Origin of the sequence: Nocardioides sp. NBC_00850, from assembly GCF_045207335.1 — a bacterium.
Taxonomy (GTDB): domain Bacteria; phylum Actinomycetota; class Actinomycetes; order Propionibacteriales; family Nocardioidaceae; genus Nocardioides.
On record NZ_CP108845.1, the window covers coordinates 3,045,929 to 3,157,289 of the forward strand.

Below are 111,361 nucleotides of genomic sequence, written 5' to 3' on the forward strand. Positions count from 1 at the left end.
GCGGTGTGGGTGCCGTGACCGTTGTAGTCGCGCGGCGAGCTGAACTCCCAGGGAAGCTCTTCGTCGATGCCCGCGTCGCCTCCCCAGCCCTCGTTGAAGTAGCGAGCCGTGACCAGCTTGCTGTTGCACAGGTTGGCGTCCCAGGAGTCGTCGCCGACGGTCTCGGCCGATGCGCAGGTGCCTCGGAAGCCCCTCGGCTTGCCGATGTAGACCTTCTTGCCCGCCTTGTTGCGGTCCGAGAAGCTCTTCGACTCCGGCCAGATCCCGCTGTCGATCACGCCGATGACGACGTCCTCGCCCGCGCCACGCGAGTGCTTGCCACCTTCGGGCCCGCCGAGCTCGTCCCAGAGGCCGTTCCGGGCGTCGAGACCGAGGAAGCTGGCCGTCGAGGACGTGTCGGCCTCGACCTTGGTGTCCTCGTGGACGGCCACGACGTCGGGCTGCGCGGCGAGCTTGGCGGCCTGGGCCCCGGTGAGCTCGGCGGTGAAGCCGTCGAAGGAGTAGACGTACTGCTGGGTCGGCTCGCCGCCCTTGACCTTGGCCAGGGCGGACCGGTGCCGCCCGCGCAGGTGGTCGGCGTAGTCGACCGACGCGCTCGAGTCCGGGTCGACCTTGGCGCCCTTGCCAGGTCGCGTCGCCGAGAGGCCCTTGACGTCGCCGTCGTAGGTGGCGACCGGGTCGAGCGCCATCTGGACGATGTACGTCCCACGCTTGTCGGCCTTCGCCTTGGCCGCGGCGATGTCGGCCGCCTTCGTGACCTCGACACCGCCGGCGCCGCGGCTGAGCGCGCCGCTCGCGGGGCCGGGGCTGTCGGCGGTCTCGGCTGGCTCGTCGGCTCTCGCATCCGGCGCCATCGTCGTGACGAGGACCGTCGCGGCGGCCATCGCCAGCGAGCGACGGGCCCACCGTCGGATCGGGGGTTTGCGCTGCATCATCTGCTCCTCGCGTCCTGCTTCCACGGCACGTGAAAGGGGTTTGACGGAGGCTATGGTCGGAAACGGTACGGACACATCCGTGACCTACACTGATGATTGCTTAGATCAGTGGGGAGGACGCTTGACGAGCACTCCCAGATCCCCGGTCCTGGTCGGCCGAGACACCGAGTTGGCCCAGGTGAGGGCGGCAGTCGCGGCGTCGCCGTCCATCGTCGTCATCGAGGGAGAGGCCGGGATCGGCAAGAGCCGCCTCGTCCAGGAGCTCGTCGCCTCCGATGCCGGCGACGCGGTGTTCCTCCTCGGGCACTGCCAGCACCTCCTGGACCCCTTTCCGCTGGGGCCTGTGGTCGACGCTCTGCGCGGTCATGCCGACAGGATCGAGACGGCGCGGCTGAGCCCGGTCGTCGGGAGCCTGGGCGCCCTGATCCCAGAGATCGCCGACCGCCTCCCGGCTCCACCGGAGCCGCTGACCGACCAGCACGAGGCGAGGCACCGGATCTTCCGGGCGGCGACGGAGCTGCTCGGACATCTGTCCCCGGACGTGCTCGTCCTCGAGGACCTGCACTGGGCCGATCGCGTCACCTTCGACTTCCTCGCGTTCCTCGCCGCGCATCAGCCGCCGGGCCTGTCGATCGTCGTCACCACCCGCCCTGGAGCAGGAGGCCTGCCGGTCGGTGAGGCGTTCGCGCGGGCGGTGTCGGGACCAGCGCGCACCGTGACCCTCCGCGAGCTGGGGCCGGCATCGGTCGGCGAGCTCGCGCGGTCGATCCTCGATGCGGACGTGCCCGACGAGACCGCCGAGGCGCTCTTCGAAGTGACCGGTGGCGTCCCGTTCGTCGTCGAGGAGGTGCTCCGCACCATGCTCGAGCGACAGCCCGCCGCCGAGATCCCGAGGCATCCCGACGCGATCGCCGCGCTGTCGGTCTCGACCGCTCTGCGCGATGTCGTACGTGAGCGGCTGGCTGCCCTCGACGCCCTGGCCGTCGAGGTGCTCGGCGCCGCTGCGGTAGCGGATCTCACGGTCGACCCCGGCCTGGTCGCCGAGGTCACCGGTCACAGCATGCGCAAGGTCGCGCGTGCCCTCGATGCGGCGTACGCCATCGGCCTGCTCCACGACCACGAGGGACAGATCAGGTTCCGCCACGTCCTCGCCCAGCAGGTGATCTACGGCGAGGTACCGTCGCCGACGCGTCGCTGGCTGCACCTGCGCATCGCACAGATCCTGGAGGAGTCCGACGGCGCTTCCCAGTCGGCGAGGATCGCTCATCACTACCAGCTGGCCGGTCGTCCGGCCGAGTTCGTACGTCATGCGGAGGCCGCCGCAGACGAGGCGATCGAGCGGGGAAATGATGCCGTCGCCGCAGATCTCCTCCGCCAGGCGACGGCAGACATGGCGAGCCTGGCGCCCGACGTCCGGGTGCGCTTGGCGACGAAGCTCGGCCGAGCCGCGGTCGACGGCCTTGCTCACGCGGACGCGATGCCGATACTGGCCAGACTGCTCGATGAGGGCGGCCTTCCGGCGCTCGCCCGAGGCGAGCTCGGGTTCGCGTTGGGCAGGCTTCAGCGGCAGCAGGGACACGCGCGCGAAGGCTTCCGCACGATCGAGCGCGCCATCGTCGACCTCGACGGACGCCCCGATCTCCTGGCGCGGGCCCTCGCCGTCCTGGCGGTGCCCGAGACCGTGGTCGACGTCTCGATCGCCACCCATCTCAAGCGCTGTGAGCAGGCCGAAGCGGCGGCCGAGCGGGCGGGAGCGGCCGACGTCGGCTTGTCGGTGCGGATCACCCGCGGGTCCCTGCTCCTGGAGCAGGGACGACCGGAGGCCTGGGATCTGATCGACGCCGTACGCCGCGACGGCGTGCTGCTCGCCCACCCACGTGAACACGCGCGCGCCGCGGTGAACTGGGCCCAAGGGGCTCTCCACGGCGGTCACCTGCGCCGCGCCGACGAGCTCCTCGCCGAGGGCCGCGCCGTCGCGGAGGCGGCCGGGTTCGAGCGCGTCGCGGAGGTCTACGTCCTCGTCGGCGCGATGGCCGACTACGAGAACGGTCGCTGGGACGGTCTGGCCGAACGCGTGCGGGACCTCGCCGTGCCTGGGCTCGGCTTCGGAGCAGCCTCGCTGGACGCGCGTCTGCTGCACGGACTCGTACTGGCCGCGACCGCGACCGGGACCGACGCGCGCGAGCAGCTGGCCGGTGTGATCGCCGACTGCGAGCGGGTCGGTTCGGTGTGGCCGCTCGTTCCCGCCCAAGCCGCATTGTCCCGGCTTCTGCTCGCCACCGGTGACGCCCACGGCGGCCTCGCCCAGGCGCGGGCCGCGGTCGACCAGGCCGTTCGCAAGGGTCTGTACGTATGGGCAGCCGCCCCCATGCTCTGTCTGGTCGATGCTGCCGTTGCGATCGGGACGGTGGCCGAGGTCCGTGCCGAGGTGGCTGACCTGACCGACCACCTCGCCGATGTCGATGCACCGGCCGCGATCGCGGCTGTGCGGATCTGCGAGGCGCTGGTCGCGCAAGCCGACGGTGACGCGTCGGCCGTCGAGCGGCTGCTGGCATCCGCGCGCCACACGGCGGCGGCAGCGGGACTCGTCTACGTCGCTGCACAGGTCGAGGAGCGGCTCGGCGACTGGCGATGTGCGCACGGGACAGACACCGGCCCGGCGCTCCTCGAGGGCGCACTGCGCACCTACGGCGGACTCGACGCCCGGCGCGACATCGCCCGGGTCACCCAGCTCATGCGCCGCCACGGAGTGGCCGTTCCCTACCCCTGGCGAGGCGGACGCCGGGCGCTCGGCACGGATCTTTCCGACCGGGAGCAGGAGATTGCGCTGCTGGCCGCCGACGGGCGGACGAACCGTGAGATCGCCGCCGAGCTGTTCCTCTCGCCACGCACCGTCGAGACGCATATGTCGCACGCGCTGCGCAAGCTCGGCCTCCGCTCGCGCGAGGAGCTACGGCGAGACAGTGGCGTGGTCGCCCGGCGTAGCCTGGGAGCATGAGCGCGGACGACGACCTGTACGCCGAGATCCCATCCCTCGATGAGCGGTCACGGCGGGCGCTGACGGTTGCCGAGAAGTGGATCGGGGAGGGCATCGCGGGTGTCGCGATCGGTGCGGCCGAGGATGGGGGACCGGCGGTGGTGGTCTATGCCCTCGACCCGGCCTCGGCCGCGGTGCGGTCCTTGCCGCAGGAGTGCGAGGGGCTGCCGGTGCGGGTGGAGACCGGAGACGCCTTCAGATCCGAGGGCTGACGGCATCTCCGGGCTCTTCAGCCGATCACGGCCAGACACGCACCTGAAGGGCGAGCTGGACCAGCGCGATCGGGTTGAGGATCGTCGCCACGCTCGATCCCGCGAAGAGCAGCCCGACCGGGTTGTTCTCCAGGTCGAGCACCATCGAGCCGGAGTCGCCGCCGGCTGACATGTTGGTGGTGATGATCTGGTTGCAGAACTTCGCGACCTTGCCGCCGCCGTAGTTGACGTTCACCGTCGCCGCGATGGCGGTGACCCGGCCGGTGGTGAAGTTCGTGGTGCGGCCGGTCTTCTTGAGGAGCATCCCGACGGTTGCGGCCTTGGCGGCCGTTGCCGGGTAGCCGTTCCAGTAGACGTCGCGGTCGATCACGTGGAACGGCACCTCGGCGACCGCGGCGTCCACCGAGTTGCAGGTGCCGTCGAACCTGATCGGCACGAACCGGGCCAGCCGGCCGATCACGTCCGCCGGTGCCGTTCCACCGTCGAACGGGCCGGGCTGCAGGATCGGGTCGCCGATACTGGCGTCGTTGGAGTTCGCGAGCACGTGGTTGTTGCTCAGGATGTAGTAGCGCGGCGGGATCCCCGGAAAGGAGCGCAGGTCGTACGCGCCCGCGCCGATCGTCCCTGCGGTGATCTTGTAGTGCCCGACGCTGAAGCCCGGTCGAGCCGGACGGATCCGGGTCGCCAGCGTCTGGGCGTCGACCTCCTGGGTCTCCATGAGCTGCTGGCTTCCGCCGGCGAACAGATGCCCGACCTCGATGACGTCGGTCGGCTTGCCGTCGACCGTGTCCGGGATGGTGTCCGCGCTGCTGACCAGCTCGGTCGGCATCTTCTGGCTGACCAGCACCATCACGCTCGGCGTATCTGTCTGCTCGCCGTTCGTGATCTTGAGGCCGACCCCGACGCCGACCACGTTCTCCCTGCCGAGCAAATCGTCCTCGGCCGATGCCATCGAGTCGGCCACGGCCGAGAGCTCGTCCGGCACCGCGTCTGACTGTGCCATGAACAGATCTTCGTTGTTCATGATCATTCCCCCTGTGGGCTCCAGGTTCCGGACCTTCCAGAACGACAGCCGAAGCCTCACTATCGAGGAGCGGTAGCGGCAGGCTCTGATACGCGGGGCGGTATTCAGTGTGTGGTGGCGACGCAGAACTCGTTGCCCTCGACGTCGCGCAGCACCGTCCACTGGATGTCGAACTCGTCGTGCTCCTCGACGACAGTGGCGCCGAGCTCCCCTGGGGGAGAGGCAACCGCCATCGCCCAGGAGAGCTCGATCGCGGATACCTCCGGGGGTAGGCTCGAGAACATGGCTGCCCTCACCGGCGTCACCGGAACGGTCGTCACCATCCGGTCGCGACCGGTGATCCTGCTGCGTGGACGGTTCGACCCCGTCGCCTCGACCGCGTCGATCACCGACGCCGCCGAGATCTGCACCCGCGACCTGGCCGCGGCGTTCCCCGACCACAGCAGTCCAAACGTGCGCGTGCGCTGACCGCGCCCCTGAACCCCTCACCATCCATCACGACACAACCGAAGGAGACCGACGATGAGCATGATCAACAAGGCCAAGAACGCCGCCAAGGAGGCCCTCGGCAAGGCCAAGGTGGTTGCTGGGAAGACGACGAACAACCACTCCCTCAAGGCCGAGGGGAAGAGGGATCAGGCCAAGGCCTCGGCCAAGAACACCGTCGAGGACGTCAAGGACAAGTTCAAGAAGTAGCAGTCTCTCCACCTCACCCGGGACGTGTGGGGGCACCCGGGGAGGCATCGGCCGTCGCGACCTCGCGCCGCCAGGCCGCGACGGCGACGGCGCCGAGCAGCACCGGCAGACCCACGGTGAACACCCGCCACACGATCAGGCCGGCGACGGCCGCCGCCTCGACCTCGTGGCCACCGGCTTCGACCAGGGCAGCGAGGATGAGGGCGTCGACGATGCCGATCCCCCAGAGGGGGAACACGGTGAACGGGAAGGCGAACAGGTAGGCGATCGCGATCCAGACGAGGCTCACCTCGTCCGCCGTGACCCCGACGAAGCGCAGGCACAGAATCAGCGCCGCGAGGTCGACGACCATCATGCCGACCTGAGAGAGCACCGCCAGGGGGAACCCGCTGTGGAACCGCTCGGCAATGTCGGCACGGAAGCTCTGGCAGGCGTCGGCCCAACGATCGGGGTCGACCGACTTCCGGAACCGGCGGACGATGAGTCCGGTGCGGGTTCCGACGGTGCGCGCGAGCCGGTCGCTGCGTACGACCATGAGAACGGTCACGAGGATGGTGGCCGCGACCGCGATGCTGAGCAGCTCGAGCCACCGGAACGACGGGGCCTCGCCGACGGTCAGCAACAGGATGAATCCGAAGAGCGGGGCCGAGAACCGCGCGATGTAGAACGTCAGCGAGTTCATCACCGTGCCGGCGAGGCCTTTGGCGGGGCTGACTCCCCACGACTTGAACATCGCGACCCGTAGCGCGATGTCGCTCGGCGGTGGCGCGATGAGCGACATCAGCGTCGCGCCGAGGTCGTTGATGGTGGCCCGGTAGAACGTCACCCCGCGGATGAAGAACCTCAGCGGCATCGCCAGCAGGATCTGACGAGCCAGCACGACGGCGAGCAGCACGATGGCATGCCACCAGCTGAGGTGCGTCAGCGCGTCCCGGGCCGCCTCCCAGTCGACCCGCCCGACCAGGCGCACGACGGTGACGGTGCTGAGCGCCGCCACCACCAGCAGGACGATGCGCGTGATCCAGGCGCGACGTCCGGGGCGGGCGTCGCTTACGTCGGGGCCCTCCGGTGTGCTCACTTCGCGGCCGCGTAGGTCTCAGAACTCCACGGGATCACGGCTGATCGGGCAGGTCATACAGTGTCCGCCACCCCGGCCGCGGCCGAGCTCGGCGCCCACGATGGTGATGACCTCGACCCCCGCCTTGCGCAGCAGCGTGTTGGTGAGGGTGTTGCGGTCGTAGGTGAAGACCACGCCGGGCTCGAGCGCGACCGCGTTGTTGCCGCTGTCCCACTGCTGTCGCTCGGACTGGTAGACGTCCCCGCCGGTGTCGATCACCCGGATCTCGGGCAGTCCGAGGGCCTGCGCCACGACGTCGACGAAGGCCGCGTCGCCGTGGTCGATCACCTCGACCCCGGGCGACTTGTCGGAGGGCACCAGGGTGAAGGTGTGTACAGCGTCCATGATCGTCGGATAGAGCGTGACGATGTCGCGATCGACGAACGTGAACACGGTGTCGAGGTGCATGGCGGCCCGCAGCTTCGGCATCCCGGCGACGATGACCTTCTCCGCGGCTCCCTGCTCGAAGAGGGCCTTGGCGACCTGGGTGATCGCCTGGCGAGAGGTTCGCTCGCTCATGCCGACGAGCACCACTCCGTTGCCGACCGGCATCACGTCGCCGCCCTCGAAGCTGGCCTGACCCCAGTCCTTCTCGGGGTCGCCCCACCACACGGTCGAGCCGACGTAGTCGGGATGGTGCTGGTAGATGGCCTTGTAGAGGAGTGTCTCGTCCTTGCGGGCCGGCCAGTAGAGCGGGTTCATGGTCAGTCCGCCGTACAGCCAGCAGGTCGTGTCCCGGGTGTAGAGCGTGTTCGGCAGCGGTGGCATCAGATACTCCCGGGCACCGGTCGACTCCCGGGCGAGGCCGACGTAGTCGGAGCGGAAGTCGCCGGGCAGGTCGTTGGTCGCGAGACCGCCGATGAGGAACTCCGCCAGCTGCCGGTCCGAGACCGACTCGAGGTAGGTGCGGGTGTCGTCGACCAGCCCGAGACCGACCTGGTTCGGCACGATCTTGCGGTCGAGGATCCAGTCCTTGGCGCCGGCGACCGCGAGCGTCTGCGCCAGCAGGTCGTGCAGCTCGACGACCTCGACACCACGTTGGGTCAGCTTGTTCACGAAGTCGGCGTGGTCGCGTTGGGCGTTCTCGACCCACATCACGTCGTCGAAGAGCAGTTCGTCGTTGTTGCTGGGAGTGAGCCGGCGGTGGGCCAGGCCGGGTGCGCAGACGAGCACCTTCCTGAGCCTGCCGACCTCGGAGTGGACGCCGTACGCGGGCTCCTGCTCGGACATGGAGATGCCTTTCTGTTGGGGACGGGAGGTCAGAGGGAGATCCGGCCGGACCACAGGCCGAAGACGCCGAGCGCCGCTCCGATGAGGATCGCGCCGAACAGTGCGATCTCGGTGGGACTGAAGATCCGCCGGCCACGTTCGCTGCGGGCCTTGATGTACAGCAGCGACGCCGGCGCGAGGATCAGCGTCATCAGCAGCACGAACTTCAGCCCAGCGGCGTCGAAGAGGAAGATCGTGTACGCCGTAGCGATGCCGGCCACGATCGTCTCCTTGCGACGTACGCCGGCCGGCACCCCCTCGTACGCCTCGCCGGTCAGGCCGAGCTTGAGTGCGTACGCGGCGGCGAGGAGATAGGGCAGGATCGCCAGACTCGTGGCGAGATCGAGCATGAAGTTGAGCGCGTCGTTGACGAACAGGGTGAGGGCGAGGAGCGCCTGGACGCCCAGCGACGTCACCACGAGCGCGGTGATCGGGGTGCCGTTCCGGTTCTCCTGACCCAGGAAGGCGGGCATGTCGTCGGAGCGGGCCGGGACGTACATGACCTCCGCAGCCATCAGCGTCCAGGCGAGGTAGGCACCCAGGACCGACACGATCACCGCGACGCTGATGAACACCTCGCCCCAGTCGCCGACCACCGACTCGAAGACCCCGACCATCGACGGCTGCCGGGTGGCGGCCAGCTCCGGCTGCGGGACGACGGAGTAGCTGGAGAGGGTGACCAGCGCGAAGATCGACAGCACGCTGAGGAAGCCCAGCACCGTCGCCTTCCCGACGTCCTCGCGCTTCTTGGCGTAGCGGGAGTAGACGCTGGCCCCTTCGATGCCGATGAAGACGAAGGTGGTGATCAGCATCGTGTTGCGGATCTGCTCGTCGAGGCTGCCGAGATCGCCGTAACCGGTGGCTACCCAGTTGTCGGCGAAGACACCGGCGTCGAAGGAGATGAAGAGCACCACGATGAACACCAGGATCGGCAGCACCTTGAAGATCGTGACGATCCGGTTGATCACCGCGGCGTCCCGGACGCCGCGCGCGATCAGATAGTGGAAGAGCCACACGCCCACGGTCGAGAGCGCGACCGCGAGCACGGTGTCGCCGTCGCCGAACCCGTCGAAGAACGCGCCGATGGTGGCGCCGATGAAGACCCAGTAGAAGGTGTTGCCGGCCACAGAGCTGGCCCAGAAGCCGATCGCGGAGTTGAAGCCCGCGTAGTCGCCGAACCCGGCCTTGGCGTAGATGAAGACCCCGGAGTCGAGCTCGGGCTTGCGGATAGCGAGGCTCTGGAAGACGAACGCCAGCATGAGCATCCCGGCTCCCGCTATCGCCCAGGCGATCAGCGAGCCGAGGATGCCGGTGGCGACCCCGAACCGGGCCGGCAGCGAGAAGACGCCGGCGCCGACCATCCCGCCCACGACCATCGCGGTCAGGGTGGGGAAACTCATCTTCGCGGCAGCGGGGGCCTCGGTGGTGGCAGAGTCAGAACTCATGCCCTTGATCTGATGTCCGATCCGATCCGTCCACCTCACCCGGAACGTGTGATCCGCCCCGCTTCGCCTGCGACGACGCTGGGATGGTCCTGTGAAGGGAGACAACGATGGGCTTTCGAGACCGACGCGAGAAGCGCCAAGAGGAACGTGAGGCCTTCGGGCGCGGCGGGAGCGCCCACCGCTTCCAGATGCGCCAGAAGATGATTTCGATCGGCGACGACTACTGGATCGAGAACGAGGACGGCGACCGCGTCTTCCACGTCGACGGCAAGGCGTTGCGGCTGCGCGACACGTTCGATCTCGAGGACGCCAACGGCAACAAGATCTGCCGCATCCAGACCAGGGTCCTGCACATCCGGGACTCGATGGCGATCGAGGACGCCGACGGCGAACAGCTCGCCCTCGTGCACAAGGCCCTCATCTCACCGCTGCGCGAACGCTGGAAGGTCGACCGCAAGCAGGGGGAGGACTGGACGGTCCAGGGCAACATCGTCGACCACGAGTACGACGTCGAAGCCGACGGCCGCAAGATCGCCGAAGTGTCCAAGAAGTGGTTCCGCGTCCGGGACACCTACGGCGTCGAGGTCGCACCAGGCGAGGATCCTGCGCTCATCCTGGCCGTGACCGTCGCGGTGGATGCGATGGTCCACCCTGCGAAGTGACGGGGTCCGTCCAGGTTTCGCCGAGGAAAGGGAGTCGGCGCCCGCCGTCCGTCGCTAGGGTCGTGGTGATGAGCGACATCTGGCGCACTCGGGTCGCCCGCGCGGTCAGCATGCTGCGAGGGCAGCTGCGAGCGCCGTTCGCGGCGACGGCCGGCACCGTGGTGCTTCTCTGGGCGTCGCTGACCCCGTCACTGATGCCGCGGACGGCGCTCTTCCAGGCGCTGCTCACCGCGCTGTGCATGCTGGCGGGGTACGGCGCTGGCGCATTGGCCGGATGGCTGGTCCGCAGCTGCGGTGGCCGGCTGGCCGGCCGGGCGCGGGTGGTCGCGTGGCGGGTTCTCGCCGTCGTCGCCGGCGTCGGCACGCTGATCGTGCTGGGGCTGTCGTTGAGGTGGGAGAACGAGGTACGCGACCTGGTCGGGGCCGACCGGGTGGGCGTCTGGCACCTGGTGCTCGCCGTGCTGATCACCGCGGTGCTGTTCGCGCTGCTGCTGGGGCTGTCGCGGGGGATCAGGGCGCTGGGCCGCTCGATCGGCCGGTTCGTCGGCCGCTTCCTTCCCGCTGCCGCGTCCACTGTGATCGGTGGCCTGATCGCTGCCGTCCTGATCTATGAGCTGGCCATCGGAGTCGGCGGCAACCGGCTGCTGGGAGCACTCGACGCGAGCTTTGCCACGATCAACGAGGAGTTCACCACCGGCGTACCCGAGCCCACGACGCCCGAGCTCACCGCCGGCCCGGCCTCGTCCCAGGCATGGGAGGACCTGGGCCGCCAGGGACGGGTCTTCATCGCGAGCGCGCCCACCGCCGCGGACATCGGCGAGTTCACCCAGGAGCCTGCCGAACAGCCGGTGCGTGCCTACATCGGAGCTGGCGACGAAGGCGTCCACATCCGCAACGAGGCGCAGGCCGCGGTGGCCGAGCTCGACGCGCTGGGCGGGTTCGACCGGGCGGTGATCAACGTGGTGACCGGCACCGGCAGAGGCTGGATCAACGAGAACCAGGCCCAGGCGCTGGAGTTCATGTGGGGTGGCGACACAGCGACGGTCAGCCTGCAGTACTCCTACCTGCCGAGCTGGATGTCCTTCGTCCTGGACCGGCAGCGTGCGCAGGACGCGGGCCTTGCGCTCTTCGACGCCGTCTACGGACGCTGGCTGGAGATCCCCGAGGCCGAACGTCCACTTCTCGTGGTGAGCGGCGAGAGCCTGGGCAGCTTCGGCGGCGAGGCCGCCTTCAGCGGAGCCCAGGATCTCGCCACCCGCACCGATGGCGCCCTGTTCGTGGGCCCGACCGCCGACAACCGGCTCTGGAACCGGTTCACCGAGGAACGCGATCCGGGAACCCCTCAGGTGCTGCCGATCGTGGACGACGGCGAGGTCGTACGCTTCGCCGACCGACCCGAGCAGTGGGGGCTGCCCGGCGCCTGGGAGGGCACCCGGATCGGGTATCTCCAGCACGCGAACGACCCGATCACCTGGTGGTCGCCGTCGCTGGCGCTGGAGCGCCCTGACTGGCTGGAGGAGGAGCGCGGCCGCGGCGTCTCCCCGAACGTACGCTGGATCCCCGGGGTGACGATGTTGCAGCTGGGTGTCGACCAGTTCTCCGCCAACTCCGTGCCCAGCGGGCAGGGCCACCAGTTCGGCACCGCACCGGTGTACGCCTGGGCGGCGATCCTGCCGCCTCCGGGATGGACCGATCAACGCACCGACGAGCTCGCCGCGGTGATCGGCGACCGGGCGTGGCTGAGCTGACCGACTGCCCGGTCGGGTGAGCCATCCCGCCGTCGCGCTCAGCCCTGACTGATCAGGGCCTGGGCGACGGTGCGTACGCGGTCGATGGGGACGGCGAAGCCGATGCCGATGTTGCCGCTGGGGCCGCCGAGGGTGGCGATGGAGGTGTTGATCCCGACGACGCGGCCCTGAAGGTCGACCAGGGGACCGCCGGAGTTGCCGGGGTTGATGGCGGCGTCGGTCTGGATCATCTCGGGCCTCGATCCGGAGGAGCGGTGGGGTGAGCTGACGATGCCGGAGGTCACCGTGCCGTTGAGGCCGAGCGGCGAGCCGACGGCGATCACGGGCTGTCCGATCCGGAGGTTGCCGCTCTGACCGATGGTGGCGGCGCGTACGGCATTGGGGTTGGTGGCGATCACCGCGATGTCGTTGCGCTCGTCGCTGCCGATGACGCGGCCCGAGGTGGTGCTGCCGTCGGACAGCACCAGGCTCACCGAGTCGGAGCCCTGGACGACGTGGGCGTTGGTGACCACGTGGCCGACGCCGTCGATGGCGACTCCGGAGCCGGTGCCGCGGCCCGCGCGGACCTGCACCACGCTGGGCAGGATGCGCTGGGCGGCGGCCTCGGTGGCGTTGGTCGGCGCCCCTCCCTGCGGGTCTGGGGCCGGTGCGGCGATGGTGCCTGCGCCGGGCTCGCCGTCGGGGGCGACGAGGGTGATCGCGCCGCTGGTCGCCGCGCCCGCGACAACGGCCGCCGCGAGGGTGAGCGTGACGGTGCGGGTACGTCGCGGCCGCTTGGCCAGCGCGGCGGGCGGCTCCGGGTGAGCACCGGCCGGCCGGCCCTGTGGCGGGGTCGCGTCGGGGGAGCGTGGTGGGGCGACCAGCCGCACCCTGCCGTAGCGGTCACGCACCACACGTCGTGCCGGAGGGGGCGCCGACAGGGGGGTCGGGCTCGGCGCGGCCGGTGGTGCCGGCGGGGGTGCGACTGGTCGGATCGGGGGTGGTGGTGGCGGGGGCTGGAGCGGACGGAGGGCGCGGGCGGGCGGCGCCGACATGGTCCACTGCTGGGGTCCGGTGGGCCGACCGAGGCCGGGCCCGGGTGATGCGGTGTCGTTCACGAGAGTGCCTTCCTGTCCTGGATTTCGAGGTGGCTAGATGAGCCGGGCGAACCAGCGCAGGGAGAGCGCGGCAGCAGCGAAGGCGAGGACCATGGCGCCGATGACGACCCAGACGGTGATCTCGCGGTGTTCGACGTGGTAGCCGACGAGGGTGCCGATGTCGTCGTAGACCTCGCGGAGCTCGTCGGCGCTGGAGGCGCGGTAGAACTGGCCGCCGGTGGTGTCGGCCAGCTCGCGCAGCGTGTCTTCGCGGACCTCGACCGACTGTCCGCCGGGTAGGGCGGCGCTGGAGCCCTCGGTGCCGTAGGCGATCGTCGAGACCGGCAGTCCCGCCTCACGGGCGGCCTCGGCCGCGGCCACCGGGTTGCGACCGGCGGAGTTGCCGCCGTCGGAGAGGAGTACGAGGTGGGCCGGCGAGCCTTCCTCGTCGGTGTCGTCCGTGGAGCCGTCGGGCGAGGGTGAGGCGGACGGGCCGCCCGCGGCGGCTTCGTCCAGGATCTGCCGCAGGTCGTTGATCGAGGAGTAGACGGCCTCACCGATGGCGGTGCCGCCATCGGGCGGGCCGAGACCCTCGATGCTGCGGGCGACCAGGGCGTGGTCGGTGGTCGGGCTGGAGACGACGCGGGCACCGCTCGAGAAGCTGACGAGCCCGACGTTGTAGCGCGGTGGCAGCTGGTCGATGAAGTCGACGGCGGCTGCCTTGGCGGCCTCGAGGCGGTTGGGTGACATGTCCTCGGCAGTCATCGAGGCGGAGGTGTCGATGGCGACCAGGATCGTGGCGCGTTCGTACGGCACCTGCGCCCGGACCTGGGGCTGGGTGGTGGCGACCGCCAGCAGGGCCAAGGCGCCGACGACCAGCCCGGCGGCGAGGTGGCGGCGCCAGCGTGGACGGTGGGGGACGAGGCGCTCGAGCATGGGCGCGGTGGCGAACCGGAGGGCGTACTTGATCCGGCGGCGCTGCATCACCAGGTAGCCGATGGCGAGCAGGGCGATCGGGATCAGCGCGAGCAGGAACAGGGGCTGGGTGAGTCTCATCGTGGGCTCCTTCCGGTCAGTGGGTGGCCGTGGCCGCGCGTGAGCGGGCCGGTCGAGGATGCCGTGCCCGGCGGCGCAGCAGGCGGATGAGCAGGCGTGCCCAGTCGTCGTCGGTGGAGACCCTGAGGTGGTCCGCACCCGCGGTCCGGACGGCCTCCGCGTTGTGCTCGCGCAGCGACCTCATCGCCTCGGCGTACGCCGCCCGCAGCCGCGGGTCGGAGGTGTCGGCCTCGTGCTGACGGCCGGTCTCCGGGTCGAGGATCGTGACGTGGCCGACCGCGGGCAGGTCGAGCTCGCGAGGGTCCACGATCTCGACGACGATCACGTCGTGGCGTGCGGTGAGCCGCCGCAGCGCGGGCTCCCAGTCGAAGGGCCGCTCCCAGGTCCCGCCCGCGGGCAGCAGGTCGGACACGATCACCCGCAGCCCGGGGATCCGGGCGCGCCGGCCGAGCTCGACCAGCGCTGTCGCGAAGGTGACTCCGTTGGTCGCCGCGCCGCCGCTACGCGGCGAAGGTGGCTCCGAGGTCAGCAGCCGGCGGGCGACCCGGCGACCCGTGGTGGGCGGGCGCCAACGTACGCCGCCGGCATCGAGGATCCCGAGCCCGACCCGGTTGCCGGGGCCGTCGGCCACGATGCCGATCGCGGAGACGGTCGCCTCGGCGACCTCCACCTTCTCGGCGAGCGCGGTCCCGAAGGCCATGCTGGGCGTGCGGTCGACCAGGACCCAGGTCTCGAGCTCGTGCTCGGCCTGGGTGAGCCAGACGTGCGGGTCGCCGAGGCGGGCGGTGGCGTTCCAGTCGATGCGGCGTACGTCGTGGCCGGGGGAGTAGGGGACCAGCTCCTCGGCGTCGCTGCCCGGCCCGAGCCGCAGTCCTGCCGTCTCGCCCTGGAGCAGCCCGCTCACCCGGCGCTGGACGGTCAGGTCCAGCCTCCGGAAGGCGCCGTCGGGCGAACGCCGTGCCGGGTTCACGAGGCCAGCTCCGCATCGGGCGTCGGCTCGGCGGTCTCGGAGTCGTCGTCGCTCGGCGTCGCCCGCGGTTGCGGGACGACGGCGAGGACGGCGTCCACGACAGCGCGGGGGTCGACCCCGTCGGCCTCGGCGTCGAAGGTGAGTACCAGCCGGTGGGCCAGGATGTCGCCGGCCAGGTCGGCGACATCGCCGGGCAGCACGTAGTCGCGCCCGCGCAGCAGAGCCAGGGCACGACCTGCGGTGATGAGGCCCAGGCTGCCGCGGGCGCTGACGCCGTAGGCCAGCAGGCCCTCGAGGTGGCGGAGCCCGTAGGCATGCGGCGTACGCGTCGCCATGACGAGCTTGACGGCATACTGCGCGACGGTGTGATGGACGAAGACCTGGTCCGCGCGTGACTGCAGGTGCCGCAGCGCGGTGGCGTCGAGGATCTGCTCGGCACGCGGCGGATGCGTGCCCATCCGCTGGATGATGGTCATCTCCTCGAGCTCGTCGACGTGGCCGACGTCGACCTTGAGCAGGAAGCGGTCGCGCTGGGCCTCGGGCAGCCGGTAGACGCCGTCGTTCTCGATCGGGTTCTGGGTGGCGAGGACGAGGAACGGGTCGGGCAGACGGTGGCTGGTGCCCCCGATGCTGACCTGGCGTTCCGCCATCGCCTCCAGCAGCGCCGACTGCACCTTGGCCGGGGCCCGGTTGATCTCGTCGGCGAGGACGAGGTTGGCGAAGACCGGTCCCAGCTCGGTGTCGAACTGCTCCGCCGACGGGCGCCAGACCCGGGTGCCGACGATGTCGGAGGGCATCAGATCCGGGGTGAACTGGAGCCGGGCGAACGAGCCGCCGACGACGTCGGCGAGGGTGCGTACGGCCAGGGTCTTGGCGACGCCCGGCACACCCTCGAGCAGCACGTGGCCGCGGGCGAGCAGCCCGACCAGCATCCGCTCGATCATCAGGTCCTGGCCCACGACGACGCGCTTGACCTCGAACAGCACCCGCTCGAGGACGGCAGTGGTCCCGATGTCGGACCGGATCGGCTCGGTGATCGGCTGGTTCTGCTCTGTCTCCCACATGGGGGACCTCCCTGGCTGGCTGTGTCCTGGATGGGTCTGCTGAGCACCGATCACATCGAAGAAGGGCGAAAACCAGCGGAAACGGCACCGAAAGTGATCCGAAAGAGCTGGGCGGAACCGATACAGAGCGATTACGTCCTACGCATGGGCGCCGGCCCGGCCACGCGCTACCGTTCTTGAGCGTGAGGGTCTTGATCGTCGAGGACCAGGCGGGCCTGGTCAGCGCCCTGCGGGTCGCGCTGCAGCGGGAGGGGTACGCCGTCGACGGGGCCGGATCGGTGACCGACGCGTTGGAGAAGCTCGGCGTGAACGCCTACGACCTCGTCGTCCTGGACATCAACCTGCCCGACGGCAGCGGCTTCGAGGTCGCCGCGGCGCTGCGTACGGGGGATCTGGAGATCCCCGGCGAGGAGGCACCGCGGATCCTGATGCTCACCGCCCGCAACCGTCTCGACGACCGGGTCCGTGGCCTCGACGTGGGCGCTGACGACTACCTGACCAAGCCGTTCGAGCTGGCCGAGCTGACCGCGCGGCTGCGTGCGCTGCTGCGCCGGCCGAGCAGCGATGGCTCCGCTGTGCTGACGCACGGGCCGATCCGGCTCGACACCGCCCGGCAGCTGGCCCGGCGCGGTGACCGGGAGCTCGGGCTGACGCTCAAGGAGTTCTCGGTCCTGCGCTATCTGATGACCCGGCCCGCCTACATCGTCTCGGCCGAGGAGCTCCTCGAGCACGTGTGGGACGAGAACGCCGACCCGTTCACCCAGACCGTGCGGGTCACCGTCGGCACCCTGCGGCGCAAGCTCACCGTCGGCGAGGAGGCTCCGGCGCTCGAGACCGTCGTCGGCCGCGGCTACCGGCTCCGTGACCTGCCCGAGCTGGACCAGGGCGCGACCGCATGAGCGAGGGTCCGGGTCGGCTGGTGCCTCGGTGGCTTCGTACCGTGCGGGTGCGGCTGACCCTGACGTACTCCTCGCTCCTGTTCGGGGTGACCGCGCTGCTGCTCGCCGGGGTCTATCTCGCGCTCTCCAGCAGCATCAGCGCCGCGCCGCTGGACCCGGTGACGGTCAAGAAGTTCGAGACCGAGGACGGCCACATCGTCTACAAGCCTGGCCAGGAGTTCCAGGCCGCGGACTTCGCCGATGTCCAGGAGGCGGTCAACTACGCCTCGCTCCAGACGTTGCGCAACTACTCGATCATCGCGCTGATCGTGATGTTCGTCCTCAGCCTTGCCATCGGCTGGTGGGTGGCCGGGCGCGCGCTGCGCCCGGTCGGCGCGATCACCCGCACCGCCCAGGAGATCAACGCCTCCGACCTCACCCGGCGCATCGGCGCGACCGGACCGCACGACGAGCTGCGTACGCTCGCGGACACCATCGACTCCATGCTCGCCCGCCTCGACCGGGCGTTCTCCGACCAGCGCCGGTTCGTCGAGGACGTCTCCCACGAGCTGCGCAACCCGGTCTCCCTCATCCACACCAACGTCGAGGCCGTCCTCGCCAACGACCGCTCCACGATCCCCGAACGGCGCGAGGCCAGTCTCGTCGTGCTCCAGGCGACCCGCCGGATGCGCCGCCTCCTCGAGGACCTGCTGGCCATCGCCCGCAGCCGCTCGGAGGCCTTCGCCGACCGTCAGGTCGACCTGGCCGGCGCGGTCACCGCGGCGGTTAGGGAGTACCGGCTGCCGGCGGAGGCACGCGGCCTCAGCGTGGTCGAGCGCAGCCATGGTGGGCCGGTCGTCGTCGGCGACCCAGACGCGCTGCAGCGCGTCATGGCCAACCTGCTGTCCAACGCGGTCAGACTCGCCCCGGCCGGCTCCACCCTCACGGTCGGCATGGGCAGCCGCGACGGCTGGGCCTGGGCCGCGGTCGCCGACGAGGGACCGGGGATCGACGAGGCGAACCAGGAACGCGTCTTCGACCGGTTCTACCGGGGGAACGGTACGTCCGGCGACGACGCGGTCGCCGACGGATCGGGCCTCGGTCTCTCCATCGCCCGCCAGATCGCCGAGAGCCACGAGGGCCGGCTCGTGCTGGTCAGCCACGGCACAGCCGGGAGCACCTTCGTGCTCTGGCTCCCCGACCACGCCATGAACCGTTCGGCCGGGCGCACCGACGCGCCACCCGAGGGTGACCCGCTGCTCGGCTGAGCGGCAGGGGTGCCCTGACAGTGCCTCCCACCGGGCGGCGTACGGACCTACCGTTTGAGGAGTGAGCATGAGAACAGCATCGACGTGGTCTGGCGTACGAGCTCTCGCCCCCGTGGTTCTGCTCGGAGCCGTCACCAGCGCCTGCATGAACGTCAGCGTCCAGGTGGACCCGGCACCGACGCCGCCCACCAAGCCGACGACCTACTACGGCACTGTCGAGAAGGTCGAGACGGTCGAGGAAGCCCGCTGGTCGACGACGTACGCCGACGACCGGACGTACGAGACGTGGGACGACTGCTGGGCGAGCTGAATCGGGCTCACCGCCAGCTGCCGGCTACCGCTTCCCGAGCAGCTGGCGTGCCATCACGAGGCGCTGGATCTGGTTGGTGCCTTCGTAGATCTGGGTGATCTTGGCGTCGCGCATCATGCGTTCGAGGGGGAAGTCCTGGGTGTAGCCGGCGCCGCCGAGGAGCTGGACGGCGTCGACGGTGATCTCCATGGCGGTGTCGCTGGCGAAGCACTTGGCGGCTGCTCCGAAGAAGGGCAGGTCGCCGGCGTGTCGTTGGGACTTGGCGGCGGCGATGTAGACGAGCTGGCGGGCGGCCTCGAGCTTCATGGCCATGTCGGCGAGCATGAACTGGATCCCCTGGAAGTCGGCGATGTGCTTGCCGAACTGCTGGCGCTCCTTCACGTAGGACAGCGCGTGGTCGAGGGCGCCCTGGGCGATGCCGACGGCCTGGGCGGCGATGGTGATGCGGGTGTGGTCCAGGGTGCGGAGGGCGAGCTGGAGGCCGGTGCCGGGTTCGCCGATGATGCGGTCGCCGGGCAGGTAGACGGCGTCGAAGATCAGCTCGCAGGTGGGGGAGCCCTTGATGCCGAGCTTCTTCTCGGGTGCGCCGATGGTGAACCCCTCGTCGCTCTTCTCCACGACGAAGGCACTCACGTTGGATCCTCGCCGGCCGTCGGGATCGGTGACGGCGAGGACGGTGTAGTAGTCGGAGATGCCGGCGTTGCTGATCCACGACTTCTGGCCGCTCAGCACCCAGTGGTCGCCGTCGAGGATGGCGCGGGTCTTCATGGAGGCGGTGTCGGAGCCGGCCTCGCGCTCGGAGAGGGCGTACGAGAACGTCGAGGTGCCGGCGGCGAGCGGCGGGAGATAGCGCTGGTTGAGGCTCTCGGAGCCGGCGAGGATGAGCGGGAGGCTGCCGAGCTTGTTGACCGCGGGGATCAGGGAGGAGGAGGCGCACACGCGGGCGATCTCCTCGATGATGATGCAGGTCGCCAGGGCATCGGCGCCCTCGCCGCCGTACTCCTCGGGCACGTGCGCCGCCTGGAGGCCGGAGGCGACGAGCGCGTCGTAGGCCTCGGTCGGGAATCTGGCGGCGGCGTCGACCTCTGCGGCGTACGGAGCGATCTTGTTCACCGCGATCGCGCGCACGGCCTCGCGCAGGTCGAGGTGGTGGTCGGCGAGCTCGAGGTAGGGAAAGTCGTCGGTCATGGTGCCTCCTGGGTCCAGTCGGTCTGGGGTCAGTAGTGGTAGAAGCCGCGGCCGGTCTTGCGGCCCAGCAGACCGGCGTCGACCATCCGCGCGAGGAGCGGGGGCGGGGCGTAGAGCGGCTCCTTGAACTCCTCGTAGAGCGACTCGGCCACGGCCTTGGTCGTGTCCAGGCCGATGAGGTCCGCGAGCGCCAGCGGTCCTTGGGGGTGGGCCGCGCCGCGTACGAGGCCCTGGTCGATGTCCTCGGCGGTCGCGAACCCGGACTCCAGCATCCGGATCGCGGAGAGCACGAACGGGATCAGCAGCGCGTTGACCACGAAGCCCGCCCGGTCCTGGGAGTCGATGGGGTGCTTGCCGAGGTCGTTCTCGACGAACGTACGCACGCGGTCGGTGGTCTCCGGCGCCGTCAGCAGGCTGGGCACGAGCTCCACCAGGGAGAGCACGGGGACCGGGTTGAAGAAGTGCAGCCCGATCACCTGCGCCGGCCTCTCGGTGGCGACCGCGAGCTTCATGATCGGGATGGAGGAGGTGTTGGAGGCCAGGACGGCCTCGGGGTCGGTGACGATGGCGTCGAGCCGGGTGAAGAGCGCAGTCTTGGCGGCTTCGTCCTCGACGATCGCCTCGATGACCAGGTCGCGGTCGGCGAGTGCTTCGAGGTCGCTGCTGAGGGTGATGCGCTCCAGCACCTCGGCGGCGTCGCTGATCTTGCCGCGCTGCTCGGCCCGTTCGAGGGAGGCTCGCAGCCGGTCGAGGCCGGCCTCGGCGGCCGCGGGGTTGGCATCGATGAGGACGACGTCCTTGCCGGCGCGTGCGGCGACCTCGGCGATGCCGGCGCCCATCAGTCCGGCGCCGACGACGCCGATGCGGTTGAACCCGTTCATGTGCAGCCTCCTGTTGTTGGTACGCCGTACCTTATAGACGGAACGGCGTACCAACAAGTAGGTTCAGATCATGAGCGAGAAGCCTCGATCAGCGACGACGAAGGATCGCCTGGTCGCCGCGGCGTACGAACTGTTCGAGGAGCGCGGATTCGACGCGACGACCGCCGAGGACATCGCGCGCCGTGCCGGCGTCGGACGCACGACCTTCTTCCGCGCGTTCGGGTCCAAGGACGACGTGATCTTCCCCGAGCACGAGCAGCTGCTCGGTCGCATCGACCAGCGTCTGGCCGCCGCGACCCCGGCCACGCGCGCAGTCGCGCTGAGTGAGGCGGCGCGCGTGGTGCTGCGTCACTACCTCGACGAGGGAGAGCTGGCGCGTGCGCGCTATCGCCTGGTCGGTTCGGTGCCCGCCCTACGCGCCCGAGAGACGGGTGGCATCCAGCAGTACCAGCGCCTGTTCGCGCGCTGGCTGCGGGAGTGGATGTCCCACCTGCCTGACGGACATCTGCGCGCCGATCTGCTGGCTGCCGACCTCGTGACCGCCCACAACTACGTGCTCCGGCGCTGGCTCCGGGACCAGACCTCCGACCCCGAGAGCGAGTTCGACCAGGCGATGCGGGTGGCCCTCGAGCGCTATCAGCCCTCAGGACTCGAGCCGTCCTCGGCCGTGGTCGTGCTGCGCACCTCGGCCACGCCCGCCGCGATCCAGGCGCAGCTGCAGCCGCTGCTCGACGACGAAGCGCCGTGAGCTGAGGTCCAGCTGAGCGGCCCCTCAGTCGATCGGGTCGATCCCGGTGAGTCGGAGCTCCTCGATGTCGAGGCGGGTCTGGATGTCTCGGGCGACGGAGTCGTCGATGGTGCCGCTGTGGCGCAGCCGCAGGAGTGCCTCGCGTTTGCGGTCGAGCATCGCGACGCGAAGGCGGGTGTACTCCTCGTTGCGTGCCAGCGGTGAGTACTCGTCGAGCTGGACGGTCAGCGGCGTCTCGGCGTCCAGCGCCAGGGCCTCCTCGCCGACGGGACCTGCGTCCCCGCGTTGCTCGAGCATGGCTTCGAGCAGGTCGTCATCAGGATCGCCGCGTCCGGCGCTCTCCTTGGCTTGCACCAGGGCGAGGTGTTCCTGATAGTCGCCGGCGAGCCGTTCGCGTACCTCGTCGCTGACGCCGTGCTCGTCGGCGAGATCGGAGAGTGCGGCCACGGCGACCTCGGTGATCTCGCGCTCCGCGAGCCGGCGCTCTTCCTCAGCGGCATGGTCCTCGGGCAGGTCGGCCCAGCGTACGACGGCGGGCAGGAGCGGGCCCTGCACCAGGAGCGTCAGCAGGATGACCCCGGCGGTCACGAAGATGATGTCCTCGCGGGCGGGGAACCCACTCCCGTCGTCGAGGGTGACGGGGACCGAGAGCGCGATCGCCAGCGAGATCGCACCCCGGAAGCCTGCGACGGCGCCGACCACGCGTGACCGGTAGCTCATCCGGCGTGCTCGTTGGGAGGGCCGCCGGTCCAGGAGCCGGATGACCAGGACCGCGAGCTGGGGGAAGACGAAGCGGATCACGATGAGCGCGATCCACACCGCCACCGCCAGACCGGAGAGGCGTACGAGGTCGGCGGCGTCGAGCTCGTGGGCGACGGTCTGCACCTCGAGACCGATGAGCACGAACAGGGCGCCATTGAGCAGATAGGAGCCCAGTGGCCAGGCGGACTCGGTCAGCCGGCGTGACGCGGCGGTGCTGATCCTGGCTGAGGTGTAGGAGACGATCAGGCCCGCGACGACGACCGCGAGCACACCGGAGGCGCCGACCAGCTCGGCCACGAGGTAGGCGGTGAACGGCACCAGCAGCAGCGCGATGTTGATCGTCAAGGCCTCGTGAAGCTGCCGCATCACGAGGAAGGCGAGACCCGCCACCGCGGCACCGGTTGCCAGGCCGCCGAGGTAGGAGAGCAGCACCAGTCCGGTGACGTCGAGCGTGGTGTAGTGCCCGCCGGTCGCGAGCCCCACGGCGACGGCGTAGATGACCAGCGCGGTGCCGTCGTTGGTCAGGCTCTCGGCCTTCAGCACCATGAACTGGCGGCGCGGCAGCGTACGTCCCAGCGCAGCCGCCGCGGTGGCATCCGGCGGGGCGACCGCGGCCCCCAGAACGAGCGCGGCCTCCCACGGCATCCCCAGCGCGTACGCGATCCCGGCGACGCCGAAGGCGCTGGCGACCACGAGCAGCGTGCTCATGATGACGATGCCGCGCAGGTCCCGCTTGATGGCCCGCAGCGAGGTGGTCAGGCTCTCCCAGAACAGCATCACCGGGAGGAAGAGCAACAGCACCGTCTCGGGCGGCAGCTCGACCTCGCGCAGCTCGGGGACGAACCCGAGCGCGAGTCCGAAGACCACCAGCACCAGCGGCACCGCGATCCGCAGCCGGGGAGCGAGCACCGTGCCGAACAGCACGGCCGCACCCAGCACGACCGTGATCTCGAGCCCGTTCATGCCGCCTCCTGAGTGTCCGGTCAAGCCCGCGGCCGGACGCGGAGCGTCGTCTCGAGCACGTCATCGCCGGTGACGGCGCCGACCGGACCGGGACCGTAGCGGTCGTACTTGGCGTGGTACGCCGCGGTGATCTCAGCACTCTGCTCGGCGGTCGGCTCGAAGGTCACGTCCTTCTCGACACCTCCCGAGCTGATCCGGCCGAGACCGCTCCGTACGGCGTGACGGAACCAGCCGTTGTCGGGCCCGCGCGCGGAGCGGATGTAGATGTCCTCGCCCATCCGCACCTGCCAGATCGGGATGGCGTCGCGCAGACTCCCGTCGGCACGCAGTGTCGAGACGTACAGCTCACGAGCCTCGCCGATGCGAGTCAGCTCGTCGTCAGTCCAGACTCCCATGAGGTGTCCTCTGTTCGTTCCGGTCGGATGTCACGCTTCGGGGATCTCGATGCCGAACGCGGCACGGGTGATGGCCTCGGGCTCCGGGCCGCCGCGGAGGCCGGTGTCGAGGGCGTCGATGGCGCTGAGCTCGTCGGCGGTCAGCTCGAAGTCGAAGACGTCGAAGTTCTCGCGGATCCGGGAGGGCGTGACCGACTTGGGGATGACCTGTCGGCCCTGGTCGAGGTGCCAGCGCAGCATCACCTGAGCCGGGGTCTTCTGGTGGGCTGCGGCGATCTCGCCGATCACCGGGTTCTCCAGGGTGCTGGTGTGCTTGCCGTCGCGGTAGAAGGTGATGCCGCCGATCGGGGACCAGGCCTGGTTGAGGATGGCCCGCTCGGTGTCGTAGGCGAGCAGCTCGGGCTGCTTGAAGTAGGGGTGCACCTCGATCTGGTTGACGGCCGGCACGATCTCGGTCTCCGCGAGGAGCCGGTCCAGGTGGCGGGTCATGAAGTTCGAGACCCCGATGGCGCGGACCCGGCCGTCGGCGTACAGCTTCTCCAGAGCCTGGTACGCGCCGATGGTCAGCTCGAACTCGTCCGGAAGCGCCTGGTGCAGGATCAGCAGGTCGACCTGGTCGACGCCGAGCTTGCCGACGGCCTTCTCGAACGCGTGCAGCGTCTGGTCGTAGCCGTAGTCGGTGATCCAGATCTTGGTCTCGATGAAGACCTCGTCGCGCGCCAGCCCGGAGTCACGGATCGCCTTGCCGACCTCGCGCTCGTTGCCGTAGGCCGCGGCGGTGTCGATGTGCCGGTAGCCGACCTCGAGCGCGGTGGCGACCGCGGCGACGGTCTCCTCGGGCGCGGACTGGTAGACCCCGAAGCCCAGGGCCGGGATCTCTACCCCGTTGTTCAACGTGATCGTCGGAATGCTCATGACCTACACGGTAGGTCGGTTCGGTGGACGCAGGGAGTCCCTGACGAACGGGGGACTCGCAGGACCTCCCTGAAGTGGACAGCGGTGCCTAGCGTGGACTCCCGAACCAGTCGGAAGGCTCCCACCGTGAGCACCAAGACACCGATGAACCCGATGAAAGAGGGATCTTGACCGTGGAACGCCGCCAGCTCGGACGGACCGGAGTGTCCGTCAGCCCGCTGTGCCTGGGCACGATGATGTTCGGTCCGTGGGGCAACCAGGACGAGAACGACTCGATCCGGATCATTCACCGAGCGCTCGACGCCGGGATCAACTTCGTCGACACAGCCGACGTCTACTCCGCCGGTGAGTCCGAGCGGATCCTCGGCAAGGCGCTGAAGGGCCGGCGCGACGACGTCGTGCTTGCCACGAAGTTCTTCATGCCCATGGGCGAGGACCCCAACCAGGGCGGCGGCTCGCGTCGCTGGATCATGCGCTCGGTGGAGGACTCGCTACGACGCCTGGACACCGACCACATCGACCTCTACCAGGTGCACCGCCCCAGCCCGGTCACCGATGTCGAGGAGACCCTGGGTGCGCTCACCGACCTGGTCCGGCAGGGAAAGGTGCGCTACATCGGATCTTCCTCGTACGCCGCCAGCCAGATCGTCGAGGCCCAGTGGACCGCCCGCGACCGCCACCTGCAGCGGTTCGTCACCGAGCAGCCGCCGTACTCGATCCTGGTCCGCGGCATCGAGTCAGACGTGCTCCCCACCGCCCAGCGCCACGGTATGGGCATCCTCAGCTACAGCCCGCTGGCGGGCGGCTGGTTGTCCGGGCGCTGGCGCAAGGATGCCGCGTCCGCTCCGACATCGGCAGCGCGGCCTCGCGCGCGCTTCGACATGAGCAGCCCGGCCAACCAGCAGAAGCTGGAGGCCGTCGAGCAGCTCGCACAGCTTGCCGAGCAGGCCGGCATGACCCTGATCGACCTCGCCATCGCATTCGTCATCAACCACCCGGCGGTCACCTCCGCGATCATCGGACCGCGCACGATGGAGCAGCTCGAGTCCCAGCTCACCGGCGCGGAGGTATCCCTCACCCCAGATGTGCTGGACCGGATGGACCAGATCGTCGCGCCCGGGGTGACCATCAACCCCGACGACAACAGCTACGGCGAAGCCGAGCTCGCACCGGCAGCACGCCGACGCTGATGCTGTCCCGCCGGTGGTTCAGTTCGTGGTCGCTACGGCTGACTCGGTGGGGAGCTGATCCTGGGAAGCGGCCCAGGAGGCGAGGAGCTTGAGCGCGTCGGCGGTGGGGGTGCCCGCGGCCGCGGTGTAGATGTTGAGCTGGAGGCCGGGCTCGGAGGGGAGCTCCATCGCTTCGAAGTCGAGGTCGAGCTGGCCGACTACGGGGTGGTGGAGGCGCTTGCGTCCGCTGCGGTGGAAGCGTACGTCCTGGGAGGCCCAGCGCTGGCGGAACAGCTCGCTGCGGGTGGACAGCTCACCGACGAGCTCGACGAGGGCCTTGTCGTGGGGGTTGCGGCCGGCCTCGAGGCGGAGCATCGCGGCGGCGTCACGGGCGATCTGGTCGTAGTCGACGAAGAACTCCTCGGCCGCTTCGGGCTGAAGGTAGACGAACCGTGTCGTGTTGGCCGGGCGCCGTGGGTCGGCGAGGACGGGGGAGTAGAGCGCTCGCGCGAGCTGGTTCATGGCGAGGACGTCGTGGCGGCCGTTGCGGATCCAGGCGGGGGCGTCGGTGATGGCGTCCAGAACCTGCTGGAGCACCGGGCGTACGTTGGCCGGGGCCGTCTTCTTGCGCCGCCGGCTGCCGGTGCCCGACTCCCGGGCCAGGGCGAAGAGGTGGTCACGCTCGGCCTCGTCGAGCTGGAGCGCCGAGGCGAGCGCGTCGAGCACGCTCTCCGATGCCCCGGCGAGGCTGCCGCGCTCCATGCGTACGTAGTAGTCGACCGAGACGCCGGCGAGCATCGCGACCTCTTCGCGCCGCAGCCCCTTGACGCGTCGGTTGCCGCCGTAGGCGGGCAGACCCGCCTGCTCAGGGGTGATTCGGGCGCGCCGGGAGCTGAGGAACTCCCGGATCTCCGAGCGCAGGTCGACTTCAGTCATGGCACCACGGTATGCGGGAGTCTCGAGGCAAGGGAGGCACTGGCAGTACCCGGACGAGCTCAGCGCTTGGCCAGGACGAGCGCGTACGCCTCCTCCGGATCGGCCCACCAGCGAAGGTCGCGGAATCCCGCCGCGGCGAGCTCGAGTGCGGCGATGCTTCGGCGGAACTTGCAGGACAGCTCGGTGAGGAGCTCTTCGCCTTCGTCGAACTTGATGACGAGGTCGAGCTCGCGCAGCTCCACGCGGGTGGAATCCTGTGCGACGAGTCGCATCTCGATCCGCTCCTCCTCGGTGTTCCAACGCGCCAGGTGCCGGAACCCGTCGGTGTCGAAATCGGCGCCCAGGCTTCGGTTGAGAACGCGCAGCGCGTTGAGATTGAACTCGGCGGTCACGCCGGCGGAATCGTCGTACGCGGCGACCAGCTGGCCGGGGTCCTTGACCAGGTCCAGCCCGAGCAGCAGACCTTCCCCGGGCTGCATGGCGTCGGCGACCGATCCCAGGAACCGTTCGCGGCCGGGGCGGTCGTAGTTGCCCAGCGTGCTGCCGAGGAGCGCGATCAGCCGGCGTCCTGGGGTCGGAAGCTGCCCGAGATGCTGGTCGAAGTCGGCGACGACACCGTGCAGCGCGAGCCCGGGCCGCTCCTCGGCGAGAGCGTCCATCGCCTGGGTGAGTGCGCTGGCGCTGACATCGACCGGGACGTACGTCGTCAGCCGACCGGTCTGCGTCAGCGCGTCGAGCAGGAGCCGGGTCTTCTCCGAGGAGCCGGATCCGAGCTCGAGGAGCACCTCGGCGTCGGAGGCCTCGGCGATCTCCCGCGCATGCTCGGTCAGCAGCGCCCGTTCGGTGCGGGTCGGGTAGTACTCGGGCAGCCGGGTGATCTCCTCGAACAGCTCCGAACCACGCTGGTCATAGAAGTACTTCGGTGGAAGCCATTTCGGCGCCGCGCTCAAGCCGGTGCGAGCGTCCTCCGCAAGGCTCTGACGCAGGTCCTCGGCGGTCAACAGGGTGGTGAGCCTGCCCCCGGCTGGTGTGCTGGTGCTGGTCTGGCCGTTGCTGTCGAGGGTCACGCGAGGTTCTCCTTCGGGTTGTGAAGCGGTGTGTCGAGCCGCCACCAGGTGGGTCCGCATGGGCTGAGGACCCCGATGGTGCGGGGCGGGATCGAGGTGGACGCAGCGCCGGCGAGCGGACGGTTGCTGACGACGTACTCCCAGGACGCGGGCTCGACCAGGTGGCTGCCCTCGTCGCCGGTCAGCAGGGCGAGGTCCTCCCCGTCACTGAGGAGAACCGAGAAGCCGCCCACCACGATCTCGTTGGCGATCTGGACCACGGCAGAGCCGACCGGCAGGCTTTCCTGCTGCGCCTTGTCGAGGATGAGCGTCCACGAGTCGTCGATGGTGCCGCTGACCGCGGCGGTCCATGATCCGACCTGCAGCGGAGCGGGGCAGTAGTTGTGATCACAGGCCCAGTCGACGTGCGTCTGGGGCGGTCCGAGGATGCCGCGATGGGCACAGGTGACGGCAGCCGACCAGGTCACGCACGACGCCCGTCGTCGGCGAGCCGGAGGCCGGTGACCGGCCAGCGCGCACCAGGCGGGAAGAAGTTGCGGTACGAGGCACGGGTGTGTCCCGGCGGGGTGAGCGCGCAGCCGCCACGGAGCACCATCTGGCTCGACATGAACTTTCCGTTGTACTCGCCGATCGCGCCGGCGGCGGGGTGGAAGCCCGGGTAGGGCAGGTACGCCGAGGACGTCCACTCCCAGCAGTCTCCGAAGAGCTGTCGCAGGCCGCCGGTCGAGGGGCCGGCCGCGCGTGGGTGGAAGCTGTCCCGGTCGGCGAGGTTGCCGGCCACCTCGTACGTCCGGGCGGCGTGCTCCCACTCGGCCTCGGTCGGGAGGCGCTTGCCGGCCCAGGTGGCGTACGCGTCGGCCTCGTAGTGGCTCAGGTGGCAGACCGGCAGTCCCGGATCGAGCGGTGACGTGCCGTGCAGGGTGTGCTCGAACCACTCTCCGTCGGCCTCGCGCCAGTAGAAGGGCGCCTCCCAGCCCTCGGCGTTGACCCGCGCCCACCCGTCGGAGAGCCACAGCTCGGGACGCCGGTAGCCACCGTCGGCCATGAAGTCCAGCCATTCGCCGTTGGTGATCAACCGGTCGGCGAGCCGGTACGGCTCCAGCCACTGCTGATGCCGTGGCAGCTCGTTGTCGAAGCAGAACCCACCACCCTCGGACCCGATCTCGACCAGGCCGCCGTCGAAGTCGACCCACCCCAGCCGGTCGGTCCCGTCACCCGCGACCGGACGCCCGGCGTACGTCGGCTGCAGCGGGTTGAGCGACAGCACATGCTTGATGTCCATCAGCAGCAGCTCTTGATGCTGCTGCTCGTGGTGGAAGCCGAGCTCGATGGTTGGAGCGAGCTTGGCGAACGTGCCCTCGTCCACGCGGTCGAGCAGGTCCCTGACCCGGTCGTCGACGTTGCGCCGGTAGTCGCCGACCTCGTACGCGCCGGGGCGGCTGATCACGCCACGCATCGGCCTCGCGTACCGCGGCCCGACCTGCTCGTAGTAGCTGTTGAAGAGGAACCAGTACTTGTCCTGGAACGGTGTGAAGCCGGGCTCGTTCTCCGCCAGCACGAATGTCTCGAAGAACCAGGTCACGTGCGCGCGATGCCATTTGGTCGGCGAGACATCCGGCATCGACTGGACTGTCTGGTCCTCGGGGGAGAGGGGTGCGGCGAGGCGTTCGGTGTCGGCCCGGACTTCGTCGAAGCGGGCGATCGCAGTGGTCGTGTCCATCTCACGTCTCCTGACGGTGGAGGTCGAGTACGGCGAGTGCTACGAACTACTCTGCCTGGTCGCCCAACCCGTGCCACGCGGTTTTAGCGGCGGCCACGACCGGGTCGATACCGGCCCCGGTGTGCAGTCGGGGCACCTAGAATCTGGGTCGTGCAGGAGCTTCGGACGGCGGCGTGGACACGCGGGCGCGCGCTTGCCTCGTCGCAGCGAGCCGATGAGTAAGCACCGAGCTGCACCTCGCCGCAAAGGTCGAAGACGTACGACAGGCGGCATCGCCGTTCTCGCCGTCCTCCTCACGGGAACGGCCGTGGCCGTCCCGCTGGTCTCGATGGCGCGGGACGGCCGCCCCACCGATGGCACCGAGCGCGTCGCGGTCGTATCGGATTCCACCTTGCCCTCGGTCACTCCGACGCCAGGGACCAAGGGGCCCAACGGCGAGGTCGCCGTAGCCGAGGGTCGCGTGCCTCGACCGAGCGGACCACCCGCATCGTCCGTGTCGATACCCGAGCGCGGGCCGGGCAGGTTCGACGTCGCCGCCGCCCCACCCAGCCCGATCGAGAACGCGACGACGTACCGGGTCGAGGTGGAAGAGGGCCTGCCCTACGCCGCCGAAGAGGTCGCACGCTTCGCCCAGACCACGCTCGCCGACAACCGTGGCTGGGCGGCCAAGCACCGGCTCGTACGCGTCGACGGTCACGCCGACCTACGGATCGTTCTCGCCACTCCCGAGACCACCGACGCACTCTGTGCGCCGCTCGACACCGATGGCCGACTGTCCTGTCGCAACGGCAGCAATGTCGTACTCAATGCCTGGCGGTGGCACTTCGGCGCCGACAGCTACGCCGACAACCTGACGGACTACCGCCGGTACGTGGTCAACCATGAGACCGGTCACGCCCTCGGTTACCCGCACGTGGAGTGCCCGGGCGACGCCGTGCTCGCCCCGGTGATGCTGCAACAGACCAAGGGGTTGGACGGCTGCGCCGCCAATCCGTGGCCGGCCCGCGCGGATCTCGCTGGGCACTGAGCTGGACGAGTTCCCGGCCGCGGTTCGCGTCTCAGCAGATGGCGTCTGCGGATGAGTCGCAGGCGCCGAGGATCCGCTTGGTGACCTCATCGACCTCGCCGAGGCCGTCGACCTCGACGATGAGGCCCCGGCTGCGGTAGGCGTCGATGAGTGGCGCGGTCTGTTCGAGGTAGATCTCCTGGCGACGGCGGATGATGTCCTCGGTGTCGTCGGCGCGGCCCTCGATCTGGGCACGCTGCAGCAGCCGCTCGACCACCTCGTCCTCGTCGACGACGAGGCTGATGACGACGTCGAGGTCGTGGCCGGCGGGGCTGATCATCCCGTCGAGCTCCTCGACCTGTGCAAGCGTGCGGGGATAGCCGTCGAGAAGGAAGCCGTTGGCCGCGTCGGGCTCGGCGATCCGGTCGCGAACCATGTTGTTCGTGACCTCGTCCGGCACGTACTCGCCGGCGTCCAGGTAGCGCTTGGCCTCCAGGCCCAGTGGAGTGGCCAGCGATACGTTGGCGCGAAAGATGTCGCCGGTGGAGATGGCCGGGATGCCGAAGTGTTGGGCGAGGTGCTTGGCCTGGGTGCCCTTACCAGCGCCCGGGGGACCCATGATGATGATCCGCATCAGACGTCTCCCATGATCCTGTGATCGCCGGCGGCATGGTGCGCGCAGGACCGGCACGTCTCGGGAGACGTCATGTCGACGGGGAGTTCCCAGAAGGTGTACCAGAGCGCTGTCGGTTCTCCGCAGGCCGTTCGCTGGGAGCCGTTCCTTCGGATGTGGACGGTGCCCCATGGCAGTCGGTGGCGAGAGTGCCGCGGCTGTGTCTGCGGCGCTGTCGCCAGCCACTGCATGCTCACGTTGCCGCGTGACTGGGGCCTGGGGAGAGTCGCAGGCGCTGGTGTCATCACAGGTCCAGCCAGCTACTTGATCTCGGCGATGACCGCGCCGTTGGCGACGGTCTCGCCCACAGTGGCGTTCAGGCCAGTGACGACGCCGGTCTTGTGGGCCTTGAGGGGCTGTTCCATCTTCATGGCCTCGATGACCACCACGACGTCGCCCTCGGCGACCTCTTGGCCTTCTTCGACGGCGATCTTGACGATGGTGCCCTGCATCGGGGAGGTGACGGAGTCGCCGGAGGCGGCTGCGCCGGCCTTCTTCGCGGACCGCTTGGGCTTCTTCGCCGCCGCGCCGCCGCCGGTGGTGAGGCCGCCGAGTCCGGCGGGTAGGGAGACGTTGAGGCGTTTGCCGCCGACCTCGACCACGACGGTCTGCCGCTCGCTGTCTTCGGCGGGTTCACCGGCGGCACCGGCGTAGGGGGTGATCTGGTTGTCGAAGTCGGTTTCGATCCAGGTGGTGTAGACCTCGAAGGAGCCGTTCTCGGCGGTGTAGGCGGGGTCGGTGACGACGGCTTGGTGGAAGGGGATCACGGTGGGCATCCCGTCGACCTGGAACTCCTCCAGCGCGCGGCGTGAGCGTTCGAGTGCTTGGGTGCGGTCGCGGCCGGAGACGATCAGCTTGGCGATCAACGAGTCGAAGGCGCCCGGGATGGTCTCGCCCTTCTCATAGCCACCGTCGAGGCGGACCCCGGGGCCGGCGGGGGGTGCCCATTGGGTGAGGGTGCCGGGGGCTGGCATGAAGTTGTTGCCGCCGTCTTCGGCGTTGATGCGGAACTCGATGGAGTGGCCGCGGACCTCGGGGTCGTCGTAGCCGAGTTCTTCGCCGGCGGCGATGCGGAACATCTCGCGGACCAGGTCGATGCCGGTGACTTCCTCGGAGACGCAGTGTTCGACCTGGAGGCGGGTGTTGACCTCGAGGAAGGAGATGGTGCCATCGGCGGCGACGAGGAACTCACAGGTGCCGGCGCCGACGTAGCCGGCCTCGCGCAGGATCGCCTTGGAGGACTCATAGAGGCGCTTGTTCTGCTCCTCGCTCAGGAACGGTGCGGGGGCTTCCTCGACCAGTTTCTGGTGGCGGCGCTGCAGGGAGCAGTCACGGGTGGAGACCACGACGACGTTGCCGTGGGTGTCGGCGAGGCACTGGGTCTCGACGTGGCGGGGTTTGTCGAGGAACTTCTCCACCAGACACTCACCACGCCCGAAGGCACCCACGGCCTCACGGACCGCGGATTCGTAGAGGTCGGGGATCTCCTCCAGGGTCCGGGCCACCTTCAGGCCACGACCGCCGCCCCCGAAGACCGCCTTGATCGCCACCGGGAGGCCGTACTCCTGAGCGAAGGAGACGATCTCGGAGGCGTCCTTGACCGGGTCCTTGAGGCCCGGCGCCAACGGGGCGCCCGCCTTGAGCGCGATCTGCTTGGCCTTGGCCTTGTCCCCCAGGGCGTCGATGGCCTCCGGCGAGGGGCCGATCCAGGTCAGACCGGCCTCGATCACGGCGGTGGCGAAGTCGGCGTTCTCGGCCAGGAACCCGTAGCCGGGGTGGACCGAGTCCGCACCGGACTGACGGGCGACGTCGAGGATCTTCTCGATGGAGAGGTACGACTCCGCCGGGGTGGCTCCACCCAGGGAGTAGGCCTCATCGGCCAGCCGCACGAACAGCGCGTCACGGTCGGGGTCCGCATAGATCGCGACCGAGCCGATCCCGGCGTCCTTGCACGCACGGATCACTCGAACAGCGATCTCACCACGGTTGGCGATCAGGACCTTTGTCAGTTCAGGCACGGTGTTCTGCTTTCTACGACGTTCAGTTCGGAAGAGCGCTGGCGCGCCAGGCGCCGGGGCCGGGGTGGAGTGGGGTACGCAGTTGCGGGGTGGCCCACAGGGAGCGCGGCTTCTTCTTCGGGGGCTCGCCGGCAGATCCCAGGGCTGAGAAGACGGCCACGATCGCGGCTACCTCTTCGGGGGTGGCGTTCTGGTCGATGACCTTGAGCAAGGGCTTCTGCTCAGCCTTGTGCTCAGCCTTCGGGTCTTCGGGCGCGGTCACAGCGGGATGTTCCCGTGCTTCTTGGCGGGCAGGGTCTCCCGCTTGGTGCGCAGCAGACGCAGCGCGCGGGTGACCTCGGCGCGGGTCTCGTGGGGTGGGATGACCGCGTCGACATAGCCACGTTCGGCGGCGATGTAGGGGTTGGCCAGGGTGGTCTCGTACTCATCGATCAGCTGGGCGCGTTTGGCCTCGACGTCCCCACCGGCGGCCTCGACCTCGGCCAGGGTGCGGCGGTGGACGATGTTGGCCGCACCTTGGGCGCCCATGACCGCGATCTGGGCGGTGGGCCAGGCCAGGTTGATGTCGGCGCCGAGGTGTTTGGAGCCCATCACGTCATAGGCGCCGCCGTAGGCCTTGCGGGTGATGATGGTGACCAGGGGGACGGTGGCCTCGGCGTAGGCGTAGATCAGTTTCGCGCCGCGGCGGATGATGCCGTTGTGTTCTTGGTCGGTGCCGGGCAAGAACCCGGGGACGTCGACGAAGGTGATCACCGGGACGTTGAAGGCGTCGCAGGTGCGCACGAAGCGGGCGGCCTTCTCGGAGGCGTCGATGTCGAGACAGCCGGCGAACTGCATCGGCTGGTTGGCCACGATCCCGACCGGGCGGCCCTCGACACGGGCATAGCCGATGATGATGTTGGGTGCCCACAACGGCTGGACCTCGAGGAACTCCCCCTCGCCGTCGTCATTGGTATCAACAATGTGGGAGATGACCTCGTGCATGTCGTAGGGCTGGTTCCCGCCATCGGGGATGAAGGTGTCCAGCTCCCGATCCAGATCAGAGATCTCCAGATCCGCGACCTCCTCGAACGCGGGGGGTTCCTCCATGTTGTTCGAGGGGAGGTAAGACAGCAGGGCTTTGACGTAGTCGATGGCGTCGGCCTCGTCGGTGCCCATGTAGTGGGCCACCCCGGACTTGGAGTTGTGGGCCAGGGCGCCGCCGAGCTCTTCCATGGTGATGTCCTCACCGGTGACGGTCTTGATCACGTCGGGGCCGGTGATGAACATGCCCGAGGTCTTGTCGACCATGATGGCGAAGTCGGTGACCGCGGGGGAGTAGACGTGGCCGCCGGCGCAGTTGCCCATGATCAGGCTGATCTGCGGGATCACCCCGCTCGCGTGGACGTTGCGTTTGAAGATCTCCCCATACAGCCCCAGGGAGACCACGCCTTCCTGGATCCGGGCGCCGGCGCCCTCGTTGATCCCGATCAGCGGGGACCCGGTCTTGATCGCCAGGTCCATGATCTTGGTGATCTTCTCGCCATAGACCTCACCCAGCGAGCCACCGAAGACGGTGAAGTCCTGGGAGAACACACACACCTGACGCCCATCGATGGTGCCGTACCCGGTGACCACACCATCCCCGAAGGGCCGGTTCTTCTCCAACCCGAACGCCACCGACCGGTGCCGGGCGAGCTCGTCGACCTCCTGGAAGGAGCCCTCATCGAGCAGCATCTCGATCCGCTCCCGCGCGGTCTGACGACCCTTCGCATGCTGCTTCTCCACCGCCTTGGCAGAACCAGCATGGACAGCCTCGTCAAGACGACGCTCCAGCTCGGCCAGCTTCCCGGCAGTCGTGTGCAGATCGATCTCGGCGCCCGAGGAATCGGGTGCGGTGGTGGGCTCGGCGCTCAACGGGACTCCTTGTGAACTTCAGTGTCAATGAATGAGACTAAGTGTCATACGGCATGATGTCCAGGGAACGATCCAAAAGGGAGAGTGATGGCAGCAGCGCGTGACGAGATCTCGGATGCGGCGTTCCGCCTGTTCGGGATCCAGGGGTACGCGACCACGTCCGTCGACGACATCGCGTCCGAGGCCGGCGTCAGCCGCAGCACCTTCTTCCGCTCCTTCGGGTCCAAGGAAGCGGTGATCTTCCCCGACCACGATGAGATTCTCGGCCGGGTCGAAGAGCGATTGCGTTCATCGCCCGCCGACGCGGGCCTTGCTGCCGTCACCGACGCGGTCAAGATCGTGTTGTTCCACTACGTCGCGGAGGGCGAGCGTGCGCGGGAGCGCTATGGGCTGACCTCCACCGTGTCGGCGCTTCGGGAGCGTGAGCTGGTGAGCGGCGCCCGCTACCAGCGCCTCTTCCGTCGATACCTGAGTCACTGGGCCGACGCCTCGCCCGAGGCCGAGCTCCGCGCCGAGATGACGGCAGCGGCAGTCGTCGCGGCACACAACCGCGTACTTCGCCGATGGCTCCGGCGGGAGTGCGCCGACCCGCAGCGGGAGATCGAGCAGGCACTGGCCGCGGTCCATCGCACCTTCGCCGACGAGAGCGAGGCATCCATCGGGATGCTCGTCGTTCCCGCCGGCGTTCCAGCCTCCGCCGTGGAGAAGGCAGTCAAGAGGGCGCTGGAAGGCATTGCTGTCCGAAACCTCGATCAATGAGGTCGGACGGCAATCGAGTCAGCCGATGCTCCGGAGTTGGCGGATGGTGATGCCGGTGAAGTCTGCTGGCCCGCCGTCGGTGTAGAGCGAGATGCCGGTGTCGCCCTCGGTGAAGTGCACCTGCTGGGAGAGCACGGTGTGGCCGGCGTTGACGAACACCTCGACGCTCTGGGTGTCGACGAAGATCCGCAGGTGCACTGATCGTGCGGCGGCGTCGATCGGCCCGGCCGCTCGTGTGTAGGGCGCCAGTGAGTACCCGGCGAGATCGGAGGGGGCTCGATCGACGTAGATCTCGGCCCCGTACTTGCCGATGTTGGTGTGCCGTGAGCCGTCGGCGGAGCGCCCGACGGAGACACCGACGTTGGTGGCGGTGTCCCAGGAGATGTCGAGCTCGAGCTCGTAGGCCCGTCCGTTCCAGGGGAGCACGAGGCTGCCGTCGACCGTGCGGTCTCCCAGAGTCGTGGTAGCTGTCACGTAGTCCGAGAGTGTGCTCACGGGGCTGCTGAGCAGGGAGTACCACCCGCCCGATTGCCGCTCGAGACGCAGCTCGCGCACGATCGAGTTCTGTCCGTTGTAGCCGTCGGAGGCATCGGTCGGCACGTCCCGTGCGGCGTACTTCCAGTTGTTCATCCAGGCGATGGCGAGGCGCTTGGTCTCCGGAGCATCTACGGCGGGCCAGGTGACCGCGGCGTACCAGTCCCAACCCCAGTCGAGCCACTGTGGGGTGAGGTCGTACGCGATGAACTCCTCGCCGTTCCAGGTGCCCATCCAGTAGGCGTACGTCATCGGCAGCCCGATGCTGTAGGCGTCCATGCTGGCGCCGAGCACCCAGTGTCGGGTGCCGTCGTTCGCGGTCATCTCGAACAGGTCAGGGCACTCGATGCCGCCGAGGGCGTGGTTCGGGTAGTCGAAGTTGCGCTTCAGCTGCCAGTCGATCAAGTTCGAGGAGGTGTAGAAGGCTGCGTACCGTGCCCGGCCGATCACGCACACCCACTCGCCGCGGGCTGCGTCCCAATGGACCTTCGGGTCCCGGAACCACTCGGCGTTCTCGATCTCGGCGGGTGTTGTCGCGGTGCGGCCGTCGGTGTTGACGATCACCGGATCGGGCCGGGGGGTGAAGGTGAAGCCGCCGTCGGTCGACCAGTAGAGATACTGCTCCTGATACTTGCGGATGCCGTCGGTGGGTTGCGTCGCGAGCGCGATGACGGCTCCGGCGCCGTATCCGGCCGTGTTCGCCGTGTCGACGACGGCCGACCCGGACCACACCGGGAAGTCGGGCTGAAGGGGCATCACGGTGCCGTGGTGGGTGAAGGCGACACCGTCGGTCGTCGTCGCGTGGTCCCAGCCGCCGGGGCCGTTGTTCTGCGTCGAGTGCAGGTAGTAGAGCTGGTAGGCACCGCGAGTGGTGACCGGGCGCTGCGGGTCGCAGAGCCATCCCGAGGGAGGCGTCATGTGGTAGACCGCCCGAAGTGACGTCTGCGCCGCGGCGTGCGCGGCGATCGGTGTGGCGTGCACCGCGAAGAACGCGAGCGAACCGGCGCCGGCGCCTTGCAGCAGACTGCGTCGTGAGATGGGGTGGGGCATGATGACTCCTTCGGCTCGGCCCGATGAGTCGGGCACATCGGCTGTTGTCACAGTGCGGTTGCGGGGTGATCCTGCAGAGCGGGGTGTGTCGCCGGCGCCGACTCGTCGCTCACGACGTCGACAGCGGTGTACGCGACTGATCCCAGGCGCTCGGTGTAGACGGTCGCGGCGATGGGTCCGCGGCCGAGGGGGACAAGGTTCGAGACAGTCGCCTCGCCGTCGTTCGCGAAGATCTCGAGCAGCGGTCCGTCGAGGCTGAGAAGCAGCTGGACCGGACCTCCGGTCCCCACCTCGGTGACGCTCGTCGAGGGGAAGTCGGCATGCACCGCCTCGGCCGCGGCACCGCGGCGGGTGAGCCGGAGCGTTCCTCCCGAGTGCTCCAGCTCGACGCACGCGTCGGCATCACCCTGCAGGCGTACGCTGACAGCCCCTGTGGTGTCCGGATCCCACCGCAGGTCGAGCACGCTGTGACCGCTGAGAGAGACCTCGACCGGCTGCTCGGCGAGGACCACCGTGGGCTCCGCCCGGGTGAGTTGCTCGAGAAGGAACGAGGGAGGCCTCTGGACGAGCCGGGGTCGACCCCGGACGGTGTGCAGAGCGAGCTGTCGCGGCAGCGACATCGCGCCCTTCCACGGTGTGGAGGGAAATGCTTCTGCGTAACGCCAGTTGCTCATCCAGCCGACCATGATGGCGGCGCCTTGTGGGGCATTGTCGAAGGTGACCCCTGCGTAGAAGTCGCGGCCGCTGTCGAGGCGGACGAGCTCTGCGGAGTCTGTGGTGAACCTGGTCCCGTCGAAGCTGCCGACGACGTAGCTCATCGAGGAACCGTCGCGATCCGCGTTGTCACCGACCGGGTTGGTGCTGAGGATCAGGACCCAGCGCATGTCATCGGGATCGCCGTCGAGCGGCAGTCGTACGAGATCCGGGCACTCCCAGACGACGCCGGTCGGGCCCAACGGACCGAAGGCACTTGCGTGCTCCCACGAGCGGAGGTCGTCCGAGGTGTAGAAGTGCACCTGTCGGTCCTCTGCCTCGACCGCGAGCAGAATCCAGCGAAGCCGTCCCGCTTCGTCGGTGTAGCGGATGACCTTTGGATCTCGGAATGCACTCGTGCCGCGGTCGAGCACCGGGTTGTCGGCGTCGAGCTCCCAGGTGAAACCGCCGTCGTTGCTGGTCGCTCGCGATTGGGCCTGACGGCCGTTTGCGTAGGCACTGGTGTAGTACGCAGTCAGCTCGGTGCCACCCTCGGTCGGGGTCGAGACGATCGAGCCCGAGAAGATCTGCTCGCCGTCGCGGAACCGCAGTGCGACCGGGTGCTCGGTCCAGTGCTGCAGATCGGTGCTGGTCGCGTGCCCCCAGCTCATGTTTCCCCACTCTGAGCCCTCGGGATTGAACTGGTAGAAGAGGTGCCAGCGACCGCCGTCGTGGACGAGTCCGTTGGGGTCGTTCATCCAGTTGCGCCGCGGGGTGAAGTGGAAGGTCGGCCTGGGCACGACGGGCACGTCGGACATCGCTCTCCTCAGATCGACTGACGTGGGACGGACGGGCAGGTGACGCGCATCAGCTGCTCGCCGGTGGCCGACGACTCGATGCCGAGGAGCACCCGGACGCCGGCAGCACCGAGGTCGTAGTGCGGAAGCGCGACGGTCGACAGTGGGGGGCGCAGGTGAGCGGCGATGACGTCCTGGTTGTCGAACCCGATGACTGCGATGTCGCCCGGGATGCTCAGCCCGTGTTCGCGCAGCCCGTCGTAGAGGCCCATTGCCACGCGGTCGTTGTGGCAGAAGACGGCTGTGGCCTTCGACTCGACGATTCGGGGTGCGGTGGCGTACCCGCCCTCCTGGGCAGGTTCGGCCGGGAACACGAGGGACTCGTCGAAGTCGATGCCGGCTGCCTCCAGAGCGCTGCGGTATCCGGCGAGGCGACCGCTCTGGGCCGGCGAAGGTGTCGTCGTGTTGATGAAAGCGATCCGGCGATGGCCCGCGGCCAGCAGCTCCTCGGTCGCAGTCCTGCCGCCCTGCTCCTCGTCCGGCACCACGGCGGGCAGTCCGCTGCCCTCGGCGAAGCAGTCGACGAGCACGGTGTCGGTCTGGTGCAACATCTCGGGCACGACGATCTCGCGGTGGTACCAGCTCGAGTAGAGGATGCCCCGCACCTGGTGCTCGAGCATCATCGCGATGGCCTCGTTCTCGGCTGCTTCGTTGCCGTCGGTGTTGGCAACGAGCAGCACGTAGCCGTGGGCCCAGGCCTCATCCTGCGCGCCGTGGATGATCTGGCCGGCGAACGGGGTGGTCGCGATCGCGTCCGCGACCAGGCCGATGAATCGTGAGCCGCCACGTGACAAGGTCTTGGCCAGGGCGTTGGGCCGGTAGCCGAGTGCTGTGACGGCCTCCTGCACCCTGCGCCTGGCGTCATCGCCGATACGCGCCCCGGGCTTGTTGTTGACGACGTGGGAAACGGTCGCGACCGATACGCCCGCGGCCTTGGCGACGTCCCGCATCGTCACATTCGAGCCAACCTTGTTGGGCTCAGGTTCGGAGGTGCTCATCCCTTGGTCGCCCCGCTCTCGAGGCCCTGGATCATCGCCTTGTTGAGGACGAGGAAGACCAGCAGCAGCGGCGTCACGGTCACGCAGACGGCTGCGAACGTGGCAGTCCAGTCGGTGTTGCCCATTGCCCCGATGTAGTTCTGCAGACCGAGCGGGATGGTCTTGAGCCCGTCGGAGAGCACGAAGGTGTTCGCGAAGATGAAGTCATTCCAGATGAAGATGCTGTTCACGAGTACGACCGTAATGATCGTGTTCGCGGAGAGCGGGAAGGTGATCTGCGCGAAGATCCGGTACGGCCCGGCGCCGTCGAGCGACGCGGCCTCGTACAGCTCGCGGGGGATGTATTCGTAGAACGACGAGAACAGGTAGACGGCCATCGGGAGCGAGAACGCGGCCAGCGGGATGATCATCGACAGATGGGTGTCGAGGAGCCCGATCTGGGAGTAGTCGATGAACAGCGGCACCAGCGCGATCTGCACCGGCACGACGATGCCGAGCAGGAACAAGGAGCGTACGACGCCGCTGAACCGGAACCCGAGCACCTGCAGGGCGTATGCGGCCATCATTCCCGCGACGACGATCAGCAGGCTCGCCCCCGCTGTGACGATGAAGCTGTTGAGGATGTTCAGCCACAGGTTGCCGGTCGCGAAGGCTCGTGTGTAGTTGTCCAGGGTGTAGTCCGAGGGCAGTGCGAACGGGCTGCCACCGGTGAAGTCCGCGGCGGTGCGAAAGCTTGTCAGGAAGAGCCACAGCAGCGGGTAGACCTGCACGATGACGATGAGCACGATCGTGAGCGTGAGGAGCGCGCGCTGCAGACGGAGTCTTGGCGGTCGTGCCGTCGCGCGGGCATTGGGCGGGGTCGGCACGCCGGCCTTCGGCGGTCGGGTGAGCACGGGGGTGGTCACGAGTCGTCCCTTCGACGAAGCAGCAGGAAGATGAGGCCGACCGCGACCAGACACTCCACGACGATGAAGACGGAGATCGCGCTGGCATAGCCGTAGTCGGTGTGCACGAAGGCGGTCTTGTACATGTACGTCGTGAGCAGCTCGGAGGACTGTCCCGGGCCGCCGTTCGTCAGCAGGTAGGGGATGTCGAACCCGCGCAGCGCGAAGGTCGTCGCCATGACCGTGGTCGTGATCCACACCGGGCGGATGTAGGGGAACCGGATACGCCAGAACGTCTGCCACCAGGATGCGCCGTCGAGTCGCGCTGCCTCCTCGAGCTCGCGGGGCACGGCGATCAGTGCCGCGTACACGATGAGCATGTAGAGCCCGGTGAAGCGCCAGCCCTCGGGAACGGAGACGGCTGCGAGGACCGTGTTCACGTTCGAGAGCCAAGCGGTCTGTGCGCTCTCGAGACCGACCCAGGCGAGCAGCTGGTTGAGCGGGCCGACCGGGTCGAAGGAGTAGATCCGCTGGAAGAGGAACGCGATCGCGACCGTCGAGATGACAGCAGGGAGCAGGTAGAGCGTCTTCACCAGCTCCCTGGCCCTTGGCAGCGCTGTCAGGAGCGCCGCTACGGCGAGGGCGCCACCGAGCTGCAGCACCAGGCAGATCACCAGGTAGCCGAGCGCGTTGCCGAACGCCGTCCAGAAGACATCGTCGCGGGCGAACATCTTGACGTAGTTGTCGAGGCCGACGAACTTCATCTCCGTGATGCCGTCCCAGCTGAACAGGCTGAGGAACAAGGACTGAACGATCGGAAGCAGCACCGCGACGCCGTACAGCAGCAGCGGAGGGATCAAGAAGACCGCCACCGAGAGCCGAGACCGACGCGGAAGCATCGACGTCGCCACTGGGCTCCGGCGTCTGCGCGGACCCGAACGGCCCGCGCCGGGCCTGGCTTGCGCGAGGTCAGCCATCGCTGTTCTCCGCCAGGGTCGCGTCCATCGTCTCGATGAACTCGTCCGGCTCGATGTCTCCCTGGACGAGCAGTGTCAGCTCCTGCTGCAGGCGCGTGTTCGTGGCGGGGTCGAGCTGGGTGTCCCAGGGCATCGCGCTGTCGGCACCGACCTCGTCGGCTTGTTTCACGGCCTTGGGGTAGAGGTCGGTCGCGTTCTCGGAGATCGAGGTCTCGACGTTCGTGGTGGGAGAGAGCGCACCAGTCGAGGCGTACATCTCCGGATAGCGCTCGAGGGCGTAGGCGAGGAAGTCGCGCACCAGCGGGTCATAGGTCTCCGCGTTGACCGCCATGCCGATGCCTGAGGGAGTGACGTACGCGTTGTCGTCGGTGACGGCACCGTCGACCGTCGGCAGGGTGAAGTAGTCGACCGATTCACGCACAGCCGGGTCGAGCGCATCCGTCGCGAGATTCGCGAGCTCCCAGGTCCCGATGTTGTAGATCGCGGCCTTCCCCGACGTGAACAGGCCCTGCGCGTCTGCGTACCCGGTCGAGGAGAAGTCCTCCTGGAAGCATCCGGCCTGGCCCAGGTCGTAGAGCCACTCGGCTGCGGCTCGGCCGGCGGGGTCGGCGAACTTCGCCTTGCCGTTCTTGAGGTCTTGGACGTACTCCGGACCGGCCATCCGGAACGGGTAGTAGGCCAGGTAGCGTTCCAGCGGCCACTGGTCCTGCCCGTCGAGGGCGATCGGGGTGACACCTGCGGCTCGCAGGTCCTTGCACAGCTGGGGGAAGTCGTCGAGCGTCTTGGGGACCTCGACGTTCGCGCGGTCGAGGAGAGCGGAGTTGTACCAGAAGAACTCGAGCTGGAACTCGAACGGCACCATGTAGAGGGAGCCGTCGTCGAACCGCTGGTAGTTCAGCGCTGCCTCGCGATAGTCCTCGGCAAGTCCGAGGTCCTTCAGCAACAGTTCGACGTCGAGCATGCGGCCCTGGTCGGCGAGCTTCTGGGCGAACGGCGTCGCATCGGTGTCGAACAGCTCGGGCAGCTTGTTGGCTGCGGCGAGCGTCTCGTACTTCTGGATGTAGGAGGGACGGTCGGGAGTCGTGATCAGGTTGAGGGAGAACCCCGGGTGGTCCTTGGCGTACTCCTCGGCGATCTGCTCCATCGCCGTGATCACCCCGCCGTCGGCCGGGCGCGAGAGCAGCCAGGAGATCTCGCGAGGCTCGACCTTGCCCTCGGGATCGATGTCGGTGGGGTCCGCGCTGCCAGCTGTGCCCGAGCAGCTGGTGAGCGCGAGCGCGGCGGCGGTCAGGGCGGCACACAGGGCCGTCTTGGGGATGGTCATGGGCATTGTTGGTCTCCGTTGACTTGGTCGGAAGTGGGCTGAGTCGGTAGGGCCGAACGGGGGAGAGGGGATCAGGTTGCGGCAGCGATCAGATCGTGGTTCGAGACGGTGGGCTCGGGACCGCGCTCGGCGCGGGCGAACACGGTGAAGGTGTCGACGGTGACCGTGCCTTCGCCGGCGAAGACGCCGAGGTGGCCCGTCGGCCGGTCGTAGATCCGAGTGCTCAGCACGGTCGCGTTGTCGAGGGTCGCCACGCAGAGATCGCCGTCGACGATGACATCGAGCTCGTGCACGCCGGGCTCGATCCGGCAGGGACGCTCCAGCTCGAGCGCGAACGGTACGTCGCCGGAGATCTGCCACTGCTCGGTGCCCGTGCTCCGGCGCGGCCAGCGGTCGAGGACGAGACGGCCACGCTTCGGTTCGAGACGAAGCACATAGCCTTCGTCCCCATCGGCGCTCGCGCGCAGCAGCAGACCGCACTCGGTCGTGCCGTCGGCGATGTCGAACCTGACAACGGACCGGAAGGCGCTCGGGGTCTCGGCCTGGGTCACCTCGACTGCGTAGCCGTCAGGGGAGCTCAGGACAGTGCCCGCATCGATCCCGACACCACCGATCTCGGCGTCGAACGTCTCGCGCAATGCAGCGGTCGGGTGGAACGCGAGGGTTCCGTCCTCGCGCTGGTCGGCCTCGAGCACCGACATCGTGCCGGCCCACTGCCATGCGCCGTCATCGCTGGATCCCTCTCGGGAGGCGATCCAGCCGAAGAAGAAGCGCCGACCGTCGCGGCTCGCCGACTTGGCGGCGTAGAAGGCGCGTCCGTCGAGCGTGTCGTGCTCCGGGACGATCCACGGGCCGTGCTGGCTGCGCGACATGCGGTAGCGAGTGGTGAAGGCGTCGCTGAACTCGGAGTACACGAGATACCACCACTCGCCCCACTGGAAGACCTCGGGGCACTCCATCGCGACGTATCGCTGCGGGTCCCAGAAGGGCGCGGCCGGCTCCCAGCGCGCCAGATCGCGCGAGAGGCACTGCGCGATCACGCCACGTCGCCGCGCCGGTCCCCTCGCGTGGCGTGCGGTGATCAGCATCCGCCACAGCTGGGCTTCCTCGTCCCAGAAGACGAAGGGGTCGCGCCAGTCGCCGGTCTCGTAGCCGTCGGTGGCGCCGAACGTCTCGCCTGGATGCCGCTGCCAGGTCTGCATGCCGTCGTGGCTCGTGGCGTGCATGACCAGCTGCAGCGGCCGACCATCCGTGCCTGTGTTGGCGGGGTTCTGGCCGGTGTAGAAGGCGTGATGGGTGCCATCCGGGCCGAGCACGATGCTGCCGGTGTAGATGTTGAAGTCAGCGGCCGAGGGACCGTTCGATGCGATGGCTTCGCCGAGCTCGCGAAAGCAGACGAGATCGTCCGTCACCACGCGGTGCCATGGCATGCCTTCGGCCGGATTCAGGCGAGTCTCGCGCAGGTAGAAGAGATGGAAGGCTCCGTTCTCTTGCCACGGGATGACATCTCCTACCCATGCCTCCTGCGGTCGGTAGAACCCCTGCTGACTCATGGCACCTCATCTATTGGTTAACCGGTTACGCAAGGAATCGTAGATGTGACGCGCCTCACTGGTCAAGCGGTTAACCAAGTTAACCAGATTGTCCCGCCGCCGCGGTCCACGGCCCTGGCCGCCGATCACCGCTCGGACGACACCCCAGTGCCTTTGTCGCTCCGATGACGGGGCGACGACTCCGGGACGTCCGGAGTCCCGGCCGGCGGCGCCGGCTCGCCCTCGATCGAGATGTGGGGGAGAACCTTGTCGAGCCACCGGGGCAGCCACCAGGCAGCGCGTCCGAAGATCACCAGCGCTGCCGGCGCAAGGGTGACCACGAGAATGCCCGCGAGCAGCACGGCGACGGAGAGGCCGACGCCGAACTGCTTGATCGTCGGGTCGAGGTCGAGGATGAAGCTGGCGAACACCGACGCCATGATGAGGGCCGCGGCCGTGGTGATCCGGGCGCTGGAGACCAGCCCCGAGTGGACCGCCTGCCGGGGTTCGGCCCCCTCGTGGACGTGCTGCTGGACGTGGCTGACGAGGAACACCTCGTAGTCCATCGAGAGCCCGAACAGGCCAGCGAACATCATCAGGGGTACGTAGCTGGCGATCGGCACCGTCGACGACGCCGTGTCGATGCCGAGCAGGTCGATGCCCCAGCCCCACTGGAACGCTGCGGTGAGGACGCCGAACGCGGCGGCCGCCGAGAGCAGGTTGGTCACCGCTGCCTGGAGCGGGATGAGCAGCGAGCGGAAGGCCACCATCAGCAACAGGAAGCCGAGCAGGATCACGGTCCCGATGACGAGCAGCAGCCGGGCCGAGATGAGGGAGGCCAGGTCGACGTAGGACGCCGTGTAGCCGCCGACGTACGACGTGATGCCCCCGTCCTTGTTCGTCTTCGGCAGCACGGAGTCGCGGACGTGCCCGACGAGGTCGGCGGTGTCGTCCGAGGCGGGGGAGGTCGTCGGCACGGCGGAGAGGAGGACGACGTCGCCCTTCTTGTTGATCTGCGGCGGGGTGAGGGTCGCGACCCCGTTGGTGCCCGAGAGACCGTCCTGCAGGTTCACCACGCGGAGGTCGGTGCCGCGTGCGTCGCCTCCCGCCGCGGTCATCATCTTGGTGAGCTCGTCCTGCAGTTGCTCGGCCTCCTTCTGCTCCTGCTGGGCCTGTTGCTGCTCAGCCTTGAGATCGTCGGCCTTCTGCTGGAGCTCCTGCGCCTGCTGCTCCAATGCGTCCCCCTGGCGGCGCAGTGAGGCGGCCTGCGCTTGGAGCTCGTCGCCCTGGGCCTGCAGCGAGGCTGCCTGACGCTCCAGCTCGGCCTTCTGCCGGGTGAGCGAGTCGGCCTGTCGTTGCAGCGTGTCGGCCTGTTGCTGGAGGCGCTGTGCCTGCGCCTGCAGCCGGCGTGCCTGTCGGGCGAGACCGCGTGCCTCCTGCTCCAGCGGCGCCAGCTTCTTCTGGACGGCGGCCTGCTCGGCCTCCACCGCGTCGAGGCGGGCCTGCAACCGTTCCACTCGGGCCTCGTCGCCGTCCTGCTCGGCGCGGGCGATGCGGCGTTCCAGGACGCGCTCGTGGGCCCGGAGCCGTACGAGCTCCCGGACGAGCGGCCGGGCCTGCACCGCCAGTCGTCGCGCCTCGCGCCGCAGCTGGTCCCTGCGGGCCTCGAGGCGTGCCTGCTCGGCCTCGAGGGTCCGCTGTTCGGCGCGGAGCCGGTCGGCCTGCCGTTCGAGGTTCGCCTGCTCTCCGCGCAGCGCGTCGGCCTGCTGTTCGAGGGCGACCTGCTGCGCCTGCAGCTGCGCGCTCTGTTGTTCCAGGGACGCCTGCTCGGCTTCCAGCTGTGCCTGCTCGTCCTCGAGCTGCTGTTGCTGCTCGGGCAGCTCCTTCTGCTTCTTCTCGAGGTCGGACTTGAGCGACATCGCCTCGTCGTACTTCTGGGTGTAATCGTCGCTCGGGGCCGCAGGCGGATCGAGGGACGAGGCGACCTGAAGCGGACCGTTGTAACCGACGCCCAGGCCCGCGCTGATCAGGTCGTACGCCTGCCGTTCGGTCGTCTCCTTCGAGGTGGCGCCGACGTCCTCCTGGCCGAGCTCGAGGCTGAACACCGGGATGATGAGTGGCACCAGGGCCGCGAGCGAGACGCCCGCGACCACCCACGGGTGGCGATGGACGACTCCGGCCCACCTCGCCCACACGCCCTGGTCGCGCCGACGTCCCGGACGCATGAACGCCGGCAGCGAGGCCCAGCGGATCCGGTGGCCCAGCAGTCCCAGGAACGCAGGCAGCAGGGTGATCGCCACCAGGACGGCGGCCACCACGGCCATGGCCGAGGCGTACCCGAGCGCGGAGACCAGCGGGATGCCGGCCACGCCCAGCGCGAGGAGGGCCACCACGACGGTGCAGCCAGCGAAGACGATGGCGCTGCCGGACGTCGCCACCGCGTGCGCGATCGACTCGCGGATCGGCATCCCGTCGCGCATCTGATCCTGGTGGCGGGTGATCAGGAAGAGGGCGTAGTCGATGCCCACGCCGAGGCCGATCATGGTGGCCAGGGTCGGCCCGGCGGACGGGATCGCGAGGAGGTGGCCGACCAGACCGACGGTGGCCAGGGCGACGCCGAGCCCGAGGACGGCGGTGATGATCGGCAGACCCATCGCCACCAGGCTCCCGAGCACCAGGCTGAGGATGATCATCGCCGCGATGATCCCGACGACCTCGCTGGTCCTGGACTCGTCGGTCGACAGCGTCGAGCCGATGGAGCCGCCGGCCGCGGTGGTGATGCCCGCGTCCTGTGCGGGGTGGGTGGCGTCCAGGACGTCGCCGGCGATCCTCTCCGTCAGGTCGCCGGACCCGACGTCCATCAGCACCGGCGCGAAGGCTGTCCGGCCGTCCTTCGACAGCAGGCCGGCGGTCTGTCCGTCGCTGCTCAGCGGGTTGGTGACGCTGTGGACGTGCGGCTGCTTGCCGATCTCCTTCACCGCGTCGTCGACTGCCTGCTTGTTGGCGGAGTCGGTCAGCTTCCCCTTGCTCACGTGGAAGACGATCGGGTTGACGCCGTTCTGCTGGGGCGGGAACCGGTCGGAGAGCAGGTCCTTCGCCTCCTGGCTGCCGGTGCCGGGCAGCGCGAGGTCGTTGCTGGTCTTGGCGCCGAGGCTCGAGACGGCCAAGACCACGGTGACGAGCACCAGGGCCCAGGCGCCGATGACGAGAAGGCTGTGCCGGGCACAGAAGCCCCCGAGTCGACCGAGGAGGCCTGCCACGACGCTGCTCCCTCCTGCGGCCTCGTCGTATGAGCCGCTTGGGCGCGTGTGCTGCCCAAGGACCGTAGCGGGATCTCGCGACAGGGGAGGAGGGCCGAGATACAGGTTCCTCGGAATCGGGGACCAAGGGTGAAGCGGACGGGCTGGCCTGTAAGCCGGGTTCTGTAGTCGGCGACCATCCATCTCGGGCCATCGTTGCCGATGGCCTCTAGCAACCTACCCGCGCACTCGGGCGGACCGCCCTCCCAGTGAACTAACACCGTCGTACGCTGTCTGGTCTTGCTCCGGGTGGGGTTTACCTAGCTCCTCGTGTCACCACGAGGACTGGTGGGCTCTTACCCCACCGTTTCACCCTTACCGCTACCTGGAGGGTAGAGGCGGTCTGTTCTCTGTGGCACTGTCCCGCGGGTCACCCCGGGTGGCCGTTAGCCACCACCCTGTCCTGTGGAGCCCGGACTTTCCTCGACGTATCTCTACGACGCGATCGCCCGGCCAGCCCGTCCGCAGTAAAAGTCTAGTGGGCGGCGGGCTCGATGTGGGCATCCGGACCGGGGAAGACGAGCGACTCGTGGTCGCTGTCGCTCCAGCGTACGAGGTAGGGCGGGCTGCCGTCGGGGTGGCTGACCTCGATGATCTCGGCCTCTCGCGTGTGGTCGCCGACGTGTGGGCCCATGACGACGAGGTGGTCACCTACTGATGCGTGCATGCGCGTTCACCTCCTAACCGTCACAATGGTGCTCCCAAGGCGGGTGCGGATGGAATACCGCGTGGGGGTATCACGTTCGGAGGGTGTGATGACGGAGAACGAAGAGTTCGAGTACGTAGCCCCGGCTGTCGTCTTCCCGGGCCAGAGCGCCCACGAGGTGGCCTACCGGACGGCCCATGACCTGCTCTCGCGGCGCTTCCCGGTGGAGGCGCTGGAGATCCTGGAGCCGGCGCTGGCCGACGACCCCGACAACTTCGGGCTGCGCAGCATGCGGGCGTGGGCCTACATGCTGCGGGCCCAGCTCGCGAAGGCCGAGACGGAGCTGCGCTGGCTCGTCGAGCGCGACCCGAGTGACGCCTGGAGCCAGCACTCGCTGGGCCGCGTCCTGGAGCGCCAGGACCGGCTCGAGGACGCGCTCGGCCCGCTGCGCCTGGCGGCCGTGATGAGCGACGACTACGACCATCACGCAGCCGTCTACCGCGTAAGCAACCGGCTCGCGCAGCGTCAGGAGTGAACCCAGCGGTGACCCGGATGACGCGGCGACCTCGGCGGTGGCAGGGTGGGGGTATGGAACCTGACACCACGACCCTCAACGCCGAGCAGGTCGCCCAGGAGCAGCTGGATGGCTGGACGTTCGACACCAGCGGCGAGGCCGACAGCATCGTCGCCCGCGTGGACACCGGCGACTTCATCACCGGTCTCGCGCTGGTCAACGCGATCGGGGCGAAGGCCGAGGAGGCCAACCACCACCCCGACATCGACCTGCGCTACCCGTACGTCGAGATCCGGCTCACCAGCCACGACGCCGGCGGGGTCACCAGCCGTGACATCGCGCTGGCGAAGGTGATCAACGGGCTCGCGGCGGAAAGCACGCTCTGAACAGAGCTAGGCGAGCCGGGTCATCTCGACGGTGACCTCGACGGCCGGCTCCTCGGGACCCGAGTAGATCCCGCCCAGCGGCTTGACGTCGGTGTGGTCACGACCCGTGGCCACACCGACGTACGCGTCGCCGGGCTCGGTGCCGGTCGCGGGGTCGATGCCGTGCCACCCGTTGTCCCACCACTCCACCCAGGAGTGGGCACCGCCGGGGTAGACGTAGCCGGAGACGTAGCGCGCCGGGATCCCGACCGTACGCAGCGCCCCGAGCAGCTGGTGGGCGGCATCCGGCGCCGGTGCTGACCCTTCGGCGACCGCCCGGGCGATCTCGACCGCGGCTTCGCCCGGAAGCGCCGCGGAGGCAGCGATGGTCTTGGCCCGGGTCGTGAGCTCCTCGTCGGGCACCACCAGCGACGGAAGGCCCAGGAACTCGACGAACCGGTCCGCGACCCCGGGCAGAGCGGCCTCCTCCCAGGTGAGCACCGGCGCGACCCTGGGCTTCCGGTCGACCCGGACGGTGCTGGTCGCGGAGACCTTCAGGGCCCGATGCGCCTCGAGCACCTCGATCGCGGTGACCTCGTTGCCGAAGTAGTCCTTGTACTCATACGTCCACGGCTTGGGCGAGACGTCGATCCGGTGATGGACCACGATCTGGTCGGGCGTGGTCAGGGGAGTCAGCCGCGCCTGGTTGTAGGAGGCGACCGCCGGTCCGTCGTAGGCGAACGTCGTGGTGTGCACGATGCGGAACTGCATGCTCATCTCGATCAGACTCCTCAGACCGGCTGCCAGGCCAGTGCCTCGGCACCGGCGAAGTAGCGCTTGGTGACCGCCTCGGTGGCCTCGGCGCAGGTGACCTGGAGCCGCTCCATCTCGGCGGGCAGGTCCGCCAGCAGATCGTGGAGCGAGCGATACTCCAGCGACGCCCGCATCCGGCCGATCAGCCGGTGGGCCTCGTCGGTGAAGCCCGCGCGGCGCGTGGTTCCCTCCAGGGTGTCCAGCGCCCCCTCGGCCCGCTGCAGCGCGTGCACCACCGAGCGCGGGAAGATCCGGTCCAGCAGCAGGAACTCGGCAGCCGCCTGCTCGGTCTCGACCCCCTTGTTGACGCGCAGGAACGCGTCGTACGCCCCGCAGGCGCGCAGCGTGGAGTTCCACTGCGACGCCCCGCCGGCGGCCGAGGTCAGCGACGTCGTCGCGACCAGCCGTGAGGTCATGTCGGCGCGCTCGACGTAGCGTCCGAGCATCAGGAACTGCCAGGACTCATCGCGCATCATCGTGGCGTCGGCGGTGCCGTTGATCTGGGCCACCCGGTCGCGCACCCAGCCGAAGATGAAGGGAGCCCGCATGTGCTTGAACTGGCCGGCCGGGATCGCCCGGTAGGTGGTGTTGAGCGCCTCCCACAACGGCACCGAGAGCGTCTCCCGGGCCCCGCGGGCCGACTCCCTGGCCGCGCCGAGCGCATAGGCCATCGAGGTCGGCTGGGTGGTGTCGTACGCAAGCATGTCCAGCATCTGCGGCAGACCGACCTTCTCCTCCTCGGAGAGCTCGATGCCCATCACCGCGAGCAGCGAGCGGCAGGCGGTCTCCTCGTCGGTGGCGGCGTCCTCGAGGATGTGCTGGGTCTGTACGTCGAGGATGCGTGCGGTGTCCTCGGCGCGCTCCACGTAACGCCCGATCCAGAACATCGACTCGGCAATGCGACTCAGCATCACGCAACCCCCTGCGCTTGAGACTGACCCGCCCGGCCGTGTGGCCGGGAGGACGTCGGTCCGGCGAGCACCCAGGTGTCCTTCGAGCCGCCGCCACGGGAGCTGTTCACGATCAGCTCGCCCTCTGCGAGCGCCACCCGAGTCAGGCCACCGGGAAGAACCCAGACCTTGTCGCCATCATTGACCGCGAACGGCCTCAGGTCCACATGCCGCGCCCCGAGATCTCCATCGGTGAAGGTCGGGACCGTCGAGAGCTGCACCACCGGCTGCGCGATCCACGAGCGGGGGTCGTCCAGGATCTTTCCGCGCAGCACGTCCAGCTCGCGTGCGGAGGCTGCCGGCCCGATCACGATCCCCTTGCCGCCCGAGCCGTCGACCGGCTTGAGTACGAGCTCGTCGAGCCGGTCGAGGACCTCCTCGCGCGAGGACGCATCGCCCATCCGCCAGGTGTCGACGTTGCGGATCACCGGGTCCTCGCCGAGGTAGTAGCGGATGATGTCGGGCATGTAGGTGTAGACGAGCTTGTCGTCGGCGACCCCGTTGCCGACCGCGTTGGCCAGCGTCACGTTGCCCATCCGGGCGGCGTCGATCAGCCCGACGCAGCCGAGCATCGAGTCGGGCCGGAAGTGCACCGGATCGAGGAACTCGTCGTCGATGCGCCGGTAGATGACGTGCACCGGGGCCAGCCCCTTGGTCGTACGCATCAGCACCTGCCCGTTGCGGCAGACCAGGTCGCGCCCCTCGACGAGCTCGACGCCCATCGTCCGGGCCAGCAGCGCGTGCTCGAAGTAGGCGCCGTTGTAGACGCCCGGGGTCAGCACGACCACCGTGGGGTCGGCGACGCCGGCGGGAGCGGCCGCGCGCAGCGCCGCGAGGAGCTTCTGCGGGTAGTTGGCCACCGGCCGGATCCGGTGCTCGGCGATCGTCTCCGGGAGCGCGGCCGAGATCGCGCGGCGGTTGGTCATGACGTACGAGACACCCGACGGGACCCGCACGTTGTCCTCCAGCACGCGGAACTCGCCGGTGTTGTCACGGACCAGGTCGATGCCCGAGACCTGGACGCGTACGCCGTTGGGCGGGTGCACCCCGGCGGCAGCGCGGTGGTAGTGGCTGGAGGTGGTGATCACCTCGCGCGGGATCACCCCGTCCTCGAAGACCTTGCCCTCGTCGTAGATGTCGGCGAGGAACAGCTCCAGCGCCTTGACCCGCTGCTGGACGCCCTTGTCGATCGTCGCCCAGCTGTCCCGCTCGATGACCCGCGGCACGATGTCGAGCGGGAAGGCCCGCTCCTCCCCGCCTATGTCGAAGGTGACGCCCTGGTCGAGATAGCTGGCCTGCATCGCCTCGACCCGGCTGATCAGCTCCGCCGCGCTGAGCCGGCGCAGCGAGTCGCCGAGCCGTTGATAGGGAGGGCGGAGCTCGCTGCCGACGAACATCTCGTCATAGGCCGGATCCCGAGTCTCGTAGGCGTCGAACATCTGGCTCATGGAGGCAACCTACTGAAATCCGTGTAACAGCGCTGTTGCCCACGCGAACATCTCGCGCAACGGTAAGTTGGCCACATGAGCGACGAGCACGCGGGCGAGTACTACTACTGCCTCAAGCACAAGACCGTCGAGCCGTACGAGGGCTGCAAGGCCAAGGACCGTCTCGGCCCCTACGCCTCCCACGCCGAGGCCTCCCGAGCGCTGGAGCACGTGGAGGAGAACAACGAGCGCTGGGACAAGGAAGACAAGGCCTGGGAGGGCGACGCGGGCACCGAGGACAAGTGATCCTCAGCTCTGGGTGACCCTCAGCGCGGGGTCACTCGGAGCAGCACGTCCTCGCCGCCGTTGTCGGTGGTGATCAGCAGGTCGCCGTCGGCGGCCAGCGAGACCGTACGCAGCCGCCCGTAGTCCTGCATGACCTCGGGCGAGCTGTCATCGGTGAGCTTGCCGGCCTCGTCGAAGGAGAGGATCCGCAGCTCCTGGTCCTTGAGCACGGCGACCGCGAGCGCCCCGCCGTAGGCGCCCCACCGTTCCTGGACCGGGATGAAGGTGCCACCGCCGGTGGCGATGGTCGGGTTGCCGGATTCCCAGGCCGCCTCGATCTGCTCTCCGGGCAGGTCCTGGTCGGTCATCGGCACCGACTCGTTGTAGCCCGCACCGGGATTCCAGCCGTAGTCGCCGCCGAGGGTGATCTCGTTGACCTCGTCGTCGCGGTCTGGGCCGTGCTCCATCGACCAGAGCGTGCCGTCTGCTCGCTCGGCCAGACCCTGCACGTTGCGGTGGCCGAACGAGGTGATGTAGCGCCGCGGCCCCTGGTCCCCGGCCCACGGGTTGCCGGGCCACGGCTTGCCGGTCTGCGGGTCGAGCCGGAGCGTCTTGCCGCCCAGGGAGTCGAGGCTGCGCGGGTTCTCCTCGTTGGCGGCGTCGCCGGTGCCGACCCACAGCGCCCCGTCGGCGCTGATCAGCAGCCGGCAGCCACCATGGCGTCCGCTGCTCGTGGGGAAGCCGTCGATCAGGGTCTGCTCCTGGGTCGCCCTCGTCAGCCCGGCGTCGAGGGTCCAGGAGATGACGCGTACGTCCTCGCCACCGTTCCAGCCCTGGCAGGTGTAGATGCGCCGGTTCTCGGCGAAGCCGGGGTCGATCTCGAGGCCCATCAGCCCGGTCTCGCCGGAGACCCAGATGTCGTTGTCCTCGAGGGGGATCTCGCGCCGATCGCCTCCCTCGATCAGCGACAGGACGGCCCGGTCGCGCTCGGTGACCAGGAACCGGTCCTCGCCGATGTCGGCGACGTCCCAGGGATGGTCGAGTTCGTCGTTGACCACCTCCACATCGAGCTCCGGGACCCGGTCGGACGTCGGCAGCACGGCCGCAGGGGCCGATGAGGAGGCGCTCGCGGAGGTGCTCGGCGAGCCAGACGGGTTCAGCGGTGGGGGAGTGGAGGCGGGAGAGGAGTCTCCGGCGCATGCGGCGGTCGAGAGCCCGAGCGTGATCACGGAGGCGAGGGCGATGGCAGCGCGCATGGTGCCGACGGTACTGGCCGGGTGGGCTTTAGGGTGTGCGGTTGTGACGAACGCTTTCAACACGATGCGGGAACACCCCTCCGCCGTACTGCTCGGTGGACAGCTGGTCGCCGTCCTGGCCTACCCGTTCCTCGACGGCTCGACCACCGGCCGCGCCGGTATCGGCGTGCTCCAGCTGTTGCTGCTGGTCGTCGCCGTCGCGGCCGTACGCCTCACCCCGGCCCTGTCCTGGGTGGCGATCCTGTTCGGTGCGCCGGCAACCGTCTTCGCGGTCTGGGAGGCGGTCGCGCCGAACGAGGGCTGGGTGGTGCTGGTCTCGGCGCTCTTCCATGTGCCGTTCTACCTGTTCGTCTCCTACGCGATGATCCGCTACCTCTTCCACGACGACGAGGTGACCCGCGACGAGCTCTTCGCGACCGGAGCGGCCTTCACCGTGGTGGCCTGGGCCTTCGCCTACCTCTTCGCGGCCGTGCAGGTGATCTGGCCGGGCTCGTTCGACACCCAGCGCACCTGGTTCGAGCTGCTCTATCTCTCCTTCACGACCCTGACCTCGCTGGGCCTCTCCGACATCGTCCCCGTCCAGCCCCACTCGCGTTCGGTGGTCATGGTCGAGCAGGTCGCCGGTGTCTTCTACGTCGCGCTCGTCGTCGCCCGCCTGGTTGGCCTCGCCCGGCCTGGCGGACGCTGACCGGCGGGTTTTCCACAGGCGCGTCGATTGCGGTGGCGGCAGACCTGACTTCGTCGCAGCGTGGGGTGCATGACGGAAGCGAAGTCACCGCGGGCGCCGCGCCGGCGCAGCGGCCGCTGGGAGAGTCTCGGGTCCGGGGTTCGGCTCGCGAGCGACGTCGGTGAGGAGGATCCGGTCTGGGCCAGGATGCGGGCCTGGGCGGAGCGGCTGCCGGACGGCACGGTCTTCACCGGGTTGACCGCGGCGGAGGCGTACGAGCTCTGGCTGCCGCCGCTGGCTCCGGACCGTCCCATCGAGATCTCGGTCCCGAGTGGGGTACGGGTGCGTCGGCCGCAGGTGGATGTCACCCGACACCCACTGCCCCCGCACAGTCACGGGATCGACGGCGTACGGATCGCGACGGTCGCCGAGACTGTGCTCGCCGCGGCTCCCCGCCTCGGGCTGCTGGACCTGGTCGTGATGGTCGACGGTGTGCTGCATGAGCGGGGTTGCACCCGCGAGGATCTCGAGGTAGCGGCGCGCGGTCGCCGGGGCGGGCCGCGGTTGCGCGAAGCGCTCGCTCTGGCCGACGGCAGGTCGGAGTCGCCGTGGGAGTCGTTGCTCCGGATGCTGCACGAGGCGTGCGAGGTGCCGGTGCAGCCTCAGGCCGAGCTGTTCGACGACGCCGGTCGCTTCGTGGCGCGGGCCGACCTGCTGATCACAGGCACCAGGACCCTGCAGGAGTACGACGGAGCCGTGCATCGCGATCGCAGTCAGTATGCCCGCGACCGACGCCGGGACTCGCGCCTCGCGGATGCGGGCTACGTACGCCACGGCTATGTCGCTCCGGATGTCCGCTTCCGCGCCGCGATGATCCTGCGGGAGGCTGACGACGCGCTCGGACGGACCTACGATCCCGCCCGTCTGGACGCCTGGTACGCCCTGTGGCGCGGCTCGCTATGGGAGCAGGATCCGAGAAGTGGTCAATTTGGGCCCGGCATCGAGCCGGCGGACGGCCCAAATTGACCACTTCTCAAGCGCGGACCGTCAGAAGGTGTGCTCGGGGCCGGGGAAGGCCGAGCCCTTGACGTCGGAGATGTAGGCCTCGGCGCCCTCGGACAGGACCGACTTCACGTCGGCGTACTGCCTCACGAAGCGGGCCATCTTGCCGCTGCGCATGCCGAAGGCGTCCTGCCAGACCAGCACCTGGCCGTCGCAGTCGGGGCCGGCGCCGATGCCGATCGTGGGAATGTCGAGCTCCTTGGAGATCTGCGCGGCGACCTCACCGGGCACCATCTCCATGACGACGGCGAACGCCCCGGCCTCCTGGACGGCCTTGGCGTCGTCGATGATCCGGTCGGAGGTGTCTCCGCGGCCCTGGACGCGGTAGCCGCCGAGCACGTGCTCGGACTGCGGGGTGAAGCCGATGTGGGCGATGACCGGGATGCCGCCCTCGACCAGCTTCTTGATCACCGGAGCCATCTCGGCGCCGCCCTCGAGCTTCACGCAGTGGGCGCCCGCCTCCTTCATGAACCGCACCGCGGTCAGGTAGCCCTGCTCGGGCGAGGCCTGGTAGGAGCCGAAGGGCAGGTCGCCGACGACCATCGCCCGCTTCACGCTGCGCGAGACCGCGCGGGTCAGCGGCAGCAGCTCGTCCACGGTCACCGGAAGCGACGTCTCGTTGCCGAGGACGTTGTTGGAGGCGGAGTCACCGACGAGCAGCAGGTCGACCCCGGCCTCGTCGAAGATCTGGGCGGTGTACATGTCGTAGGAGGTCAGCATCGTGATCTTGTCGCCACGCTGCTTCATCTCGCGAAGATGATGCGTGCGCACCTTCTTGACGGGCTTCGCGGGCGCATTGCCTGCGGCGCCGGAACCGTACGGTGCGGTCTCCTCAGCAGAGGGGTTCGTGCTCATCATCGAGCCTTTCTGGTGTCATCTCGCAGCTCCCTGATGGAGTCCACGGACTGTTCCCAGCGTATGTCGAGAAGATGTCGTACGCGCTGTGGTGGTGATCACAACCGGTCGAACGGAGCCGCGTAGGCGAACGCCCCGCGGACGGCCTGGTCGTACGCCGCCAGCGGCCGTGCCTGGAAGTAGTCGCCCCAGGCGGGCTCGGGTGCTTCGATCCCGAGGGAGGAGGCAGAGACGAAGCCGAAGCGGCCGTAGTAGGCGGGGGAGCCGAGGAGGACGACGACCGGCTCGCCCATCGCGTCGGCGGCACCGAGGATGGCGTGCATCAGCGCCGAGCCGACGCCGTCGCGCTGGCGGGCGGGGGAGACGCTGACCGGGCCGAGGCCGAGCGCGGGACGGCCGGCGAGCGTCCCGCGGGTGGCCGCGGCGTGGCCGACGATCTCGCCGTCGGCCTCGGCGACCAGCGAGAGCTCCGGGATCCAGCCCGGATCCTCGCGCAGCCACCCCACGAGGGTCGCCTCGCCGGGCGCCCCGTCGGGCTCGATCGGCGGCGCGGAATGCTCCACGCCGGAGAAGGCGGCGGCGGTGACCGCACGGATGTCGGCCACGTCCTCGGGACGTTCACGTCGGATCAGCACGATCCGACGCTAAACCGAACGACAGCCCCGGCGCTCCTGGTTATCGTCGCGTCCATGCGGGTGCGAGAGGCGACGGAGCAGGACCTCGACGCGGTGATCCACGTCGGCGTGACGACCTGGCGGGCGACGTACCCGCCGATCACCGGAGAAGCGTACGTCGAGGAGGGCATCGCCAAGTGGTGGGCTCCGGACGCCGTGCTCCCCGGGATCAGGGCCGGCACCGTCCTCGTCGCCGAGGTCGACGACCAGGTCGTGGCGATGGCCTCCTACTCGGTCTTCGAGGACCACCTGATGCTCTGGAAGCTGTACGTCCTCCCTGACTCCCAGGGCTCCGGCGCCGGCAGCGCGCTGCTGAGCGAGGTGATCGCCCGCGCCGGATCCCTGCCCGTACGACTCACCCACCTCGTCGGCAACGACCGCGCCCACGCCGTCTACGAGCGGCTCGGTTTCGTCGAGTCCGCCACGGTTCCAAGCCCCATCGACGACGGCCCCGAAGAGATCGTGATGGAGCGCCCGGCAGGCTGAGCCACTTTCGAAGGTTGTTCGCGAAAGTCGTTCGGAAACGGTTGAAAGTCGACGGCGGTCGACACTAGCATCCAGCGTGACGCGCATCACATCTCGCTCGGCGTCCTGACGTTCGGAGTCTCGATGTCCCACCTCCTCCACTCACGCCGCACTCGGACCCGGCTCGCCGTCGGGTCGGCCGTCCTCGGGATCACCGCACTGTGCATGGGCGGCCCGACCGGAGCTGCCTCCGCGACTCCTGCTGAGACACCCTCGACGACCACAACCTGCCCGGCACCCGATGCCCGCTCGAGCGTGGTCTTCCTCGATCTCGACAGCGGCGTCGCCAACAGCACCCTGCGTTCCGGCTGCACCATCAACGACGTCATCGACGACGAACGGACGTGGCCGACCCACGGGGCCTTCGTGACGCACGTCCGCGGCGTCACCGCCGATCTGGTCGCCACCGGTGAGGTCACGCGGGCCGAGGCCAGCCGGTTGCAGTCCGCCGCCGCCCGCTCGCAGGTGGGGAAGGTGGAGGGTTACGACTGGCTCTTCGACGGCTCGGCCGACTCCTTCGGCGACTGGGCGTACGCCGGCGACGGTGGGTTCGACCTGGTGCCGGACGGCACCATCCGCAGCCGTGCGGGCGCGGGTGGTGGGTTCGGAACCCTGTGGTACCCGGCACAGGAGTACGGCGACTTCTCGTTGCGACTGCAGTTCCGCGACGACGCGCCCGGTGCGGCCCGCGGAAACAGCGGCGTCCAGGTGCGCTTCCCCGAGCTGTGGGGCCCTGTCGAGGGGTGCCCGACGACGTTCAACGGCAGCGAGACGGGCAACCTCTCCTGGATCGCGGTCAACTGTGGCCACGAGATCCAGGTCAACGACTCGCCGGAGAGCGGCAGCAACGACCCCCGCAAGACCGGGTCGATCTACGGCTTCGCCGACCTCACCCTGGCCCAGGCGCGACCGACCCCGAAGGGCACCTGGAACGACCTCGAGATCCGCGTCATCGGGCAGCACTACACCGTGATCCGCAACGGTGTCGTGATCAACGAGTTCGAGAACCTGCCCGGGCTGCCGTTCCCCGGTCGTCCGAACGACCCCGATTCCAGCAGCCGAGGGTTGACCGGTCACGTCGGGGTCCAGGCGCACGGCAGCACCCCGGACGTGGTCTCCTACCGGAACATCCGCATCCGCGACCTGTCCTGAGGCCGTCGGTCGGCGGCGGGCATCGGCTGGCCGGGTAGCCGGTCGCGCCTAGACTCCGGGGTGTGGACTTCTACTCCGCCTACTCCCATGGCTTCGCGCGGGTCGCGGCGTGCACCATCCCGATCTCCGTCGCCGACCCGGCAGCCAACGCGCGCGAGGTGATCGCGCAGGCCCGCGAGTGCTCCGACGAGGGGGTCGCGGTGGCGGTCTTCCCGGAGCTGTGTCTCTCGGGCTACTCGATCGACGACCTCGTCCTGCAGCGGACCCTCCTCGACGCCGTGCACGCCGCGATCAGCGCGATCGTGGTGGCCTCCGAGGAGCTGCTGTCGGTGATCGTCGTCGGCGCCCCACTGCGCCACGGCGACCGGGTGCTCAACACCGCGGTCGTGATCCACGGCGGCGAGGTGCTCGGCGTGGTGCCCAAGACCTACCTGCCGACCTACCGCGAGTTCTACGAGAAGCGCTGGTACGGCACGGGCGACGGCGCCGACGGCACGATCATGCTCGGCGGCGAGGAGGTGCCGCTCAGCAACGAGCTGCTCTTCCGCTGCACCGACGTCAAGGATCTCGTCTTCCACGTCGAGGTCTGCGAGGACATGTGGGTCCCGGTGCCGCCGAGCGCCAAGGCCGCGCTGGCCGGCGCGACCGTGCTGCTCAACCTCTCCGCCAGCCCGATCACCGTGGGACGCTCCGACGCGCGCCGCCTCCTGGTGCAGTCGGCGAGCGCGCGGTGCGTGGCGGCGTACGTCTACACCGCTGCCGGCCAGGGCGAGTCGACGACCGACCTGTCCTGGGACGGGCAGACGATGGCGTACGAGCTCGGCGAGCTGCTGGGGGAGACCGAGCGGTTCCCGGACGGGCCGCGGCGCACCGTCGTCGACGTCGACCTGGAGCGGATCCGCGCCGAGCGGTTCCGGCAGGGCACCTTCGACGACAACCGTCGCGCCGAGGGGGCCTTCCACTCCGAGATCGAGTTCGAGCTCGCGCCGCCGCTGACCGGTGACGGCCTGCGGCGCAAGGTCGACCGGTTCCCGTTCGTCCCCGACGACCCGGAGAAGCTCGCGCTGGAGTGCTACGAGGCCTACAACATCCAGGTCTCCGGGCTCGAGAAGCGGCTCCAGTCGATCGGCCCGGACACGAAGATCGTCATCGGCGTCTCCGGCGGGCTCGACTCCACCCACGCGCTGATCGTGGCCGCCAAGGCGATGGAGCGGCTCGGTCGTCCGGCGAGCGACATCCTGGCGTTCACGATGCCCGGCTTCGCGACCTCGGACGACACCAGGTCCAACGCGATCAAGCTGATGGAGGCGCTCGGGACGACCTACGAGACGCTCGACATCCGCCCCACCGCCACCCAGATGCTCAAGGAGATCGGGCACCCCGCCGGCGACGGCGAGCCGGTCTACGACGTCACCTTCGAGAACGTCCAGGCGGGGCTGCGTACGGACTTCCTCTTCCGCATCGCCAACCAGCGCGGCGGCATCGTCCTCGGCACCGGCGACCTCTCCGAGCTCGCGCTCGGCTGGGCGACCTACGGCGTCGGCGACCAGATGTCGCACTACAACGTCAACGCCGGCGTACCGAAGACCCTGATCCAGCACCTGATCCGCTGGGTGATCACCACCGAGCAGTTCGACGGCACCGCCGACGAGGTCCTCCAGGAGATCCTCGACCAGGAGATCTCGCCCGAGCTCGTGCCGGGGGAGGAGCTGCAGTCGACGGAGCAGAAGATCGGGCCGTACGCCCTACAGGACTTCACCCTCTTCCACACCGTGCGCAACGGCTTCACCCCCTCGAAGATCGCCTTCCTGGCGTGGAACGCCTGGCACGACGTCGAGGCCGGGGAGTGGCCCCCGGGTTTCCCGGAGGAGAAGCGGACGGCGTACGAGATGAAGGAGATCCGCGCCTGGCTCGAGGTCTTCGTGAAGCGCTTCTTCGCCAACCAGTTCAAGCGCTCGGCGCTGCCCAACGGTCCCAAGGTCTCCAACGGCGGCACGATGTCGCCCCGCGGTGACTGGCGGATGCCCTCGGACGCGAGTCCCGCCGCGTGGCTGGCCGAGATCGAAGCGCGGGTCCCCGCGGAGTAGTTCGGGCGGAGCAGTTGACCCTCACACTGTGTCAGGCGATGGGCTGAACGTGTCATGTTGAGTATCGGAGACTTCGCCCGCTTCGCCGGGGTGTCGGTGCGCATGCTGAGGCACTACGACTCCCTCGGTCTGCTCTCGCCGTCCCGCGTCGACCCGCACAGCGGCTACCGGTTCTACGAGCCGGCGCTGCTGGCCCGGGCCGACGCGCTGGTGGCGTTCCGGTCGCTGGGCTTCTCGCTCGAGGAGGTCGGCGACCTGCTCGACGAGGGCCGTACGCCGGCCGAGCTCGCCGCGCTGCTGCACCGGCGCCGCGACGACCTGCGCTCGCAGATCGACGCCGACGGCCGGCGCCTCGGCGAGGTGGAGCGACGTCTCCGACTGTTGGAAGGAGATGCCATGTCCACCCTCACCTACACCGAGAAGCCGCTCGCGGCGCTCACCCTCACCCAGCTCACCGACCACGTCGACGAGATCGCCGAGGTCGGGCAGCGCGTCGGTCCCCTCTTCGGGCGGGTCTACGGCACGTTCGCGGCCGCCGGGATCGAACCGTCCGGACCGGCGATCGGCTGGTACGACGCCGTCGGCGACGGGATGACCTTCGGCGCCGGAGCCGACATCGGCGGCAAGGCCGTGGACGGACTCCAGGTCGGGACGCTGCCGGCGCACGACCGCGCCGTCACGGCGATCTACCGTGGCCCGATGACGGGTATCGGTGAGGCGTGGCAGGAGCTGTCCCGCCACGTCACCGACTCCGGTCTCGAGTTCGCCGGCCCGTGCCGTGAGGTCTACCTCGAGATGCCGGATGACCCCGATGCCTGGGTCACCGAGCTGCAGCAGCCGGTGAAGTAGACGGGTGGCGGGTCGGCGATGAATGCGGGAGCGCGGCACGCGGAGTAGCGATAGCGTCCAGGACATGTCGTCCAAGAGCGCGGTCTGGGCCGTGGTGCATGCCGAACGTCAGGCGTTGATCAGCGATCTCGAGGCGATCGCCCCCGCGCAGTGGGCGACGCCTTCGCTGTGCGTGGGATGGAGCGTCCACGACGTGCTCGCCCACATGATCGACGTCGCGACGACGACACGGCTGGGGTTCGTACGCCGCATGATCGCCGCCAAGGGTGACTTCGACCGGGACAACCAGACCGGCGTCGACCGGGAGCGCGCCGAGGATCCGGTCGAGACCTTGGCGGCGTTCCGCCGGGTCGCCGGTCGGACGGCGACCCCGCCGGCCCCGCTCGCCACCCGCCTGGTCGAGGAGTTCGCCCACGGCGAGGACATCCGGCGGCCGCTGGGGCTACAGCGCGACTATCCGGTCGAGCACGTCGTGACGGCGCTCGGCTACCTGGCCAAGACCTCGCAGAAGTGGGGCGGCGGCAAGGAACGCGCCCAGAGCGTACGTCTCGTGGCCACCGACGCCGACGCGGCGATCGGGACCGGTCCTGAGGTCCGCGGCAGCGCGATCGCGCTCGTGGTCGCGCTGTCCGGCCGCCCGGTGGGGCCCGGCGAGCTCACCGGACCAGGGGCGGCCGTGATGCCAACGGCCTCGCGCTGAAGGAGATAGCTTCACACGAGTCGAATAAAGCAAATACCTTCATCGTCTCAGAATGAAGGTATGATCTTCACATGGCTTCTGTGGCAACCGTGATCGGCGACCTCGTGGGCTCGCGCACCAAGGATGACCGCGCGGAGGTCCACGCGGCGTTCGCCGAGGCCGTCGAGGAGATCAACGAGAGGTGGCAGCCGGTCACCCCGCTGCGGATCACGGTCGGCGACGAGTACCAGGGAGCCTTCGAGACCGTCGGTGCCGCGATCCAGGCCACGTTCCGGCTGCGGATCGCGCTCGACCCCGTGGTCGGCGTACGTCACGGCATCAGCTGGGGCGCCACTCGGGTGCTCAGCGACGACCCCCGGGTCGAGGACGGGCCGGGGTGGTGGTCGGCGCGGGCGGCGATCGAGGCGGCCGAGAACGCCGAGAACAAGGCGGCCTCTCGCAGCGTACGGACCTGGTTTCAGCCGGCGGAGGACGCGGGCGGGCCGGACCCGGCCGCTGTCAACGCCGCTCTGGTCTCGCGCGACGAGCTCTTTTCTCGCCTGGACCGGTCCTCGGTGTCGGTGCTTTCTGGCATGCTCTCCGCCATGCCTCAGAAGGCCATCGCCGCCGAGCTCGACATCACCCCCTCCGCGGTCTCCCAGCGCGTCCGCCGCGACGGCATCGCCGTGATCGTGCGCGCCGACGAGCTTCTGGGGGAGGTCCGGTGAGCGAGCGCAAGCGAGCGAGCAATCAGGTCATCATGCCGCCGCGTCCGTATCCTGGCGCTTGCGCTACGGAGGCGGCGGCATGAGTTGGATCGCGTTGCTGCTGATCGGGGTCGGCACGGTCGACTTCGCCCACTCGATCATCGATCCGTTCAAGCGGATCCGCTGGGTCCCCGAGGCGATCGGGGCAGTCGCGGTGATCGCTTTCGGCCTGCTCTCGGCCCTCTTCGGAGGTGACCTGGCGGCCGTGATCGTGATCGCCGGGATCACCGTGCTGTGGGGATTCCTGGCCCATCCGCCCCAGGGCGCGGACGAGAACCCCCACCCGGGGATCCCGCTGGCTCTGCTCGGCGGGGCGATCTTCGTCGGGATCCTGCTGGCCCCGGTGGCCGGCGAGGTCGGCGGACCGGTCGCCGCGTGGGCGGAGCAGGCGCCCTGGGTCTGGGTCGAGGCGGCGCGCCCCGAGGCCGTGCTGCTCGTCTTCGGCGGCCTGCTGGTCCAGGTCTCGACCGGCAACGTCGTGGTGCAGCTCGTCCTCGACGTCGCCCAGGTGTCCAACCCGCTCGACGGGGTCGCCGGCAACAACCTGAAGGGCGGCAGGCTCCTAGGCCCGCTCGAGCGGCTGACGATCTTCGGGCTCGGTCTCACCGGCAACCTCGCCGCCGCCGGCCTGGTGGTCGCGGCCAAGGGCTTGATCCGCTGGCCGGAGCTGCAGTCGTTCCGCGGTGAGCACGAGGGGCCGAGCATCAACGACGTGACCGAATACTTCCTGGTCGGCAGCTTCGTCTCCTGGATGACCTCGCTGGTGACCCTCGCCCTGGTCATCACCTAGATTGCGGTGTCATGACTGTGGGTAAGGCTGTTGGGCTCCTGGTGGCCGCCGTGCTTCTCCTGGCCGGCGGAGCGCTGGCGCTGACCGGCATGGGCTATCTCGGCGGAGGCGGCACGAGCACCGCCTGGTCGATCCTCGGAGCGGCCCTGGCGGGGTTCGGGGTGGCGCTGGTGATCTCGATCTTCAGAGGTCCCGGGCGCTGACGGTGGCGCGGAGATCCCGCCTGTAACGTCCGACCGTTAGTGTTCACGCATGGGCAAGCAACAGGACTTCGTGCTCCGGGCACTCGAAGAGCGGGACGTACGTTTCGTGCGGCTGTGGTTCACCGACGTGCTCGGCTATCTGAAGTCGGTCGCGGTGGCGCCGGCCGAGCTCGAGAGCGCCTTTGCGGAGGGCATCGGCTTCGACGGCAGCGCGATCGAGGGGTTCGCGCGGGTGACCGAGGCCGACATGCTGGCCCTGCCGGATCCGAGCACGTTCCAGATCCTGCCGTGGCGTACCGATGGCCCGTCCACGGGCCGGATGTTCTGCGACATCGTGATGCCGGACGGCTCGCCGTCCTACGCCGACCCGCGCTACGTGCTCAAGCGCACCCTGTCCAACGCCGCGGAGAAGGGCTTCACCTTCTACACGCACCCCGAGATCGAGTTCTACCTCTTCAAGGACAACCCGCGGGACGGCAGCGAGCCGACCCCGGTCGACTCCAGCGGCTACTTCGACCACACCGCCCAGTCGATGGGCGCCGACTTCCGGCGTGAGGCGATCACGATGCTGGAGGCGATGGGGATCTCGGTGGAATACAGCCACCACGAGGGCGGGCCCGGCCAGAACGAGATCGACCTGCGCTACGCCGACGCGCTGAGCACCGCCGACAACATCATGACCTTCCGTACGGTCATCCGCGAGGTGGCGCTGAGCCAGGGCATCTGGGCGAGCTTCATGCCCAAGCCGTTCACCGAGCACCCGGGCTCGGGTATGCACACCCACGTCAGCCTGTTCGAGGGCGACGCAAACGCCTTCTACGAGCCGGGCGCTGAATACCAGCTCTCCAAGACCGGCCGCAGCTTCATCGGCGGCGTGCTCCGCCACGCCGGCGAGATCACCGCGGTGACCAACCAGTGGGTCAACTCCTACAAGCGCCTGATCGGCGGGGGAGAGGCGCCGGCCCACGTCGCCTGGGGCCACAACAACCGCTCGGCGCTGGTCCGGGTGCCGATGTACAAGCCGCTCAAGGGTCAGTCGACCCGCATCGAGGTCAGGAGCCTCGATGCCGCCTGCAACCCCTACCTGGCCTTCGCCGTGATCCTGGCGGCGGGCATGAAGGGGATCGAGGAGGGCTACGAGCTGCCGCGCGAGGCCGAGGACGACGTGTGGGCGCTGACCGAGCGTGAGCGCAAGAGCCTCGGCATCGACCCGCTGCCGGAGAACCTCGACGAGGCGATCGGGATGGCCGAGGACTCCGAGCTCCTCGCCGAGACCTTGGGCGAGCACGTCTTCGACTTCTTCCTTCGCAACAAGCGCGCCGAGTGGGCCTCCTACCGCGAGCAGGTGACCGCCTACGAGCGCTCGCGGATGCTGCCGGTCATCTGAGCCAGCAAACTGGTTGACAGGGAAACTCAAGCCCGATTCCACACTTCCGATCCGGTGCTGCGACACTAGATCGGACGGGAGAGTGGTGATGTCGTTGAGTCTTCCCCGAGTGCTTGTCATCCAGCACGAGGAGACAGTTCCGCCGGCGTTGTTCGGCCATTGGCTGGCTGAGGCGGGCATGTGTGTCGACGTCTGCCGGGCATATGCAGAACCGATTCCGCCGCTCTCGTCGTTGGACGCCTCCTACTCGGGGCTCCTCGTCATGGGTGGCTCGATGGACGCCGACTCCGACGCCGAGCACCCCTGGCTCCAGGTCACCCGCGAGCGGATCGCGCAGGCCGCCGACGCCGGTATCCCGACGCTCGGGATCTGCCTGGGACACCAGCTGGCCGCGATGGCTCTTGGTGGCACCGTGGAGCGCAGCCCGTTCGGGCTGACCGTGGGCGTACGCCAGGTGACCTGGGAGCCCGAGGTGCTCTTCGACCCGCTGATGCGCCTGCTGGCAGGCGACGACCGCGCCATGCACTGGCACCGCGACGTCGTCGGCCAGCTGCCCGAGGGCACCGTCGAGCTGGCCAGCTCTATCGACGGACAGGTCCAGGCGGCGCGGTTCGCCCCGACCGTGTGGGGCGTGCAGTTCCACCCAGAGGTCGACGCCGCCGCGGTTGCGGTCTGGGCCGAGGAGTCCGTCGAGGAGCTGGAGCAGATCGGACGCAGCGTCGACGACGTGGTCGCGACGGCCACCTTCGCCGAGAAGGAGCTGATCAAGACCTGGCAGCCGCTGGCCTTCGGGTTCGCTCGCCTGGTTCGTGAACGCAGCGCCGCCGTCGCCCCCGGCGGCACCCGTGGCGGGGTCATCCCGACCCCCAGGCCCTGGAGCGCGTGACGTCACCAAGGTGACAGAATCGGGGCCATGACGTTGCCAGGCAAGGGCGAGCTGCTCCGGCTCGGCTTCAACGACCCGGACACGGCCCTGGCGGATCTGGCAGGTCTCGGCGCCGGCACCCATGAGCTGTTGGCGATCCTGGGTCACGCCGCCGACCCCGACGCGGCGCTGGCCGGTCTGGTCGCGCTCGCCGAGTCCCAGGGCGACGGCTTCGTCGAGGAGCTCGCCGGCGACGAGGGCACCGCGATGCGGCTGGTCTCGGTGCTCGGCGCCTCGCCCGCGCTGACCGACCACCTGGCCCGCCATCCCGATCACTGGCGCGAGCTGGCCGACCCGACCCTCGGCACGACCAGGCCCGCTGCGTACGTCTTCCGGGCCTCGCTGCTCGAGGCCGTCGGCGCGAAGCCGACCGATGAGAGCCCGGTGGCCACGGTCCCGGACGCGGAGGCGGTCGACGCGCTGCGGGTGGAGTACCGCCGCTGGCTGCTCCGGCTGGCCGCCCGCGACCTGGCCCACCAGCTCCCGGTCGACGATGTCGCCGCCGAGCTCTCCGACCTGGCCTGCGCCACCCTCGACGCTGCGCTCGCGGTCGCCCGCGCGCGGGTGGGGGCGGACGCCGACAAGGTCCGGCTGGCCGTTGTCGCGATGGGCAAGTGCGGCGGCCACGAGCTCAACTACGTCTCCGACGTCGACGTGATCTTCGCCCACGAGGCCGCCGACGGAGTCGGCGACGACGTCTCGCTGCGGGTCGCCACCCAGCTCGCCAGCAACCTGATCCAGGTCTGCTCGGCCCACACGGGCGAAGGCACCATCTGGCCGGTCGACGCCGCGTTGCGTCCCGAGGGCAAGGCTGGCGCGCTCTCCCGCACGATCGCCGGCCACGTCGGCTACTACGAGCGCTGGGCGAGCACGTGGGAGTTCCAGGCGCTCCTCAAGGCCCGCCCGGCCGCGGGCGACCTCGCTCTGGGCCGGGCCTACGTCGACGCCGTCAACCCGTTCGTGTGGAAGGCCGCCGAGCGCGACGGCTTCGTCTCCGACACCCAGAAGATGCGGCGTCGGGTCATCGCCCACATCCCGACCAGGGAAGCCGACCGGGAGCTCAAGCTCGGAGCCGGCGGGCTGCGCGACGTCGAGTTCGCCGTGCAGCTGCTGCAGCTGGTCCACGGCCGCACCGACACCGGGATCCGCCAGCCCACCACGCTCTCCGCGCTGGCGGCGCTGACTCGCTCCGGCTATGTCGGGCGCGAGGACGGCGAGGCCATGCACGAGGCCTACGCGTTCCTGCGGCGGATGGAGCACCGGCTCCAGCTCTACCGGCTGCGGCGCACCCACGTCGTTCCCGACGACGAGGAGTCGCGGCGCTGGCTGGCGCGCTCGCTCGGCTACCTGCGCGACCCGGTCGTGCGGCTGGAGAAGGAGTGGGGCCACCAGCGGATCGAGGTACGCCGCCTCCACGAGAAGCTCTTCTACCGACCGCTCCTCGACGCGGTCGCCCGGATCCCGTCCGGCCAGGCCCACCTCTCCGCGAAGGCGGCCGAGGAGCGGCTGACCGCGCTGGGCTACGCCGACCCCAAGGCCGCGCTGCGGCACCTGGAGGCGCTCACCACCGGCGTCTCCAGGCGTGCCGCGCTGCAGCGGGCACTGCTGCCGGTGATGCTGGAATGGCTCTCCGAGGGCTCCGATCCCGACGCCGGGCTCTTCGGGTTCCGCCGGATCTCCGACGCCCTCGGCGCCACGCCCTGGTATCTGCGCTCCCTGCGCGACGAGGGCCTGGTCGCGCAACACTTCGCCACGATCCTCTCCACCTCGCGCTACACCACGGCGCTGCTGGAGCGGGAGCCCGAGGCGCTGCGCCTGCTCGGCCACGACCTCGCGCCGCTCTCGGCCGAGGCGCTGACCGACGAGATGGTCGCCCGCGCCGCCCGCCGGCGCACCACCACCTCCGCCGAGGAGGCCGTACGCCACATCCGGGCGATCCGCCGCCGCGAGCTGTTCCGGATCTCGGCCGCCGAGCTCCTCGGTGAGGCCGGGATCGACACCATCGGCGCCGCCCTGTCCCGGCTGACCGACGCCACCTTGGAGGCGTCTCTGCGCACTGTCGTGGCCGAGGAGGTCGCCCGCCGTGGGATCGACGGGCCTCCGACGCGGATCGCCATCATCGCGATGGGCCGCTACGGCGGGTTCGAGCTCTCCTACGCCTCCGATGCCGACGTGCTCTTCGTCCACCAGCCCGTCGAGGGTGCCGACCCGGGCGAGGCGACCCAGTTCGCGCTCAAGGTCATCGCCGACCTGCGCCGGCTGCTCGCCCTGCCGGGTGCCGACCCGCCCCTGGAGATCGACGCCGACCTGCGCCCCGAGGGGCGGCAGGGTGCGCTGGTGCGGACGCTGCCGGCGTACGCCTCCTACTACGCGAAGTGGTCGGGCATCTGGGAGTCGCAGGCGCTGCTGCGCGCCGATGCCGTCGTCGGCGACCCGCAGGTGCGCGAGGCGTTCACCGAGATGATCGACCCGCTGCGTTACCCCGAGGGCGGGCTGAGCGAGGACGACATCATCGAGGTGCGCCGCATCAAGGGCCGTGTCGACCACGAGCGGCTGCCCCGCGGTGCCGACCCCAACACCCATCTCAAGCTCGGCCGCGGCGGGCTCGCCGACATCGAGTGGACCGCCCAGCTGCTGCAGATGCGGCATGCGTACGCCGTCCCGGGGCTGCGTACGCCACGCACCGTCGAGGCGCTGCAGGCCGCCCGCGACGCCTCGTTGATCGAGGCGGACGACGCCGAGACGCTCATCGAGGCATGGCGGATGGTCAGCCGCGTCCGTAACGCGGTCACGCTCGCGCGCGGCCGCCCGGCGGACTCACTGCCCGCCGGACCCGTCGAGCAGCACGCCGTCGCGGCCATCCTCGGCTATCCGGCGGGCGCGACCGACGAGCTGGTCAACGACTACCTGCGGATGACCCGCCTCGCCCACGGTGTGGTCGAGCGCGTCTTCTGGGAGTAGGCCCCAGATGTACTCGGCCTAGGGGTTGTTGTCGTTGCGCGGCGGCAGCCAGCCCGGATTGCGCGGCGCCCGAGGCTGCGGCTGAGCCGGCGGCTCGTTGGTCGCCTCCTCGCCGGGCTGTCCACCCTGCGGGTTGAACAGGTCCGTCCGCCGCTCCGGGAAGCCGTTGGAGGGCTGCTGGGCGTAGGGCCGGGGCGTCCAACGTCCGTTCTGCGGGCGCAGCTGGGTCGGACGCTGCGGACGCTGGCCCGGGTTCTGCGGGCGCTGGGAGAACATGCTGCCGATGCCCTCGCCCGCGGGCTGGTTCGCCTGCGGGCTGCCGGAGGCGGCCGGCTGACGTGTCGGGAGCGGCTGCAGCGGCTGCCGCGGCTGCTGGAGCATGTCGGGCTCGTGGCCGGAGAAGGACGGCTGCCCCAGGGCCGGCCGCTGCGGCATCATCGCGTGGGCGCCGGAGTCGGAGGTCACCGCCCGCTGGTCCGGGGTCCACGGGTCCTCGAGGTCGTCGTTGATGCCTGCGAACATGGTGGCGAAGCCGATCACGATCAGCATGCCGGCCGAGATCGCGAAGATCGGCATCGCCAGGTAGACCGGGTCGGCACCGCTGACGTGCCCGAGCTTGTCGTCGGGGGAGCTGTGGATCTCGAGAGCGAGCATGCCGGTGTAGTGCATGACGCACACGCCGATGCCCATGATCACGGCAGCGCCCACGCGCATCAGCCGCGTGGTGACGTTGAAGGCGAAGAAGAGCGCGAGCGCCGAGGCGACCAGCGCGATCACGACGGAGGCTACGACGACCGCCGGCTTCCAGACCATCTTGGCGCTCATGTCCATCGCGTACATGCCGGTGTAGTGCATCGCGCACACGCCGGCACCGGTGACCAGGCCACCGACGATGTAGCCCGCGTTGCCCCGCATGGCGGTCGCGATGAGCATGCCGACCATCGCCGCGATGATCGCGACGGCGAGCGAGATGAGGGTGGTGCCGACGTCGAGGGCGTACGCCACGTGGCTGTCGAAGGCGAGCATGCCGATGAAGTGCATCGACCAGATCGCGCCGCCGCCGATCGAGGCGGCCGCGCCGAAGAGCCAGAGCCAGGCGCCGGCGCCCGCACCGCGCCGGCGGGCGCGGGTCGCACAGGTCAGACCGACCCATGAGCCGAGTACGGAGATGATGAACGACATCCCGACCAGGGGTTGGCTGAACGCCCCGATCGTGACTTCTTCGATGCTTGTCACGCTGCTTTGACTTCCTCTCGTTCCTCGCCGGACGGGGTGTGGGGGATCGGCGAAGTAGATCTGGAAACATGCGTGGATGCCCCAGGGGGTATCCGAGATGCATCCATAGCGGGCAATGGTGCCGGTGTCGCGGAGGTCACAATAGAGGAACAGGTCCCCCATTTCCACGTGGGGGGTAGGGTATCTCCGCTATGGCCGACGATGTATATGTGCTCGAGCTCGACGCGATGCAGCAGTCGGCTGTCGATCTGGGGGATCCGACCCGCCTCGTGTTCGACTACATGAGGCGTATCGGCGATGTTATCGACCGACTGCCTCCAGGGCCAGTGCGAGTTCTGCACATCGGCGGTGCCGCGATGACCCTGCCGCGCTACGTCCACGCCACCCGGCCACGCTCGTCGCAGATCGTGCTCGAGCCGTCGGTCGAGGTCATCGAGCGCGTACGCAGCGAGGCGCCGCTCCCGCCGCGCAGCGGCATCAAGGTGCGCCCCGTCGACGGGAAGAGCGGCATCGGCGGCGTACGCGACGGCTTCGCCGACCTGGTGATCCTCGACGCCTTCGACGGCGGTCGCACCCCGGACGAGCTCGTCTCCGCCGCCTTCGTGGAGGACGTACGCCGCGTGCTCGCCCCCTCCGGGGTCTTCGTCGCCAACCTCGTCGACCGGGCGCCGTTTCCCCAGGCGCGTGACTTCGTCGCGGCGGCCCGCGACCTCGGCGACATGGTCGTCGGAGTCGAGCCGGCGACGATGAAGGGCCGCCGCCCCGGCAACCTGGTGATCCTCTGTGGCACGGTGCCGGACTCGCCGTTCGGGTCGCCTTCTCCGATGGAGTACCGGATCTTCACCGACCGCGCCGTCGCCGACTCCTTCGGCGGCGGAACGCGCCGCTAGGCTGGCGGGCATGTCGATCGAGCTGGCCCGCACCCACCTGGACCGATTCGGACGCGGTGGAGACATCATCGAGTCGGTGGAGTCGAAGGCGACCGTCGAGCTCGCCGCGGTCGCTCTCGGGGTCTCGCCGGCGGAGATCGCCAAGACCATCAGCCTCTACACCGAGGACCGGTCCGCCGCGATCCTCATCGTCGCCGCCGGCGACGCCAAGATCGCCAACGCGAAGTTCAAGGCACACTTCGGCACCAAGGCGCGGATGCTCGCCGCCGAGGACGTGGAGCCGATGACGGGCCACGCGATCGGTGGCGTCTGCCCGTTCGGCAACCCGGCGTCGGCCGAGGTGTGGCTCGACGCCTCGCTGAAGCGCTTCGACGTGGTCTACCCGGCCGCGGGCAGCGCCAACACGACCATCGCGCTCACCCTCGGCGACCTGGAGACGATCAGCGAGGCCCGGGGCTGGGTCGACGTCACCAAGCTTCCCGAGTAGGCACCGACACCAAAAGGGGGACAGCCCCGCCCTGCCGAAGCAGGAGCGGGGCTGCCTTGCTGAAAGGTCAGCTAGGTCTTTGGTCAGACCGGGCGGACGTTCTCGGCCTGCGGGCCCTTGGGGCCCTGGGTGACGTCGAACTCGACGCGCTGGTTCTCGTCCAACGTCTTGTAGCCGTTGGTCTGGATCGCGGAGAAGTGCACGAAGACGTCGTCGCCCCCGTTGTCCTGGGCGATGAAGCCGAAGCCCTTGTCGCCGTTGAACCACTTCACGGTTCCCTGAGTCATGAATCTAATCCTTGTGTACACAGGGCGACTCCGTGCCGCCCTTTGGGCGTTGAATCCACGAGTCCTGATTTCTGCATATGCGGAAGACCAAGTGCTGCACGAACGGTCACCGAGAGCAACCGCGAAGCGCGTAGGGACGCCTCCTTCAACACTCATAAGCGTACATGCCACAGGCCGACTTCGGCCATCACCGTTAATTCGGCGTTTCAGGCTCTGGGTTCGGCGGAAAACCGCGGCAGGGTGGGCCCTCTGGTTTTGACAACCCCGAGCATCACATCGAGAGGATCGGGGTACTGATTGCCAACCGACGAGATAGGGGTCCACGTGGACCAGCCATGGTGGCGCGAAGCTGTCGCATATCAGATCTACCCGCGCTCGTTCGCGGACTCGAACGGCGACGGGCTCGGTGACCTGCAGGGGATCACCGACCACCTGGACTACCTCGCCGCGCTAGGCGTCGACGCGATCTGGATCTGCCCCTTCTACACCTCACCGCAGAACGACCACGGCTACGACGTCGCCGACTACTGCGACGTCGACCCGATCTTCGGCACGCTGGCCGACGCCGACCACCTGATCGCGCGCGCCCACGAGCTCGCCCTGAAGGTCATCGTCGACCTCGTCCCCAACCACACCTCCTCGGCGCATCCGTGGTTCGTCGAGGCTCTTGCTGAAGCGAAGCCCGAAGCGATGGGTACTGCCTCTGAGCCGGAATCCTCGGCGAGGGACCGCTACATCTTCCGCGACGGCCGCGGCGAGAACGGCGAGGAGCCGCCCACCAACTGGCGCTCGGTCTTCGGCGGGCCCGCGTGGACGCGGATCGAGGACGGGCAGTGGTACCTGCACCTCTTCGACGACGACCAGCCCGACCTCAACTGGCACAACCCCGAGGTGGTCGAGGAGTTCACCAAGATCCTCACCTTCTGGCTCGACCGGGGCGTGGACGGCTTCCGGGTCGACATCGCCCACGGGCTCTTCAAGGAGCTGCGCGACCAGGTGGTCCCCGAGGGGCTTGCGCTGACCTCGGACGCCGCGGTGATGTACGAGCGCGGCGTGACCGACGCGCCGATGTGGGACAACCTGGGCGTCCACGAGATCTACCGCGCCTGGCGCAAGCTGATCGACTCCTTCGACGGCGACCGGATGATGGTCGCCGAGGCCTGGACCCCCGGCCCGGCGGAGCTGCGGCGCTACGTACGTGCCGACGAGTTCAACCAGGCGTTCAACTTCTCCTGGCTGCAGGCGCCCTGGTCGGCCGAGGCGTTCAAGGAGGTCATCGGATCGACGCTGAAGGCGCTCGGTCCTTCGCGGGCGGCGCCGACCTGGGTCCTGTCCAACCACGATGTCGTACGCCACCGCTCGCGCTATGGCGACGGACTGCAGGCGCTTCACCGGGCGCGTGCGGCGACACTGGCGATGCTGGCGCTTCCGGGGTCTGCGTACCTCTACCAGGGAGAGGAGCTGGGTCTGCCACAGGTCTATCTTCCGCCGGAGTATCAGGAGGATCCGTGGTCGGAGACCGGTGAGGGCGGTCGTGACGGGTGCCGGGTGCCGCTGCCGTGGAGCGGGTTCGAGCCGCCCTTCGGGTTCAGCCAGGTCCCCGACGAGGACCTGCCGACGCAGCCGTGGCTGCCGCAACCGGCCGAGTGGGTCGACCTCACCGTGGCTGCCCAGAACGGTGTCCGGGACTCCACGCTGGAGTTCTACCGGGCGGCGCTGGCGGCGCGACGGGCCTTCGCGCTCGGTGCCGACGAGGACGTGGAGATCCTGGACGCGCCCGAGGGCGTCGTCTCGTTCCGGCGCGGCGGGGTCGGCGGTTCCCCGGACACCAGGACCGACCTGATCGTTGTCCTCAACTGCGGCATGGAGCCGACGTCGCTTCCCGAGGGTGAGATCGTGATGTACAGCGGCGACCCGGTCGTGGGCGACCTGCCCACCGACGCGGCGGTCTGGATCATCGCGCCCGCGGTCGAGTGATCCCGGGCTGGGCGACCGACGGGATCGGGCGCAGGAACTCGATCGTGGAGGCGGTCAGGTCGCGCAGGAAGCCGACCGAGCCGATGACCACGCCGAGCACGATGCCGGCGGCCATCGCGATGGCCAGGCCGGTGGCCCAGCCCCGGAGGGTGGCGCCGAGGTCGGTCCAGAACGCGGCCTCGCCGAGCTGGCCGAACAAGGTCGTGTTGGAGAAGCCGAACTGATACTGACCGCTGGCCACGGCGGGGATGATCGCGGCACCGCCCTGGGCGAGCTCGAGGTTGACGTCGAGACCCTCCTCCTTGAAGAACCCCTTCTCCACCCCCAGATAGATGGGAGCGACATCGACGATCGGGATCACGCCGACGGTGATCTCGGTGGCCCCGCCGGCACTCTCGTCGGCTGACTCACCACCACAGGCGCTGAGCGCGAGCGGCATGGCGAGAACGAGTGCGGTTGCCAGGCCACGGCGCGCGGCGCGGGCAGGGGAGCGATTCATCGGGGACTCCTCGTGGGCTGTGGGGTAGCGACCGCGGCACAACCTAGTGGTGCGCCCCCGTGGAGGCCATCGAGTCCGGAATTCAGTGCACGGAACGACGGAAGTGCTGGTGGTGATGGTGTGAGTGGTGGTGTCCCTTGCGGAAGACGAGCGCCCCGACCGCGATCGCGGCGAAGACCCACCACGGCACGCCCATCACGACCAGCCCGATCGCCACGAGCAGGAAGCAGGCGACCAGCGGGAACGCCCGCGGGCGGCCGCGGCGCGGACGGCGGACCGCCTGCGGCGGCTGTGGCGCGCTCTTCGGCAGGTCGGTGAAGAGCATCTCCAGGTCGGCACGGACCTTCGCGGACCAGACCGCGTCCAGGCGCTCGTAGTAGTCGTCGTCGGTGAGCCGGCCTGTCGAGTAGTGCTCGGCGAGCCTCGCCGACGCCTCCTCTCGATCGGCCTCGCTCACCCGCAGGTTGTCGAGGTTGCTCATGTCATCTCCCTTGTGAAAGCTGCATCGACTGTCGGCGTAGTGTCCCGATATATCGCGAGGGTACGCCTGAAGAGATGCCGCCGCAAGGGACTTTGGTCGGCCTCAGGTGAGCAACAGGACGACCAGCAGGATCGCCGGCACCGTGGCCAGCGTGCTGACGAAGATGACGTCGCGGGCCAGCAGGGTGGCCCGGTTGTAGCGCTGCGCGACCACGAACACGTTCTGGGCGGTCGGCAGCGCGGAGAGCACGGTCACGGCGAGCAGCGCCTCGGCGTCGAGGCCGAGCACGAACCGCCCGATGAGGTACGCCGCGACCGGCTGCACGATCTGCTTGGTCGCGACCACGGCGGCCAGGTCGAGCGCAGGGACGCCGCGGCCGGGCAGCGGGCCGAGCCGCAGCGCGACGCCGTAGGCGATCAGCATGGACGGGACCGCCATCCCCGCCACCAGCTCCAGCGGATCCGAGACCGCTGTGGGCAGGTCGAGATCGGTGACGGAGAGCGCCACCCCGATCAAGGAGGCGACGGTGATCGGGTTGGTCAGCGGGCGGCGGATCACGTCCCAGAACGACAGCTTGGTCGTGCTCGCGTCGGCGTCGAGCAGGACCAGCGCCAGCGGCTGGAGGATCAGCATCTGCAGCAGCAGCGTCGGCGCCACCAGGACCGGGTCGCCCAGAACGTACGCCGCGATCGGCAGGCCGAGGTTGCCGGCGTTCGCGTAGGAGCCGCACAGGACCGCGACCACGGTGTCGCCCAGGCCGCGGCGGCGCAGCGTCTCGACGGTGGCCACGAGCGTCGCGGCGACGAGCACGCCGCCGGCGACCGCGACCAGGTTGCCGGAGAGCACGAAGCCGAGGTCGCTGTCGTCCATGACCGTGATGAGCAGCGCCGGGCTGGCGACGTAGAACGCGACCGTCGAGAGTGTCCGCTGGCCGCGCTCGTCCAGGATCCGGAGCTGGGCGAGCAGGGCGCCCAGGCCGATGAGGACGGTGATCGTGGCGAAGCCGGTGAAGACCCCTGCCACGGACTAGATCTCGCGCCGCAGGTCGAGGAGTCCGCGGGCGGCGTGCTCGGTGACGATGCGCTCGGACTCTGCGGCGTCGCGAGCGCGCAGGGCGATCACGAGGGTACGGTGCTCGGCGTAGCGGTCGGCGCCGAACTCGTCGCCGGCGAGCAGGTGCGCCCGGGAGATCTCCCGCTGCCGTGACCGGCTCAGCGAGCGGGACTGCTCGAGGAGGCGTACGAGAACCGGGTTGTGGGCCGCGGCGTTGACCTGCTCGTTGAAGCGGCCGAGGACGTCGAGGAAGCGGTCGGCGTGCTTCTCGACCGGCTTGCCGTCGCGATGGCGTGCCCGGATCAGGATGACCAGGTCGTCGGCCTCGTCGAGCAGCCGGTCGAGCTCGTCGAGCTCGTCGTCGGTCGCATGCCGGGCGGCGAACCGGGCGGCCAGGCCGCGCAGTGCGACCTCCACCTCGGCCAGGTCGTGGCTGGCGTCCTCCTCGATCCGAGCCACCAGCGTCGTACGCGGGCCCACCCGCTCCACGAGGCCGTCGAGCTCGAGCCGCCGGATCGCCTCGCGGACCGGGGTCGGGCTGACGCCGAGGCGCTCAGCCATGCCTCGCTCGGTCACCTTGGCGCCGGGCACGAGCTCGCCGGAGCCGATCTGGCTGCGTAAGGCCTGATAGACGCGCTCGGCCACCGTCGTGGTCTCCGGGGTGGTCTCGGGGGAGGAGATCGACATGGTCCTGATCCTAGGCCACTTTTCCAACAGTGCCACCTCTTGACTGTTTTGCTGTAGCAAAACTACTGTGAGCGCCGCCACAGCCCGCAGGGTCCATACCGGGACCATGCAGAGATCACGGAGGTCCGTCTCGTGAGCACCACCATCCCCACCGCACCACCACGGCAGCTCGGGCCCCGCCGGATCACCCTCCTCGTCGCACTGGCGGTCTTCGCCCAGGAGTCGATGTGGAACTTCTACGACAGCCAGGTGCCACCGCTGCTGCGCGACCACCTCGCCAGCGCCGCCCTCGTCGGCTTCATCATGGGCATGGACAACCTGCTGGGCATCTTCATCCAGCCGTGGATGGCCAACCGGTCCGACCGGACGCGGACCCGTTGGGGCCGGCGGATGCCGTACCTCGCCGTCGGGATGCCGCTCGCGGCGCTGCTGTTCGTGACCCTGCCGCACACCGCGGACTCGCTGCCGCTGCTGATCCTCGTCATCGTCGCGTTCGCGCTGGTCTCGAACTCGTTCAAGCCGATCGGCGAGGCACTGGTGCCCGACTTCATCGCCCCAGAGCGCCGCAGCCGTGCCAACGCCGCGGTCAAGATCGCCTCCAGCCTCACCGTCATCGTCGCGGCCGTGGTCAGCATCGTGCTGGTCGACGACCATCCGGCCCTAGCCTTCGCGGTGATCGCACTGATCACCCTCGTCTCGGTCACCGTGCTGTGCCTCTCGATCCGCGACAGCTCCTCGCCCGGTTACCAGGCGGCCGTGGCCGAGGACGCCGCCGAGGAGTCGACGTCGGTCGGACAGGCGCGCATCCGCGACACCATCTGGGAGATCGTGCGCGACACCGACCGGAGCCGGCTGCTGCTGATCGTGTCGATCCTCGTCTTCGGCAGCGCCTGGGCCGGCTCGCGCGCGCTGGTCACGCCCTACGGCATGGAGACCCTCGGGCTCTCGCGCGGCGACGCGGGCGGGATCACCCTGCCGAGCGGGGTCGCGTTCCTGCTCGCGGCCTATCCGACGGCGCTGTTCGCCGAGCGCTTCGGCCGGCTGCGCACGATGATCGCCGGGATGGCGATCTTCGCGGCTGCCATGGTCCTGGGCACCCTGGTGCAGACCCCGACCGGCACGGTGGTGGCGTTCTGCATCGGCGCCGCCGGTGCCTCGGCCTTCCTGGTGAACGCCGTCGTCGTGCTGTGGAACCTGGCACCGTCGGCGCGGGTCTTCGGGACGTACGCAGCGCTCTATGCGGTGGGGTGGCAGAGCGGTGCCTTCCTCGGCCCGGCCCTGATCGGCGGGGCCGTCGACATCCTGGGCTGGCGGACGATGCTGCTCGACATCGCGGTCGTCGCGGCGGTCGCGGTCGCGATCGTGGTGCGGATCGACCGCCTCCAGCGGCGCGGCGACGTCGAGCGGGCGGTGTGAGCGCGGTGGCCCGGATCCTGATCACCACCGACTACCTGCGGCCCGGCGACGAGGTCGACGACCTCTTGCGCTCCCGGGGCCACGAGACCCGCTACCGGTCCGGAGATCTGGTGGCCGACCTCGCCGGGGTGGAGGGTGCCCTGGTCGGTCACGACCCGCTCACCGCCGAGGTCCTCGCGTCCACGGACCGCCTGCGGGCCGTTGTACGCACCGGGGTCGGCTACGACGCGATCGATGTCGAAGCGGCCGCGCGTGCCGGGATCACGGTCAGCAACCTGCCCGGGATCAACGGCAACGCGGTCGCCGAGTACACCATGGGACTGCTCCTCGCCTCCTCCCGCCGGCTGGTCGAGAGCGCGACCGGTGTCGCGGCCGGCGGCTGGCCACGCGAGGACGGTCGCGAGCTGCGCGGCTCCACCCTGGGCCTGATCGGCTACGGCGCCGCCGCCCGCGCGGTCGTGCCGCTGGCCCTGGCGTTCGGGATGAGCGTGCTGTGCACCACCGCCATCGCCGACGCCGAGCGGACCGACCCCGAGGTCCGGTTCGTCGAGCTGCCCGAGCTGCTGGCGGGAGCCGACTACGTCTCGGTCCACACCGCGCTCACCCCGCGGACGAGGGGTCTGCTCGATGCGGGCGCGTTCGCGCTGATGAAGCCGGGGGCGGTGCTGGTGAACACCGCCCGCGGCGCGATCGTCGACGAGGACGCGCTCGTCGCGGCCGTACGCGAGGGCAGGATCGCCGGAGCCGCGCTCGACGTGGTCGCCGAGGAGCCGCTGCCGGCCGAGAGCCCGCTGCGCGGGGTGCCAGGCATCGTCGTCCACTCCCACCTGGCCGGGCAGACCGACCAGGCCCGCCGGGCCGCCGGCCTCGAGGGAGCCCGTGAGCTCCTCGACGCGCTCGCGGGCTGCCCGAAACATGCTGTCAACGCCCACCTGATCGAGGAGAGAGCCAACAGATGAACAGCGACAACGCTGACTCCGTCAGCATCTTGGTGCCCAGCGGGATGCTCGGCGCCGGGTTCCCGGAGGAGACGATCACCCGTGGGATCGCACTGGGGGCGGACGTGATCGCCGTCGACGGCGGCTCCACCGACTCCGGTCCCTACTACCTGGGTGCCTCGAAGCCGAAGACCACGGCCGCCGCGGTCGCCCGCGACCTGCGGCTCCTGCTCCGCGCCGCGGCCGGGGCCGGGATCCCGCTCATCGTCGGCTCCTGCGGCACCAGCGGCACCGACGACGGCGTCGACTGGGTCGCTGGGATCGTCGCCGGCCTGCTCGCCGAGGAGGGCCTGTCGATGAAGGTCGCCCGGATCTACAGCGAGCAGCGCGCCGCCGACCTCAAGGAGCCGCTCCAGGCCGGCCGGATCCACCCGCTGCCGCCGCTGGGCGACCTCGATGGCGCCACCCTCGAGGACTGCACCCACATCGTCGCCATGATGGGCCACGAGCCGATCGCCGAGGCTCTCTCCGCCGGGGCTCAGGTGGTCCTGGCGGGGCGGGCGACCGACACGGCCAACGCCGCTGCGTACGCCCTGCTGAAGGGGATGCCCGCCGGGCCGACCTGGCACGCGGCCAAGATCGTCGAGTGCGGTGGTCAGTGCACGACCAACCCACGGATGGGCGGGGTCTTCGCGACCATCGACCGGACCGGGTTCACCATCGAGCCGCTCGACGAGAGCGCCGCGTGCACGCCGATCTCGGTGGCCGCCCACATGCTGTACGAGACGGCGAACCCGTTCGAGATGCGGGAGCCGGACGGCACGCTGGACGTGCGCGACGCCGTCTACACCGCGCTCGACGAGCGGCGGGTGCGGGTCGAGGGCTCACGGTTCCATCACGGGGAGCAGCACACGATCAAGCTCGAGGGCGCCCGGATCACCGGCTACGAGACGATGTCGTTCTCCGCGATCCGGGACCCCCTGATCCTGAAGGACATCGAGGGCTGGGCCTCGCTGATGCACGTCGTGTTCACCCAGCGGGTCGAGCAGACCCTCGGCCTGACCAGGGACGACTACGACTACGACCTGCGTCTCTACGGCTACAACGCGGTCCTCGGCGACCTCGACCCGTCCACCGAGCCGCCGCGCGAGGTCGGGGTGATGCTGCTCGTCAGGGCCGCCGACCAGGCCCTGGCCACCGCGGTCGCCAAGGTCGCCAACCCGTTGATGCTGCACCTGCCGGCCCAGGACATGGACTACCTGCCCAGCCTGGCGTTCCCCGGGTCTCCGGCCGAGGTCGAGCGGGGAGCTGCGTACGAGTTCGTGCTCAACCACGCCGTCGACAGCATCACGCCGACCGCGATGTTCCGCACCGAGTTCAGCACCGAGATCGGGGAGAAGCACGATGTCTGAGACCACCCTGGGAGACCTCGCGACCGAGGTCCGCTCCAAGAACGCCGGGCCGTTCTGGATCACGATGGAGCTGTTCATGCGCGACGCCGAGGGCTACCGGATCGCGGCCGATCAGACGTTCCTCGACGAGGACGTCGTCGCCGGTCTCTACCGGGTCGATCCCGGGTCGGTCCAGATCTTCCGGATCCCGTCGCTCAACGTCGTCAAGATCTCCTACCCGCGCCCGGTCTCGCAGGGCTCGCTGCGCGACCGCGACACCCACGCGGGCCAGCACCACGTACCGCTCGCCCAGCTCGTGGTGCCCAGCTAGAGATCGAGGTGGTCGCAGATCGCCTCCGCCCAGCGCTTATAGCCCGCCGGCGAGGCGTGGAAGCCGTCGGCGGCGAAGAAGGACGGCTCCGCGGGACCGAGATCGGCGGAGCTGACCCACTGCACCGACGTACGTCCGGCGCAGACCAGCCGCGCTGCCACGTCGAGCGCCTTCCCGCGCTCGGCGAGGTAGCGCCGCAGGGTGCGGGGGAGTGACGGGAACGCGCCGAACTCCGGGATCCCGGGGATGACCGTGTGCGCGGCGTGCTCCCGGAGGGTCTCGACGATCGCGGTCAGATCGCGTGTCCAGGCCTCGACCGAGCGGCGCGCGAGGATGTCGTTGACGCCCACCAGGAGCACGGCGAGGTCCCACTCGCCGGTGACCTTGGTGAGGATGCCGTGCCGGATCCGCTCGCTGGTCGCGCCGTACTTCCCGAGCGCCCGCCACTCGACCGGACGCTCGGTCCGCTTCGCGATCGCGCGCGCCATCGACCCGGCGAAGGCGAGGTCGTGGGTGGGTGCGCCACGCCCCGACGCGGACGAGTCGCCGATCACCAGCAGCCGCAGCGGAATGGATCCGTCCTCGGCGTCCGGTGCCGTCACGGAACCCTTCGTCGGTCCCTCCGGACGAGGCTCTTTTCCGATGGTCCGGTTGACGTACGCGGCCTGTGCGGCGACCAGTGGGAGCAGCAGTGGATTCATCGTCTCTCCCCGAGCGGTTCTGTCGTGACGTACGTGCTCTTCCGTCGTTCTACAGCGCGTGCTCCGGTGGGTCTCGGACGTTGGCTGAACGGTGGGCGAATGTCCCCGGAAGGTTTGACACAGGCACTCCTCATGCCGGTCACCGTTGGGGTACAAGACAAGGGAATCAAAGACACGTGACCCGACTCACCGCGTGCCAGCCCTAGCATCACGCCCAGTTGTGAGCGCTCGACCAAAACCCTCCCCTCACTCGAAGGAATGCGAAGCCATGTCCGACTTCATCAGCGGCATCTTCAACCGTCACAAGAACGAGCAGCCAAAGGCCGGGGAGGGGGAGTCGATCGACGCCTCCGCCCCCGGCTACGGCGAGAGCCTGGCCGCTCCCGAGGCCAGTGCGTACGTCACCGAGGCCCCTGCGCCGCCGGTTGCCGAGCCGGTCGCTGAGCCGGTTGCCGAGACCGTCATCGAGCCCCTCGCCGAGGTCCCCTCGGTCGACCCGCTCTCCGACCCCGAGCACGTCGTCACCGACACCGAGGAGACCCCGGCCGCTGAGGTGGCCGAGCTCGCCGTAGAGGAGGTCGAGGTGGGCAGCGACATCGTGGGTGAGGTGGCCGAGACCGAGCCCGTCGAGGCTCCTGTTGACGAGGTGCCGGCCGAGGCGGTCGAGACCGAGGGCACGTACGAGGCGCCGCTCGAGGGCGTCGACGCCGAAGCCCCCATCGACGAGGCCACCGAGGAGGTCGAGGAGACCGCTGCCGAGGAGCCCGCTGAGGATGCGCCGGTCGATGAGGCGCCGGTCGAGACCGAAGCCGCTGTCGACGCGGCCGACGCCGAGGTGACGGACACCGCGGACGAGGTCGTCGCCGAGGACGTTGTCGTCGAGGGTGCGACCGAGGACGTCGTCGAGGCGACCGAGGTCGAGGTCGACGCTGAGGACACCTTCGTGCCCGCTGACGTGATCGAGTCCGACGAGGCCGAGGAGACCGTCGTCGAGCCGGAGGGTGAGGCGCTCGCCGAGGAGGTCGCCGTCGAGGCGACCGAGGTCGAGGTCATCGAGTCCTTCGAGTCGTCCGACGCGACCGAATCGGTCGAGCCCGACGCCGAGGTGACCGAGGAGACCGTCGGTGAGGCGGAGGACGAGCTGACCGATGTCGAGGCAGAGGAGACGTTCGAGTCTGCCGACCTGGCCGAGTCTGAGGAGGTCGACGCCGAGCCGGCCGACGAGGTTGTCGACGAGGCTGCTGACGTGACCGAGTCGGTCGAGGGCGACGACGCGGAGATCGTCGACGTCGTCGAGGACGAGGCGCTGGCCGAGGAGGTCGCTGTCGACGAGATCGCTGCCGAGGAGGCGCCGGTGGAGACCGAGGACGTCGTTCTGGCTCCCGAGACCGACGAGGCGACCGAGGTCGAGGCCGAGGACACCGACGTGACTGCCGAGGCTGCTGAGGAGGCCGTTGACGAGCCTGCCGAGGAGGTCGAGGCGGCCGTCGAGCCGACCGACGTCGTCGAGGAGGCATCCGAGGAGACCGAGGTCGAGGCCGAGGACACTGAGGCGGTCGTCGACGAGGCGCTGACCGAGGACGACACCGAGGCGCCCGCCGATGAGGTCACCGACGCCGTCGACACCGTCACCGAGGAGACCGAGTCGGTCGACGAGCCTGCCGCGGTCGAGGAGATCGTGTCCGAGACCCCCGCGCCCGGCTTCGCGCCGGAGCCGGTCGTCGAGCCGGAGCCGACCGCCGACTCGACTCTGACCGGTGTGCTGCGCGCCGCCCGTGCCGCCCGCGAGGAGCGCGGGAAGTCGACGGTGAGCGAGGGTCTCGTCGAGCGCCTGGTCCACCACATCGTGGCCAAGGTCGAGGGCGTACACGCCATCGACGACGAGGGCACCGTGGTCGACATCGCCGATGACGTCGCCAACATCACGGTGTCCTACGTGATCGAGTACGGCACCCCGGTCAAGGCCAACGCCGTCACCATCCGCACCAACGTCATCGAGGCCGTCGAGGACTACTTCGACATCGACGTCGAGGCCGTGGACGTCAACGTGAGCGACTTCCACATCGCCTGATCCTCGCCGGATGTCATGAGAGAATGACCGAAAGCCTCGGAGCGCGGTGCGCTCCGAGGCTTTCGTGTATGACGACCCTCCACACGCGCCTCGATCTTCCCCGCCCCCTCACCGCCCGGCTCGCCCGGGCCGAGGACCATCTCGCCCTCCGCCATCTCTGGCTGCTCTTCCGGCACGACATGTCGGGCTTCAGTTCCACCCTTCCGTTCGCCGACGGGACATTTCGGTCCGAGCGGCTCGACGCGGCTCTTCGCGCCGACCCAGGTTGGTGCGCCTGGATTCTCACCGCCGACGTCCATCCCATCGGGTTCGCTCTGGTTCGGGATGCCGACCAGCGTGTACGGATCTTGAACAGCTTCTTTATCGTCGCCGGGGCTCGTCGGGGTGGGGTTGGGCTCCAGTTCGCCCGGGCTGTTCTCTCTGAGTATCCGGGGGAGTGGGGTGTGGCTTATCAGGAGCGGAATCGCGCGGCTGCTGGGTTCTGGGAGCGGGTCACGGCTGGTTGCGATCGGTCTTGGACTGAGACCGTTGGGGCTGGTGGGGTCGTGGATACCTGGATCTCGTTCTCCGTGGGTTCTGCTCGCTGGTCGAGCCGCCGGAGCCGCTATGCGACCGAGTGAGGTCGCCCGGCGAGCTTGCTCGTCCGGGCGCGCCGAGCGAGGGAGCACCCGAGCGAAGCGAGGGCGGCGGAGGCGTGTCGAGACCAACACGGTTCTCTTCTTGGGGAAACCTCGCTTACGGGCTGTGTTTTCGTTTCAGGGGTCGCCGCCGACCCGGTCTTTGAGTGTTTCTCGATCGCGCGCCGCGTCAAGGACGGGCTTCGCCCGCCGCTTCGCGGTGGCCTTCGGCCATCCTTGACTCGGCACCCGATCGAGAAAGATTTCGCCTATATCGGGGCGGCGGCGAGAGAGTGGCGCAGCACTCACGTTTCCTGTTCGCTGACCGCTAAATATGGGTCTGACCTGCTTAAATGAGTCGCGACATGTCGCTCGATCGCATATAATAAGGCCTATGTACGAGACCATCGACCACCTCCTCACAGGGCCGTCCCCGGGCGCGTCCGAGAGTGAGCTGGTCGACTGGATCGCTGGTCTCGAAGGAGTCAAGTGCACCGCCGAGGCGGTCCAGGCAGAAGCGGCGGTACGCCTCGACGAAGCCGTCCGGGCCCGCCAGGCCGATGCTGGGGTTCCCGCCCGCAGGCTTGGCGAGGGCGTGGCCTCCCAGATCGCGCTGGCGCGGCGGGTATCACCCGAGAAGGGCGCCAAGCTCCTCGGGCTGGCGAAGATCCTGACCGCCGAGATGCCGCACACCTTCGCCCTGATGAAAGCCGGGCTGTTCTCGCAATGGCAGGCCACCATCCTTGCCCGTGAGACCGCGTGCTTGTCGGTGGAGGACCGGCGGGTCATCGACCACGAGCTCTGCGCACCCGGTACGGGCGGAGAGCCGGCTCGTGCTGTGTCGATGGGGCTACGCCAGCTCGAGAACGCCGCCAAGAAACTCGCCATCACCCTCGACCAGGCATCCGTCGTCGCCCGCGCCGCGAACGCAGTGAAAGACCGCCGCGTCAGCCTCCGACCGGCACCCGACACGATGACCTGGCTCGGCGCCCTGCTCCCGGTCAAGGACGGCATCGCCGTCTTCGCCGCACTCGATCAAGCAGCCAAGGCTGCCCACGCAGCCGGCGACGAGCGGACCCGGGGTCAGGTCATGGCCGACACCCTCGTCGACCGGATCACCGGCCGCGAGACTGGTGGGAAGCCTCGCATCGAGGTCAAGATCGTGATGACCGCCGACACGCTCACCGGCGATGCCGATCAGCCGGCCATGGTCGAGGGCTACGGACCCGTCCCCGCCGCCTGGGCCCGCGAAGCACTCAACGATGCCGAGGTGTTCGTCCGGCGGTTGTTCACCGACCCCGCCGGGCGGCTGGTCGCGATGGAGTCCCGCTCCAGGAAGGCACCCGACGGGCTGGCTAAGTTCGTCGCGACTCGCGACGGGGGGATCTGTTGCACCAACGGCTGCGACGCCCCGATCCGCAACATCGACCACGTCGAACGCCACACAGACGGCGGCGCCACCAGCGCCGACAACCTCCAAGGGCTGTGCGAGAGGTGCAACCAAGCCAAGGAAGCCCTCGGCTGGCGGGCCAGGCCAGGACCCGACGGCAGCATCATCACCATCACACCCACCGGGCACACCTACATCAGCCCGCCACCCGGCACCTGGAAACCGGACCCACCACGACTGTCCCGAGCAGAGTTCGTGCTGCGCAACGTACTTCTCGACCACACCCTCGCGGCCTGACCCATGGCGCGCTCAGGCGAGGGGGAGGAGGTCGCGTTCGGCGAAGACCTTCTTGGCGGTGAAGGTGGCGTTCAGGGCGCGGGGGAAGCCGCAGTAGACCGCGGAGTGGAGGAATGCCTCGATGATCTGTTCGGGGGTCAGGCCTACGTTGAGGGCGGCGTTGATGTGGACCTCGAGCTGGGGCTCGCAGCCACCCAGGGCGGTGAGCATGCCGAGGGTGACGAGCTGTCGGTCCCGCGGCTCGAGGCCGGGGCGTGCGTAGATCTCGCCGAAGCCCCAGGCGACGACCTGGTGACCGAGCTCCGGGGCTATGTCGGCGAGGGAGTCGATGACTCGGGCCCCGGCCTCGCCGTCGATCGCGTCGAGGATCTCGCGTCCGTGGTCGTGGCGGACGGCGCGGGAGATGGGGTCCTGGGCAGGGTTCTCGAAGGTCATGCCGCGCACGCTAGGAGTTGGAGCGCACTCGAAGTCAACGGACCGCCGCGGGCCTCAGGAGGCGTACGCGATCTGCTCCTGGATCTCGAAGCGGAGGCCGTCGGCGGCGGCGATGTAGACGTCCTGGTCCACGAGGTTGCCGTGCATGCGCATCAGGCCGCGGGGGCTGGAGTAGCTGTGGTGGTCGGTGAGGCGCAGCGCGGGCTCGACGTCGAGCCCGCCGCAGGCGTCGCCGATCTGGCGCAGGAACATCAGCGACTCGTAGCAGGACTCGCCCACGGCGTTGAGGGAGGGCGCGTACTCACCGAAGCGGCGGTAGTAGCGCTCGGCCAGGCCGGCCGACTCGGGGGTGGTGAGGCCGTCGAAGTAGGCGGCGGCCGCGAAGACGTTGGCGTTGGCGCCGGCGCCACCGGCGAGCAGGGTGTTCTCCTCGACCGCGGGGCTCAGCCGGGTCAACGACGAGCTCAGTCCGGCAGCGGCGAACTGGCGGTTGAAGTGCACCGCGTCCTGCCCCATCAGCAGCATGATCACCCCGTCCTGCTCGCCGCCCTCCAGGCCGCGCAGCACGCCGGCGAAGTCGCGGGTCCCCAGCGGGACGTACGTCTCGCTCACGACCTCCGAGGGCGACCCGCGCAGCGCCGCCCGGGCCGTCGACCCGGTGACGCGCGGGAAGACGTAGTCGTTGCCGACCACCGCCCAGCGGGAGACACCGTGGTTGGCCCGCATCCAGGCGGTGGCGGGGAGCAACTGGTTGACCGGGCGCTCGCCGATCATGAAGACCCCAGGAGTGTCGTCGCCGCCCTCGTGCATGGCGGCGAAAGCGTAGAGGGTCCGGCCGCCGACGCGGGCGGTGATCGCCTGGCGTACGGCGGAGATGTGCCAGCCGGCGATCGCGTCGACCCGGCCGAGCTCGACGAGCCGAGCGACCTCGGCGGCGACCTCATGGGGAGCGCGCCCGGCATCGATCGCGACCAGCTCGACCGGCCTTCCGGCGATCCCGCCGCCGGCGTTGAGCTCCTCCGCGGCGAGCTCGCCGCAGGCCAGACAGCCGGGACCGTAGATGCCGGTCGGTCCCTGCATCGGGACCACGAACGCGATCGAGAGGGCGCCCGGCGGACGGGGCGCGAGGCCCAGCAGGGCATGGGACGCCGGGGTGAACGACGGCGGAGACATCGACACCTGCTCCCGAACGGAATGTTGTCCTGATGACTCACCATTGAGCCGTTGGGTGGTTAGGGTACGGCAGACAGCGATCGTGGGGAGGACTCATGGAGGTTGCCGAGACGGTCGGCGCGGATCTGGCCGTGCTGCTCGCCCGGGCGCAGCGGCGGATCGAGCGAGCGCTCGCCGAGGCGTACGCCGAGTTCGACCTCACCGCGGAGCAGTGGCGCATCCTCAGCGTGCTGCTCGACGATCCGGGGCAGACGATGACGCGTCTTGCCCACGGCGCCGCGCTCCCGGCCGGCACGCTGACCAGGCACGTCGACCGGCTGGTCGAGCGCGGGCTGGTGCTGCGCAAGATCCATGCCGAGGACAAGCGCCGCGCCGTGGTCGCGCTCTCGCCGGTGGGCGCCTCGGCAGCCCGGGAGATCCGCGCCCGCCAGCAGACCGAGGCCGTCGCGAGGGTCGCCCGCGACCTGCGGACCGTCCTCGACACGATCGCCTGAGAAGACGTTTCCGCCTGGAAACAAATCCTCACAGAGTCCGACACATCCGCGAAACAACCCGTCCCTAGATTCCTTCCATTCGAGAGCAATTGTCCGATGGAAGGACCCCCATCCCGTGCGTACGAAATTCTCGAGCCGCCTCCTCGCGGCCAGCTCGGTGCTCGCCCTGGGCATGACCGCGACCGCCTGCGGCGGCGCCAAGACCGGTGACACCGCGACCAGCGAGAGCTGCGTCGACACCAGCGGCGACACCATCAAGATCGGCTTCCTCAACTCCCTGTCGGGGACGATGGCGATCAGCGAGACGACCGTCTTCAAGTCCCTGTCGATGGCGGCCGAGGAGATCAATGCCGACGGCGGCGTGCTCGGCAAGAAGCTCGAGATCGTCAGCGAGGACGGCCAGTCCGAGCCGACCGTCTTCGCCGAGAAGGCGACCAAGCTGATCCAGGACGACTGCGTCGCGGCCGTCTTCGGAGGCTGGACCTCCAGCTCGCGCAAGGCGATGCTGCCGGTCTTCGAGGGCAACGACGCGCTGCTCTTCTACCCGGTGCAGTACGAGGGCCTGGAGTCCTCGCACAACATCTTCTACACCGGCGCGACCACCAACCAGCAGATCATCCCCGCCCTCGACTTCCTCAAGCAGGAGAAGAAGATCGAGTCGATCTTCCTGGTCGGCTCCGACTACGTCTTCCCGCGCACGGCGAACAAGATCATCAAGCAGTACGCAGCAGCCAACGGCATCGAGGTCCTCGGCGAGGAGTACCAGCCCCTGGGCTCGACCGACTTCGGCACGGTCGTCGACAAGGTCAAGGCCGCCGGCGCGGACGCGGTCTTCAACACCCTCAACGGCGACTCCAACGTGGCCTTCTTCAAGGAGTACAAGGGCAAGGGTCTGACCGCCTCGGCGATGCCGGTGCTCTCGGTCTCGATCGCCGAGGAGGAGGTCCCGGGCGTCGGCGTGGGCAACCTCGAGGGGCAGTACACCGCCTGGAACTACTACCAGACCATCGACAGCCCGGCGAACCAGAAGTTCGTGACCGACTTCAAGGCTGCCAACGGCGCCAAGGCGGTCACCTCCGACCCGATGGAGGCGGCCTACACGTCGCTGCACCTGTGGAAGGGCATGGTCGAGAAGGCGGACTCGTTCGCGGTCGAGGACGTCATCGACGCCTCCGACGGCGTCACCTACGACGCGCCCGAGGGCACCGTCGAGGTCGACGGCGAGAACCACCACATCGCCAAGACCGCGCTCATCGGCCAGGTGAACTCCGAGGGCCTGATCGACACGGTCTGGTCGAGCGACAAGCCGATCGAGCCGGACCCCTACCTGAAGTCCTACGACTGGTGGAAGAACTAGCCCGTTGGACGCGCTCCTCGCCCAGGTCTTCACCGGCATCTCCGCCGGTGCGGTCCTGCTCCTCATCGCCCTCGGGCTCACCCTGACCTTCGGTCAGATGGGCGTGATCAACATGGCCCACGGCGAGTTCATCATGGCCGGCGCGTACACCGCCTATGTCGTCTCGACCGTCGTCGCCAGCACCGAGCTGAGTCTGCTGATCGCGCTCCCCGTGGGGTTCGTGATCGGCGGGCTGCTCGGGCTGGCGCTCGAGGCGAGCGTGCTGCGGTGGATGTACGCCCGTCCGCTGGACACGCTGCTGGTCACCTACGGCGTCGGCCTCGTCCTGCAGCAGGTCGCGCGTGACATCTTCGGGGCTCCGGCCAAGGAGGTGCCCGCGCCGAGCTGGCTGGACGGGTCCATCCCGATCCTGGGCTACGACTTCCCGCTGACCAGGCTCTTCATCATCCTCCTGGCTGCCGCGTGCGTGGCCGCGCTGCTGGCGGTGCTCCGGTTCACCGCCCTCGGGCGGCAGATCCGCGCGACCGTCGGCAACCGCGACCTCGCCGAGACCATCGGCATCTCGACCCGCCGCACCGACCGGGCCACCTTCTTCATCGGGTCCGGCCTGGCCGGTGTCGCCGGGGTGGCGCTCACGTTGCTCGGGTCGACCGGCCCCAACCTCGGCACGTCCTACATCGTGCAGGCGTTCCTGGTGGTCGTGGTCGGCGGCATCGGGCACCTCAAGGGCACGATCGTCGCGGCTCTCGGGATCGGCTTGCTGCAGGCGTTCCTCGCCCACGCCCTGACCGGCTCGGTGGCCCAGGTGATCGTCTTCCTGGCGATCGTCGCGTTCCTGCAGCTGCGCCCGCAGGGCATCCTCTCGGTCCGGACCAGGAGCCTGGCATGAGCATGAAGAAGGTCTATCCGTACGCCGGCTGGCTGCTGCTCGCGGTCGCCCTGCTCGTCCTCGCTCCGGCGGTCCTGTCCGACTTCCGCCTCGGCCTGCTCGCGAAGTACTGCTGCTACGCCATCGCGGCGGTCGGCATCGGTCTGGCCTGGGGCCGTGGCGGGATGCTGGTGCTCGGCCAGGGGCTCTACTTCGGCATCGGCGCCTACGCGATGGCGATGCACCTCAAGCTCGCCGACGCCGGCCCCGGCGGGGTGCCGGACTTCATGGCGCTCTACGGCGACGCCACGGTGCCGGGTTGGTGGGAGCCGCTGCGCAACGGCGGGCTCGCGCTGGTCGTCATCCTCGTCCTCCCGGCACTGGTGGCGGGCCTGCTGGGGCTCGCGGTCTTCAAGCGGCGGATCAAGGGGGCGTACTTCGCCATCCTGAGCCAAGCGCTCGCTGCCGCCTTCGCGATCCTGCTCGTCGGCCAGGTGAAGACCACCGGCGGCGCCAACGGCCTCAACAACTTCCAGGGCTTCTTCGGGTACGCCCTGTTCGACCCGGCCAACAAGCGGATGCTCTACTTCATCGCCGCCGGGATCTTGCTGGTCTCGATCCTGGTGATGGCCTGGCTCTACGGCACCCGCTTCGGCGAGCTGCTGGTCGCCGTCCGCGACGGCGAGGAGCGGGTGCGGTTCCTCGGCACCGACCCGGCCAACGTCAAGCTCGCGGCGTACGTCATCGCGGCCGTCCTGGCCTCGATCGGCGGGGCGCTCTTCGTGCCGATCGCCGGGATCGTCTCGCCGGACGACGTCGGCGTGGTCGCCTCCATCGGACTGCTCGCCGGGGTCGCGCTGGGCGGGCGGGCCTCGTTGCTCGGCCCGGCCGTCGGCGCGCTGCTGATCGGCTATGCCGAGACCTCGCTCTCCGAGGCCTTCCCGGGGTCGTGGTCGTACTTCCAAGGCGCACTGTTCGTGCTGGTCATCCTGCTGTTGCCGGGTGGGCTGGCACAGCTGCTGGGGCTGGTCGGCCGGCTGAATGTTCGCCGAGGTAACTCGGCGAGCGACCACTTACCTCGTGGAGTTCCACGAGGGGAGCAGGGCGAGACCGAGGTAACTCGGTCGGCATCCGAGGAGGCGGCAGCGAGATGACCCTGACGGTGAGCGACCTGCGGGTCGAGTTCGACGGGTTCGTCGCGATCGACAGGGTCGACCTGACCCTGGAGCCTGGCCGGCTGCACTTCCTGATCGGCCCCAACGGCGCCGGGAAGACGACGCTCGTGGACGCCCTGACCGGGCTGGCGAGCGGAAGTGGTGAGGCGCGCTATCGCACACGCGATCTGCTTTCGCTGGCATCGCACCGGATCACCCGCCTCGGGGTGGGACGTACGTTCCAGACCGCCACGGTCTTCGAAGAGCTCAGCGTGCTGCAGAACCTCGACATCGCCGCCGGGGTGCACCGGGCGCGTTGGCGGCTGATGCTGCCGCGGCGGGGGACACCCGAGCAGGTGGCCGAGGTGCTGGAGACCGTGGGGCTCACGGAGCTGGCGGACCGGCCCGCGGGCGTGCTCTCGCACGGGCAGAAGCAGTGGCTGGAGATCGGCATGCTGCTGGTGCAGGACTCCTCGGTGATGCTGCTCGACGAGCCCGTCGCCGGGATGTCGGCCGAGGAGCGGGAGGCGACCGGGGAGCTGCTGCGCCGGATCAGTCCGGAGCGGACCGTCGTGGTCATCGAGCACGACATGGACTTCGTCCGCAGGTTCGCCGACGTCGTCACCGTCCTGCACGCCGGGAAGGTGATCGCGGAGGGCACGGCTGCCGAGATCCGCGCCGATGCTGAGGTACAACGGGTCTACCTGGGCGACACCGTCGCCGGGGTGACCGAGACGAGCACGGGAACAGGGGAGGACGCCTGATGCTGAGGATCGAGTCGGTCACCGGCGGCTACGGCCGCACCACGGTGCTCCACGAGGTCAGCCTCGAGGTCCCGACCGGCGCCGCGGTGGCGCTGATGGGACACAACGGCGCCGGCAAGACGACTCTGCTCAAGGCGGCGGTCGGGCTGGTCCGGGCCAAGAGCGGCCGGGTGCTGCTCGACGGCGAGGACGTCACCGCGCTGCGACCGAGCGCACGCGTCAAGCGGGGCCTGGGCTACGTCCCGCAGGGCCAGCAGAGCTTCGGCGACATGACCGCACTGGAGAACCTCCAGCTGGTCGGCGACCGCGCCGGGATCAGCGAGATGCTCGACCTGTTCCCCGCGCTCAAGGACCTGCTCGGCAGGCGCGCCGGGCTGCTCTCCGGCGGACAGCGCCAGCAGCTCTCGATCGCGCGTACGCTGCTGACCAGGCCGCGGCTGCTCATCCTCGACGAGCCGACCGAGGGCATCCAGCCCAACGTCGTCGCCGAGATCGAGCGGGTGATCGCCGAGCTCACCGGTCGTGGCGACCTCACCGTGCTGCTGGTCGAGCAGCATGTCGGGTTCGCGCTGCGTACGGCCTCTGCCTACTACATCCTCGAGTCCGGCCGGATCACCGCGCGCGGTGACGGCGGCTCCGAGGCGCACGATCACGTCCGATCCCAGCTGGCCGTCTAGGCCGGCCGTCCAGAGAGTTGGCGAGATGCATCTGACCCCGTCCGACACCGAGAAGCTGCTGCTGTCCGTGGCTGGGATGGTCGCTCGCGACCGGCTCGCCCGTGGGGTGCTCCTCAACTACCCCGAGTCCGTCGCCCTGCTGTCCACTTGGGTGATCGAGCGCGCGCGTGAGGGCGCCCTGGTCTCCGACCTGATGACGCAGGGGCGTGCGGTGCTGACCCGCGAGCAGGTCATGCCCGATGTGGTCGACATGCTCGTCGAGGTGCAGGTCGAGGCGACCTTCCCCGACGGCCGCAAGCTCGTCACCATCCACCAGCCCATCGCCTGAAGCGGAGATGTCCATGCAGTCCAGCGGTCCCGGAGCCGTACGCGTCGCCGACGGCACCATCCGGCTCAACACCGATCGGAGCGAGTCGGAGCGGCGTACGTTGGTGGTCCTCAACACCGGCGACCGGCCGGTCCAGATCGGCTCCCACATCCACCTCGCCGAGGTCAACGCGGCCCTCTCCTTCGACCGTGACGCGGCCGAGGGGTTCCGGCTCGACATCCCGGCCGGCACCTCGCGCAGGTTCGAGCCGGGCGCGTCCCGCGAGGTCGCGATCGTCGCATTCAAAGGTGCTCGTCGTGTGCCCGGCATCCAGATCAAGGAGGCGTGATGGTGGAGATCAGCAGGAGCGAGTACGCCGCGCTCTACGGCCCCACGACCGGCGACCAGGTGCGCCTCGGTGACACCGACCTGTGGATCGAGATCGAGGACGACTTGACCGTCGGCGGCGAGGAGTCGGTCTTCGGCGGCGGCAAGTCGATCCGCGAGTCGATGAACCAGTCGACGGTCACATCGGCCGAGGGCGCCCTCGACACCGTGATCACCAACGCCGTCGTGCTCGACCACTGGGGCATCATCCGGGCCGACGTGGGGATCCGTGGCGGCCGGATCGTGGCCCTGGGCCGCAGCGGCAACCCCGACATCGCAGACGGCGTCCACCCCGACCTGGTCATCGGACCGGGCACCGACGTGGTCAGCGGCGAGGGGAAGATCCTCACCGCCGGGGCGATCGACATCCACGTACACCTCCTCTCCCGCTCCCAGATCGTCGAGGCGATCTCCACCGGCACCACGACCATCGGTGGTGGCGGCACCGGACCCTCGGAGGGCTCCAAGGCCACCACGGTCACCGGCGGGCCGTGGCACCTGGAGACCGTCCACCGCGCGCTCGACGACATGCCGGTCAACCTTCTGCTGATGGGCAAAGGCAACACGGTGTCCGCGGCGGGGCTCGCCGAGCAGGCGCTCGCCGGGGCCGCCGCCTACAAGGTCCACGAGGACTGGGGCTCGACCCCGGCAGCGATCGATGCCGCTCTCAGGGCCGCCGACGAGCACGGTCTCCAGGTGACGCTGCACTCGGACTCGCTCAACGAGGCGGGCTACCTGGAGTCGACCGTCTCCGCGATCGCCGGCCGTTCCATCCATGCCTTCCACGCCGAGGGCGCCGGGGGAGGGCACGCACCCGACATCCTCTCGGTCGCATCGCTGCCCCACGTCATCCCCGGCTCCACCAACCCGACCCTGCCGCACACCGTCAACACCGTCGCCGAGCACCTCGACATGCTGATGGTCTGCCACCACCTCAACCCGCGCGTGCCGGAGGACCTGGCCTTCGCCGAGTCCCGGATCCGGGCGACCACGATCGCCGCCGAGGACGTACTGCACGACCTCGGCGCGCTGTCCATCACCTCCTCCGACGCCCAGGCGATGGGCCGCATCGGCGAGGTCATCTGCCGCACCTGGCAGGTCGCCCACGTGATGAAGGCCCGACTCGGCTCGCTCGGTGGGAAGGCCGACAACATCAGAGCCAAGAGGTACGTCGCGAAATACACGATCAACCCCGCCATCGCGCACGGGATCGCGAGCGAGGTGGGATCCGTGGAGCCCGGCAAGATGGCCGACCTGGTGCTGTGGGACCCGCGGTTCTTCGGCATCCGGCCCGAGGTCGTCATGAAGGCCGGAGCCCTGGTCTGGGGCGCCCTCGGCGACCCGAACGCCTCCATCCCGACCCCGCAGCCGGTGCTCATGCGACCGGCGCTGGTGGGGCCGGGCGCGGACCACGCGGTCTCGTTCGTATCGCCGGCCGCACTGGACGCCGGACTCGCCGACCGCCTCGGCCTGCGCCGCCGCCTCGTCGGGATCGAGCCCACCCGCGAGATCGGCAAGGCCGACATGGTCAACAACTCCGCGACCCCCGAGATCCGGATCGAGCCGGAGACCTTCCGCATCCACGTCGACGGCGAGCTGATCGAGCCCGCCCCAGCGACCGAGCTGCCGCTGACGCAGCTCTACTCGATGTTCTGAGCGCGATGTCAGACGACCTGCTCATGATGCTGCTGGCCGACGCCCGCCTCCCTGTCGCCGGCCACACCCAGTCGGGCCAGCTGGAGGCGGCCGTACGCTCCGGGCTCACCGCCGAGCAGGTGCCGGTCTTCATGCGGTCGCGACTGGCCAGCGTCGTGAGGGTCGAGGCGGGCACGGCGGTGGTTGCGCTGCACCGGCTGCGCGCCGGCCTGCCGCTGGAGCCGGTCTACGACGCCTGGGCCGCCCGCACCCCGGCGGCTCCCATGCGGGACACCTCGCGCACCCTCGGTCGTGCGCTGTTACGGCTGGTCAGGCGCCTGTTCCCGGACTCGTCGCACGTCGCGGAGGTAGCCGGGATCGAGCGGCCCTGCCGCCCGATCGTGCTGGCCGCGGCGGCCGCCACCGGTGGCATCGCGCCGGCCTCGCTGGTCCGGCTGGTGGCGTACGACGACCTGCAGACGGTCGCCTCGGCATCCCTCAAGCTGCTGCCCCTCGACCCGCTCGACGCCACCTCGTGGGTGCACGATCTGCTCCCCGAGGCCGAGCGGCTCGCCGCCGAGGTCGCCCCGCTCACCGAGCCCCAAGACATCCCGGCGCCCAGCGCGCCCCAGCTAGACCTGTGGGCCCAGACCCACGCCCACACGACCAGGAGGTTGTTCAGTGCCTGAAAACACGACGAAGAACGACAGGGGGCTGCGCATCGGGGTGTGCGGTCCGGTCGGGACCGGCAAGAGCTCGCTCATCGCGCTGTTGTGTCGTGAGCTCTCGGCCGATCTGGAGATCGGTGTGGTAACGAACGACATCTACACCGACGAGGACGCCCGCTTCCTCCGCTCCGCCGGCGTGCTCGACCCGGCCCGCATCCGGGCCGTCGAGACCGGCGCCTGCCCCCACACCGCGATCCGTGACGACGTCACCGCCAACCTGATCGCCGTCGAGGAGCTCGAGGAGGAGTTCGCGCCACTGGACGTGGTCCTGGTCGAGTCCGGCGGCGACAACCTCACCGCCACCTTCTCTCCGGCGCTGGTCGACACCCAGATCTTCCTGATCGACGTCGCCGGCGGTGGCGACGTCGCGCGCAAGGGAGGCCCCGGCATCGAGCGTGCCGACCTGCTCGTGGTCAACAAGACCGACCTGGCCCCGTACGTCGGTGTCGACCCGGTCGCGATGGTCTCCGACGCGGGGTCGGTCCGTGAGGGCCGTCCGGTCATCGCGCTCTCGCGCACCGATCCAGCCTCGGTCGAGGCGCTGGTGAAGTGGGTGAGGTCCGAGCTGGCCCGGCACCGCGGCGGTGCCCTGGTTCCGGCCGACCCGGGTCCGATGGCGCCGCACTTCCACGCGGACGGCACCAGCCATGTCCACGACCATCAGCACGCCTGAGCTGGCCAGTGGCTCCCTGACCCGCGTGCGGGTCGGGGCGGTCGACGGTGGCCGGGTGCGCGTCGAGACCGACGTCACCGGACCCTCGACGGCGCCGGCGCTGCGGCCGATGCTGCTCTCCAGCGACGCCCGCTCGGCGCGGATCTCGCTGGTCCCCGACGGCGCGATGCTCCTCGCCGGCGACGAGGTCACGGTCGAGGTCGAGGTGGGGGAGGGCGCCAGCCTGACCCTGGTCGAGCCGGCCGGGACGGTCGCCTACGACATGGACGGCGGCCACGCGTCCTGGACGGTCGCGATCACCCTCGCGGCGAACGCCAGCCTGGTCTGGGCCGGGGAGCCCTTCGTGGTCTCCGCCGGCGCCGACGTCACCCGTGACACCCGGGTCACCCTCGCTCCGACGGCAAGGCTCGCCCTGCGCGAGACCCTCGTCCTCGGCCGTCACGGCGAGCGTCCCGGCCGGGTGGCCACCACCTGGTCGGCCCATCAGGCCGACGGGCGCCCGCTCCTGGTCGAGTCCCTCGACCTGGACGCGAGCTCGCTGGCGCCCGGGATCCTGGGCCCGCACCGCGTGCTCGCCTCGGTCACCGTGCTCGGGCGAGACGTACCGCCCGACGCCTGCGCCGACGGCCGGCTCGACCTGGAGCGCGGCGGCACCGTGTGGCGCCACCTGGCCGGCGAGACCCACGAGGTCCCGGCGGGGCCTTGGGAATGCGCCACGGCTGGTTGAGGTTTCAACAGGCGTGACTGACATCGAGTTCGGCCTGGACACCTTCGGCGGGGTCACCCGCGACGCCGAGGGCATGCCGCAGCACCACGCGCAGGTGATCCGGAACATCGTCGAAGAGGGTGTGCTCGCCGACCAGGTCGGGCTCGACTTCTTCGGCGTGGGCGAGCACCACCGCCGCGACTTCGCCGTCTCCAGCCCGGAGATGGTGCTCGCCGCGGTCGCCTCCCGCACCGAGCGACTGCGGCTCGGCTCCGCGGTGACCGTACTCAGCTCCGACGACCCGGTGCGGGTCTTCGAGCGGTTCGCCACTCTCGACGCGGTCTCGCAGGGCCGCGCGGAGATCGTCGCCGGACGCGGATCGTTCACCGAGTCGTTCCCGCTGTTCGGCTTCGACCTCGCCGACTACGAGGAGCTCTTCGAGGAGCGGCTCGAGCTGCTCGCCGCCCTGCTCAAGGAGGAGAAGGTCACCTGGGAGGGCCGCACTCGCGCAGCGCTCACCGACCAGGAGGTCTTCCCGCGCACCGAGAACGGCCTGACGGCATGGGTCGGCGTCGGTGGGAGCCCGGAGTCGGTCGTACGCACCGCTCGCCACGGCTTCGGCCTCTTCCTGGCGATCATCGGTGGTCCGGCCGACCGGTTCGCGCCCTACATCGATCTCTTCGAGCGCGCCCAGGACGAGTTCGGGGTGCCGCGGAAGCGCGTCGCCGTCCACTCGCCCGGGTTCGTCGCGGCGACCGACGAGCAGGCCCGCGAGACGGTCTACGAGGGCTGGCTGGCCATGCGCACCCAGATCGGCCGTGAGCGCGGCTGGCCGCCGCCCTCGCCCGGCGACTTCGAGCGCGAGATCGAGGGCGGGTCGCTCTACGTCGGCTCGCCGGAGACGGTCGCCCGGAAGCTGGCCGGCACCATCAAGGTGCTCGGCGTCGACCGGTTCGACCTGAAGTACGACCAGGGCCAGGTGCGCCACGAGGACCTGATGGGCTCGATCGAGCTCTACGGCACCCAGGTCGTGCCGCTCGTCAAGGACATGCTGGGCTGACCTCGACGGTCTCCAAGCGCGTCGCCACCACCTCGCCGGCATGCAGAACGGTCCGCGAGGTGGGGCTGGCGGCGATGGCCGCGGCGGGGGTCGGAACGTCGAGGACCAGCAGGTCCGCAGGCGCGCCGACGACGATGCCGTACGCCTCCAGCCCGAGCGCCCGTGCGGCCGCGTCAGTGACCAGGTCGAGCGCCACCGTCAGGGTCTCGTCGGTCCGGAACCCGGACTGGTAGGCGACCTGGCGCGCGATGGCGAGCATGTCACCGTCGCCGTAGGGCCACCAGGCGTCGCGGATGTTGTCCGAGCCGGCGAGCACCGTGGCGCCCTCCTCGCGCAGCGCCAGCACCGGCGGCATCGGCCCGGCCGGCCCGTTGGTCAGCACCGAGACGCCAGCCTCGGCGAAGAGCCCACCTATCCGGCGGGCCTCTTGGAGGGGGATCGAGCCGAGGCCGTACGCGTGGCTGACGTTCACCTTTCCGCCCAGGCCCTCGGCGCGGGTGCGGGCGGCGATCAGCTCGTACTGGCGTACGGCGCTCGCGCCCAGGTCGTGGAGGTGGATGTCCACGCCGGCGCCGTGCCGGGCGGCGAGCCCGAAGACGACGTCGAGGTGAGCCTCGGCGTCGCCGTCGAAGCCGTCCGGGTCGAGCCCGCCGACGACGTCCGCGCCCGCGGCCAGCGCCTCGTCGAGGAGCTTCTCGGTGCCGGGCGAGGTGGTGATCCCGCTCTGCGGGAAAGCCACGATCTCGATGCGCAGCCGGTCACGGAGCGCCTCGCGCACCTCCAGGACAGCTTCGAGCCCGGCCAGGCCGACCTCGGGGTCGATGTCCACGTGCGTACGCGCCGTCCCGGTGCCGAACGAGATCATCTGCTCCGCCAGCGCGCGAGCGCGCTCCACCACAGGCACGCCGACCTCGCCGCGCAGGGTGTGCTCGGCCGCGACCCGCTCGCGGACGGTCGTGCCGGGGCGGTGCGGCTGCCAACCGGAGCCGACCAGGGTCTTGTCCAGATGGGCGTGACCGTTGACTAGGGCGGGCAGGAGGAGCGCGCCGCCGAGATCCAGGTCTGCGCCGGCCGCCCCCGACGAGGCGGGCGAGATCCCCGAGATCCTCCCGTCGGCTACCGAGACATCGACTCGGGAGCCGTCCGCCAGGGTGGCGTTGCGAAGTGTCCTGCTGCCGGTCATGAGGTGACCTCCATGGTCTGCGTACGAATGCTTCGTTGCTCGTGCACGAGCGCCCCGGACCGGATCGAGGCCAGGACGGATGGGACCTGCAGTGCGACGAGACGGGGGTCCTCGGTGTCCAGGACCACCAGGTCGGCGACGTCGCCGACGGTCGTGCCGTGCGGGGCCCGTCCGAGGATCCCGGCCGGGTGGTCGGTGATCGAGGCGACGAGCAGATCCAGCATCTCAGGGCCGACCAGCTGCCGGGTCAGCCCGGCGGTCCACGCTGCCTGGAGCAGGTTGCCGTTGCCGTAGGGCGAGAAGGCGTTGTGCAGGTTGTTGTTCGAGACCGCGACCCGCACCCCGGCAGCGTGGGCACGCTCCAGCGGAGCCAGGCTGCGGCTGCCGGGCTCGCCGGCACCGCCGAGGTAGAGGTCGGTCGCCGGCATGACGACCAGCGAGATCCCGGCCTCCGCCATCAGGTCGTACGCCACCTCCTGCTCGTCCACCGGCATCGCCGCCAGCTTGGTGACGTGCCCGATGGTGACCTGGCCCTGCATGCCGAGGGCGCGGGTGCGCTCGGCGACGGCCGCGACCATCGACCCGGCCGGGTCGTCGTCGAAGTCGAGGTGCAGGTCGACGGGGAGGCCGAACCGCTCGGCCAGGCCGAAGACGGTGTCGAGGTGGGCCTCCTGGTCGTCGTCGACGTAGGGACACCCGCCGACGACACCGCCGCCGTGCCGCAGCGCGGCGCTCATCAGCGCGGTCACCTCGCGGGTGAGCCCGTTCTGCGGGAAGACCGAGAGCTGCAGGTCGATCCGCGCGGCGTTCTCCTCGCGCAGCGCGATGTGCAGGTCGAGCATGTCGAGCCGGATGTCGGCGTCTACCTCGACGTGCGCACGCGCGGCCACGACCCCGTGGCGCACCAGCGACTCCACGCCCCGCCGGGCGCCGACCTCGACGATCGCCGCGGGCTGCGTACGCCGCACCTCCTGCATCAGCGCGATCGCCGGGCCCACGCCCGGGCCGGTGGGCTCGAGTCCACCGGCGCCGAGCAGGTGTGCCTTGTCGAGGTGGACATGAGCGTCGACGAAGGCGGGCATCACGACCGCGCCGGCGGCGTCCAGCACGGTCTCCGGCCCGATGGGGGACGGGCCGGAGACCGTGGAGATCATTCCGGCGTCGATCCCGAGATCGACCAGGCCGGTGGACGTACGGGCCCCGAGAATGCGAGCGATCACAGTGCTTGCTCGATGTGGGGTCAACGCTTGATCTCGGGGTCGATGTAGTCGTTGGTGACCAGCTCGTCGCCGGTGATCTCCGGGACGTCCTTGCCGCCGTCCTTCAGCACCGCGGTCATCGTCTCGATCACGCTGTCGACGCGCGCGACGTCGAAGCTGCCGTAGGCGCCGTCCGGGCCGTTCGCGACGAGCCCCGCCTCGACCTGGACCTTCACCGAGTTCTCGTTGCCGCCGGGGGTGATCGGGGGACCGTCCTTGATGGCGTCGGCGATCTCGATCAGGGTGTCGTTGACCGGCTTCGGGTCTTTCAGGTAGTCGATCTCCGACTGCTGCAGCAGCGGCACCAGCTCCTTCAGGCACGGGCTCAGCGTCTCCTCATCGTCCGCCCGGACCGCGTACGCCTGCTGGTAGACCTGGTAGCCGGCGTCGTCGAGCATCAGGTGGGCGGTCGGCTTCGCCCACTCGGCGACGTCGTGCTCCCAGCGGTAGGGCTCGTTGCTGACGTAGCCCTGCTGGAACAGCGCGCCGTCGTCGGCGACGAAGCGGCTCGGGCTGCCGTCGAAGGAGCCGTCGAGCTGCTTCTCGTCGACGAGGCCCTCGTGCACCAGGTAGTCGACCCAGCTGACGCCCTGGGCGTGCAGGACCGGCGCGCCGGTTGCCTTCACGTCGTCCCAGGTCTTGACCTCTGGGAACTTGACCGGGTCGAACATCACCATGAACGGCGACTTCTGCATCATCGTGAACACCCCGCGGGTGGGGAACTTCTCGTAGTCGCGGATCGCGATGTCGGTCGCGACCACGCCGAGGTCGATGGTGTCGTCGGTGTACATCTGGGCGGTCACCGGCTGGCCGCCGATGAAGGGCCCGCCGAGCCGGATCTCGGCGGTGACGCCGGTGTCGCCGATCTCGCCGACGTAGGCGCCCTTGTCGACGTCGATCTCGCCGTCGGGGCCGATCAGGTTGTAGGCGGGCGAGCGCTCGGGGGTGGCGTACCAGTCGGTCTGGATGACCACGGTCGACGGGCAGACTGCGGCGAGCGATCCCTTCGGGGCGTCGGGGTCGCCGATCGCCTCCTCGCTGGTACCGCATCCGGTGAGCGCGAGCGCGGCCAGGGCGGTGGTTGCGGTGATCCGGGTCCAACGGGCGTACGTCATGGGGTTCTCTCCAGTGTGGGGGGTCAGCGGCGAGGTGAACGGTGGGCCTCGACGGCGCGCAGGATGGCGCCGAAGAGCAGGAAGAGGGCGATCCCGACCAGCGAGGAGGCGGCCAGGGCGGCCATCATCAGATCGGTGTCGAGGCTCTGCCGGTAGGTGTCGATCAGCCGGCCGATGCCGGGCTGTCCCTGCCGGAAGAAGAAGTCGGCGATGATCGAGCCGACCACAGCCATCCCGGCCGAGATCCGGAAGCCGGCGAGCGCGGCCGGGAGCGCGGCGGGCAGCTGCAGGTGGATGAGCCGCTGCCACCGCGAGGCGCGGAAGAGCGAGAACTGGTCGTGCAGGTTGTCGTCGACCGAGGCGATGCCGAACATCGTGTTGGTGATGATCGGGAACAGCGAGTGCAGCACGCACACGACCAGCCGTGAGGTGAACTCGTAGCCGAACCAGAAGCCGAGCAGCGGCACCATCGCCAGGATCGGGATCGTCTGCAGGATGACGGCATAGGGGTAGAACGACGCCTCAGCCCAGCGGGCCTGGCTCATCACGATCGCGAAGAAGACACCGATCGCCATCGCCAGCAGCAGACCCACCAGGGCGACCTTCGTGGTCGACCACAGCGCGGTGAAGATCTCGGTGCGGCCGGCCTGCTCCAAGAAGCCCGCCTCGAGCACCTCCCAGGGCGAGGGCAGCAGGAACTGGCGGGTGGGGGAGAGGAGCTGGGTGCTGACCAGCGTCCACACCCCGAGGACGACCACCAGGGTGAGGACCGGTGCGATCCAGCGTACGGTCCGGCTGCCGTGGCCCGGGTCGAAGCGGAGGAACGGGACCGTCGTCAGCGCGCGGGTCTCCGGCTTGGTCTCGACCAGCGTGGTCATGCCGCCTCCTCGGTGCTGCGGTGGGCGCCGGCGAGCGCGTCGGAGACCTGACGGCACAGCTCGGCGTAGTCGCTGCTGAAGCGCAGGCCCTCGGGGCGCGGCCGGGGCAGGTCGATGCGGAGGTCGGCGACGATCCGTCCCGGCTGGGAGGAGAAGACCAGCACCCGGTCGGAGAGGAAGACCGCCTCGGGGACCGAGTGGGTCACGAAGATCCCGGTGAACGGGTCGGTCGCCATCAGGGTGTCGAGCTGGCCGTTGAGGTCCTGGCGGGTGATCTCGTCGAGGGCGCCGAACGGCTCGTCGAAGAGGAACAGCTCCGGTCTCTGGACCAGCGAGCGAGCGATCGAGACCCGCATCCGCATCCCGCCCGAGAGCTGGGCCGGCCGATGGTCCGCGTACGCAGCCAGCCCGACGACCTCGAGCGCCGCGCGTGCCCGCTCCTCGGCCTCCGCCTTCCTCGTCCCGGCGAGCCGCAGCGGGAGGACCACGTTGCCCAGAGCCGTACGCCACGGCAGCAACGTCGCGTCCTGGAAGACGTAGCCGACCTCGCCGTCGCCACGCTCGACGCTGCCGCTGGTGGGCAGGTCGAGGCCGGCGACCATGCGGAGCATCGTCGACTTGCCACAGCCCGAGGGCCCGACGAAGGAGACGAACTCACCGGCGCGGATCTCGAAGCTCGCCTCGGCGAGCGCGGTGGTGCCGTTGGGGAACGACCTGGTGACGCTGTTGCCGGCCACCAGCACGGGCGGCTCCGTATACCGTTCGATCATTCTTGTATACAAACAGCGCGCGGTTTCGTCCCCGTTTCAGACGACGGCCGGTCTGGTTACGCCGGGTTCAAGGCGAGGTCAGGGGCGCTGGCGCTCCGCGCGGGCCACCAGCAGGTCGACGAGCAGGTCGGCGTCACGGGTAACATCGGCACGCATCGAGGACTCGGCCCGCTCCTGGTCACCGGCCAGGATCGCCTCGGCGATCTCCTGGTGGTGCTTCCACGACTGGCCCGAGCGCTCCTCGAGCTGCATCTCGAAGACCCAGCGCACCTGCATCCGCAGCGACCGGGTCATCTTGGCGAGCTCGTCGTTGCCCGAGGCGATCCCGACGGCGTCGTGGAACCGCGCGATCAGCTCCGGCAGTGCGGCGTAGTCGCCGGTGGCGGTCGCCCGGGTGCCGAGCTCGAGCACCTCGGTGAGCTCCTCGCCCTGGTCGCCGCCACGGCGCCGGGCCGCGAGCCCGGCCGCGAGGACCTCGAGGTTCTCCCGGATGACCATGAGCTGCCGGGTCCGCTGTGCCGAGGGGAACGCCACCGTCGCGCCGCGTCGCGGGACGGTGTCGACGAACCCCTCCTGGGCCAGCACGTGCAGCGCCTCCCGCGCCGGGACTCGGGAGACGCCGTACTCCGTGGCCAGCGCCTGCTCACGCAGCCGGTCGCCGGGAGCCAGCTCGCCGGCCATGATCTTGCGACGGATGTCGCGCGCGACCACCTCGCGCAGCGGCTGCCGGGTGGCCGGATCCGGCGCCCGCTCGCTCATCAGCCGATCCAGCTCGAGATCGGGTGGATCGCGAAGTAGACGGCGAACATGGCCGCGACCAGCCACATCAGCGGGTGCACCTTCTTGGCGTTGCCGCGGACGACCTGGATGAGCACGTAGGCCAGGAAGCCGGCGCCGATGCCGACCGAGATCGAGTAGGTGAACGGCATCAGCGCGATCGTCAGGAACGCCGGGATGGCGATGTCCGGATCGGCCCAGTTGATGTCCTTGACCTGCTGCATCATCAGGAAGCCGACCAGCACCAGGGCCGGCACCGCCGCCTCCGACGGGATCACCGTGACCAGCGGAGCCAGGAAGGTGGTCAGCAGGAAGAGCACGCCGGTGACGACCGCGGCCAGACCGGTGCGGGCGCCCTCGCCGACGCCGGAGGCGGACTCGACGTAGGAGGTGTTCGAGGAGACACCGCCGGCGCCACCCGCGGCGGCGGCCAGCGAGTCGACGACCAGGATCGAGCGCGTACGCGGCGGGGTGCCGTCCTTGCGCAGCAGCCCGGCCTCGGAGCCGATCGCGGTCATTGTCCCCATGGTGTCGAAGAAGTCGGCGAGCATGAGCGTGAAGATCAGCAGCACCGCGGTCACGATGCCGACGCTCTCGAAGGAGCCGAGCAGGTTGAACTCGCCCAGCGTCGCGAACGAGGGCCAGTCGACGATCTTGTCCGGCATGGCCGGCACGTTGAGCGACCAGCCGGTCGGGTTCTCGGCGCTGCTCGCGCCGAGGTCCGCGATGGCCTCGACGATGATGGCCAGCACCGTGGTCGCGGCGATCGAGATCAGGATCGCGCCCCGCACCTTGCGCACCCACAGGGTGATCACCAGGGCCAGGCCGATCACGAAGACCAGCACCGGCCAGCCCGCGAGCTGCCCGGTCGGGCCCAGCTGCACCGGAACGGTGGTGTTCGCGGCGTCGGGGATGCGGCGTACGAACCCGGCATCGACGAACGCGATCACCGCGATGAACAGGCCGATACCGACCGAGATCGCGGTCTTGAGCTCGCGCGGGACGGCGTGGAAGACGGCCTCCCGGAACCCGGTCAGGACCAGCACGAGGATCACCAGACCCTCGATCACCACCAGCCCCATGGCGTCGGCCCAGGTCATCTGGCCGGCGATCGAGAAGGCCACGAAGGCGTTGAGTCCGAGCCCGGTCGCCAGGGCGAGGGGATAGTTGGCGACGACGCCCATCAGGATCGTCATCACGCCCGCCACCAGCGCGGTTCCGGCCGCGATCGCGGCCAGGTTGTCGCCGCTGGTGCCGCCGAGGAGGTCGCCGTTCACGTCCTCCGCGAACCCGAGGATCAGCGGGTTCAGCGCGACGATGTAGGCCATCGTGAAGAACGTGACCACGCCGCCGCGGACTTCGCGCCCGACCGTGGAGCCACGGGCGCTGATCTGGAAGAACCGGTCAAGAGCGTTGGTGCGTGATGGCGTCGAGGTGCTCACGGCGGCATCTTCGCAGATCGCGCCGGTCAGTCGGTCAGGCGCATCAGCGCGCGGTACATCTGCCGAGGCGTGGGCGGCTCGGGAAGCGGTTGCGCCGCCTCGGCGGCGAAGGCCTGGATGAGAAAGCCGACCAGCCGTTTCCAGGCGTCCGGAGCCGCGTTGCGGGTCGCGTTGACCACTCCCGCGTTGGCCATCAGGATGAGTGGCACGTCCTGGTGGGTGAAGTCCTGCCGGAGCCTTCCACTCGCCTTGGCGCGATCCAGCAGTACGCCGAGTGCTTCGGCCGCGCGGTTGCGGTCGTCCTCGAGTGCTTTCGCAGTGGGGAAGGTGAGCGTGAGCACGTCGGCGAATCCCCTGTCGTCGGCCTGCATCCGGCACACCCGCTCGATGTAGCCGCAGAACCCCCGCCACGGATCCGGGTCGGCCAGCGCCTCGTCGGTGGCCGCGACGTAGGCAGCCATCCTGTCGGCGAACACCGCGCCGACCAGGTCGTCGCGAGTGGGGAAGCGGCGGAAGAGCGTCGCCACCCCGACGCCGGCGCGGCGGGCGACCTCGTTGGTCGAGGCATCCAGGCCCTGCTCGGCGAAGAGCTCGCGCGCGGCGTCGAGCACCCGCTCGCGGTTCCTCTCGGCATCTGCACGCATGGCGGCATCCTATCCACTGATGTGGAATAGATGTTCCACTTGCCCTGTTAGGGTCCACGAAACGGAGTACCCACTCCACTAATACGACTCCGAGAGAGAAGAACCATGAACGTGTTCCTGTGGATCCTGCAGGCCCTGCTGGCCGCGATGTTTCTGATGGCCGGGGTGATGAAGGCGACCCAGCCGAAGGAGAAGATCGCCGCGAAGCTGCCGTGGGCCGAGGACTACTCGGCCGGCACCGTGCGCTTCATCGGCATCGTGGAGCTGTTGGCCGCGGTCGGCCTGATCCTGCCCGCGGCCCTCGGCATCCTGCCCGTCCTGACCCCGCTGGCCGCGACCGGTCTGGCCGTCGTGATGGTGCTCGCCATGAATGTCCACCGCCGCCGCAACGAGCCGGGCGCGATCGCCTTCAATGCCGCGATCCTCGTCGTCGCGGCCGTCGTCGCGTGGGGCCGCTTCGGGCCGTACGCCTTCTGAGCTGCCTGAGGAGAGACGACCCGTGAACATCACCGTCTTCGGCGCCACCGGCGCCATCGGCCAACTCACCGTGGCCGAGCTGCTGGACCACGGCCACACCGTGACCGCCTACGCCCGCAACCCCCAGAAGGTCCCCGCCTCCTGGGCCGACAACGTACGTGTCGTCCTCGGCGAGATGTCCGATGCCGAGGCCGTCGACTCCGCGGTCGCCGGCGCCGATGCCGTCATCTCCACGCTCGGCCCGAGCATGGACCGCAGGGCCGTCGGCACACCTCTGGTTCCCGGCACTGGCTACATCCTCGCCTCGATGAAGAACCATGGCGTACGCCGCTTCGTCGGTCACGCCACCCCTTCGATCCTCGACCCGCAGGAGTCACCGACCGCGGTCAATCGGCTGACCAGCTTCTTGGCCCGGACCTTCCTTCCCCGTGCCTACGAGGAGCTGGTCGGCATGTCTGACCAGATCAAGTCCTCTGGCCTGGACTGGACGATCGTCCGGTTCATCCGGCCGACGGACAAGCCCAAGCAGCCCCGCGTACGCATCGGCTTCTTCGGCACGGACCGGCTCGGATTTCCCGTCTCCCGTGCAGATATCGCTGCGATCACAGCCGCTCAGGTCGAGGACGACGGGTACGTTGGACGTGCCCCAGCGATCAGCAACTGAAGCCGCCAGATCACGAATGGAAGTCACGAATGGAAGAAGTCTGATGGCGGGGATCGGCCAGAGTGCGACCGCTGAGGAGATCGACTCCGAGGAGCCCGGATCCTTCGGCCATGGCGTGCTGACCCGTCGACACCCGGAGTTGATTGCGAAGGTGAGGTCGGGCATCCCGTATCCACCGTCAGTCCAGCGCAACCTCGACCGGCTTGATGAGGTGATCCAGGGCGTCGTACCACCGTTCACCGAGCCCTCGGCGGACCGAGCCGAGTGGGAGTCATGGGCAGCTCCGTACGTGGGTCACACCTGGCTCGAGGTTCCGTTCCTGTGGGCGGAGTCGTACTTCTATCGCCTTCTGTTGCAGGCCACCGACTACTTCCGTGATGTTCCTTGGGCCGGGGTCGACCCGTTCAAACCACAGAAGGACGCCGAGCTCGGCTCGGCCGACCTTGTTCGTGACCTGGACCAGCTTGCTGGCGTCCTCTCCGCTCCAGAGGATGACGGGCTGCACAGTGCTCTGCTCGCCTCGTTGTGGGGCAACCGAGCCGACCTCGGGTTCCGCCTCTCGAAGCCGCATGCTGCCGATGCCGATCAGGTCGATGACCTCATCGCCGATGACTCGAACCAGGTCTGGGCTCATCTGGGTGAGCGTGAGCTGGTAAGGGTGGACCTGATCGCCGACAACGCCGGCCGCGAACTCGTCTCTGACCTCCTTCTCATCGACCGCCTTCTGAGCACAGGCCGGGCAGGACGAGTAGTCATGCACCTGAAGCCACGGCCCCACTTCGTATCCGACGCCACCGTCCATGACCTCCTCACGATCCTTGCTCACCTCAGCAGCCACACCGGGGCAACGGCCGACATGGCAGCCCGGCTCAGGGCAGCGATCACCGTCGGACGGATCGAGGTCCGGACCCATGCCTTCTGGTGCAGTCCGTTGACCTTCCACGACATCCCCGGCGACCTCGCCGATGAGATCAGGGAGTCCAAGCTCGTGATCATCAAGGGAGACCTCAACTATCGACGCCTCGTCGGCGACCGGCACTGGGCGCCCACCTCGAGCTTCACCGACCTCGTCCAGCATTTCCCGGCGCCGCTGGTGGCGTTACGGACACTGAAGTCCGACCTGGCCGTCGGTATCCCGGACGATCGCCTCGCGCTCCTGGAAGCGCACGAACCTGGCTGGCGCACCGACGGGACCCACGCGGTGATCCAGGCACGTCTCTCGTGAACCGCCGAAGCATGTGCTTGCGCTCCACTTATCGAGGCCAGAACTCAGCGTCGTCGGACGACCGATGATCAGCTGACTGTCATCACGACCGAGTCGTCGAAAGCCTGCCACGAGTGCCCTCCCACGGCAGCCCATGGCCCATCACGGCGTGGTGAGTCGGCGACCGCAAACTGGGACCTGTCAGTTGATCGTTCTCACGGGGCACTGCGCGACACCGGCTTTCGCGATGCGTACGTCGGCGGTGACGAGGGTGAGGTCATGTGACTCGGCGACTGCGACGTAGCTGGCGTCGTAGGTCGACAGGTTGCTGCGCAGTTCCCACATTCGGGTGAGGCACGGGCCGGTCGGTGCGGTGATCACAGTGATCGCCTGGAGCCAATGCAACGCCTGTTCGGCGTCCAGGTCGGTGAGCTTGCCGCCCAGAAGGAGTCCGCGAAAGACACTGAGCACCTCGGTGCGCCAGATCTCCGGGACGACCCATTCGGGGTCGTCGGCGAGGATCTTGGTCGCCGCGTTCACCCGGGAGTCGGTGTCGGGGTCTGCGAAGAGAAGAGTGACTGCGGAAGCGTCGGGGACGATCACGCGGCGCCCTGGGAGCGCTCGCCTCGAGCCGTGTCGCGTGCGGCGAGCACGTCCTCGGTGGTGAACTTAGAATCGCCCCTGCTGGCGATCACGCGGTCGATCAGGGCTTGGTTGTTGGCGAACGACGCCTCCCGGAGGACGACGTCCCGAAGGTAGGAGTTCAGCGACTGCCCACGGTCCTTCGCGCGCTGGGCGAGGACGTCGCGTACGTCATCGGGGATGTCGCGGATCTGCAGATAGGCCATGCACTCATTATGAGTGCATTATGAATTCGCATCAAGTGCAAGGTCAGTTGGTGTGGTAGATCGGCAGGTCCGCGTCCGCCGTGCCCCAGTCACGGTTCGGCTCGGGGCCGACGTCGATCCTGACGGTGCCGCCGCGGTTCATCACCGACTCGGGGAGCCACGACCGGGTGCGCGGGGTGCCGTCGAGGGTGACGGACTGGACGTAGATGTTCTCGGCGCCGGCGCCGGGGGACTCGATGGTGATGTCGACGCCGTTGCCGCGGTGGATCACCACCCGCTCGAAGATCGGGCTGGAGAGCAGCATCTCGGCGCGGGCGGGGTCCTGCGGGTAGATGCCCATCGCGGAGAAGACGTACCACGCCGACATGGTGCCGAGGTCGTCGTTGCCGGGGAGTCCTCGTGGGCCGGTGCCGTAGGCGAGGTCGGCCATCGCCCGCACCGTCTCCTGCGTCTTCCAGGGGGCGCCGAGCGCGTTGTACATCCACGGGACGTGGATGCCGGGCTCGTTGGTCGGGTCGTAGCGCAGCGCGTCGCCGCCGGTGTACTGCCAGGAGCCGTCGGCCTTGTGGAAGAACGCGTCCAGCCGCTGGATCGCCCGCTCCCGCCCGCCGACGGCCTCCGCCAAGCGGGCGACGTCGTGCGGCACCATCCAGGTGTACGTCGCGCTGCTCCCTTGCGCGAAGCCGGTCTGGGTCGACGGGGTGAAGCCGGGCACCCAGCTCCCGTCGGCGTTGCGGGCCTGCTGGTAGCCGTCCGTGGCCGTCGCGGCTGGGTTGAAGGTGTGCTGCCACCAGCCGGCCCGGTCCATCAGCGAGTCGGTCTCGGCCCGGTCGGCATCGAGGCGCCGGCCCCAGTCGGCGAGGGAGTAGTCGGCGACGGCGTCCTCGAGGGTCTCGGCGGCGCCGCCCCAGCAGCGGCAGGTGTCCTGGGGTGCGTAGCCCTTCGCGAGGTAGTCAGCCAGGTTCGGCCGCTGGCCGATGCACTGCCCCGGGCAGCCGTAGCTGGACAGACCGTCGGGGTGCGGCACCGTGGCCTGGCGGACCAGGGAGTCGTAGGCGCCTCGAGCGTCGAAGTTGCGCACCC

The 111,361-nt window shown here is 69.4% G+C and carries 113 protein-coding genes and 1 other RNA gene (2 of these 114 cut by a window edge); 55 read left to right on the forward strand and 59 right to left on the reverse strand.

Annotation, left to right across the window (positions count from 1 at the left end; genetic code table 11):
* A protein-coding gene (locus OH802_RS14780; protein ID WP_406029164.1) for a S8 family serine peptidase crosses the window boundary here: on the reverse strand, positions 1–932 show its 5' end (the start). Its footprint begins 2,938 nt before the window's first position; 932 of the gene's 3,870 nt are visible here — the first part of the coding sequence; it begins with the start codon at positions 930–932; its stop codon lies off the left edge, out of view.
* 124 nt (positions 933–1,056) lie between these two features.
* Between OH802_RS14780 and OH802_RS14785 the strand changes: the two genes are divergently transcribed.
* Complete coding sequence (locus OH802_RS14785) at positions 1,057–3,933, forward strand: ATP-binding protein (protein ID WP_406029166.1); 2,877 nt, start codon at positions 1,057–1,059, stop codon at positions 3,931–3,933.
* Positions 3,930–4,184, forward strand: a complete 255-nt coding sequence (locus OH802_RS14790) for a hypothetical protein (RefSeq protein ID WP_355021614.1) — start codon at positions 3,930–3,932, stop codon at positions 4,182–4,184. Before OH802_RS14785 ends, OH802_RS14790 begins: the two co-directional genes overlap by 4 nt.
* A gap of 25 nt (positions 4,185–4,209) precedes the next feature.
* Here OH802_RS14790 and OH802_RS14795 read toward each other — a convergent pair whose 3' ends face one another.
* Positions 4,210–5,187 carry a serine protease gene (locus OH802_RS14795; RefSeq protein ID WP_406029169.1) on the reverse strand — a complete coding sequence of 326 codons (978 nt, stop codon included), beginning with the start codon at positions 5,185–5,187 and terminating at the stop codon, positions 4,210–4,212.
* A gap of 125 nt (positions 5,188–5,312) precedes the next feature.
* Positions 5,313–5,492, reverse strand: a complete 180-nt coding sequence (locus tag OH802_RS14800; RefSeq protein ID WP_406029171.1) for a VOC family protein — start codon at positions 5,490–5,492, stop codon at positions 5,313–5,315.
* On the opposite strand from OH802_RS14800, the gene OH802_RS14805 reads away from it, so the two are divergent.
* Both OH802_RS14805 and OH802_RS14810 read left to right on the forward strand, forming a co-directional pair.
* Positions 5,491–5,676 (forward strand): hypothetical protein, encoded by a 186-nt coding sequence (locus tag OH802_RS14805; RefSeq protein WP_406029173.1) that lies wholly within the window; start codon positions 5,491–5,493, stop codon positions 5,674–5,676. The two genes, OH802_RS14800 and OH802_RS14805, sit on opposite strands and share 2 nt — an antisense overlap.
* Before the next feature lie 54 nt (positions 5,677–5,730).
* Positions 5,731–5,904, forward strand: a complete 174-nt coding sequence (locus tag OH802_RS14810; RefSeq protein WP_406029175.1) for a CsbD family protein — start codon at positions 5,731–5,733, stop codon at positions 5,902–5,904.
* A gap of 13 nt (positions 5,905–5,917) precedes the next feature.
* Here OH802_RS14810 and OH802_RS14815 read toward each other — a convergent pair whose 3' ends face one another.
* Genes OH802_RS14815 through OH802_RS14825 form a run of 3 tightly spaced genes read right to left on the reverse strand, consistent with a single transcriptional unit; the run spans position 5,918 to position 9,735 of the window.
* Complete coding sequence (locus OH802_RS14815) at positions 5,918–6,982, reverse strand: lysylphosphatidylglycerol synthase domain-containing protein (RefSeq protein ID WP_406029177.1); 1,065 nt, start codon at positions 6,980–6,982, stop codon at positions 5,918–5,920.
* Positions 6,983–7,000: 18 nt separating this feature from the next.
* The gene (locus tag OH802_RS14820; protein ID WP_406029179.1) at positions 7,001–8,251 is read right to left on the reverse strand and encodes an arginine deiminase; all 1,251 of its coding nucleotides are present in this window, start codon (positions 8,249–8,251) and stop codon (positions 7,001–7,003) included.
* Positions 8,252–8,280: 29 nt separating this feature from the next.
* A complete protein-coding gene (locus tag OH802_RS14825) occupies positions 8,281–9,735 on the reverse strand; it encodes a basic amino acid/polyamine antiporter (RefSeq protein WP_406029181.1) in 1,455 nt (484 codons plus the stop codon).
* A 107-nt stretch (positions 9,736–9,842) separates the two neighbouring features.
* On the opposite strand from OH802_RS14825, the gene OH802_RS14830 reads away from it, so the two are divergent.
* Both OH802_RS14830 and OH802_RS14835 read left to right on the forward strand, forming a co-directional pair.
* Positions 9,843–10,397, forward strand: a complete 555-nt coding sequence (locus OH802_RS14830) for an LURP-one-related/scramblase family protein (RefSeq protein ID WP_406029183.1) — start codon at positions 9,843–9,845, stop codon at positions 10,395–10,397.
* 68 nt (positions 10,398–10,465) lie between these two features.
* Entirely contained in the window at positions 10,466–12,145 is a 1,680-nt protein-coding gene (locus OH802_RS14835) for an alpha/beta hydrolase (protein ID WP_406029185.1), read from the forward strand.
* A gap of 38 nt (positions 12,146–12,183) precedes the next feature.
* Here OH802_RS14835 and OH802_RS14840 read toward each other — a convergent pair whose 3' ends face one another.
* The 4 genes from OH802_RS14840 to OH802_RS14855 form a co-directional block, all read right to left on the reverse strand.
* Complete coding sequence (locus OH802_RS14840; protein ID WP_406029187.1) at positions 12,184–13,035, reverse strand: S1C family serine protease; 852 nt, start codon at positions 13,033–13,035, stop codon at positions 12,184–12,186.
* 240 nt (positions 13,036–13,275) lie between these two features.
* Positions 13,276–14,277: a VWA domain-containing protein gene (locus OH802_RS14845; protein ID WP_406029189.1), complete on the reverse strand. Its 1,002-nt coding sequence runs from the start codon at positions 14,275–14,277 to the stop codon at positions 13,276–13,278.
* 16 nt (positions 14,278–14,293) lie between these two features.
* Positions 14,294–15,247, reverse strand: coding sequence for a DUF58 domain-containing protein (locus OH802_RS14850; protein WP_406029191.1), 954 nt, complete (start codon positions 15,245–15,247; stop codon positions 14,294–14,296).
* Complete coding sequence (locus OH802_RS14855) at positions 15,244–16,311, reverse strand: AAA family ATPase (protein WP_406029193.1); 1,068 nt, start codon at positions 16,309–16,311, stop codon at positions 15,244–15,246. Before OH802_RS14855 ends, OH802_RS14850 begins: the two co-directional genes overlap by 4 nt.
* 182 nt (positions 16,312–16,493) lie before the next feature.
* On the opposite strand from OH802_RS14855, the gene OH802_RS14860 reads away from it, so the two are divergent.
* The 3 genes from OH802_RS14860 (at position 16,494) to OH802_RS14870 (ending at position 18,767) form a co-directional block, all read left to right on the forward strand.
* Positions 16,494–17,210 (forward strand): response regulator transcription factor, encoded by a 717-nt coding sequence (locus OH802_RS14860; protein ID WP_406029195.1) that lies wholly within the window; start codon positions 16,494–16,496, stop codon positions 17,208–17,210.
* Positions 17,207–18,457 carry a sensor histidine kinase gene (locus OH802_RS14865; protein WP_406029197.1) on the forward strand — a complete coding sequence of 417 codons (1,251 nt, stop codon included), beginning with the start codon at positions 17,207–17,209 and terminating at the stop codon, positions 18,455–18,457. The genes OH802_RS14860 and OH802_RS14865 overlap by 4 nt, the downstream gene beginning before the upstream one ends.
* A gap of 67 nt (positions 18,458–18,524) precedes the next feature.
* Complete coding sequence (locus tag OH802_RS14870) at positions 18,525–18,767, forward strand: hypothetical protein (RefSeq protein ID WP_406029199.1); 243 nt, start codon at positions 18,525–18,527, stop codon at positions 18,765–18,767.
* A 24-nt stretch (positions 18,768–18,791) separates the two neighbouring features.
* Here the strand turns inward: OH802_RS14870 and OH802_RS14875 are convergent, their stop codons facing one another.
* Positions 18,792–19,955: an acyl-CoA dehydrogenase family protein gene (locus OH802_RS14875; RefSeq protein ID WP_406029201.1), complete on the reverse strand. Its 1,164-nt coding sequence runs from the start codon at positions 19,953–19,955 to the stop codon at positions 18,792–18,794.
* Positions 19,956–19,984: 29 nt separating this feature from the next.
* The gene (locus OH802_RS14880; RefSeq protein ID WP_406029203.1) at positions 19,985–20,836 is read right to left on the reverse strand and encodes a 3-hydroxybutyryl-CoA dehydrogenase; all 852 of its coding nucleotides are present in this window, start codon (positions 20,834–20,836) and stop codon (positions 19,985–19,987) included.
* Positions 20,837–20,906: 70 nt separating this feature from the next.
* Between OH802_RS14880 and OH802_RS14885 the strand changes: the two genes are divergently transcribed.
* Entirely contained in the window at positions 20,907–21,584 is a 678-nt protein-coding gene (locus tag OH802_RS14885; protein ID WP_406029205.1) for a TetR family transcriptional regulator, read from the forward strand.
* A 24-nt stretch (positions 21,585–21,608) separates the two neighbouring features.
* Here OH802_RS14885 and OH802_RS14890 read toward each other — a convergent pair whose 3' ends face one another.
* From OH802_RS14890 to OH802_RS14900, 3 genes are read right to left on the reverse strand one after another with little or no spacing between them, the layout of a single operon-like run.
* Entirely contained in the window at positions 21,609–23,309 is a 1,701-nt protein-coding gene (locus tag OH802_RS14890; RefSeq protein WP_406029207.1) for a Na+/H+ antiporter, read from the reverse strand.
* 20 nt (positions 23,310–23,329) lie between these two features.
* A complete protein-coding gene (locus tag OH802_RS14895; RefSeq protein WP_406029209.1) occupies positions 23,330–23,704 on the reverse strand; it encodes a DUF2255 family protein in 375 nt (124 codons plus the stop codon).
* Between the two features lie 30 nt (positions 23,705–23,734).
* On the reverse strand, positions 23,735–24,619 hold the full coding sequence (locus OH802_RS14900) for an aldo/keto reductase (RefSeq protein ID WP_406029211.1): 885 nt from the start codon (positions 24,617–24,619) through the stop codon (positions 23,735–23,737).
* Between the two features lie 173 nt (positions 24,620–24,792).
* On the opposite strand from OH802_RS14900, the gene OH802_RS14905 reads away from it, so the two are divergent.
* Positions 24,793–25,809 carry an aldo/keto reductase gene (locus OH802_RS14905; protein ID WP_406029297.1) on the forward strand — a complete coding sequence of 339 codons (1,017 nt, stop codon included), beginning with the start codon at positions 24,793–24,795 and terminating at the stop codon, positions 25,807–25,809.
* 18 nt (positions 25,810–25,827) lie between these two features.
* Here the strand turns inward: OH802_RS14905 and OH802_RS14910 are convergent, their stop codons facing one another.
* From OH802_RS14910 to egtB, 4 genes are read right to left on the reverse strand one after another with little or no spacing between them, the layout of a single operon-like run.
* Positions 25,828–26,724 carry a helix-turn-helix transcriptional regulator gene (locus OH802_RS14910; protein ID WP_406029213.1) on the reverse strand — a complete coding sequence of 299 codons (897 nt, stop codon included), beginning with the start codon at positions 26,722–26,724 and terminating at the stop codon, positions 25,828–25,830.
* Between the two features lie 59 nt (positions 26,725–26,783).
* The gene (gene egtD / locus OH802_RS14915; RefSeq protein ID WP_406029215.1) at positions 26,784–27,791 is read right to left on the reverse strand and encodes an L-histidine N(alpha)-methyltransferase; all 1,008 of its coding nucleotides are present in this window, start codon (positions 27,789–27,791) and stop codon (positions 26,784–26,786) included.
* A complete protein-coding gene (locus OH802_RS14920) occupies positions 27,788–28,258 on the reverse strand; it encodes a hypothetical protein (protein WP_406029217.1) in 471 nt (156 codons plus the stop codon). Before OH802_RS14920 ends, egtD begins: the two co-directional genes overlap by 4 nt.
* Complete coding sequence (egtB, locus tag OH802_RS14925; RefSeq protein ID WP_406029219.1) at positions 28,255–29,511, reverse strand: ergothioneine biosynthesis protein EgtB; 1,257 nt, start codon at positions 29,509–29,511, stop codon at positions 28,255–28,257. Before egtB ends, OH802_RS14920 begins: the two co-directional genes overlap by 4 nt.
* Before the next feature lie 307 nt (positions 29,512–29,818).
* On the opposite strand from egtB, the gene OH802_RS14930 reads away from it, so the two are divergent.
* Positions 29,819–30,538 carry a DUF3152 domain-containing protein gene (locus OH802_RS14930; protein WP_406019644.1) on the forward strand — a complete coding sequence of 240 codons (720 nt, stop codon included), beginning with the start codon at positions 29,819–29,821 and terminating at the stop codon, positions 30,536–30,538.
* Between the two features lie 31 nt (positions 30,539–30,569).
* Here the strand turns inward: OH802_RS14930 and OH802_RS14935 are convergent, their stop codons facing one another.
* From OH802_RS14935 to OH802_RS14950, 4 genes are all read right to left on the reverse strand, one after another.
* A complete protein-coding gene (locus OH802_RS14935) occupies positions 30,570–31,151 on the reverse strand; it encodes an adenylate kinase (RefSeq protein WP_406019646.1) in 582 nt (193 codons plus the stop codon).
* 299 nt (positions 31,152–31,450) lie between these two features.
* A complete protein-coding gene (locus OH802_RS14940) occupies positions 31,451–33,199 on the reverse strand; it encodes an acetyl/propionyl/methylcrotonyl-CoA carboxylase subunit alpha (RefSeq protein ID WP_406029299.1) in 1,749 nt (582 codons plus the stop codon).
* A gap of 31 nt (positions 33,200–33,230) precedes the next feature.
* Positions 33,231–33,470 (reverse strand): acyl-CoA carboxylase subunit epsilon, encoded by a 240-nt coding sequence (locus tag OH802_RS14945; protein ID WP_406019648.1) that lies wholly within the window; start codon positions 33,468–33,470, stop codon positions 33,231–33,233.
* Entirely contained in the window at positions 33,467–35,104 is a 1,638-nt protein-coding gene (locus tag OH802_RS14950) for an acyl-CoA carboxylase subunit beta (protein WP_406019650.1), read from the reverse strand. The genes OH802_RS14945 and OH802_RS14950 overlap by 4 nt, the downstream gene beginning before the upstream one ends.
* A gap of 87 nt (positions 35,105–35,191) precedes the next feature.
* Here OH802_RS14950 and OH802_RS14955 point away from each other — a divergent pair, with 87 nt between their 5' ends.
* Positions 35,192–35,863, forward strand: a complete 672-nt coding sequence (locus OH802_RS14955; RefSeq protein WP_406019652.1) for a TetR/AcrR family transcriptional regulator — start codon at positions 35,192–35,194, stop codon at positions 35,861–35,863.
* A gap of 18 nt (positions 35,864–35,881) precedes the next feature.
* Here OH802_RS14955 and OH802_RS14960 read toward each other — a convergent pair whose 3' ends face one another.
* The 10 genes from OH802_RS14960 to OH802_RS15005 all read right to left on the reverse strand — a co-directional run bounded on the left by OH802_RS14960 (position 35,882) and on the right by OH802_RS15005 (position 48,678).
* Positions 35,882–37,447, reverse strand: a complete 1,566-nt coding sequence (locus OH802_RS14960) for a glycoside hydrolase family 32 protein (protein WP_406019654.1) — start codon at positions 37,445–37,447, stop codon at positions 35,882–35,884.
* Between the two features lie 47 nt (positions 37,448–37,494).
* Positions 37,495–38,958: a glycoside hydrolase family 32 protein gene (locus tag OH802_RS14965; protein ID WP_406019656.1), complete on the reverse strand. Its 1,464-nt coding sequence runs from the start codon at positions 38,956–38,958 to the stop codon at positions 37,495–37,497.
* A gap of 8 nt (positions 38,959–38,966) precedes the next feature.
* On the reverse strand, positions 38,967–39,947 hold the full coding sequence (locus tag OH802_RS14970; RefSeq protein ID WP_406029301.1) for a LacI family DNA-binding transcriptional regulator: 981 nt from the start codon (positions 39,945–39,947) through the stop codon (positions 38,967–38,969).
* Between the two features lie 44 nt (positions 39,948–39,991).
* The gene (locus OH802_RS14975) at positions 39,992–40,900 is read right to left on the reverse strand and encodes a carbohydrate ABC transporter permease (RefSeq protein WP_406019658.1); all 909 of its coding nucleotides are present in this window, start codon (positions 40,898–40,900) and stop codon (positions 39,992–39,994) included.
* Positions 40,897–41,778, reverse strand: a complete 882-nt coding sequence (locus OH802_RS14980) for a carbohydrate ABC transporter permease (protein WP_406019659.1) — start codon at positions 41,776–41,778, stop codon at positions 40,897–40,899. The genes OH802_RS14975 and OH802_RS14980 overlap by 4 nt, the downstream gene beginning before the upstream one ends.
* Before the next feature lie 70 nt (positions 41,779–41,848).
* On the reverse strand, positions 41,849–43,186 hold the full coding sequence (locus OH802_RS14985; RefSeq protein WP_406019661.1) for an ABC transporter substrate-binding protein: 1,338 nt from the start codon (positions 43,184–43,186) through the stop codon (positions 41,849–41,851).
* Positions 43,187–43,251: 65 nt separating this feature from the next.
* Positions 43,252–44,733 carry a GH32 C-terminal domain-containing protein gene (locus OH802_RS14990; RefSeq protein ID WP_406019663.1) on the reverse strand — a complete coding sequence of 494 codons (1,482 nt, stop codon included), beginning with the start codon at positions 44,731–44,733 and terminating at the stop codon, positions 43,252–43,254.
* Positions 44,734–44,858: 125 nt separating this feature from the next.
* Positions 44,859–47,972 carry an MMPL family transporter gene (locus OH802_RS14995; protein ID WP_406019665.1) on the reverse strand — a complete coding sequence of 1,038 codons (3,114 nt, stop codon included), beginning with the start codon at positions 47,970–47,972 and terminating at the stop codon, positions 44,859–44,861.
* 135 nt (positions 47,973–48,107) lie between these two features.
* Positions 48,108–48,472, reverse strand: an RNA gene (gene rnpB / locus OH802_RS15000) — RNase P RNA component class A.
* Positions 48,473–48,486: 14 nt separating this feature from the next.
* On the reverse strand, positions 48,487–48,678 hold the full coding sequence (locus tag OH802_RS15005) for a DUF1918 domain-containing protein (RefSeq protein WP_350659252.1): 192 nt from the start codon (positions 48,676–48,678) through the stop codon (positions 48,487–48,489).
* A gap of 88 nt (positions 48,679–48,766) precedes the next feature.
* Between OH802_RS15005 and OH802_RS15010 the strand changes: the two genes are divergently transcribed.
* Both OH802_RS15010 and OH802_RS15015 read left to right on the forward strand, forming a co-directional pair.
* A complete protein-coding gene (locus OH802_RS15010; protein WP_406019667.1) occupies positions 48,767–49,192 on the forward strand; it encodes a tetratricopeptide repeat protein in 426 nt (141 codons plus the stop codon).
* Between the two features lie 53 nt (positions 49,193–49,245).
* Positions 49,246–49,557 carry a 4a-hydroxytetrahydrobiopterin dehydratase gene (locus OH802_RS15015; protein ID WP_406019669.1) on the forward strand — a complete coding sequence of 104 codons (312 nt, stop codon included), beginning with the start codon at positions 49,246–49,248 and terminating at the stop codon, positions 49,555–49,557.
* Between the two features lie 6 nt (positions 49,558–49,563).
* On the opposite strand, the gene OH802_RS15020 is transcribed toward OH802_RS15015, so the two are convergent.
* From OH802_RS15020 to OH802_RS15030, 3 genes are read right to left on the reverse strand one after another with little or no spacing between them, the layout of a single operon-like run.
* Positions 49,564–50,313 carry a transglutaminase N-terminal domain-containing protein gene (locus OH802_RS15020; protein WP_406019671.1) on the reverse strand — a complete coding sequence of 250 codons (750 nt, stop codon included), beginning with the start codon at positions 50,311–50,313 and terminating at the stop codon, positions 49,564–49,566.
* A 14-nt stretch (positions 50,314–50,327) separates the two neighbouring features.
* A complete protein-coding gene (locus OH802_RS15025) occupies positions 50,328–51,260 on the reverse strand; it encodes an alpha-E domain-containing protein (RefSeq protein WP_406019673.1) in 933 nt (310 codons plus the stop codon).
* The gene (locus OH802_RS15030; RefSeq protein WP_406019675.1) at positions 51,260–52,747 is read right to left on the reverse strand and encodes a circularly permuted type 2 ATP-grasp protein; all 1,488 of its coding nucleotides are present in this window, start codon (positions 52,745–52,747) and stop codon (positions 51,260–51,262) included. The genes OH802_RS15025 and OH802_RS15030 overlap by 1 nt, the downstream gene beginning before the upstream one ends.
* Positions 52,748–52,822: 75 nt before the next feature.
* Between OH802_RS15030 and OH802_RS15035 the strand changes: the two genes are divergently transcribed.
* Entirely contained in the window at positions 52,823–53,032 is a 210-nt protein-coding gene (locus tag OH802_RS15035) for a hypothetical protein (protein ID WP_406019677.1), read from the forward strand.
* Positions 53,033–53,052: 20 nt separating this feature from the next.
* Here OH802_RS15035 and OH802_RS15040 read toward each other — a convergent pair whose 3' ends face one another.
* Complete coding sequence (locus OH802_RS15040) at positions 53,053–54,267, reverse strand: PQQ-dependent sugar dehydrogenase (RefSeq protein WP_406019679.1); 1,215 nt, start codon at positions 54,265–54,267, stop codon at positions 53,053–53,055.
* A gap of 43 nt (positions 54,268–54,310) precedes the next feature.
* Between OH802_RS15040 and OH802_RS15045 the strand changes: the two genes are divergently transcribed.
* Entirely contained in the window at positions 54,311–54,955 is a 645-nt protein-coding gene (locus OH802_RS15045; RefSeq protein ID WP_406019681.1) for an ion channel, read from the forward strand.
* Between the two features lie 69 nt (positions 54,956–55,024).
* The gene (locus tag OH802_RS15050) at positions 55,025–55,960 is read left to right on the forward strand and encodes a hypothetical protein (protein ID WP_406019683.1); all 936 of its coding nucleotides are present in this window, start codon (positions 55,025–55,027) and stop codon (positions 55,958–55,960) included.
* 21 nt (positions 55,961–55,981) lie between these two features.
* On the opposite strand, the gene panB is transcribed toward OH802_RS15050, so the two are convergent.
* Complete coding sequence (panB, locus tag OH802_RS15055; protein ID WP_406019685.1) at positions 55,982–56,854, reverse strand: 3-methyl-2-oxobutanoate hydroxymethyltransferase; 873 nt, start codon at positions 56,852–56,854, stop codon at positions 55,982–55,984.
* Between the two features lie 95 nt (positions 56,855–56,949).
* The gene (locus OH802_RS15060) at positions 56,950–57,486 is read right to left on the reverse strand and encodes a GNAT family N-acetyltransferase (protein WP_406019687.1); all 537 of its coding nucleotides are present in this window, start codon (positions 57,484–57,486) and stop codon (positions 56,950–56,952) included.
* Positions 57,487–57,540: 54 nt separating this feature from the next.
* On the opposite strand from OH802_RS15060, the gene OH802_RS15065 reads away from it, so the two are divergent.
* The 11 genes from OH802_RS15065 to OH802_RS15115 all read left to right on the forward strand — a co-directional run bounded on the left by OH802_RS15065 (position 57,541) and on the right by OH802_RS15115 (position 69,850).
* Entirely contained in the window at positions 57,541–58,011 is a 471-nt protein-coding gene (locus OH802_RS15065; protein ID WP_406019689.1) for a GNAT family N-acetyltransferase, read from the forward strand.
* 123 nt (positions 58,012–58,134) lie between these two features.
* On the forward strand, positions 58,135–59,202 hold the full coding sequence (locus OH802_RS15070) for a DUF1080 domain-containing protein (protein WP_406019691.1): 1,068 nt from the start codon (positions 58,135–58,137) through the stop codon (positions 59,200–59,202).
* Positions 59,203–59,264: 62 nt separating this feature from the next.
* On the forward strand, positions 59,265–61,289 hold the full coding sequence (locus OH802_RS15075) for an NAD(+) synthase (protein WP_406019693.1): 2,025 nt from the start codon (positions 59,265–59,267) through the stop codon (positions 61,287–61,289).
* A gap of 57 nt (positions 61,290–61,346) precedes the next feature.
* A complete protein-coding gene (locus OH802_RS15080; protein ID WP_406019695.1) occupies positions 61,347–62,138 on the forward strand; it encodes a MerR family transcriptional regulator in 792 nt (263 codons plus the stop codon).
* Positions 62,139–62,202: 64 nt separating this feature from the next.
* The gene (locus tag OH802_RS15085) at positions 62,203–62,838 is read left to right on the forward strand and encodes a maleylpyruvate isomerase family mycothiol-dependent enzyme (protein ID WP_406019697.1); all 636 of its coding nucleotides are present in this window, start codon (positions 62,203–62,205) and stop codon (positions 62,836–62,838) included.
* Between the two features lie 71 nt (positions 62,839–62,909).
* Complete coding sequence (locus OH802_RS15090; protein WP_406019699.1) at positions 62,910–63,545, forward strand: SatD family protein; 636 nt, start codon at positions 62,910–62,912, stop codon at positions 63,543–63,545.
* 79 nt (positions 63,546–63,624) lie between these two features.
* On the forward strand, positions 63,625–64,374 hold the full coding sequence (locus OH802_RS15095) for a hypothetical protein (protein ID WP_406019701.1): 750 nt from the start codon (positions 63,625–63,627) through the stop codon (positions 64,372–64,374).
* 11 nt (positions 64,375–64,385) lie between these two features.
* Positions 64,386–64,577: a hypothetical protein gene (locus OH802_RS15100; protein ID WP_406019703.1), complete on the forward strand. Its 192-nt coding sequence runs from the start codon at positions 64,386–64,388 to the stop codon at positions 64,575–64,577.
* Positions 64,578–64,626: 49 nt separating this feature from the next.
* Positions 64,627–65,964, forward strand: coding sequence for a type I glutamate--ammonia ligase (gene glnA / locus OH802_RS15105; RefSeq protein ID WP_406019705.1), 1,338 nt, complete (start codon positions 64,627–64,629; stop codon positions 65,962–65,964).
* Positions 65,965–66,058: 94 nt separating this feature from the next.
* The gene (locus OH802_RS15110; RefSeq protein WP_406019707.1) at positions 66,059–66,850 is read left to right on the forward strand and encodes a type 1 glutamine amidotransferase; all 792 of its coding nucleotides are present in this window, start codon (positions 66,059–66,061) and stop codon (positions 66,848–66,850) included.
* A gap of 27 nt (positions 66,851–66,877) precedes the next feature.
* A complete protein-coding gene (locus OH802_RS15115; RefSeq protein ID WP_406019709.1) occupies positions 66,878–69,850 on the forward strand; it encodes a bifunctional [glutamine synthetase] adenylyltransferase/[glutamine synthetase]-adenylyl-L-tyrosine phosphorylase in 2,973 nt (990 codons plus the stop codon).
* 18 nt (positions 69,851–69,868) lie between these two features.
* Here the strand turns inward: OH802_RS15115 and OH802_RS15120 are convergent, their stop codons facing one another.
* Positions 69,869–71,086 (reverse strand): MHYT domain-containing protein, encoded by a 1,218-nt coding sequence (locus tag OH802_RS15120; RefSeq protein ID WP_406019711.1) that lies wholly within the window; start codon positions 71,084–71,086, stop codon positions 69,869–69,871.
* A gap of 191 nt (positions 71,087–71,277) precedes the next feature.
* On the opposite strand from OH802_RS15120, the gene OH802_RS15125 reads away from it, so the two are divergent.
* Positions 71,278–71,976 carry a spermidine synthase gene (locus OH802_RS15125; RefSeq protein WP_406019713.1) on the forward strand — a complete coding sequence of 233 codons (699 nt, stop codon included), beginning with the start codon at positions 71,278–71,280 and terminating at the stop codon, positions 71,974–71,976.
* A gap of 10 nt (positions 71,977–71,986) precedes the next feature.
* Positions 71,987–72,463 (forward strand): YbaK/EbsC family protein, encoded by a 477-nt coding sequence (locus OH802_RS15130; protein ID WP_406019715.1) that lies wholly within the window; start codon positions 71,987–71,989, stop codon positions 72,461–72,463.
* An 83-nt stretch (positions 72,464–72,546) separates the two neighbouring features.
* Here OH802_RS15130 and OH802_RS15135 read toward each other — a convergent pair whose 3' ends face one another.
* Complete coding sequence (locus OH802_RS15135; protein WP_091053181.1) at positions 72,547–72,750, reverse strand: cold-shock protein; 204 nt, start codon at positions 72,748–72,750, stop codon at positions 72,547–72,549.
* A 324-nt stretch (positions 72,751–73,074) separates the two neighbouring features.
* Here OH802_RS15135 and OH802_RS15140 point away from each other — a divergent pair, with 324 nt between their 5' ends.
* Positions 73,075–74,727, forward strand: coding sequence for a glycoside hydrolase family 13 protein (locus OH802_RS15140; RefSeq protein ID WP_406019717.1), 1,653 nt, complete (start codon positions 73,075–73,077; stop codon positions 74,725–74,727).
* On the opposite strand, the gene OH802_RS15145 is transcribed toward OH802_RS15140, so the two are convergent.
* The 4 genes from OH802_RS15145 to OH802_RS15160 all read right to left on the reverse strand — a co-directional run bounded on the left by OH802_RS15145 (position 74,705) and on the right by OH802_RS15160 (position 77,447).
* Positions 74,705–75,226 (reverse strand): ABC transporter substrate-binding protein, encoded by a 522-nt coding sequence (locus OH802_RS15145; RefSeq protein WP_406019719.1) that lies wholly within the window; start codon positions 75,224–75,226, stop codon positions 74,705–74,707. The two genes, OH802_RS15140 and OH802_RS15145, sit on opposite strands and share 23 nt — an antisense overlap.
* 82 nt (positions 75,227–75,308) lie before the next feature.
* Complete coding sequence (locus OH802_RS15150) at positions 75,309–75,707, reverse strand: DUF1707 domain-containing protein (RefSeq protein ID WP_406019722.1); 399 nt, start codon at positions 75,705–75,707, stop codon at positions 75,309–75,311.
* A gap of 102 nt (positions 75,708–75,809) precedes the next feature.
* On the reverse strand, positions 75,810–76,730 hold the full coding sequence (locus OH802_RS15155) for an AEC family transporter (protein ID WP_406019724.1): 921 nt from the start codon (positions 76,728–76,730) through the stop codon (positions 75,810–75,812).
* A 3-nt stretch (positions 76,731–76,733) separates the two neighbouring features.
* Entirely contained in the window at positions 76,734–77,447 is a 714-nt protein-coding gene (locus OH802_RS15160; RefSeq protein WP_406019726.1) for a GntR family transcriptional regulator, read from the reverse strand.
* 132 nt (positions 77,448–77,579) lie between these two features.
* Here OH802_RS15160 and OH802_RS15165 point away from each other — a divergent pair, with 132 nt between their 5' ends.
* From OH802_RS15165 to OH802_RS15180, 4 genes are read left to right on the forward strand one after another with little or no spacing between them, the layout of a single operon-like run.
* Complete coding sequence (locus OH802_RS15165) at positions 77,580–78,863, forward strand: MFS transporter (RefSeq protein WP_406019728.1); 1,284 nt, start codon at positions 77,580–77,582, stop codon at positions 78,861–78,863.
* Positions 78,860–79,822, forward strand: a complete 963-nt coding sequence (locus OH802_RS15170) for a phosphoglycerate dehydrogenase (RefSeq protein ID WP_406019730.1) — start codon at positions 78,860–78,862, stop codon at positions 79,820–79,822. The genes OH802_RS15165 and OH802_RS15170 overlap by 4 nt, the downstream gene beginning before the upstream one ends.
* On the forward strand, positions 79,819–81,213 hold the full coding sequence (locus tag OH802_RS15175) for an acyclic terpene utilization AtuA family protein (protein WP_406019733.1): 1,395 nt from the start codon (positions 79,819–79,821) through the stop codon (positions 81,211–81,213). The genes OH802_RS15170 and OH802_RS15175 overlap by 4 nt, the downstream gene beginning before the upstream one ends.
* A complete protein-coding gene (locus OH802_RS15180; protein ID WP_406019735.1) occupies positions 81,206–81,523 on the forward strand; it encodes a DUF4387 domain-containing protein in 318 nt (105 codons plus the stop codon). The genes OH802_RS15175 and OH802_RS15180 overlap by 8 nt, the downstream gene beginning before the upstream one ends.
* On the opposite strand, the gene OH802_RS15185 is transcribed toward OH802_RS15180, so the two are convergent.
* Entirely contained in the window at positions 81,520–82,224 is a 705-nt protein-coding gene (locus OH802_RS15185) for an SGNH/GDSL hydrolase family protein (protein WP_406019737.1), read from the reverse strand. The genes OH802_RS15180 and OH802_RS15185 overlap by 4 nt on opposite strands.
* A gap of 268 nt (positions 82,225–82,492) precedes the next feature.
* Between OH802_RS15185 and OH802_RS15190 the strand changes: the two genes are divergently transcribed.
* The 3 genes from OH802_RS15190 to OH802_RS15200 all read left to right on the forward strand — a co-directional run bounded on the left by OH802_RS15190 (position 82,493) and on the right by OH802_RS15200 (position 86,599).
* Positions 82,493–84,295, forward strand: coding sequence for a hypothetical protein (locus tag OH802_RS15190; protein WP_406019739.1), 1,803 nt, complete (start codon positions 82,493–82,495; stop codon positions 84,293–84,295).
* A gap of 68 nt (positions 84,296–84,363) precedes the next feature.
* Positions 84,364–84,915 carry a GNAT family N-acetyltransferase gene (locus OH802_RS15195; RefSeq protein WP_406019741.1) on the forward strand — a complete coding sequence of 184 codons (552 nt, stop codon included), beginning with the start codon at positions 84,364–84,366 and terminating at the stop codon, positions 84,913–84,915.
* 391 nt (positions 84,916–85,306) lie between these two features.
* On the forward strand, positions 85,307–86,599 hold the full coding sequence (locus tag OH802_RS15200; RefSeq protein ID WP_406019743.1) for a DUF222 domain-containing protein: 1,293 nt from the start codon (positions 85,307–85,309) through the stop codon (positions 86,597–86,599).
* Positions 86,600–86,611: 12 nt separating this feature from the next.
* On the opposite strand, the gene OH802_RS15205 is transcribed toward OH802_RS15200, so the two are convergent.
* Both OH802_RS15205 and OH802_RS15210 read right to left on the reverse strand, forming a co-directional pair.
* Positions 86,612–87,034, reverse strand: coding sequence for a carboxymuconolactone decarboxylase family protein (locus tag OH802_RS15205; protein WP_406019745.1), 423 nt, complete (start codon positions 87,032–87,034; stop codon positions 86,612–86,614).
* Between the two features lie 54 nt (positions 87,035–87,088).
* Positions 87,089–88,207 (reverse strand): substrate-binding domain-containing protein, encoded by a 1,119-nt coding sequence (locus OH802_RS15210; RefSeq protein ID WP_406019747.1) that lies wholly within the window; start codon positions 88,205–88,207, stop codon positions 87,089–87,091.
* Between the two features lie 95 nt (positions 88,208–88,302).
* Between OH802_RS15210 and OH802_RS15215 the strand changes: the two genes are divergently transcribed.
* From OH802_RS15215 to OH802_RS15275, 13 genes are all read left to right on the forward strand, one after another.
* Entirely contained in the window at positions 88,303–88,701 is a 399-nt protein-coding gene (locus OH802_RS15215) for a MarR family winged helix-turn-helix transcriptional regulator (RefSeq protein ID WP_406019749.1), read from the forward strand.
* 115 nt (positions 88,702–88,816) lie between these two features.
* Positions 88,817–90,058 (forward strand): urea ABC transporter substrate-binding protein, encoded by a 1,242-nt coding sequence (gene urtA, locus OH802_RS15220; protein ID WP_406019751.1) that lies wholly within the window; start codon positions 88,817–88,819, stop codon positions 90,056–90,058.
* Positions 90,059–90,062: 4 nt separating this feature from the next.
* Positions 90,063–90,947 (forward strand): urea ABC transporter permease subunit UrtB, encoded by an 885-nt coding sequence (gene urtB, locus OH802_RS15225; protein WP_406019753.1) that lies wholly within the window; start codon positions 90,063–90,065, stop codon positions 90,945–90,947.
* A complete protein-coding gene (gene urtC, locus OH802_RS15230; protein ID WP_406019755.1) occupies positions 90,944–92,080 on the forward strand; it encodes an urea ABC transporter permease subunit UrtC in 1,137 nt (378 codons plus the stop codon). Before urtB ends, urtC begins: the two co-directional genes overlap by 4 nt.
* Positions 92,077–92,844 carry an urea ABC transporter ATP-binding protein UrtD gene (gene urtD, locus OH802_RS15235; protein ID WP_406019757.1) on the forward strand — a complete coding sequence of 256 codons (768 nt, stop codon included), beginning with the start codon at positions 92,077–92,079 and terminating at the stop codon, positions 92,842–92,844. The genes urtC and urtD overlap by 4 nt, the downstream gene beginning before the upstream one ends.
* Positions 92,844–93,521 (forward strand): ATP-binding cassette domain-containing protein, encoded by a 678-nt coding sequence (locus OH802_RS15240; RefSeq protein WP_141805280.1) that lies wholly within the window; start codon positions 92,844–92,846, stop codon positions 93,519–93,521. Before urtD ends, OH802_RS15240 begins: the two co-directional genes overlap by 1 nt.
* Before the next feature lie 25 nt (positions 93,522–93,546).
* Entirely contained in the window at positions 93,547–93,849 is a 303-nt protein-coding gene (locus tag OH802_RS15245) for an urease subunit gamma (protein WP_008357715.1), read from the forward strand.
* 13 nt (positions 93,850–93,862) lie between these two features.
* Complete coding sequence (gene ureB, locus OH802_RS15250; protein WP_406029303.1) at positions 93,863–94,177, forward strand: urease subunit beta; 315 nt, start codon at positions 93,863–93,865, stop codon at positions 94,175–94,177.
* Positions 94,177–95,871, forward strand: a complete 1,695-nt coding sequence (locus OH802_RS15255) for an urease subunit alpha (protein ID WP_406019759.1) — start codon at positions 94,177–94,179, stop codon at positions 95,869–95,871. Before ureB ends, OH802_RS15255 begins: the two co-directional genes overlap by 1 nt.
* Positions 95,872–95,876: 5 nt before the next feature.
* A complete protein-coding gene (locus OH802_RS15260) occupies positions 95,877–96,539 on the forward strand; it encodes an urease accessory UreF family protein (protein ID WP_406019761.1) in 663 nt (220 codons plus the stop codon).
* Positions 96,532–97,251, forward strand: a complete 720-nt coding sequence (gene ureG / locus OH802_RS15265) for an urease accessory protein UreG (protein WP_406019763.1) — start codon at positions 96,532–96,534, stop codon at positions 97,249–97,251. The genes OH802_RS15260 and ureG overlap by 8 nt, the downstream gene beginning before the upstream one ends.
* Positions 97,226–97,978, forward strand: coding sequence for an urease accessory protein UreD (locus tag OH802_RS15270; protein ID WP_406019765.1), 753 nt, complete (start codon positions 97,226–97,228; stop codon positions 97,976–97,978). Before ureG ends, OH802_RS15270 begins: the two co-directional genes overlap by 26 nt.
* A gap of 13 nt (positions 97,979–97,991) precedes the next feature.
* Positions 97,992–99,017 carry an Atu2307/SP_0267 family LLM class monooxygenase gene (locus tag OH802_RS15275; RefSeq protein ID WP_406019767.1) on the forward strand — a complete coding sequence of 342 codons (1,026 nt, stop codon included), beginning with the start codon at positions 97,992–97,994 and terminating at the stop codon, positions 99,015–99,017.
* Here OH802_RS15275 and OH802_RS15280 read toward each other — a convergent pair.
* The 8 genes from OH802_RS15280 to OH802_RS15315 all read right to left on the reverse strand — a co-directional run bounded on the left by OH802_RS15280 (position 98,998) and on the right by OH802_RS15315 (position 107,085).
* A complete protein-coding gene (locus tag OH802_RS15280; RefSeq protein WP_406019769.1) occupies positions 98,998–100,200 on the reverse strand; it encodes an amidohydrolase in 1,203 nt (400 codons plus the stop codon). The genes OH802_RS15275 and OH802_RS15280 overlap by 20 nt on opposite strands.
* Entirely contained in the window at positions 100,197–101,420 is a 1,224-nt protein-coding gene (locus OH802_RS15285) for an amidohydrolase family protein (RefSeq protein WP_406019771.1), read from the reverse strand. Before OH802_RS15285 ends, OH802_RS15280 begins: the two co-directional genes overlap by 4 nt.
* 20 nt (positions 101,421–101,440) lie before the next feature.
* Complete coding sequence (locus OH802_RS15290) at positions 101,441–102,574, reverse strand: hypothetical protein (protein ID WP_406019773.1); 1,134 nt, start codon at positions 102,572–102,574, stop codon at positions 101,441–101,443.
* Between the two features lie 23 nt (positions 102,575–102,597).
* Complete coding sequence (locus tag OH802_RS15295) at positions 102,598–103,452, reverse strand: ABC transporter permease (RefSeq protein WP_406019775.1); 855 nt, start codon at positions 103,450–103,452, stop codon at positions 102,598–102,600.
* Complete coding sequence (locus OH802_RS15300) at positions 103,449–104,222, reverse strand: ABC transporter ATP-binding protein (protein ID WP_406019777.1); 774 nt, start codon at positions 104,220–104,222, stop codon at positions 103,449–103,451. Before OH802_RS15300 ends, OH802_RS15295 begins: the two co-directional genes overlap by 4 nt.
* Before the next feature lie 78 nt (positions 104,223–104,300).
* Complete coding sequence (locus OH802_RS15305; RefSeq protein ID WP_406019779.1) at positions 104,301–104,981, reverse strand: GntR family transcriptional regulator; 681 nt, start codon at positions 104,979–104,981, stop codon at positions 104,301–104,303.
* The gene (locus OH802_RS15310) at positions 104,981–106,441 is read right to left on the reverse strand and encodes an NCS2 family permease (protein WP_406019781.1); all 1,461 of its coding nucleotides are present in this window, start codon (positions 106,439–106,441) and stop codon (positions 104,981–104,983) included. The genes OH802_RS15305 and OH802_RS15310 overlap by 1 nt, the downstream gene beginning before the upstream one ends.
* Before the next feature lie 26 nt (positions 106,442–106,467).
* Positions 106,468–107,085 (reverse strand): TetR/AcrR family transcriptional regulator, encoded by a 618-nt coding sequence (locus tag OH802_RS15315; protein ID WP_406019783.1) that lies wholly within the window; start codon positions 107,083–107,085, stop codon positions 106,468–106,470.
* A 105-nt stretch (positions 107,086–107,190) separates the two neighbouring features.
* Between OH802_RS15315 and OH802_RS15320 the strand changes: the two genes are divergently transcribed.
* From OH802_RS15320 to OH802_RS15330, 3 genes are read left to right on the forward strand one after another with little or no spacing between them, the layout of a single operon-like run.
* Entirely contained in the window at positions 107,191–107,562 is a 372-nt protein-coding gene (locus OH802_RS15320) for a DoxX family protein (protein ID WP_406019785.1), read from the forward strand.
* Between the two features lie 22 nt (positions 107,563–107,584).
* Positions 107,585–108,226, forward strand: a complete 642-nt coding sequence (locus OH802_RS15325; RefSeq protein WP_406019787.1) for an NAD(P)-dependent oxidoreductase — start codon at positions 107,585–107,587, stop codon at positions 108,224–108,226.
* 43 nt (positions 108,227–108,269) lie between these two features.
* Entirely contained in the window at positions 108,270–109,451 is a 1,182-nt protein-coding gene (locus OH802_RS15330) for a damage-control phosphatase ARMT1 family protein (protein WP_406019789.1), read from the forward strand.
* Between the two features lie 180 nt (positions 109,452–109,631).
* Here OH802_RS15330 and OH802_RS15335 read toward each other — a convergent pair whose 3' ends face one another.
* The 3 genes in view from OH802_RS15335 to OH802_RS15345 are tightly spaced (at most 43 nt apart) and all read right to left on the reverse strand, a layout consistent with a single transcriptional unit that may run on beyond the window.
* On the reverse strand, positions 109,632–110,033 hold the full coding sequence (locus tag OH802_RS15335) for a type II toxin-antitoxin system VapC family toxin (protein WP_406019791.1): 402 nt from the start codon (positions 110,031–110,033) through the stop codon (positions 109,632–109,634).
* On the reverse strand, positions 110,030–110,278 hold the full coding sequence (locus OH802_RS15340) for a FitA-like ribbon-helix-helix domain-containing protein (RefSeq protein ID WP_331907837.1): 249 nt from the start codon (positions 110,276–110,278) through the stop codon (positions 110,030–110,032). The genes OH802_RS15335 and OH802_RS15340 overlap by 4 nt, the downstream gene beginning before the upstream one ends.
* Before the next feature lie 43 nt (positions 110,279–110,321).
* Positions 110,322–111,361, reverse strand: the final stretch of a protein-coding gene (locus OH802_RS15345) for a GH92 family glycosyl hydrolase (protein ID WP_406019794.1). 1,378 nt of this gene lie beyond the right edge of the window; the window shows 1,040 of its 2,418 coding nt (coding positions 1,379–2,418); its start codon lies beyond the right edge, outside the window; it ends in the stop codon at positions 110,322–110,324.

What these genes read in the sequence shown, in the direction of transcription:
- OH802_RS14790 (WP_355021614.1), top strand. Translation starts at nt 3,930, where the DNA reads ATGAGCGCGGACGACGACCTGTACGCCGAGATCCCATCCCTCGATGAG.
- OH802_RS14795 (WP_406029169.1), bottom strand. Translation starts at nt 5,187, where the DNA reads ATGGCACAGTCAGACGCGGTGCCGGACGAGCTCTCGGCCGTGGCCGAC.
- OH802_RS14805 (WP_406029173.1), top strand. Translation starts at nt 5,491, where the DNA reads ATGGCTGCCCTCACCGGCGTCACCGGAACGGTCGTCACCATCCGGTCG.
- OH802_RS14800 (WP_406029171.1), bottom strand. Translation starts at nt 5,492, where the DNA reads ATGTTCTCGAGCCTACCCCCGGAGGTATCCGCGATCGAGCTCTCCTGG.
- OH802_RS14810 (WP_406029175.1), top strand. Translation starts at nt 5,731, where the DNA reads ATGAGCATGATCAACAAGGCCAAGAACGCCGCCAAGGAGGCCCTCGGC.
- OH802_RS14820 (WP_406029179.1), bottom strand. Translation starts at nt 8,251, where the DNA reads ATGTCCGAGCAGGAGCCCGCGTACGGCGTCCACTCCGAGGTCGGCAGG.
- OH802_RS14825 (WP_406029181.1), bottom strand. Translation starts at nt 9,735, where the DNA reads ATGAGTTCTGACTCTGCCACCACCGAGGCCCCCGCTGCCGCGAAGATG.
- OH802_RS14830 (WP_406029183.1), top strand. Translation starts at nt 9,843, where the DNA reads ATGGGCTTTCGAGACCGACGCGAGAAGCGCCAAGAGGAACGTGAGGCC.
- OH802_RS14835 (WP_406029185.1), top strand. Translation starts at nt 10,466, where the DNA reads ATGAGCGACATCTGGCGCACTCGGGTCGCCCGCGCGGTCAGCATGCTG.
- OH802_RS14845 (WP_406029189.1), bottom strand. Translation starts at nt 14,277, where the DNA reads ATGAGACTCACCCAGCCCCTGTTCCTGCTCGCGCTGATCCCGATCGCC.
- OH802_RS14855 (WP_406029193.1), bottom strand. Translation starts at nt 16,311, where the DNA reads ATGTGGGAGACAGAGCAGAACCAGCCGATCACCGAGCCGATCCGGTCC.
- OH802_RS14865 (WP_406029197.1), top strand. Translation starts at nt 17,207, where the DNA reads ATGAGCGAGGGTCCGGGTCGGCTGGTGCCTCGGTGGCTTCGTACCGTG.
- OH802_RS14870 (WP_406029199.1), top strand. Translation starts at nt 18,525, where the DNA reads ATGAGAACAGCATCGACGTGGTCTGGCGTACGAGCTCTCGCCCCCGTG.
- OH802_RS14875 (WP_406029201.1), bottom strand. Translation starts at nt 19,955, where the DNA reads ATGACCGACGACTTTCCCTACCTCGAGCTCGCCGACCACCACCTCGAC.
- OH802_RS14880 (WP_406029203.1), bottom strand. Translation starts at nt 20,836, where the DNA reads ATGAACGGGTTCAACCGCATCGGCGTCGTCGGCGCCGGACTGATGGGC.
- OH802_RS14885 (WP_406029205.1), top strand. Translation starts at nt 20,907, where the DNA reads ATGAGCGAGAAGCCTCGATCAGCGACGACGAAGGATCGCCTGGTCGCC.
- OH802_RS14890 (WP_406029207.1), bottom strand. Translation starts at nt 23,309, where the DNA reads ATGAACGGGCTCGAGATCACGGTCGTGCTGGGTGCGGCCGTGCTGTTC.
- OH802_RS14895 (WP_406029209.1), bottom strand. Translation starts at nt 23,704, where the DNA reads ATGGGAGTCTGGACTGACGACGAGCTGACTCGCATCGGCGAGGCTCGT.
- OH802_RS14900 (WP_406029211.1), bottom strand. Translation starts at nt 24,619, where the DNA reads ATGAGCATTCCGACGATCACGTTGAACAACGGGGTAGAGATCCCGGCC.
- OH802_RS14910 (WP_406029213.1), bottom strand. Translation starts at nt 26,724, where the DNA reads ATGACTGAAGTCGACCTGCGCTCGGAGATCCGGGAGTTCCTCAGCTCC.
- egtB (WP_406029219.1), bottom strand. Translation starts at nt 29,511, where the DNA reads ATGGACACGACCACTGCGATCGCCCGCTTCGACGAAGTCCGGGCCGAC.
- OH802_RS14935 (WP_406019646.1), bottom strand. Translation starts at nt 31,151, where the DNA reads ATGCGGATCATCATCATGGGTCCCCCGGGCGCTGGTAAGGGCACCCAG.
- OH802_RS14955 (WP_406019652.1), top strand. Translation starts at nt 35,192, where the DNA reads ATGGCAGCAGCGCGTGACGAGATCTCGGATGCGGCGTTCCGCCTGTTC.
- OH802_RS14960 (WP_406019654.1), bottom strand. Translation starts at nt 37,447, where the DNA reads ATGCCCCACCCCATCTCACGACGCAGTCTGCTGCAAGGCGCCGGCGCC.
- OH802_RS14965 (WP_406019656.1), bottom strand. Translation starts at nt 38,958, where the DNA reads ATGTCCGACGTGCCCGTCGTGCCCAGGCCGACCTTCCACTTCACCCCG.
- OH802_RS14970 (WP_406029301.1), bottom strand. Translation starts at nt 39,947, where the DNA reads ATGCGGGACGTCGCCAAGGCCGCGGGCGTATCGGTCGCGACCGTTTCC.
- OH802_RS14980 (WP_406019659.1), bottom strand. Translation starts at nt 41,778, where the DNA reads ATGCTTCCGCGTCGGTCTCGGCTCTCGGTGGCGGTCTTCTTGATCCCT.
- OH802_RS14985 (WP_406019661.1), bottom strand. Translation starts at nt 43,186, where the DNA reads ATGCCCATGACCATCCCCAAGACGGCCCTGTGTGCCGCCCTGACCGCC.
- OH802_RS14990 (WP_406019663.1), bottom strand. Translation starts at nt 44,733, where the DNA reads ATGAGTCAGCAGGGGTTCTACCGACCGCAGGAGGCATGGGTAGGAGAT.
- OH802_RS15005 (WP_350659252.1), bottom strand. Translation starts at nt 48,678, where the DNA reads ATGCACGCATCAGTAGGTGACCACCTCGTCGTCATGGGCCCACACGTC.
- OH802_RS15010 (WP_406019667.1), top strand. Translation starts at nt 48,767, where the DNA reads ATGACGGAGAACGAAGAGTTCGAGTACGTAGCCCCGGCTGTCGTCTTC.
- OH802_RS15015 (WP_406019669.1), top strand. Translation starts at nt 49,246, where the DNA reads ATGGAACCTGACACCACGACCCTCAACGCCGAGCAGGTCGCCCAGGAG.
- OH802_RS15020 (WP_406019671.1), bottom strand. Translation starts at nt 50,313, where the DNA reads ATGAGCATGCAGTTCCGCATCGTGCACACCACGACGTTCGCCTACGAC.
- OH802_RS15025 (WP_406019673.1), bottom strand. Translation starts at nt 51,260, where the DNA reads ATGCTGAGTCGCATTGCCGAGTCGATGTTCTGGATCGGGCGTTACGTG.
- OH802_RS15030 (WP_406019675.1), bottom strand. Translation starts at nt 52,747, where the DNA reads ATGAGCCAGATGTTCGACGCCTACGAGACTCGGGATCCGGCCTATGAC.
- OH802_RS15035 (WP_406019677.1), top strand. Translation starts at nt 52,823, where the DNA reads ATGAGCGACGAGCACGCGGGCGAGTACTACTACTGCCTCAAGCACAAG.
- OH802_RS15040 (WP_406019679.1), bottom strand. Translation starts at nt 54,267, where the DNA reads ATGCGCGCTGCCATCGCCCTCGCCTCCGTGATCACGCTCGGGCTCTCG.
- OH802_RS15050 (WP_406019683.1), top strand. Translation starts at nt 55,025, where the DNA reads ATGACGGAAGCGAAGTCACCGCGGGCGCCGCGCCGGCGCAGCGGCCGC.
- panB (WP_406019685.1), bottom strand. Translation starts at nt 56,854, where the DNA reads ATGATGAGCACGAACCCCTCTGCTGAGGAGACCGCACCGTACGGTTCC.
- OH802_RS15065 (WP_406019689.1), top strand. Translation starts at nt 57,541, where the DNA reads ATGCGGGTGCGAGAGGCGACGGAGCAGGACCTCGACGCGGTGATCCAC.
- OH802_RS15070 (WP_406019691.1), top strand. Translation starts at nt 58,135, where the DNA reads ATGTCCCACCTCCTCCACTCACGCCGCACTCGGACCCGGCTCGCCGTC.
- OH802_RS15085 (WP_406019697.1), top strand. Translation starts at nt 62,203, where the DNA reads ATGTCGTCCAAGAGCGCGGTCTGGGCCGTGGTGCATGCCGAACGTCAG.
- OH802_RS15090 (WP_406019699.1), top strand. Translation starts at nt 62,910, where the DNA reads ATGGCTTCTGTGGCAACCGTGATCGGCGACCTCGTGGGCTCGCGCACC.
- OH802_RS15095 (WP_406019701.1), top strand. Translation starts at nt 63,625, where the DNA reads ATGAGTTGGATCGCGTTGCTGCTGATCGGGGTCGGCACGGTCGACTTC.
- OH802_RS15100 (WP_406019703.1), top strand. Translation starts at nt 64,386, where the DNA reads ATGACTGTGGGTAAGGCTGTTGGGCTCCTGGTGGCCGCCGTGCTTCTC.
- glnA (WP_406019705.1), top strand. Translation starts at nt 64,627, where the DNA reads ATGGGCAAGCAACAGGACTTCGTGCTCCGGGCACTCGAAGAGCGGGAC.
- OH802_RS15115 (WP_406019709.1), top strand. Translation starts at nt 66,878, where the DNA reads ATGACGTTGCCAGGCAAGGGCGAGCTGCTCCGGCTCGGCTTCAACGAC.
- OH802_RS15125 (WP_406019713.1), top strand. Translation starts at nt 71,278, where the DNA reads ATGGCCGACGATGTATATGTGCTCGAGCTCGACGCGATGCAGCAGTCG.
- OH802_RS15130 (WP_406019715.1), top strand. Translation starts at nt 71,987, where the DNA reads ATGTCGATCGAGCTGGCCCGCACCCACCTGGACCGATTCGGACGCGGT.
- OH802_RS15135 (WP_091053181.1), bottom strand. Translation starts at nt 72,750, where the DNA reads ATGACTCAGGGAACCGTGAAGTGGTTCAACGGCGACAAGGGCTTCGGC.
- OH802_RS15145 (WP_406019719.1), bottom strand. Translation starts at nt 75,226, where the DNA reads ATGAATCGCTCCCCTGCCCGCGCCGCGCGCCGTGGCCTGGCAACCGCA.
- OH802_RS15150 (WP_406019722.1), bottom strand. Translation starts at nt 75,707, where the DNA reads ATGAGCAACCTCGACAACCTGCGGGTGAGCGAGGCCGATCGAGAGGAG.
- OH802_RS15160 (WP_406019726.1), bottom strand. Translation starts at nt 77,447, where the DNA reads ATGTCGATCTCCTCCCCCGAGACCACCCCGGAGACCACGACGGTGGCC.
- OH802_RS15175 (WP_406019733.1), top strand. Translation starts at nt 79,819, where the DNA reads ATGAACAGCGACAACGCTGACTCCGTCAGCATCTTGGTGCCCAGCGGG.
- OH802_RS15180 (WP_406019735.1), top strand. Translation starts at nt 81,206, where the DNA reads ATGTCTGAGACCACCCTGGGAGACCTCGCGACCGAGGTCCGCTCCAAG.
- OH802_RS15185 (WP_406019737.1), bottom strand. Translation starts at nt 82,224, where the DNA reads ATGAATCCACTGCTGCTCCCACTGGTCGCCGCACAGGCCGCGTACGTC.
- OH802_RS15190 (WP_406019739.1), top strand. Translation starts at nt 82,493, where the DNA reads ATGTCCGACTTCATCAGCGGCATCTTCAACCGTCACAAGAACGAGCAG.
- OH802_RS15195 (WP_406019741.1), top strand. Translation starts at nt 84,364, where the DNA reads ATGACGACCCTCCACACGCGCCTCGATCTTCCCCGCCCCCTCACCGCC.
- OH802_RS15200 (WP_406019743.1), top strand. Translation starts at nt 85,307, where the DNA reads ATGTACGAGACCATCGACCACCTCCTCACAGGGCCGTCCCCGGGCGCG.
- OH802_RS15205 (WP_406019745.1), bottom strand. Translation starts at nt 87,034, where the DNA reads ATGACCTTCGAGAACCCTGCCCAGGACCCCATCTCCCGCGCCGTCCGC.
- OH802_RS15210 (WP_406019747.1), bottom strand. Translation starts at nt 88,207, where the DNA reads ATGTCTCCGCCGTCGTTCACCCCGGCGTCCCATGCCCTGCTGGGCCTC.
- OH802_RS15215 (WP_406019749.1), top strand. Translation starts at nt 88,303, where the DNA reads ATGGAGGTTGCCGAGACGGTCGGCGCGGATCTGGCCGTGCTGCTCGCC.
- urtC (WP_406019755.1), top strand. Translation starts at nt 90,944, where the DNA reads ATGAGCATGAAGAAGGTCTATCCGTACGCCGGCTGGCTGCTGCTCGCG.
- urtD (WP_406019757.1), top strand. Translation starts at nt 92,077, where the DNA reads ATGACCCTGACGGTGAGCGACCTGCGGGTCGAGTTCGACGGGTTCGTC.
- OH802_RS15240 (WP_141805280.1), top strand. Translation starts at nt 92,844, where the DNA reads ATGCTGAGGATCGAGTCGGTCACCGGCGGCTACGGCCGCACCACGGTG.
- OH802_RS15245 (WP_008357715.1), top strand. Translation starts at nt 93,547, where the DNA reads ATGCATCTGACCCCGTCCGACACCGAGAAGCTGCTGCTGTCCGTGGCT.
- ureB (WP_406029303.1), top strand. Translation starts at nt 93,863, where the DNA reads ATGCAGTCCAGCGGTCCCGGAGCCGTACGCGTCGCCGACGGCACCATC.
- OH802_RS15255 (WP_406019759.1), top strand. Translation starts at nt 94,177, where the DNA reads ATGGTGGAGATCAGCAGGAGCGAGTACGCCGCGCTCTACGGCCCCACG.
- OH802_RS15260 (WP_406019761.1), top strand. Translation starts at nt 95,877, where the DNA reads ATGTCAGACGACCTGCTCATGATGCTGCTGGCCGACGCCCGCCTCCCT.
- OH802_RS15270 (WP_406019765.1), top strand. Translation starts at nt 97,226, where the DNA reads ATGTCCACGACCATCAGCACGCCTGAGCTGGCCAGTGGCTCCCTGACC.
- OH802_RS15280 (WP_406019769.1), bottom strand. Translation starts at nt 100,200, where the DNA reads ATGACCGGCAGCAGGACACTTCGCAACGCCACCCTGGCGGACGGCTCC.
- OH802_RS15290 (WP_406019773.1), bottom strand. Translation starts at nt 102,574, where the DNA reads ATGACGTACGCCCGTTGGACCCGGATCACCGCAACCACCGCCCTGGCC.
- OH802_RS15295 (WP_406019775.1), bottom strand. Translation starts at nt 103,452, where the DNA reads ATGACCACGCTGGTCGAGACCAAGCCGGAGACCCGCGCGCTGACGACG.
- OH802_RS15300 (WP_406019777.1), bottom strand. Translation starts at nt 104,222, where the DNA reads ATGATCGAACGGTATACGGAGCCGCCCGTGCTGGTGGCCGGCAACAGC.
- OH802_RS15305 (WP_406019779.1), bottom strand. Translation starts at nt 104,981, where the DNA reads ATGAGCGAGCGGGCGCCGGATCCGGCCACCCGGCAGCCGCTGCGCGAG.
- OH802_RS15315 (WP_406019783.1), bottom strand. Translation starts at nt 107,085, where the DNA reads ATGCGTGCAGATGCCGAGAGGAACCGCGAGCGGGTGCTCGACGCCGCG.
- OH802_RS15320 (WP_406019785.1), top strand. Translation starts at nt 107,191, where the DNA reads ATGAACGTGTTCCTGTGGATCCTGCAGGCCCTGCTGGCCGCGATGTTT.
- OH802_RS15330 (WP_406019789.1), top strand. Translation starts at nt 108,270, where the DNA reads ATGGCGGGGATCGGCCAGAGTGCGACCGCTGAGGAGATCGACTCCGAG.
- OH802_RS15340 (WP_331907837.1), bottom strand. Translation starts at nt 110,278, where the DNA reads ATGGCCTATCTGCAGATCCGCGACATCCCCGATGACGTACGCGACGTC.